Raw genomic sequence first — 82,064 nt, 5'->3', positions numbered from 1 at the left:
CGACACGCTCCCGAATATCCAGTGATAGCGATTTGCCCATGTTCCACCTCCAAATATAGTGAATCACAAAATCCGCATCGTGGGAATCCCACCGATTCAGATTTCAAGGACGGCGCTCTGGCACGGATGCCTAAGCCCGAGGGGCAATCGGTGCTTTGGGGCGTCAATCGGCATCCATATCTGGTCCAGCAAAAGCACGCGCTTTATGTGCTGTCATTCCCGGTTTACGACCCGGTTCCCTGGAACAACATCTCGGCGCTGGCCGAAAAATGCCCCGCGACATTGCAGCGCGTGACGTACCTCATCGAAAGTTCGGGGCTGATTTCAGTGAAAACTATGTCTGTGTTTCCAAGCCCTCAAACGTCTATGAGGGCTTATTTCTGAATGTACTGATGGAGAAAGGCAAAGCTGGCGCGCGCGGCGCCAACTGCATACCGGCCCTTCTGCAATACTGCAGATAGCCTGCTTAGCCCTTAGCCTCCAATCATAAGATTCAGATTGCGCACGGCGGACCCCGACGCCCCCTTGCCAAGGTTGTCCAAGACAGCAGCCAGAACCACGGTGCCCTGCCCTGCGCTGCCCAGCACATAGAGTTTCATATCGTTCGTGCCGTTCAGCGCCTGCGGATCAAGGCGTACCGGTTCATCTTCAAGCCCTGCGACATGAACATCCCCGCCGCCCGCATAATGTGCAGCAAGCACAGCGTGCAGGTCAGCGCGGCTGGGGCCACCCGGCAACTGATCAAGATGCAGGAACACCTGCAGCACCATGCCTTGGGCGAAACCTCCAACAGTTGGGGAAAACACCGGCACGCGATCCAGCAGCCCGTGTTTGCAGATTTCCGGCAGGTGTTTATGCGATTGGCTTGTGGCATAGATGAAGCCATCAGGTCCGTCAGCACCCTCAAACTCAGCGATCATTGCCTTGCCACCACCGGAATATCCGCTGAGGCTTTGGATGCTTATAGGCTGATCAGCGGCCATCAAGCCAGCTTCCCGCAACGGGCGGATCAGGGAAATCGCGCCAATGGCATGGCATCCGGGATTGCTGACATAGCGGGCGTCGGCAATCGCGCCGCGCTGGGTCGCCGTCAATTCGGGAAAGCCGAACACCCAGTTAGGATGCGTCCGATGCGCCGTTGACGCGTCGATCAAACGGGTATCTTGTCCGGCGACCAGCTCTGCCGCTTCCCGCGCGGCCTGATCCGGCAAACACAGGATGGCAATATCCGCTTGGCGCAAGGCCTCGGCCCTTGCCGCCGCATCTTTGCGGTTTTCTTCCGCCAGCACGATCCGTTCGATATCCGTGCAGCCATGCAACCGGGCCTCAATCTGCAGTCCGGTTGTCCCGACTGCGCCATCGACAAAAACTTTCGTCGCCATCGTTCTATTCCATTTTATGAAGTCATGTGCGGTCGCTGCGCCAAACACAGCGGGATCAGTCATCCCCTAGGGGAGCGCTGGTGATCATCGTCGGAGAAAGCTGCCCATACACATAAAGGTCATCTACGAACTATCGCGATCGGGGTCAAGCGTCTGATCACGTCATCTTGTGAAGGTCTTTTTGCATATCCGCTCGACTGGTTTCGGCGTAGCCGGGAAGCGAGCACTCATCTTCAACGCGCCTACCGCTCTGAATTCAGATAGTACAAATTACAGTTTGCTCGCTCAAGCTTGACGATCCTTCGTGCCTCAACCGCGCTTGAAAAGTCGTTCTCAAGAGCGCTTTGTGAGGCGTAATAGGGAAAATTCTGAGGGCAGCTGTCAACAAACAGGCCGAGCCGCCAAACATCAAATCCATCGGTTCGCCCGTCAGGGCCGAAATCGAAGTCGACACGGCAATCGGGAAAGGTAAACGCGCAACCAACGCCGTGAAACTCGTATCCTAAATTTTCCCCAAGACGGCCCTTCTGAAGTAAATGACCAGATCGCCATGAGTGCAAAGGGTGTGTTTCGCCGATTTGGCTTCTAAAAAGATCAAGACCGGTCGCAACCCGGCGCAGATATGCTTCAATCACCAGCCTTAGCTTGTCGTTCAGCGACATCTGTTGGACCCGCATTTCAATTTAAGTCTGAAAGTAGCAAATTGCGGATGGCCTGTAAGCCGGATTCTGTAAGGCTTGCGCCCTGATGACCATTCATCTGGGACTGCCGTTGCCGACAGCCTCAAGCAGCCAACCCGGATCTGCTGGGGGTGAAGCGCCCCCGGGCCTTGCGGCCCACGCGATCCCTATTTGGCCTTGCTCCCGGCGGGGCTTGCCATGCCGGGGCTGTTACCAGCCCCGCGGTGCGCTCTTACCGCACCGTTTCACCCTTACCCGCGCGTTTCGCACGCGAAACACAAGGGCGGTCTGTTCTCTGTGGCGCTATCCCTCGGGTTTCCCCGGCCGGGCGTTACCCGGCGCCGTTTCTTCAAGGAGTCCGGACTTTCCTCGGACCGAAGCCCGCAGCCATCCAGCCATCCGCAGCCGCCCAGATATGGACTTCGTGGCACGGGGTCAAGGCGGTCACATACCCTTGCACCTGCCGCACACCGGATATCGCCGGGCAAGGCTGGCCATGGCGGCGGCATCTTCGGGCCGCAAGGGCAGTCCCAATCGCTGGGGCGCAAAGCGCAACTGATAGGCGCGCAGCAGATGGTCTGAGGCCGCGCGATAGCCAAACTCATGCGCGTGGTCGGCAAAACTGCCCGGATCAGCAGACGCCGCCGCCTCGGGCCAGACGCTCAGGCCAGCCTCTGCCAGGCGACGCCAGGGAAAGCGCGGGCCGGGATCCGACTTGCGATCCGGGGCCATATCGGAATGGCCGATCACTCGCTCGGGCGGAATGGACCAGCGCTCAAGAATATCCGCCAGCAACCCCTCAAGCCTTTGCATTTGCGGGGCTTCAAACGCATCCTCCCCGGGATTGGCCAGTTCGATACCGATGGCGTGCGAGTTGACATCCGTCACATCCCCCCATTGCCCCGCCCCGGCATGCCAGGCCCGATCAGCCTCATCCACCAGTTGCCACAGCTGCCCATCCTCGCCGATCAAATAATGGGCGGACACCTCAAATTCGGGCGCGCATAGCCGCTCAAGCGCCGCCTCAGGCGTGGCCATGGCCGTGTAGTGCAGGACCACCATGTCCGGCGGTCCGCCATGACGGCGCGCATTGCAGTTGGGCGACGGGTGGTCGATGATCTTCATGGTGATGATCCAAAACGTCGGAGGCCCGCTTGTCCAGACCTTTGCAGAACCGCGTTCGCCCGGACGGCGCGATTGTTGCCGACACCTGGCGGGGCACGCGCATGGGCAATCGCGGCGGGCGGATACATCAGAACAAACAGATCGTGCGCCGGTGGGCCTCGAAACAATGGATCATCTGCGTGCTGGCGTTCAAGGATCGACACCGCGAGGTAATGGGCGACGGCTATACCGAGTTGTTCTTTCTTGACGAGGCGTCTGCTTTGGCCGCCGGGCACCGCCCGTGTTTCGAATGTCAGCGCGCCCGGGCATTGGAGTTCGCCCACGCCTTTCCCCTGCCCGGCCGCGCCCGAGCCGCCGATATGGATGCGCTGCTGCACAAGGAAAGACTGGCCGAGCGGCGGTATGAACCGGTTCTTAACCTGCCCGAGGCTAGCTTTGTCGAAATCGATGGCGTCCCCTGCCTGTGGCAGCGTGGTCTTCTGCATCCCTGGTCAGCCGATGGCTATCTGCCGGGGATCAAAACACCGCGTGCCCCGGTGCCGGTGCTGACGCCGCAAACTACATGCGCCGCGCTGGCTGCCGGGTATCGCCCGCAGCTGCATGGCAATGCTGAAGGGTAAGTGATGAGCCTTGAAAGTGAACTGACGCAATGGGATGGCCGCGCCACAGATGTGATCCAAACCATTTACGAGCGGCACTCCCGCGGGGTATCCTTCGTGCAACGGCTGATCACCGCCCTGCAATCGCCCAGGCAGGAGGCTGCAGCCGCCCGCCTGCTAAGGATGTATTGTGAGCGCGGTAAATCCATGCCCCTGCCCCAGATACGCGAACTGCTGACAGGGTGGCGGCACCTGACCGACTGGACCGCCCGGCTGGAACTGCTGCAAACCCTGCCCCATCTGCGCATCCCCGGCGATTGCATCACCGAAACCCGCGCCTTTCTGGATGACTGCCTTTCCGACCAGACCGTGATTGTTCAAGGCTGGGCTTACAGCGCCTATCGCGCCCTGGCAGTGCAGCATCCGGACCTGCGGCCCGAGGTGAAAGCGCTCTATGATGATGCTCTTACGGCCAACCTGCCCGGTCTGGTTGCTGAACGGGTGCAAAACGCGGTCCGGGCCGGGTTTGAGCGGTAGGGCTGGCAGTTTTTTGCGGGCGTTAGATTTAGCATAGACAGGCCATCTGCCGCGTCACCTATCAAGATAGCAGATTGTGAAATCAAACGTGGCTAACGTCCGGCCCGCGCTGATTGCATATCACCGGGACATTGCGCGGTGATATGCGGCGCCCTCAGACCGAAAGCCGAAGTAGGATTTGCCAGATGCACCGTCTCCGCTAGAGCTTGCTGATTGAGTTTCCGCCATCTGCAAGCATCGCGCTACCGGTCACGAAAGAAGCATGGTCTGACAACAGAAACAGGGCCGCCCGGGCAATCTCAGCCGGGTCCGCCATCCGTTTCAGGGCATGGAACCCGCGCACCACCTCATGAAAACCTGCATCCGTGCCCGCCATTGGTGTCATCGTGCCACCCGGCAAAAGAGCGTTCACACGGATATTCTCTGCCCCGTGTTCCACTGCTAACACCTGCGTCAGGCCAATCAGTCCCGCCTTGGCTGCCGCATAGGCCCCCATTCCCGGCAACCCAATCGTATGCCCCACAAAGGAGGAGGTGAATACAATAGAGCCGCCCTTCCGACGCCGCAGCGCCGGAACCTGATGTTTGGCGGCATAAAACCCACTGTCCAGATTGACAGATATCACCTTGTGCCAGTTCGTGCTTTCCATGTCAGGGATCGCGCCCATATTGCCCGTGATACCCGCATTGTTGAACGCACCATCCAGACCGCCGAAACGCTGCTCGGCCAAATCGACCAAGGCCTTGTTGTACCCCTCATCGGTAACGTCACCTGCCAGGCACACCGCCTGCCCGCCGTTTTGCGTGATCTTAGCAACCAGCGCGTTGAGTTCAGCCTCCCTGCGCGCGCCCAAAACAACCTTAGCTCCGTGATCCGCAAACAGCATTGCCGCTGCTGCACCGATCCCGCTGCTGGCACCGGTGACGATGATGGTTTTGTCTACTAGATTCATAGCCTGTCCTTTCGATGGATATCAGTCCGTCGAATAGGTGGCACGGTCGGCACCAGGCGACCCGTTTCATGCCACTTCCGAGACCAAACAACGGACCGCAGCAGGGTCAGGACGGCTTGCGTTTCATCCTGCGGGATCGGGGGCTCGCGGGCGCAGGCTCGGGCTTTTGGGCCGGTGTACGGATGATGCCAAGCTGGTCGCGCAACACTTTCGGCCGAATTTCCTCAACCGCGCCGCGGGGCAATTCCCCCAGTTGGAACGGCCCGTAGGAAATGCGGATCAGACGGCTGACCTGCATCCCCAAAGCCTCAAGCGCGCGGCGGATTTCGCGGTTCTTACCCTCGCGCAGACCAATGGTCAGCCAGACATTGGCCCCCTGCTGCGTGTCGATCTGCACCTCCATCGGGCGAAAGCGTTCGCCGTCCAGCACCAGCCCTTTGCGCAAGGGGGCAAGGTCTGTATCCGATGGCCGCCCCTTGGCCCTGACGCGATACCGCCGCGCCCAACCGGTCGATGGCAGTTCAAGCCGCCGCTTTGTCTCGCCATCATTGGTCAGCAGCAGCAACCCTTCGGAGTTCAGATCCAGCCGCCCGACACTCATCACCCGCGGCATTTCGGCGGGCAACCGATCGAACACCGTGGCCCGGCCTTTCTCATCCGCGGCACTGGTCACCAGACCTGATGGTTTGTGATAGCGCCACATCCGCACCGGTTCAGGCGCGGCCAGCGGCTTGCCATCGACGGTGATGCGATCCGTTTCGGTCACGTTCAGCGCCGGGCTGTCGATTCTGGTGCCGTTTACTGTCACGCGGCTATCCGCAATCATCTGCTCTGCCCCGCGGCGCGAGGCGACACCGGCGCGGGCCAGCCGCTTGGCAATACGTTCAGACTGTTTTTCCATGGCTCTGACTACAGGTGTTGCGCGCGCAGGCGCAATGGCTTTATCCAAACGACATGAGCTTTGTCAGCCACATGCAGACCGCCCTGACCGAGGCAAGGGCCGCCGCCCAGCGGGGCGAGGTGCCGGTGGGTGCCGTGGTGGTCGATCCGGGCACCGGGCGCAGCTTTGCCGCTGGCAACCGCACGCGCGAGCTGTCCGATCCGACCGCCCATGCAGAGGTGCTGGCAATCCGCTCGGCCTGCGCTGCGATAGGCAGCGAGCGCCTGCCCGGCTTTGACCTTTATGTCACGCTGGAGCCCTGCCCGATGTGTGCCGCCGCCATCAGCTTTGCCCGCATCGCGCGGCTTTATTACGGTGCAGAGGACCCGAAATCCGGCGGCGTTGACCACGGCCCCCGCCTGTTCAGTTATCCGCAATGCCATCATGCGCCCGAGGTTTATGGCGGGATCGAAGAACAGGCCTGCGCCGATCTGCTGCGCGATTTCTTTCAGGCGCGCCGCTGATCGGCCTAACAATAAATTCTTGATTAATATCTTGGTAACTATATGCAGATATCTCTAGATGTGCGATAGTGCTTTGACAGCATGCGCATGGTTTTACCAGGTACCACAGTCCCCAACATCATTGGTTTTTCAGTTTGCTTGCAGATGCGAGGACGCAGGGGTGCGCCTCGTCGCCCGGGCCGGCATGCCCCCACCGCCGGTCCGGGCATATTATCGTCACGCTGACGGGGTGTGATTTGCCGGATCTAGATTGAGCATCCCGGGGCATGTGAAAGCCATTCATACCCGCCAAACGCGAAACCTGATGCTTGCCAAGCCTCACGTTAGGCATACACTGCGCAAAACGCAGGAGCACGCAATGGATCTTTTTGAGCATGTCGACATCTATTGCGAACGGCTCGATACGGCATTCTGGGCTGAACCGTTCAATGCCGTCACCAACGCCTCTTTCATCATTGCGGCTGCGGTCATCTGGGGCATTCTGGGCGGCAAGGAAGACCGGGGCGCACGTGTCCTGACCATCAACCTGTTTCTGATCGGTGTTGGGTCGTTCCTGTTTCACACCTTTGCGCAGACCTGGGCCGAGCATGCCGATGTGCTGCCGATCATGACCTTCATCCTGATCTATCTGTTTCTGACCACAACGCGGGTCTTTGCCCTGCCTGACTGGGCAGGCGGCGTCGCAGTTGCGGCCTTCTTTCCCTATGCCTATGGGGCCGCGATGCTGATCGGGCAGGTCACAGGGCCGCTGAACGGGTCTATCGCTTATGTTCCTGTATTGCTGTTGCTGGGCCTGATGGCGCTGGCCGCCTGGCCCAAGGACACCGGCACGGCGCGCGGTCTGGTCATCGGGGCTGGCCTTTTGGTCCTGTCCCTGTTTTTCCGCAGCATTGACGAAGCGGTCTGCAACAGCTTTCCGCTTGGCACACATTTCCTGTGGCATACGCTGAACGGCATTCTGCTGGGCTGGCTGATCCTGGTTCTGCACCGGCATCAGGCGCACCCGCGCTGACCCCTTGCAGCGATGGGTCCCGGGCGATAAACCCGGGATCAATTGAACGGAGACCGCCCCATGTCCATCGACATCGACACCGCCCGCAAGGTGGCGCATCTGGCGCGCATCGAGGCCAGCGAAGATCATCTGCCGGAACTGGCCCAGGAACTCAGCGCCATTCTGGATTTTATGGAACAACTGAACGAGGTCGATATCGACGGAGTGGAGCCGATGACATCGGTCACGCCCATGGCGCTGAAGCAGCGCGAGGATGTGGTCGCTGATGGCGATATCCAGGATCGGGTGCTTGCCAATGCCCCCGACGCCCGCGAAGGGTTCTTTGCTGTACCGAAGGTGATTGAGTGATGGCGGATCTAAACAAACTGACCATTGCCGAGGCGCGCGACGGGCTGCGCAAGGGCGATTTCACCTCTGCCGAGATGACCGAGGATTGTCTGGCAGCCGTTGATGCCGCTGGCGTTCTGAACGCGTTTTGCGCCCATACACCGGATCAGGCCCGTGAACAGGCCAAAGCCGCAGATGCGCGGCTGGCTGCGGGCGATGCCCCTGCGATGTGCGGCATTCCGCTGGGGATCAAGGACCTGTTCTGCACCGAGGATGTTCCGGCGCAGGCGGCCTCGGCCATTCTGGAGGGGTTCAAACCGCCTTACGAAAGCACCGTGACCCGCCGGCTTTGGGGCAATGGCGCGGTGATGCTGGGCAAACTTAACATGGATGAATTCGCCATGGGCTCATCCAACGAAACCTCGACCTATGGGCCGGTGGTGAACCCCTGGCGGCGCAGCGGCAGTGATGCGGACCTGACCCCGGGCGGATCATCAGGCGGGTCGGCCTCGGCCGTGTCGGCGGATCTGTGTCTGGCCGCCACCGGCACCGATACTGGCGGGTCAATCCGCCAGCCTGCGGCCTTTACCGGCATTGTCGGTGTCAAACCAACCTATGGCCGCTGCTCGCGCTGGGGGATCATCGCCTTTGCTTCATCGCTGGATCAGGCCGGACCGATGGCCAAATCTGTGCGCGATGCTGCCATCATGCTGCAGGCGATGTGCGGGCACGACCCCAAGGACAGCACGTCAGCCGATCTGGCCGTGCCTGATTTCGAAGCAGCGCTGTCAGGTGACATTCGGGGCAAGACCATCGGCATTCCCAAGGAATACCGCATGGATGGCATGTCGGACGAGATTGAGAAACTCTGGGCTGACGGCACCGCGATGCTGCGCGATTCCGGCGCGGAGATTAAGGATATCTCGCTGCCGCACACCAAATATGCCCTGCCGGCCTATTACGTCATTGCCCCGGCCGAGGCATCATCGAACCTCGCCCGGTATGACGGGGTGCGCTATGGCCATCGGGCCAAGATCGGCGCGGATGAAGGTATTGATCAGATGTATGCCCGCACCCGCGCCGAAGGCTTCGGCCCCGAGGTGCAGCGCCGTGTGATGATCGGTGCCTATGTGTTGTCTGCCGGTTTCTACGATGCTTACTATGTGCGTGCGCAGAAGGTCCGCACCCTGATCAAGCGGGATTTTGAAACCGTGTTTGCCGATGGCGTCGACGCGATCCTGACCCCCTCAACCCCAACAGCGGCCTTTGGCATCGGTGAAATGGCAGATGCTGATCCGATCCAGATGTATCTGAACGATATCTTTACCGTCACCGTCAACTTGGCCGGATTGCCAGGTATTTCGGTGCCCGCAGGTCTGGATAGCCAGGGCCTGCCGCTGGGTCTGCAATTGATCGGAAAGCCATGGGAGGAAGCAGAATTGCTAAATTTTGCATATTCACTGGAAAAATCTCTGAATTTCTCGCATCATGCTTCAAAATGGTGGTGAACACCGCGAGCAGAGAAGAGGCAAAAAATGCTCAGACCCTTTATTTTTCTAGCGCTATCTGGCGCTTTGGTAGCGTGCGATAACTCTGAACCTGCGGGCGGACATGGCCCGTTTGACCCGCCACCGCCGGTGCGCGTGAATTCTCCCATTTTTGCCGGGAACCAGTTCGGCGTGCAATTGCCACCGTCGCAGCGCACGCCACAACAGGACTCAGAGGCTTTGGCGCAAGATGTGACCACCACCCTGAATTCGACACAGCCGCAGGGCCAGCCCCGCAGCGTCGTTCAGCCGTCCGCGCAGACCGTAAATGGTGGACGTGATATAGGGATTGACCCCAATGACACGTCGATCGATCTGAACGCGTCCAGCCAGGAGACGCAGAAGCGTCAGCGCGAGGCCGCCGCGCAAATTCGTGAAGAAAACCGCCAGAAACTGGTGGTGATCAACCCCGAGCCGGTTCCGAACGTGAACGTCAACGCCAATGTGATCAAGTTTGCTCGGGAAACCACGCATCCCAAGGGCACCAAGGTGTACAACCGCCCGTCATTCCGCGACCGGCTGCAATCTGCATCCGTCTGCCGTCGATTTAAGACCAATGATGAGGCGCAGCGCCAGTTCCTGGCCAATGGCGGACCGACCACGGACCGGTATAACCTTGACCCGGATGGCGATGGATTTGCCTGTAACTTCGATCCCGAAGGGTATCGCAAGCTGCAGTTCTGACATAATCCGACGGGGCGGCCTGGGTCGCCCCGTTATTTCTTAGTGATGTCGGCGAAAGTCAGACTTTGAGTTCACCGGCGCTTTTGCGCCCGTCGCGACCATCGATCAATTCATATTCAATCGGCTGATCATCCGCGAGCGAGGTCAACCCCGCCGCCTGAACCGCCGTGATATGAACGAAGATATCGCTTCCCCCATCTGCGGGTTGAATAAACCCGTATCCTTTGTCGGTATTAAACCACTTTACTGTGCCTTTGGGCATTCCCTGTCGTCCTTATGCAAGTCACCGCCGCGATTTTGCGTCGGCTTCGTCCAACGTCAGGCCTGGAAATTCCGGTCTGTTGCGATCTTCTGAAATAACGACAGGCCCCCGTGGTGGCCAAACCATAGCGCAATTGACCCAAGCTGGATACAGATTTCTCTGGTTTGGGCATCAGGTCTTGATCCGCCGCAGTGCTTGTGTCTTTGTCCGCCCCAAACGACGACCAAGGAGACGTGTCATGGCCGATCTTTTCACCTTCGCCAATCTGGGCAATCTGGGCGTATTGATCTTTTTGCAAGCGGTACTTGGCTTTGACAATCTGCTCTATATCTCGATCGAAAGTCAGCGCGCACCCAAGGAAATGCAAAAGTCCGTGCGCAAATGGGGTATCATCATTGCGGTGGTTCTGCGCGTTGTGCTTCTGTTTGTCATGATGCAGCTGATTTCAGCCCTCAGCGCACCGTTCTTTTCGGTCCACTGGACAGGCGTTCTGGAGGGAGAATTCAATTTCTCGGTCATTGTCTTCCTGTTTGGCGGCGCCTTCATCATGTACACGGCCGTGAAAGAGATCAGCCATCTTCTTGCAAAAGAGCATATCGGCCATGATTCCGGGGACAAAGCGGGCAAGTCGGCCACTGCTGTGGTTTCTATGATCGTGCTGATGAACCTGATTTTCAGCTTCGACTCAGTGCTCTCAGCGCTTGCCATCACTGATGTCTTTCCGGTCTTGGCCCTGGCCATCCTGATCTCTGGCGCAGCCATGCTGTTGCTGGCCGATAGCGTGGCAGAGTTTATCAAGAAAAACCGCATGTATGAGGTTCTGGGCCTGTTCGTCCTGCTGATCGTCGGCATCGTCCTTCTGGGCGAAGGCGGCCATGTCGGCCACCTGAAGCTGTTCGGCTATCAGGTTGAACCGATGGCGAAATCCACCTTCTACTTCTCGGTCGCAGTGCTGTTCATCGTTGAGTTTATCCAGTCCGGCTATCAGAAAAAGCTGGCCGCCGAGCGGCTGGCGGAACAGGCCAAGCCAGGGCCTGGCGTTTGACCTGAGCGGCAGGATGTGGGCATTGTAAGGCAAAGCGTCGAGGGGTCTATGAAACAGGGCACACTTCAGGGCTTTGCCGCCTTTATCACACTGGCGATCGTGCTGTTCACGGCGTTCCGCGCCTTTGGCGGGGTCTGAACGGATGGCAAAGCGCTATGGCGGACCGCATTCACCGCAACCGATGAAGGGCGGGCCTGCCCTGTCTAGGTTTCGTGGTCAGCCGACGGCCAAGGTCTCTGTCGCTGCCCGGCTGATGTTCCTCGCCCCCCTGCCCCTGCTGCTTGCTGGTCTGGGCGAGGTGATGGCCGGTGATGCCATTGGTGCGGTCGCTGAACTGGGCGCGTTTGGCATCCTGATGCTGGGCGCGTGGCTGCTGAACGAAGGGATCCGCGCGCAAGCTGCCTATGATACCCGCAAGGTCGCCCGCCCGCCTGCCGTGCCGCGCAAGGCACTGGCGGCCATCGCCACCGGTGCAGGTGTATTTTTGGCCAGTTGGGCCGGGGGCACCGGATTCTTCGGCGGCATTGTCTTTGGCGTGCTGGCCAGCGTGACCCATGTGATCGGCTTTGGCCTGGACCCGATGAAACGCAAAGGGCTTGAGGGGCAAAACGCCTTTGACACCGAGCGGGTCGCCATCGCCATCGAAAAGGCCGAAGCGCTGGTCAGCGAAATGCTTCAGGCCGCCAAACGTTTCGATGACCGCCCGCTTGAGGGGCGCGTTGAACAGGTCGCTGCGACCATCCGCGATATGTTCCGCACCATCGAAGACGACCCCCGCGATCTGAGCCGTGCGCGCAAGTTCCTGTCCGTCTATCTGATGGGCGCACGCGACGCGACGGTCAAATTTGCCGATCAATACAGCCGCAGCCGTGATGCAGAAGCGCGCCAGAAATACGAAGAATTGCTGACCGATCTGGAATCCAGTTTCACCCAGCATCGTGAAAAGCTATTGATAGATGAGCGCACCGATCTGGATGTAGAGATCGAGGTGCTGCGTGAAAGACTGCATTCCGAGGGCCTGACGGCCTGACATCACAGAGGGGACAACAGATGTCTGAGGATATCCGCCAGAAGGCCGAAGTCGCACTGAAGGAAGTTGAAGAGGTTTCGGCCAAGCTGCTGCCCGAACCAAAGGGCGAATTGATCGTCATTGATCAGGCCGACGCCGCCTCAAAGGCCGAGATTGAGACAAAGATTTCCGAACTGGACATGCACAACACCCAGTCGATCATTCAGTTCGGTTCTGCCGCGCAATCTGAATTGCAGGAAATCAGCCAGGAAATGCTGGCAGGCGTGCGCAACAAGGATGCCGGCCCCGCCGGTGGTGCCCTGCGCGACATGGTCGCCTCCATCCGCGGGTTCTCCGTTGATGAACTGAACCCCAACCGCCAGCTTAGCTGGTGGGAAAGACTGCTGGGCCGGGCCAAACCGATCCATGCTTTCATGGCGCAGTACGAAACGGTTCAGGGCCAGATCGACAAGATCAGCGGTGAGCTGCTGGAGCATGAACATATTCTGCTCAAAGACATTAAGTCTTTGGACAAGCTCTATGAAAAGACGCTGGATTTCTACGACCAGCTGGCCATCTATATCGCCGCTGGCGAAGAGAAACTGCGTGTGCTGGATGAGACCGAAATCCCCGCCAAGGAGCAGGAGGTTCAGGACGCCCCGGAAGATCAGGGCGTGATCAAGGCCCAGGAACTTCGCGATCTGCGCGCCGCCCGCGATGATCTGGAACGCCGTGTGCATGACCTGAAACTGACCCGCCAGGTGACCATGCAATCCCTGCCCTCCATCCGGCTGGTGCAAGAAAACGACAAATCGCTGGTGACCAAGATCAACTCCACCCTGGTGAACACCGTCCCGCTTTGGGAAACCCAGCTGGCCCAGGCGGTCACCATCCATCGCAGCCGCGAAGCCGCAGCGGTGGTCAAGGATGCCAATGACCTGACCAATGAGTTGCTGGAGGCCAATGCCGCCAACCTCAAAGAGGCCAATAAAGAGGTGCGCGAGCAGATGGAACGCGGTGTCTTCGACATTGATGCGATCAAGAAAGCCAACGCCGATCTGATCGAAACTATCGAGGACAGCCTGCGCATCGCCGATGAGGGCAAAACCAAGCGTGCCGAAGCAGAGAAAGAGCTTCAGACAATGGAGCAGGAACTTAAGAACACCCTCGCCGCAGCCCGCGCCAAGGCCACAGCTTCTGGCCATAATGTGGGCGAAAGCGTCTCTGAAAGCTAAAACAGGGAGGTTCGCGCATGCGCGTTCCTGCATGTCTGGCTGCCCTGATCCTCGGTGCCTGCACCGTCGATCAGGCACCGCCAGAGCCAACTGTGGCCGATGCCAACCTGATTGCCTTTTATTCCGAGGCAGAGGCGCGCTTACGCGCCCAAGGCGGCATGCGCACCGAAACCAACCCTTCCGATGCGCCGTTTGGGGTCGACGAGTTGGTCGAAAACTTCACTCGCATTGCGTTGTTTGACGAGTTCAAGGTGTCAGGCCGACGGTTTGTCGCCTCAAACAGCCCGGCAGAGTTGCGCCGCTGGGTCAAACCGGTACGTGTCGATCTGCTGTTCGGCGACAGCGTCACCCGCAAGCAACGGGAAAGCGACACCGCCAATGTGCGCCGCTTTACCCGCCGCTTGGCAAAGCTGACGGGCCTGGACATGCGCAATATCAACAAAGGCCCGGGCAATTTCACGGTGATGTTCCTGAACCGCTCGGAACAGCGCGATTTCAGTGCCGAATTGTCCCGCCGCAATATTGACGCCCCGGCTGTCATCGACGCGTTCCGCAATTCCCCGCCCGAGGCTTTCTGCGTGGCCTACACCTTTGGCTCTGGCGGCAACTCAAATACGTTCGAGGCCGCCCTGATCCTCGTCAAGGCCGAGCAACGCGGCCTGATGCGCCTGTCCTGCATTCATGAGGAAATGGCCCAGGCTATGGGACTGTCCAATGACAGCTTCGACGCCCGCCCCTCTATCTTCAATGATGACGAGGAATTTGCGCTGATGACCCTGCATGACGAAGTGCTGCTGCGCATGCTCTACGACAAACGCCTGCGCCCCGGCATGACCGCAGCCGAGGCCCGGCCCTTGCTGCCCAAAATAGCCGCCGATGCCATGCAGGCCGCCGGGATCGGCGGGGCGGTAGCCCTGCGCTAAATCGAAAATGACGGGTTGGCGCGAGCCTGCCCCCCTATGAAAATGTGGCGATCCGCAAAGGTAGTGGCTTGGTCTAGATGATGTCCTGAAAGGAGTTCCAATCGGTCTGGCCAAGGCGCGAATGGAGAGCAACCTTGGCGTTTATTGCTATCTTCCCCAATGTACATCTGCAAACAAACTGGGCCTAAAGGACTGTCAAGGACTGCCCGTAGCGTGCAACCTGCAGAGAATTGGAGCAGCGCTTTCCCCCTAGGAACCTGTGTCCCGGCACGATAGTATCCCTCACAACGCAATGGGTCCAGATGTGGGGCGAGACATGGGCATTTTTGATTTTCTGACTGGTGAGTTCATTGATGTCATCCATTGGACGGATGACACACGCGACACGCTGGTCTGGCGGTTTGAGCGTGAAGGGCATGAGATCAAGTATGGTGCCAAGATGACCGTGCGCGAAGGTCAGGCGGCGGTATTTGTGCATGAAGGGCAATTGGCGGATGTGTTCACGCCAGGGCTTTACATGCTCGAAACCAACAACATGCCGATTATGACCACCCTGCAGCACTGGGATCATGGCTTTGAAAGCCCGTTCAAGTCAGAGGTCTATTTCGTCAACACGACCCGGGTGCCGAATCTGAAATGGGGGACCAAGAACCCGATCATCTGCCGGGACCCTGAATTCGGCGCGGTGCGGCTGCGGGCTTATGGCACCTATACGGTCAAGGTCAGCGATCCCGGACGCTTTCTGGTCGAGATCGTCGGCACAGATGGTGAGTTCACCACGGATGAGATCAGCTACCAGATCCGCAATATCATCGTCAGCCGGTTCTCGCAGGTGATCGCCTCGTCGGGTATTCCGGTGCTGGATATGGCGGCCAACACGCTGGATCTTGGCAAACTGATCGCCGCCAAGGTCAGCCCGACACTGGCCGAATACGGGCTGGAGATGCCGGAGTTCTATATCGAGAATATCTCGCTGCCCGAAGCGGTGGAGCAGGTGCTCGACAAACGCACCTCGATGGGCGTGGTTGGCGATCTGGGGCGCTATACCCAGTTTCAGGCCGCCGAGGCCATGGAAAGTGCGGCCCAGCAGCCCGGTGGCGGCATGGGGGCCGGGCTTGGCATGGGGATGGGCATGGCGATGGCCGGTCAGATGACGCAGCAGGGGCCATGGGGGGCAATCCCCCAAGCTGAACAGCCTGTTGCAGCACCCGCAGCCGCCCCGCCACCGCTGCCCGTGGAAAAAGTCTGGCATGTCGCCGATGGCGGCGAGGCCAAGGGGCCTTATTCCCGCGCCACATTGGGTCAGATGGCAGGCAAGGGCGATCTGACACGCGCCACGCTTGTCTGGACGCAAGGCAGTGATGGCTGGACCCCGGCGGGCGATGTGATGGAACTGGCGCGTCTGTTCACGGTTATGCCGCCGCCCCCACCGCCGACCGCATAAGCAAATGCACATAACCCACGGGCCTGCCATTTACGCGCAGGCCCGGCAGCAGTTATCAGGGTCTGGTCCCTGCCCCGCCCAGGTGTTGGAAAAAGTCAGCCGATCATGACCGACAGGATCGAAGAACACCGGTTTCCCTGCACGCAATGCGGCTCGGACCTGACCTATCTGCCCAACTCCTTCAGCCTGAAATGCGACCATTGCGGATCGGAAGAGCCGGTCAAGGGGGCCGTTCTGGTCAAGCCAGTGCCACCGCTTGAGGAAAAGGACTTTCGCCGCGCCATCCGCACACCGGACGATCTGGCCGAGATGGAGGCGACACGCGTCCTGCAATGCCCCAATTGCGGTGCCCAGGTTGATCTGGTCGATGACAAACATGCCACAAGCTGCCCGTTTTGCGCCACCCCAGTGGTCACCGATACCGGCCTGCATCGCCATATCAAGCCCCATGGCGTTCTGCCGTTCCGCCTGACCGAGGAAGAGGCCCGCGATGCCCTTAGCCGCTGGATGGGCAATCTGTGGTTCGCGCCCAATGCCCTGACCGAATTTGCCCGCAAGGGGCGGCGCATGCAGGGGATCTATGTGCCCTATTGGACCTATGACGCGGATACCCGGACCAGCTATACCGGTCAGCGCGGCGATGCCCGGTATGAGACCCGGACCCAATCCGTCATCGTCAATGGCAAGCGCCAGACCCGCCGCGTGCAGGTGCGCCATGTGGACTGGCACAATGTCCGCGGGCGCGTCTCGCGCTTTTTCAATGATGTGCTGGTGCTTGGCTCTCGCTCTCTGCCGAAACGTTATACCGATGCATTGGAGCCGTGGGATCTGGACCGCATGCAGCCCTATAATCCGCAATTCCTGGCCGGGTTCGCAGCAGAGGCGTATCAGGTCAGTCTGGAAGAGGGCTATGACGAAGCGCGGGCAATCATGAACATGATCATCGAACGCGATGTGCGTCGCGATATCGGCGGGGATGAGCAGCGCGTCGGGCGTATTGACACAAGTGTCGACGGCCTGACCTTCAAGCATGTGCTGCTGCCGGTCTGGCTGGCAGCCTACAAATTCCGGGGCAAAACCTATCGCTTTGTCGTCAATGGCTCCACCGGGGCCGTGCGCGGCGAACGCCCCTGGTCACCCATCAAGGTCGCAATTGCTGTGCTTCTGTTTTTGGCCGTGGCGGGCACTGCAGGCTACATCCTGTCACAGCAATAAGTGCCAGCGACCACCCGGCAGACCAGCCGGGTGGTTCACGGTCAGACCATTTTGACGCCATACTTGTTACCAGCGAACCGAAACACACAGATACTCAACACACTCATTACCGGGCAACCAAACGACCCTGGTGCATGCGAGAAAAAACTGGTTACGCTACGTGTTCGCTGAGTACGAATTACAAAACTTCCTCGCATGCAATTGTATTCTAAGGATCAATTGCGGTCGGTTCTGGGCCTGCAAAGGGTATTATTCTGCCGAGAATATGCGGCCAGATGGTCAAATTGCGGCAGTCAGTTCCGCCCCGCTGGCCCTTGCAGAGTTCACCGCGGCTGAGACTTTGTGCGTTCTCAGGAGATGCTCTGCTGCGGGTCGCATCAGTCTTGCAGCTCCCTTTCCCGCCTCGCCAAGCCACAGGCCAAAGTTCTCAGCCTCAATCACAACCGGCATTCGGTGATGGATCGGCTTTAGCGTCGCATTGGCCGCTGTCGTTACGATCGCGCAAGTGCTTAAGCGCTGCCCGGCCCCATCGGTCCAGTCCTGACAGATGCCCGCGAAGGCCAAAGGCGCGTTGCCGGTGGGCTGGATATACCAGGGCTGTTTGACGCCTGCCTCCGTGCACCATTCATAAAACCCGTTCGCCGGGATCAGGCACCGGCTGGACCGGCAGGCCGCCCGAAACGCGGGTTTGTCAGCCAGGGTTTCCGACCGGGCGTTGATCAGCAAGGGGCCGTCGGACGGCGTTTTGTACCAATGCGGCACAAATCCCCAACGCAAGCGCGACAGCGCCCGGTGCCCATCGTTCAGCCGGACAACCGTAATATCCTGCGTCGGGCAGATGTTATAGCTTGGCGGCGCATCCGGTGTCTCTGCCGCACTAAGATCGTACAGTTCTTCCAGCGCTTTCTGTTCCAGATCCTGAGCAAATCGACCACACATGAGACTGGCCTAAACCGCGATGCCGTGATCAGCAAGGGCGGCTTGCAGCTCTTGATACTCCGGCCTGCTACGCTGTGCCGCCAGCGTCGTGGCACGGGCCGTGATATCCCCCATATTGGGCTGCAAATCCACCAGAGGCAGCCCCGTCACCTCGGCAAAGGCCTTATCATCCGGCGTAAACCGGCGCGTCAGCGCCTGCACCTCTGTAACCTGCAGAACCGGCGCAGCCTCTGTCAGCCCCATGCGCTTTGCCGTGCGCTTGATCCGCCGCAACCGCTCCGCATCCCCTGCCGCATCTGCGCTTGCAGGCAGGGCCGCACAGGCTGCAGCGGCAACGATTCCAAGGCCAGGGTTCTTACGCGGCGGATAGCGCAATCCCTCCGGCACCTTGCCCAGCAGCGCAGTTACAAAACGATCCTCGATCCGCGCCTGATCGGCCCCCAGCAGCAGCACCGAAACATTCCCCGCCCCCGCAATCCGGTCCCAGCCCCGCCAGACCGGCATAAAAGCCAGCATACGCTCAATCCGGGTGCGCATGACATATCCATCAAGTTCCTCAGCAAATTCTGCTTTATAGCGTCCGGTCGCAATGCCCTGAAAGTAATGCGATTGCAGCCAGGGCAGCTTGGGCCGGATAACCCAGATCACCCGCACCCGGTCGAAATGACGGAACAGGAAATCATAGTCATTCTCCAGCACCGAGCGGAACAACCCCTCTGCCGACAAAACGATATCGTGCAGGTCCGTTTGCAGAAAGGTACGTTCCACATATCCGGCGCGATCTTGCAGCGGTATAAGCCCCGGGTTGAAATGCTCAAACACCTGCGGGCCAAACCGTTCGCGCAGAAAGCTCTTGACCAGCGGCACGGCATTGCCCAGCGGCTTGTCACTGACACTGGGGTAGTGGAACCCCTGCGCGGCCAGCAGATTGCGGTTCTCATGCAAAAGATGCTGCAAAGTGGTCGAGGCGCATTTCGGCCAGCCGATATGCAGATTCAGGGTTTTGGGCAGGATGTCTCTCGCGTTTATTGTTGAGGTTCAGAACCTTGCCAGCATAGCATCTGTTCTCTTGCTGGGTAGATCAGCGCAGCGTGTTTTTGCTGAGCAGGTGAAACGGGCTGCTGGACACGCATGATAGGCTGAATTGAACCAATATGGCAGTGTTTACGACATATTATCAGAGGCTTGGCTTCGGCCTACCAACCGAGGAGGATGAACAATGAAAGCCCTGCTCTTTTGTATTGCCGTATTCGGCGCGGCACCCGTTTACAGCTTTAGCTGCATGTCCCATGCGCTATCTGAAACAGAAGTTGCGCTACACAACCTTGAAGACGTCCAAAGATCGACAAAACCCTACAGCGTCGTCTTGGGCAAATTCAAACCATCCCGTGCCCAGCCCAAGATAGGGACCCACTCCGACGGCTGGCAGTACATGGAGTGGAAGGGCAGATTTGTTGGCCAAGCGCTTGGCAAAGAGGGTTTCACACGCCGCTTTGATCGGAAGATACGCTACATATACGCATGTGATGTCTATGCAGGTTGTACTAATACAAGCGCCTCTGCCGGGCTTCTGACAGACCAGCCTGTCGTGGCATTTATCGAGCATGACTCACGCACCCTGGTCCTTAGAACGAATGAGTGCCGGTCAAATGTTTCTTCCGCCACAAGCGCCGTGGTGAACAGCATAAAAAATTGCCATATAAACGGCGATTGTTCGCCCTGACGTCTCGCCACGACAACCCTCAAGGTGACCAGCGGGTCGCGGGATAAAAAAAGCGCCCGGCAAGGGCGCTTTTTCTGATCGTTATGTCTGAACTTACTTCTTAGTGATGCGATCCGCCACATAAGGTGTGTAAGGTGCATTTTCCGCCAAATACTCTGCCAGGACATCCGCGACATCAGGGCCGAAATCATAGGCGTTCATGCTGCCTGTCTCGAACATCTTGAAGCCGTCGCCGCCGCCACGGACATAGTTGTTCGACACCATGCCGTACACCTGCTCAGGGTCGAGCGGCTCAAAGCTGCCGTCAACCTCGACCATCACCTCAACGATACGGCTGCCCGGCTCTGCCGTGGAATCCCAGGTGAATTTCATGCCGGCCACCTGCGGGAAGCGGCCGGCACCTTCCTCTACCTGGCTGACGCCGTTCTCAAGCGCGGCCAGAATGCCATCCCCCTTCATCTGGAAGGTCGACAACGTGTTCTGGAACGGCAGCACGGTCAACACCTCGCCCATGGTCACCTCACCCGCATCGATAGAGGCACGGATACCGCCGGAGTTGGCGAAGGCAATCTGAACACCCTGATCTTTCACACGGTCCAGCATGGCGTCGGCGAGCAAATTGCCCATCTCGCATTCCTGCTGACGGCAAACATCGCGGTTGCCTTCGATCGGGGCCGAGGTTTCAGCAACCACTTTGTTGCGGATCTCATCCAGCGGCTTGGCCAGCTCGGCGATGCGATCCACTGTGTCCTGATCCTCGGTCACGGCCCCGTCCATCACAATCGGTTCTCCGACCGCTTCCGCGATCACACCATCATCATCGAAGGTCACGTTCAACTCGCCCAGGAACTTGCCATAGGCATAGGCCGACACGATGGCGGTGGTGCCGACCATGGTGGGATATGGCCCTTCGGCGCGGTCCGAGGTGTTCGACAGATAGGTGTTGGAATGCCCACCGACGATGATATCGACCTCAGGCACCGCTTCGGCGACCGCCTTATCAACACCATAACCAGAATGGCTGAGCACGATGATCTTGTTAATCCCCTGCTCTTTCAGCTTGGCCACCTCTGCCGCCACCGCCTCGGCGGGGTCGGTGAAGGTGATGTTCTTGCCCGGGCTGGCCAGCTCATCCGTGTTCTGCGGGGTCAGACCGATAAAGCCCAGCTTTTCGCCGCCACGCTCGATGATGGTGGATTTCTGCAGCACACCATCCAGCAGCGGTTCAGCAGAGACATCCGCGTTGGACATCAGAATCGGAAAGTCGATCGTGTCCATAAAGCCGCGCAGAACCTCGGGCCCATCGTCGAATTCGTGGTTGCCCACGGTCATCGCATCATAGCCCATCTTGTTCATCATCTCGGCCGCGACCTTACCCTTGTAATAGGTGTAAAAGAGCGAGCCCTGAAACTGATCCCCGCCATCGACGAGGATATAGTTGTTGGTGCGTTTCTTCGCCTCTTCCACCGCGGTGACAAGACGGGCCGAGCCGCCAAAACACTCCCCGGCGGCGTTATCTTCTGCCGAGCAGCCGGAATCGTATTTGCTGATCGGTTCAAACCGGGAATGGAAGTCGTTGGTATGCAATACAGTCAGCGAGTAATCTGCAAATGCCCCACCAGCGCTGAAGGCCAGAAGCGATGCTGCGGTTAGAAAGCGTGCCGTTTTCATGGTATCCGTCCTCAAAGATCAAGCGAATGGCCAAGTGCCAAATTGAGTGAAACATCTACGCTTGGCTTCCGCAACCAGCGTTGCACACCTGCGGTTCAATCCATATATCAAGACCGTACTTTTTTTGAGGAGAAGCTTATGAAGATCATTTTGCGTGCGGGTCTTGTTCTTGCCACGGTCGCACTGGGCGCGTGTACGGCAGGCAGCAGCGCCTCGCCAACCGGAACAACGAAAATTGACCAGCGATTTCAAGTCGATGGTATTAATATAGGGCGCGGCAAAGCCGACATTATTCTTTTGTTCGCGGCCCGCGAAAACAACGGAATGGTTGAGGTATGTGGTGCCATCAAGACATTTGGCCCCGCCTTGTATCAATCCGGAGAACCGCAGGTACTGCGTGGGAATTATCTAAAGATCGGTAATACGACTATTGCCAACTCTTTAAGCTACTTCGCGCGTCTTCCAAGGGGAACGGGTGAACCGACGCTCAAGGATGTCGCCGGAAAGTCGGCCAATTGCGCAACAACAGGCGCTGTCTGGCAGCCTGGCTATGACAAAGCCGAGATCAAAATGGTGCTGCGCGCCAACAGCGTTCAGCTTTAATCTGACCACGCAAAGGACGGTTCGGGCCGGTCCCGAGACGTCCTTTGCATTTTAGCTATATAGCAGCAAGCGCCGCACCGCTTACAAGCACCCGGCTACGATAAACCGAGGGTTTTACGATGACGTTTCGTTTGTTCGCCGGACTGGCCGGTATTGCCCTTCTGGCCTCCTGCGCTGCGACGCAGCTAAGCCCTTCGGGGTCCCGGGCCATTACCAAAGACTTTGACGGCACCGGTATCGACTGGCGCGGCGCCTCGGACGAAACCGTGCTGGTCTACAAGCTGTTCCAGCGTGGCACCATGACCGAGGTGTGCGGCGCCATCATGACCACGGGCACCCAGACCGTGCGCGACCTGGAACTTCAGTTGCTGGCCGCCTCGCGGTTAGAGGTCTACGGTACCACGATTGCCGACAACCTGCGCTTTTTCAGCCGGGTACATCCCCGGGACAAGACCGCTCAGGCCAATTGCGCAGTCACAGATGTTGCGTGGGACTCGTCCTTTGAGACCGCCACGCCAGAGTTGAAAAGCCGCACTCGGAATTTTTATTACTGACAGCAAACGCTTGCATTCGCTGGCCTGTCTGCCAGTCTGTCCGGCGAGCTAGCTTTGCCGGACATTTCCAATGGACCCCTTGAAGGGCATCGCCCTTAAAACACTGTCTGTCGCTGTCTTCATGGGCATGGCGACCTGCATCAAAAAAGCGGCAGAGGCCGGGGTTCCGCCAGGCGAGTCTGTTTTCTTTCGCTCCTTCTTTGCCATCCCCGTCATCATCATCTGGCTGATCTGGCAACACGATCTGGCGCATGGGCTGGAAACCAAAAACCCGATGGGGCATCTGTGGCGTGGGCTGGTCGGCGGGGCGGGAATGGCATGCGGGTTTACCGCCCTTGGCCTTTTGCCCCTGCCCGAGGTCACCGCCATCGGTTACGCCGCCCCAATCCTTGCCGTGATCCTGGCAGCCATGTTTCTGGGCGAAGAGGTCCGCCTGTTTCGCCTGACAGCTGTTGCACTTGGACTGGTCGGTGTCGTGATCGTGTTGTCACAACGCTTCTCCGCCACCTCAGTGGGCGAGACCACCGGCTGGCGTGCCATTGGGGCGATGGCAGCCCTGCTAGGCGCAGTCTTTGCCGCGATGGCTACGGTATTTGTCCGCAAAATGGTCCAGTCCGAAAAAACCGCCGCCATCGTGTTCTATTTTTCGATCACCACCACGCTGTTATCCCTGCTGACCATTCCCTTTGGCTGGATCTGGCCGGGCTGGCAAATAGCGGGGCTTTTGGTACTGGCAGGCGTTTTTGGCGGGTTGGGCCAGATATTCCTGACCGCGAGCTATCGCCATGCACCGACGGCAGTGATCGCCCCGTTTGACTACGTCTCGATGATCTTTGCGCTGGCAATTGGCTATGCGGTGTTTGACGAGGTGCCAACAAGCCGCACTATTGCCGGGGCGGTTCTTGTCGTGATGGCCGGACTGATCATCATCTTCCGCGAACGCCGCCTGGGGCTGGAGCGCGGCAAATCCCGGCAGGCGATAACACCACAGGGTTGACGCGCGCGCCATGCTGCCGCAATCAGGGCCTTATGCTGATATACAAGATTTTCCGAACAGATGAATGGCAGGCCCTTGAGGATGCCGGCGTCACCGATGGCGCGCCAGTCGATCTGGCCGACGGGTTCATCCATTTTTCTGCCGCTGAACAGCTTCAGAAAACGGCCTCCAAACATTTCGCGGGCGAAACCGGGCTGGTTCTGGCCGGGGTCGAGGCGGACGGGCTTGACGCCCTGAAATGGGAGCCCTCTCGCGGCGGGGCATTGTTCCCTCATCTCTATCGCGCCTTGCGCCGGGAAGAGGTCATCAGCCTGCGCCACCTGCCTGACGGGGTGGCTGGTCTGTACCTGCCGTGAAGCGGCTGATCGAACGCGTGGGGCTGGCCGCTTTGCGCCAGCTCGACCCTGAACAGGCGCATAAACTGGCCCTCAGGGCGCTCCATTCCGGCCTTGCCCCCCTGCCCCAGCCTGTATCCGGCCTGTCCTGCCAGGTCGCGGGCCTGCGCCTTGCCAATCCGGTCGGGTTGGCCGCCGGATTTGACAAAAATGCTGATGCCATCGGCCCCCTGCTGCACTCCGGCCTTGGCTTTATAGAGGTCGGGGCCGTCACCCCGAAACCACAGCCTGGCAATCCCAAACCCCGCCTGTTTCGCCTGCCCGAGGACAAGGCGGTGATCAATCGGTTCGGTTTCAACAACGATGGGATGGAACGGGTTGCGGAACGCCTTTCCGGCCGTCCGAAAACCGGAACGCTGGGCCTAAACCTTGGGACCAACAAAGACAGCGAGGACCGGGCGGCAGATTATGGCAAAGTGCTGGCCTGCTGCGCCGCGCATCTGGATTTTGCCACTATCAATGTATCTTCCCCCAATACCGAAAAGCTGCGCGATCTTCAGGGCCCGGATGCCTTGCGCGCGGTGCTAAACCAGACACAGTCGGTCAATGCCGGTCTGCCCCGCCCATTGCCCCTGTTTGTAAAGATCGCCCCTGATCTGGATGACGCCGCGCTGGACGATATCGTCAACGCGGTGACAGAGGCAGATCTGGCCGGGATCGTCGCCACCAACACAACCCTTGATCGCACCGGCCTGAACAGCCGACACAAAGATCAGGCGGGGGGGCTATCTGGCGTACCACTCTTTGCAAAATCCACGGCCGTGCTTCGGGCGCTCAGGGCGCGCACCGATCTGCCGCTGATCGGTGTCGGCGGCATTTCATCCGCAAAGGATGCACTGGAAAAGCTGGACGCAGGCGCCGATGCGCTGCAGCTCTATTCGGCGCTGACCTATCATGGGTTCGGGCTGATCGACGATATTCTGCGGGCGATCAAAGCGCGATCCGCGCCAGCCTGATCACTGACCCATCGCTTCACTTTGCCACAGGACTGGCAAATCCTGAACCGCCCCCCTAAATGTAGCCCAACTGACCAGCCATCCACTTGAAAGGGGTATCCGCATGAGCATCCGTCTGGGCGACACCGCACCGAATTTTCAGACTGAAACCACGATGGGCGACATCGACTTCCATGACTGGGCGGGCGATTCCTGGGTGTTTTTCTTTTCTCACCCCGCAGATTTCACGCCGATCTGCACCACGGAAATGGGCATGACGGCCAAGATGGGTGAAAAGTTCAAGGCGATGAATGTAAAGCCGATCGGCCTGTCCACCGATACGGTTGAAGAGCATGCAAAATGGATGTCGGATGTTGGTGAGACGCAAGGAATCGAGGTCAACTTCCCCGTGGTGGCCGACCCGAACCTTGCCGTCTCGCGGCTTTACGACATGATCCACCCAGAGGTGAACACGACCGAAACCGTGCGCTCTGTCTTCATCATCGACCCGTCGAAAAAGGTGCGCCTGACCATGACCTACCCGATGAATGTCGGGCGCAATTTCGACGAGATCCTGCGCGTTATCGAAGCGCTGCAGATCGCCGACGAACACAAGGTCGCCCTGCCCGCCAACTGGCGCCGCGGCGATGCGGTCATCGTGCCGCTGTCCGTCTCGACCGAAGATGCGCAGGCAAAATACTCGGACCTGAATGTGCAGAAACCGTATCTGCGGACCACACATCAGGTGAAGTGATCGGGATACAGGCCTTTGAGGCTTGATCCATTGCAAAAGGTGGCGGCCATCATCTGGCTGCCGCCGACCCCCAAAAACCAAGCCGCGCATCGCCGAGCCGTGGTGCGGCGATCAGCCCCTTATTCAAATCACTTTATCCCACCACCTGCGCGCACCACCCATCCTACGCACCCAGCCCAGCCCAATCGCCGTGCCGACGGGACGGCTCGGCGAGACGCGGTTTCAGACCGCCCTGCGCCGCTGGGCGCTGCGCTATTGCCCCTGGGTCGGGCTGGAGGGCGTGGATGGGTTGGTGCTGGATGTGACCGGCTCGGCCCATCTTTTGGGCGGAGAGACGGCCATGCTGGATGATATGCGCGCACGGGCGGACCGGGCCGGGTTGTCCCTGCGGCTGGGGCTGGCCGATACGCGGGGGGCGGCCTGGGCGCTGGCCCGGCATGGGGATGGCAACGGGATCGTCGCACCCGGCCAGACTCTGTCGGGGGTCGGCCCATTGCCGGTGGCCGCCCTGCGGCTGGACCCGGATATCGTGACCAAGCTGCAGCGGCTGGGCCTGCGCCACATCGCGGATCTGGCCGCCACAGCGCGCGCACCACTGGGGCGGCGCTTTGGTCCGACCGTGTTGACCCGGCTGGATCAGGCTCTGGGCGACATCCCCGAGCAAATCTCGCCCAAAGCCGACCCGCCGCATTACGGCGTGCGTCTGACCCTGCCCGAGCCGATCGGGCTGTTCGCTGATGTCATGGCCGGCACCGCCCGCCTGCTTGACCGGCTCTGCCACAAGCTTGCCCTGCACGAGGTCGGCACACGGCGGCTGATCCTGACCCTGCGCCGTGTCGATCAGGCCAGCCAGCAGGTGGAGTTGCGTCTGGCCGGTGCCATGCGCAACCCCGCCCGCATCCTGCCCCTGTTTGAACGCGGCATCGCCGGGGTTGAAGCTGGCTTTGGCATTGACCGGATGCGTCTCGAAGCGGTGGAGGTCGCACCCCTGCCCGCCCAGCAGATCAGCAGTGTCGCGGATCGCGGCCCGGATCAGCTGAACGATCTGATCACCCGTCTGGGCACCCGCATCGGGCTGGAGAATATCCACCGGTTCCCGCCCGCGCCCGCTTCACCTGTTCCCGCCCGAGCCGATCTCCGCCATCGGCCCACGCCCGCCGGACCGGTTCCGCTGGCGCGGCATGACCCTGACCACCGGGCGCGCCACCGGCCCCGAACGCATTGCCCCCGAATGGTGGTTTGACGATCCCGACTGGCGCAGCGGCCTACGGGATTACTGGCGGGTCGAAACCCGGCAGGGCCGTCGGCTGTGGCTGTTTCACACCCCGCAAAACCCCGCCTGGTTCGTCCACGGAGAGTTCGCATGACCGGGCCTTGCGGATATACGCCTCAAGGCTATACGGAACTGGTGGTGACCTCCAATTTCACCTTTCTGACCGGGGCCTCGCATCCCGAGGAACTGGTCACCCGCGCCGCCGAACTGGGGCTCAGCGCCATCGCCATCACCGACCACAATTCGCTGGCCGGTGTGGTCCGCGCCTGGTCCGCCTTGAAGGTCCTGCGCGAAGAGGCGGAGAAGACCGTGCGCATCCGCTCACAGCGCCGGGTGGATAGTTGCTCGCGCCAGGAAATCGGCACGCCCGAGGATATCGCCCGGCCTCAAGAGGCCCATCTGCCAAAGCTGATCACCGGGTGCCGTCTGGTGCTGCGCGACAGCGCGGTGAACTGGATCGCGCTGCCCACCGATCTGGCCGCTTATCAGCGCCTGACGCGGCTGCTGACCTTGGGCAAACGACGGGCCGGGAAAGGCGATTGTCACCTTGATCTGAAGGATATGCAGGCCGGATGCGATGGCATGATCCTGATCGCCCTGCCCCCTCAGGAAGGGACAGCCGGTGAAGCCCCCCTGAAAGCCCCAGACCACCTGATGAGCCGCACCATTGCCACCCAGATCAAGACGATGCAGCGCCGTTTTCCCGGCCATGTCTTTCTGGGCGCCGCCCCTCGTTATGACGGCACGGATGAGGTCTGGCTGGCGGCTTGCGCCCGGCTGGCCCTGCATTGCGCCGCGCCGATGGTGGCTGTCGGCGATGTGCTGATGCACAAAGCCGCCCGGCGACAACTGGCCGATGTGCTGACCTGTATGCGGACCGGCTGCCGGATTGATGAGATCGGCACCCGCGCCCTGCCCAATGCCGAGCGCCGCCTGAAAGGGGCAGCGGATATCGCCCGTATCTTTCGCAACCACCCCGCCGCCCTGCGCCGCACGCTGGAGATCGCCGGGCGCTGCAGTTTCGACTTGTCCGAACTCAGCTACACCTATCCTGATGAAATCACCGAAGGCGGCGAAAGCCCCATGGACCGCCTGACCCGGCTGGCACATGAAGGTCTGGCGCAGCGTTATCCGCAAGGGCCAACGCAAAAAGCCCTCGACCTGATGGCCAAGGAACTGGCCGTGGTTCAGGACCTCAACTACCCCGCCTATTTCCTGACCGTTTATGACATCGTGGCCTATGCCCGGTCTCAGGGGATCCTCTGCCAAGAGCGCGACTCGGCGGCCAATTCGATCCTGTGTTATCTTCTGGGGATCACGGATGTGAAGCCCGATATGATCGGCATGGTCTTCGAGCGCTTCGTCTCCCGCCACAGGGGTGAGCCGCCCGATATCGACGTGGATTTCGAACATGAGCGCCGCGAAGAGGTGATCCAGTGGATCTACACCAAATACGGCCGTCACCGCGCCGGTCTATGCGCCACCGTGATCCATTTCCGATCCCGCGCCGCAATCCGCGAGGTTGGCAAGGTGATGGGGCTGTCACAGGATGTCACCGCCGGGCTATCCGGCGGTGTTTGCCTGTGCGCTGCTGAACTCTCAGCCCATGGGCTTTTATGCCCCGGCGCAGATCGTCCGCGACGTCCGAGATCATCAGGTGGAGGTGCGCCCGATCTGCGTCAATCACAGCACCTGGGATAACACGCTGGAACGCCGCCCCGATGGCGCCTTGGCTCTGCCCTGGGCTTTCGTCAGATCAAGGGCTTCAAGCAGGACGATGCCGACTGGATCGTGGCAGCCCGCGGCAATGGCTATGGCGATCCCGAAAGCGTCTGGCTGCGCGCAGGTGTGGCCCGGCGGTTCTGGAACGGCTGGCCGAGGCGGATGCCTTCACCGGCATGGGTCTGACCCGGCGCGATGCGCTCTGGCAGGTGCGCGCCATCCGCGCCCCAGCCCCCCTGCCCCTGTTCAATGATCCGATTGATGGGGAGGCGATTGACGAACCGCAGGTCACCCTGCCGACCATGCATCTGGGCGAAGAAGTGGTCGAGGATTACGTCGCCACCCGCCTGACCCTGCGCGCCCATCCCATGGAATTGCTGCGCCCCTCCATGCCTAGTCTGACACGGCATGACGCGCTGGTCACCGCCCCGCTGGGGCGCACCACCGTCTGCGGTCTGGTGATCACTCGCCAGCGCCCCGGCACCGCCTCAGACATTGTTTTCCTGACGCTTGAGGATGAAACCGGGGTCAGCAATGTGGTGGTCTGGAACAAGGTTTTTCAACGCTTCCGGCGCACGGTGATGGGCGGGCGGCTTTTGCGGGTCACCGGCCCTTTGCAGCGCGAGGGGATCGTTGTGCATCTGATTGCCCAGCAGATCGAGGATATCTTGCACCGCCTCTCCGATCTTGGTCACCCGATGGACGCCGCCATTGGCCAGACCACCCCACAAACCGACAACGCCCCCCGCCCGCTGCCAAGCCCGCGGGCGATGCATCCCCGGGATCAGGCCAAAAAGCTGTTCCCCAGCTGGGATTTCCACTGAAGGCGGGGGTGGCAGCACGGCGCGTTTCTAAACGGTTTGCCTCCGTCACCTGCTGCCCGCAAACGCCCCGCTACTCCATCGCAGCAAGGCGTTCGACAGCGGCGCGCATCTTGGCGGCCTCTTCCCCGGCCGCCTCAAGGCGGTTGCGGTTTTCGGCCACGACCTCTTCGGGTGCATTGGCGATGAACTTTTCGTTCGCCAGCTTGTCTTTCAGCCCGCCGATTTCCTTGTCGAGCTTTTGCAAACCCTTCTCAAGCCTGGCTTTTTCCTCTGCCACATCAATATGATCGGCCAGCGGCAGACAGAAAATCCCGCCCTCAACCGGCAGGGTCACAGCCCCCTTGGGCGCACTATCGGCGGTCTGAAACTCCGGCACCCTCGCCAAACGTTCGACCAGCGCCTTGTTGCGGTCGAGAGCCCCCTGTCCGCGGTCGTCCAGTGACAGCTGGATCAGCGGGATTTTGGCACCGGCAGGCACGCGCATTTCGGCCCGGACAGAGCGGATTTGCTCAATCAGATCAATCACCCAGGACATTTCCGCATCGGCCTCAGCATCGACCAGATCAGCGGCGGTGTAGCCGGGCCAATCAGCATGCACCAGCATCTTGGACTGCGCACCGGTATCGCCCCAAAGCTGCTCGGTGATGAACGGCATGATCGGGTGCAGCAGGATCAGGCACTGGTCGATTGCCCAGGCCATGGTGGCGCGGGTTTCGGACACCACGGCGGGATCATCGGACTGCAAAAGCGGCTTGGCGAACTCCACATACCAGTCGCAAACCTTATGCCAGACATGGGCATAAAGTCCGTTGGCCGCGTCATTGAAGCGATAGGCGGTGAGGGCCTGATCCAGGGTTTCGCGGGCCCGGGCGGTTTCGCCGATGATCCATTTATTCGCGGTCTGGCATGCGTCTGGCACGCGTATGGCATGCGTATGGCTTTCGTCTGGCAGATCGCGCCCTTCGAAACAGCCGTTCATCTCCGCAAAGCGCACGGCATTCCAAAGCTTGGTGCCGAAATTGCGATTGCCCTTGATCCGGTCCCGAGACAGCTTCAGATCGCGCCCCATCGCCGCCATGGAGGTCAGAGTAAAGCGCAGCGCGTCGGCCCCGTAATCGTCGATGATCTCCAGCGGATCGATGACATTGCCGAGGGTCTTGGACATCTTCACGCCCTTTTCGTCGCGCACCAGCGCGTGGACGTAAACGGTATGGAAAGGAATTTGCTTTACCGTTTCGAGCTGCATCATCATCATCCGGGCGACCCAGAAAAAGATGATGTCAAAGCCGGTGATCAGCACATCGGTGGGAAAGTATTTTTTGAGCTCCTCGGTCTGCTCCGGCCAGCCCAGCGTGCCTGTCGGCCAGATGCCCGAGGAGAACCAGGTGTCGAGGACGTCTGGGTCGCGGTAAAGACCAAACTCGTTGCCCGCACCGTAGTTGCCCCAATCCTCACATTGAGCACAATCCTGGAGCACCCTACCGTATTTTCGCCAGCCAAGTTTATCATAGTAGGCTTCTGCAGCAGCAATCGCCTCTTTCTCGTTTAAGGCGCAGAATGAGACAGTGCTTTCAGGGCTGTAGTCTAAATCACCTTGTTCCCCGACACTCGGCCCATACCACACCGGCACCTGATGGCCCCACCAGAGCTGGCGGCTGATGCACCAGGGCTCGATGTTTTCCATCCAGTTGAAATAGACCTTTTCATGCTGCTCGGGCAGGATTTTGGTCTGGCCGCTGCGCACTGCCTCAATCGCCGGACCAGCGAGTTTTTCGGCGTCGATGAACCACTGGTCGGTTAGCATCGGTTCGATGACAACTTTGGACCGGTCGCCGAAGGGCTGCATGATTTTCTTGGCCTCGACCAGCGGCACCGGCTCGTCATCCGGCGATGGTGGGTTGTCACCCACCCTACCGGGCGCTTGTAGGGTGGGTGACAACCCACCATTGGCCGTGGTCATAACGGCGAGGCCTTCGGCGGTGATCTGGTCGATCACGCGTTTGCGGGCCTCGAACCGGTCGAGGCCGCGCAGGTCGTCGGGGACAAGGTTGATGGTGTCGGTTTCCGCCTCGGTCAGCGAGCGCTCACCTTTGGCCACAGCCATGGCAATCGTTGCCGCTTCTTCATACCCGGCCCCGTCGTCGCGCATTGCACCTTTGGTGTCCATCAGCCGATACATCGGGATGCCGCCCCGCTTGGCGACCTGATAGTCATTGAAGTCATGCGCGCCGGTGATCTTGACCGCGCCCGAGCCAAACTCTGGATCGGGATATTCATCGGAGATGATCGGGATCAGGCGGCGGTGTTCCTTGGGCCCGACCGGGATTTCGCAGAGCTTGCCAACGATGGCGGCGTAGCGTTCATCCTTGGGATGTACCGCAACCGCACCGTCGCCCAGCATGGTTTCGGGCCGAGTGGTGGCGATGGAGATATAGTCGCGGGTCTCGCGCAGGGTGACGGTGCCGTCTTCGTCTTTCTCGACATATTCATAGGTGGCCCCGCCCGCCAGCGGGTATTTGAAGTGCCACATATGGCCGTCGACCTCGGTATTCTCGACCTCGAGATCGGAAATTGCGGTTTCGAAATGCGGGTCCCAGTTCACCAGCCGTTTGCCGCGATAGATGATGCCTTTGTTGTAGAGGTCGACAAAGACCTTGATCACCGCATCATGGAAATCCGGCGAGTTTTCGTGCCCTGTGCGGGTATCCCCCGGGGCCCCGGCCATGGTGAACGCATTGCGGTCCCAATCGCAGGACGCGCCGAGGCGTTTGAGCTGTTCGATGATGGTGCCGCCCTGCTCTTCCTTCCATTTCCAGACCAGATCCAGAAATTCCTGCCGGGGCAGATCCGTGCGGCGGCGATTGGTCTTGGCCAGCTGTTTCTCGACCTGCAGCTGGGTGGCGATCCCGGCATGGTCCTGGCCGGGCTGCCACAGCGTGTCAAAGCCGCGCATCCGGTGCCAGCGGACCAGAATGTCCTGCAGCGTGTTATTGAAGGCATGCCCGACATGCAGCGAACCGGTAACATTCGGCGGCGGGATCATCACGCAAAAGGTTTCGGTGCGCGAGGCATTGGCCCCGGCGGCGAATGCCTTTTGCTCCTGCCAGCGGGCCGAAATCTCGGCCTCGGCCTTTTTTGCGTCAAATGTCTTGTCCATCGCCATCGAATGTCACCATATTTGCAGGGTCGGAGTGCTGTTTAACGCGGCGTTTGGATAAGGGAAAGCCACGAATAGAGGGGCGTTATGGCGGATTACACCGGACAGGTGCGGAGCAAAAGCGCGCTGACCTTTCGTTTCATGTTCATTTTCGGACTGATCTTTGCCATCTCTGGCGGCAGTTTTGCGATCATTGGTGTAGGGGTCGGCATCTGGGGGGACGGCGCAGACGCATTTGGGCTTATGCTGGGCTTTGCAGGTCTGGGCAGTATCTTCTTTATTGTCGGGATGATTTTTGTGCTGCGCCACCTAAGCTTTGTCCGGCGTCTGATCCGTATACGGGATGGAGGCGAGCGACTGGAAGCGGAGGTTGTGACGCATGAGGAATCCTCTGTCGAGATTAATAATATTCGGCAATATCGCCTGATCTGGAAAACACCAGATGGTGCACGCGGGCAGTCGGGTCTGCATCCGCTGTCGGAATTGATGATCTATTCCCCCGGCAACATCGTAACTGTGTACCGCGAGCGGACCCCGCAAGGCGAAATGGTGTGGGAGGGAGATTGCGGTCTGTCGGATCGGACGGGGCCGGCCGCTGCGCCGCCGCGACAGGTGCAATCGCCGGAAGAGCAACCCGCCTATAAGCCGACGGTTCGGCGGGGCTGAGGCGGTCTCGCCTTGCCTATGCCGCCCCGACTGCTTTGATCATCGTTGTGGCCTCAGCAAAGCCGAATAGCGGTTTCAAGAAGCCGGTGGACTGCACATCCTTTGCGAGGGGCCCCTGACGTTCGTATAGAGCGCGGGCGCGGGGGTTGGTGTCGATGACGTCGAGCCGGACCTCGGCCAGACCGCGGGCTTGGGCCTCCTGCTCGACCGCGTGCAGGAGCGCTGTGCCGACGCCCAGGCCGCGGGCCTTTTCCTGTACGAAGATGCCGTCCATCAGAAGGGAGTGCGTGTCGCATTTTCGCTCCAGCGCGCTAATCAGCAGTCCGCGCCAGATGGCGCGTAAAGTACCGTAAACCGCCGTCATATCGCTGAAATCACTACCGATAAAGGCACCTTCCGGTGTCTTGAAACCTGCGACGCCAAGGAACGTGCCATCGGCAGATACGGCACTGATCGCATGTGTCGGATCCAGCACTCGCTCTATAAACGTAACCGCTCTGGAGGCCGGTCCCAGCGGATAGCGCAGCTTGCGTGCAAAGGCGGCCCAGTACCCTTTTGCCGCCGCCCTGCGGTGCTCAGGGGCAAGCCCCGGTTGGATGGTGAAGTTTGCGGTTGATGCGGTTGTATCGGACATTGCGGCCTCCTACCTGTTGGTCAGATGGGGACAGGGCCAAGGGGATACAATGCGTCGGTAGATATGGGCATGGCAGGGATGGCGGTTCTGCTGGGGGGGTGTTGTGCTGTGGCGGTTGGCGGATCACGATCTGGGGCACTGGCAAAGCGAGGTATTTGATTTCACGGCAGGTGAGACCCGCCTGACCGGAACGCTGTGGCAACCGGGCAGCCCGCCTGTGGCGGCGGTGGTCCTGGTGCATGGCGACGGCCCGCAGGATCGCAGCCTGCAGGGCGGCTATGCCCCAATGATCAATATGCTGCTGGAAAGCGGGATTGCCGTCGCATCCTGGGACAAGCCGGGTGTCGGCAGCTCATCCGGCAACTGACTGGATCAGACCATGACCGACCGCGCGGAGGAGGTAGAGACCGCAGTGTTGACGCTGCGCCAGAGGGTTCCCGGCCTGCCTGTCGGGGCCCTGGGGTTTTCCCAGGCAGGCTGGGTACTGCCGAGACTTGGCAGCGCAGATGCGGATTTTCTGGTACTGGTGGGTCCCGCGGTTTCGTGGTGCCAGCAAGGCGACTATTATGATCGTGTCAATCTGGCCCATCAGGGGCTGAAAGATCCTGAGATAGATGACGAACTGGCGCGCAGGGCTGCAGAAGATGACCGCCGGTTCGCCCCCACTGCACTGTACCATGCGGCGGACATGCCCAATGGGATGAGCCAGGACCGCTGGGCGTTCATCCAGCGCAATCGGGACGTTGATGCCCGTGGCGAACTGCATAAGTTGCAGGTGCCGTTGCTGGCGATATGGGGGGCGGATGATCTGAACGTGGATACAGCACATGACGCGGCGATCTACAGGCAGATTTTCATGGCGGCGCAGAACGGCACGCAAATTGTCGTGGTGCCAAAGGCAACGCATGGCCTGCTGAAATCCGGCGCTTACAACTGGCAACTGACAGATGACTGGTCTTTGGTTGCAAAGCTGCGGTTTCTTCTTGAGGAACGTTATGCTTATGCGCCCAAGGCACTGCCGACCATCATCGACTGGATAGATCGGCAGGCCCGTCCCCGCCCGGACGAGCCGCTCTAGCGCCCTGCCCGTCCGCCCTGGCTATACCGGCAGCAAGATTGTCTTTCGCCCCTGAACCCTCTATCTGTTCTGGGAACACCAGCAGACAGGAGCGTTTCACTTGCGCGACCTCAAAGACCGTAGCGACCGCCATCCGGAAAAGGCGCATAAGCCCGACACGCCGATCCTGCGCAAGCCGGATTGGATCCGCGTCAAAGCCCCGGTCAGCCAGGGCTATCGTGATACCGCCAAAATCATGCGCGAGCATAACCTTGTGACGGTCTGCGAAGAGGCCGGATGCCCCAATGTCGGCGAATGCTGGAGCCAGGGCCACGCCACGATGATGATCATGGGCGAGATCTGCACCCGGGGCTGCACCTTTTGCAACATCGCCACCGGCAAGCCGGAGACCCCGGGTCAGCTGGACGCGTTTGAGCCGGGCCGTGTGGCCCATGCGGTCGAAAAGCTGGGGTTGAACCATGTGGTTGTCACCTCGGTCGATCGCGATGACGTCAAGGATGGCGGGGCAGAGCATTTTGCCCAGACCATCCGCGCCATCCGCCACCGCGCACCGGGCACAACGATTGAAATTCTGACGCCGGATTTCCTGCATGCAGCACCCGGATCGCTGGAGATTGTTGTCGAGGCGAAGCCGGATGTCTTTAACCACAATCTGGAAACGGTGCCGGGTCTGTATCCCGGTGTGCGGCCTGGTGCGCGGTATTTCCATTCGCTGCGGCTATTGCAGCGGGTCAAGGAGCTGGACCCGTCGACCTTTACCAAATCCGGCATCATGGTCGGGCTGGGCGAGGACAAGCAATCGGTGCATCAGGTGATGGACGATATGCGCGCTGCCGATATCGATTTTCTGACCATCGGGCAATATCTGCAACCGACACCGAAGCACCATGCGGTGGATCGGTTCGTCACGCCCGAGGAGTTCAAAAGCTATGAGACGGCGGCCTATGGCAAGGGGTTCCTGATGGTCTCGGCCACGCCCCTGACCCGGTCCAGCTATCATGCCGGGGATGACTTTGCGCAGCTCAGGGCGGCACGCGCGGCGCAGCTGTCTGGCTGATATGAAGAAGACAATCGCCGCCGAGCAGTTTTCAGATGTACATGACCAGTGGCATATGTCACCCGCACTTGATACCGGGACATTTGTGTTTTTCTCTGGTGTGACGGGCTGCCACGCTGATGGCACGATTTCGGATCACCCCGAAACCCAGTTTCGAGAGGCGTTCGGATTTCTTGCCGATACGTTAAGCGCCGCAGGGCTCAGCTTTGACAAGATTGTCGAGATGACCAGTTATCACATCGGCCTGCGCCGACACCTGTCCGATTTCACACGCGTGAAAGATGAATTTATCAGACCGCCCTACCCTGCCTGGTCCTGTATCGGAACGACCGAACTGATCACCGAGGGCGCATTGGTCGAAATTCGCGTAATTTGTCAGAAAGACCTGTCTGACTGATCAACTTCCAGGGCGGCACGCGAAGTGCAGCTGTCTGGCTGAGGTTTTGCCAGTGTGCTGGGCCGCGCAGCGCCGAGCCGTGGTGCGGCGATCCTTCGTTTATTCAGATCGTTTTATGCCTGCCACTGGCGCGTTGAGGTATTCGGCGCACCAAGACCAACCCAATCGCCGGGCCGCCGGGACGGCTCGGCGATGCGCGGCGGCCTTCGGCCTTGGTTCCGCGCTTGTCGGTTTTGACGTATGTTAAAGGCCCAGTTCGCGGACCCGGCGCAGGATGGCTCTGTACCGCTCGGATGATGGGGGATGGGTAGATAGAAAACCGCTTGAACCGGTCTCGATCCGATTGAAGGGGGCCGCGCCACGCACCGGATTGTATCCCGAGCGCGCCGTGATATCGACGGCCAGACGGTCGGCCTCTAGCTCGGCGTTTTTGGAATAGCTGCGCCGCCCCAGTTCCGCCCCCAGACCGGCCGCATCCCGGACCGCCTGATCCGAGGCGTTGCCGCTGGCCGCGACCAGACCGCCCAGCAGCAAAGCGCCCAGCTGACTGCGTGTGGCGGAGCGGGCCAGATGCCCCTCGATGTGATGGGCAGCCTCGTGGCCCAGGATGAAGGCGACCTCATCGTCATTGCCCAGTGCACGCAACAGCGACAGCGTGAAGGTCACCCTTGGCCGTCCGTCGGGGCCGATGGATTGAAACGCGTTTTCGCCCAGCCGCGGGTCCTGACTGATGCGAAAGGCAAAGTCGCATTGGCTGCGGCGGGCATTGGTATAGCGCTGGCGGCACATGGTTTCGGCCACCGGCTCGATCCGCGCCACCGCCCGGTTGAACGAAGCCGTGGCGCTGCCAGACCCGCGCGTCGGCACAGCCTTCTGCGTGGACCGGGGGCCGGATGTTCCCCCTGCTGTTGGCCCCTCTTCGATGAGCACGGGCGCACAGGCTGCAAGACACGCAGCCAGTGCACATGATATCAAACGAATACGGATCCTCATTCCGACAGTTTTCAGCGCCTTGTCCTAAAAGGCAAGCCCGGTTAGCTGGTGTCGGCTGTATCGAGCATCTGACGCGCAAAGCGGAAAAGAACCGTCAGCATCATCAGGCCGAATGTCAGAAAGAAGAAACCGGCTGTCAGCATCAGGATCGCTTTGACGGCCCATTCGAACGCAACCTTGCTGCGATGAATGAGCGAGATATGGGTGAATTGCTTCGGCCCGACCTCTGTCAGCGTCATTTTGATGGTGACGAACTCAAACTCGCTGTCAAACTCACCAACCGAAACGCCAAGCGCCTGGATCTGGTTTTCAAGCTCTAGGATCCGGTTCTCGATCGCGGATAGGTCCCGGATATTGGCCTTGCGGGTTTTCAGTTCGGCCAGGTTATCGCGGGATTTTTCAAGGCTTTCCTGTTTGGCCAGCAAGGCGCGGTATTCGTTGGTTTTGTCGGTCTTGTTAACCTGAAAGCTGACGAGATTTCCGATTTCCCGGATCTTTACAATCGTGTCGTCAAACGCTTCGGGCGGCACACCAAGCGCCAGCTGCAAGCGCCGCTGCCCGGTCAGGCCATAGGCTTGTTCGTGCTGGATAAGCGCCTCGACGTCCTTGGCGATCTGACGCACGCTGGCCTCATCCTCTGTAAATGTGCCGGAGGTCATGCCAAGGGTTGCGATTTTCTCATACCGCTGATCGACAGAGAGCGGTCCGGCGCTGTTGATGCCACCTTTTGCTCCGCCTTTCTGGCCGGCATAGTTCCTGCGGTTGAGTGCGAAATCATAGCCGACATTGCTTTGGTAGAGGCCCTGGGAGCCATGAATGAGCTGGCCATTTGGTTGGGTGATATAGCCGTAGCCCAATCGCAATGCGAATAGCACTAGAAAGCCCAGGCCAAAGATTACAGCGCTTCTTATTATGTGTTTTTCATCGCGGTTTACCCCTGTTTATGCGGGGGCTATGAACGCTTTCTTCTGAAACAAATTTAACAAAATATATAAATAAAAGTACTATATGATGTATGAAAATGTATAGTATATATACGTTTGTACGTCATTTAGTCAAATCATACATCACCCCATAGTTGAAAAACTCAATAAAAGGCAGCATGAGAAAGTTCCTTTATGCGGTTTTTGCCAGCGCCTCGCCCTTCAGCGCCCGGCCGAAGGCTTCGTAGAGGGGGCGCGACACCGGATCGGCTGCGGCGTTCCATTCAGGATGCCATTGCACCGCCATCGCAAAGCTGGGGGCGTCGTCGATATGGATCGCCTCGTGCGTGCCATCGGGGGCGTGTCCCTCGACGATCACCCGGGCACCGGGGGTGTCGATCCCCTGCCCGTGCAGCGAGTTGACCAGCACCTCATCCGCGCCGAAGATCCGGGCAAAGCGGCCGCCGGGGGTCAGGGCGACGGTGTGGCGGTGCTCAAACTTTTCTTCCAGCGTGCCATCGGGGGGCATGCGGTGGTTCATCCGGCCTGGCAGATCGCGGATTTCCGGGTGCAGGGTGCCGCCAAAGGCGACGTTGAATTCCTGAAAGCCGCGGCAGATGCCAAGGATCGGGACGGCGCGCTGCACGCATTCGCGGATCAGCGGCAGCACCAGTTCATCGCGGTTGCGGTCGAAAGCGCCATGTGCCTCGGTCGGGGCGTGGCCGTAGAACTCCGGATGGACATTCGGCCGTCCGCCGGGCAGCACAAAGCCATCAAAGATATCCAGCAGTTCTGTCACGCTTGACGCGCCGGGCAGTGCCGGGATCAACAACGGGATCGCCCCTGTCACCTCGGCCACGGCATCGATGTTGTGGATGCCCACGGCCTGAGCCGGATACTGATCATTGATGAGATAAGAGTTACCGATGATACCGACAACGGGCCGCGCCATTTGAATGCCTTTCCTCAGCAGTTTTCGCCACCTTAGACATTCGCCGCAAAAAGAAAACTGTCTCTTGCGGGTGGTTCTTCGCTACCCGGCTTTCAGTCGATCACCGCCAGGGGTCCGAGCGCTGTGACCAGCGGCGCGATCTGACCGCCATATCTGCGCCAGGATTTGGTCGAGGATGTATAGATCGGCTGCCGGACCTGCCAGCGGGACGGGGTCGAGACCAGACGGTCGGTTTCAAAGAACCGCAGGCAGGTGTCGTCCCAGTCGAGACCCAAAAAATCGACGATGCGGCGGATCTGCGGCTCGGGGTTCGAGACCAGCTCTTCATAGGAGGAGGTGATCATCTGAAGGAGCAGTGTGTCCTGCCAATAGGTCATCAGATTGTGATATTCCGCGTAATACCGCCCCAGCACGGTCAGGTCGGCGTTATAGGCATGGGCGTCGGAAAAGTTATGTGTGTAGCAGGAGATGCAGGTGTCCAGCGCATCGCGCTGGCAATGGATCACCCGGGCATTGGGAAACAGTATCGCGATAAGGCCTAAAGCGTTTCGAGTTTACCTTGAGACATCACATAAAATCGAAACGCGTACACCATATAGGCTTATCACTGCGTTTCAGGATAATCTTTTGTCTCAGGTTTATCGCGAAACGCTTTAGCAATTCATAGTTATGGGGCATCTTGTCGACGACCCGCGACGCTGTGCGCGAATGGGTTTTGAGGACGGTCAGATACGCCTCGGCCAGTTTTTTGATTTGCGCGGGGGATGCACCGGCAACCATCTGGCCAAACTTGGTTTGGTCAGCGTCGCCAAAGCCGACCTCATTGGCCAGTTTGCGCATGGTGCGCAGCTCCCCCGCGCCGGTCACCTGCGGATGGCTGGCGCAGATCTGTTCAGTCAATGTGGTCCCGGACCGGGGCATGCCGACGATAAAGACGGGCCGGTCGCTGGTGTTCCCCTTGGCCTGATGCGTTTGCACGAAGTCGCGGGTAAATGTCTTGCGCAGGGCTTCGAAGGCGGCGGCGTGCGACTCTATATCGAAGGCAACGCGGGCCTCCTGCTTGGCGGTGCTGAACCACTCGAACGCCTTGGCATAGTCTTTCTGATCCGCAAACGCCTTTCCGGTTGCATAGAGCAGGGCCTGACGCATCGGCATGCTGCGGGTGCCGCTGCGGGTCAGATCGTCCATCTGCGCGGGTTCCGGATCCTCAGCCTTGAACTTATGAGCCGCGGCCAGGCCGACCAGCGCCTGTGTTCTGATCTTCGGATCGCCTGTGTCGATCACCCGGAACAGCGCGGTCGCCCGCTCCATCTCGCCCCGTTCGACCAGCACCTCGCCGAGCGAGGCGGCAATCGCCGGGTCATCCGGGGCCAGTTCTGTGGCGCGTTCTATGGCGGTCAGGGCCTCGGCCGAGTTGCCCAGATTGCGATGCACGTCGCAGAGGGTGACAAGGGGCACCGACAAAATCCGGCTTGGCTTTCAGCGCCTTGTTCAGGTGGTCAAGGGCTTGCTTAGACTTGCCTTGCTTGTTCAGCGCACCGGCCAGATTGTGCAGGAAAACAGGCTCTCTGGGACGTTGTTTCAGGGCTTTTCGCAGCATCTGAACCGCCAGCTCGAGCTTGCCCGCCTCCATCGCCAATGTGGACTGAAGTGAGAGGGCATCGGGATCCTTGGGGTGATCCCTGAGCACGGTCTGATAGTGGAATTCCGCACGCCGGAAGTCACCGGCCTTTTGCGCCGCGATGCCCTGATTAAGCACAAGGGCAACGTCAGACGCAGGCAGGCGTTTGCGGGTATCGAGCTGGTTTTTCATCTGAACATTTAGCCCTGCCCCATCACCTGGGGCAAGACCATTGGCACGGTTCAGAAGTTGATCATGTAACCGACTTGTAGTGTATGGCTGAGGTAGTTCGCGCGCTCATACACACCGCCGCCATCATTATCGTCAATATCCATGCCTGAAGCGCCTTTCAGGCGATAACCGATATTGAGAGAGCCGCGGCCCAACGGATAGAGAACCCCAAGACCGGCCTGATAGGCAAAGCCGAAATCGGTGTCACCGTAGCCGAAGGTATTGCCGCCGAAAGTCGTGTCCGTTTGCAGCATCACACCGCCAACACCGCCGCCGACATAGGGTCTGATGCCGGTGCCACCGACAGCCTTGAAGTCATACCACACATTGGCCAGCAGGTAGGTGGTTGAGGCGGTGCCATCGGTGTTGTCGCTAAAGCTACCATTATATAAAACGTCGTCGCCCTGATAGCTGGCATAGGACAGTTCCACCTCACCGCGCAGGTTCGGGTTAAAGCGACGGCCAAGGGTCAGGCCGACCGTGTAGCGAGATCGAATTCATGCTCGACATTCTGGCCGTAAAAATCCGTATCGATCGACGGGACAAAAGACGTACCGGCGAAGACGCTGGCATACCAATCCTCGGCCTGCGCGACGCCCGGGATCGCGGTCGACGCGATGACGGCCGCACTCATCATCAGTTTTTTCATAGGTACTCACTCACTCTATTGATTTAGACGCCACTAGGCATCCCAAGGATCAACAGCAAAAGCTGTCCTAGCGTCAACAGCAGCGAGTGGGTTAATTCTTGCAAAAGTGCAAATAATTACAATGACATATGCAGCCAGGCAACGCGGGCAGATTTTCTTGGGAATTTGTTAGATTCCCAAGAATAAATTCACGGTCTGCAGCGTAATCAATGCCACCAAATTCAGGCAGGCCAGTCAGGCGCGCTCTGCCTTCAGATTTCCGCCTGATATCCGGCTGATTCGACCCCGGCTTTGGCCGCCGCCGCATCATTGTCCGAGGTGTCGCCGGTCACGCCAACAGCACCAATGACGGCACCGCGGCTGTTGCGGACCAGCACGCCGCCGGGGACCGGGACGCATTGGCCGCCGAACAGGCCGTTGACGGCGTTCATGAAAGAGGCCTGCTGTTCGGCACGCGCCATCTGCGCGCCGCCAGCCATACCCAGCATCACTGCGCCGTAGGCTTTGCCATGGGCGATGGCGAAGCGGCCCGGGGATGCGCCGTCCTCGCGTTCAAAAGCGACGACATGGCCGCCATCATCCAGCACCACGACCGAGAGGGGTTTCAGCTCCATCTCGCGGCCCTTGGCGCGGGTGGCGCGGATGATCTGGCGGGCTTTGTTCAGGGAAATACCGGCCATGTCAGGATCCTTTCAATTCGCGGCGGCCCTTATGCAAGAGCGGTTCGGTGTAGCCAGAGGGCTGCGCGGCCCCTTTCAGCGCCAGATCAAGCGCAGAGCGGAAGGCGATGCCGTCAAAGCCGGGGGCCATCGGGTGATAGGCCGGGTCATTGGCGTTCTGCTGATCGACCACAGCGGCCATGCGTTTGAATACCTCGGTCACCTGATCCTCGCTGACCACGCCGTGATGCTGCCAGTTGGCGATATGTTGCGAGGAGATCCGGCAGGTCGCGCGATCCTCCATCAGCCCGACATTGTTGATATCGGGCACTTTGGAGCAGCCGACGCCGTGATCGACCCAGCGGACGACATAGCCGAGGATGCCTTGGGCGTTGTTTTCCAGTTCCTCGCGCACCTCGTCCTCGGACCAGTTATGGCCATCCGCCACTGGGATGGTCAGCAGGTCGGACAGTTGCGCGCGGCGGCCACCGGCGGCGATCTGTTCCTGGCGGGCCAGAACGTCGACCTTGTGGTAATGTGTGGCATGCAGGGTGGCGGCGGTGGGGCTGGGCACCCAAGCGCAGTTGGCGCCGGATTTTGGATGGCCGATCTTTTGCTCCAGCATCGCCTGCATCAGATCCGGCATCGCCCACATACCCTTGCCGATCTGCGCTTTGCCGCGCAGGCCGCAGGCCAGACCGATATCAACATTCCAATCCTCATAGGCGGAAATCCAGGCGGCGGCTTTCATGTCGCCCTTGCGGATCATCGCCCCTGCTTCCATTGAGGTGTGAATTTCATCGCCCGTGCGATCGAGGAACCCGGTATTGATGAAGGCCACCCGGTTCTTTGCGGCGCGGATGCATTCCTTGATGTTGACGGTGGTGCGTCGTTCCTCGTCCATGATGCCGATCTTGACGGTGTTTTGCGGCAGGCCAAGGGCGGCCTCTACCCTTGTGAAAATCTCATCGGCGAATGCAACTTCCTCGGGGCCGTGCATCTTGGGTTTGACCACATAGACCGAGCCCTTGACGGAGTTGCGGGCGCCGCCGGTTTTCTGCAGGTCGTGCATGGCGCAGAGCACCGTAACCATGGCATCAAGCAGCCCCTCAGGCACCTCATTGCCAGCGGCGTCCAGAATGGCGGGCGTGGTCATCAGGTGGCCGACATTGCGCACCAGCATCAGGGCGCGGCATTTGACGTCAAATGCGCTGCCATCGGGCGCGGTATAGGTGAAATCGTCGTAAAGCTTGCGGGTGAAGCTTTTGCCGCCCTTGCTAACCTCTTCGGTCAGATCGCCCTTCATCAGGCCCAGCCAGTTGCCATAGGCCAGCACCTTGTCCTCGGCATCGACGGCGGCGACGCTGTCTTCGCAATCCATGATCGCCGAGACGGCGGCCTCAAGATTGACCGAGGCGATATGTGCCGGGTCATCCTTGCCGATTTCGTGGTCTGCATTGAGCAAAATTTCGATCTTGAGGCCGTTGTTTTCCAGCAGGATATGACGCCAGTCGCCGTTTTCGGCGTGGCCTTTGTACTGGTCTGGGCGAGCCAGTTCGGTTGCGCCATTGGCGGTGGTCAGCTCCAGCGTCGCACCAGCTTTGATGCCGGTCACATCGGCCCATTTGGCCCCGCTTAGCGGCGCGGCTTCGTCCAGAAACGCCTTGGCCCAGGCAATCACCCGTGCGCCGCGCGCCGCATCATAGCCACCACCGGCAGGCAGATCGCCCAACGCGTCTGTGCCGTAAAGCGCATCATAGAGGCTGCCCCAGCGGGCATTGGCGGCGTTCAGGGCGTAGCGCGCGTTCATCACCGGCACCACAAGCTGCGGACCGGGGGTCAGGGCAATCTCGGGGTCGGTGTTTTGGGTTTCGATCTGGAAATCCGAGCCTTCGGGCAGCAGATAGCCGATCTGACGCAGGAACGCCTCATAGGCGGCGGCATCATGCGGCTGGCCCTTGCGCGCCTTGTGCCAGTCGTCGATCTGCGTCTGGATCGCGGTGCGTTTGTCCAACAGCGCTTTGTTCTTCGGGGCGAGGTCGCTGATCAGCGCGGACAGTGCGGACCAAAAGCTGTCGGCGGCCACGCCGGTGCCTGGCAAGGCCCGATCTTCGATAAAGGATTTTAACTTATCTGCGACTTGCAGACCATTCAATTCAACGCGCTGTTGCATGGGTCTTGGCCTTCCGAAAGGTATTCGAAAACTGTCTAGGATTTTCGGGTCGGAAAGGCAATTTCCAAAACGAAACCCGCCGGATTTCGCCGACGGGTTTCGCGTTTTTCAAGGTGGTCCGGCGTTAGTCGCCGGTTGACGGGGCTTCGGTTCCGGGCACGGCTGGCTGTTCGCCGTTTTGCAGCGCACGGGTTGCGTCCTCGACCGCGTCGGTTGCTGCGTCCGTTGCATCATTCACAGCATCGGTCGCCGCCTCTGCGGCATCGCTGGCGGCATCCGTCGCGGCGTCGGTGGCCGCATCAGCCGCGTCGCTGGCGGCGTCCGTAGCAGCATCGGTCGCGCCAGTGGCCGCATCCGTCGCTGTATCAGCCGCATCACTTGCTGCATCAGCGGCGCCGCTGGCAGCGTCTGTGGCAGCTTCGGTCGCATCGCTAGCCGCATCTGTTGCAGCATCGGCAGCGTTGGTCGCAGCATCCGTAGCCGTATCAGCTGCATCACTTGCTGCGTCCGTTGCGGCATCGGCCGCATCACTGGCGGCGTCTGTTGCTGCACCGGTGGCATCATTCACGGCATCGCTGGCCGCGTCCGCTGCATCGCTGGCGGCATCCGACGCCGCGTTGGTTGCGTCGTTCACTGAATCAGTGGCGGCATCTGCCGCGTCACTGGCGGCATCGGTTACAGCGTCGGTCGCCTCGGTTGCAGCGTCTGTTGCAGCATCAGCCGCGTCATTCACGGCGTCGGTAGCCGCATCTGCAGCATCGCTGGCCGCGTCGGTTGCGGCATCTGCGGCGTCATTCACAGCATCCGTGGCTGCGTCAACCGCATCGCTGGCGGCGTCCGTGGCCGCATCGGCGGCATCTGTGGCCGCATCAGCTGCGTCACTGGCAGCGTCGGTCACCGCATCGGCGGCATCGCCAGCCGCTGCGGGAACATCTGCTACGGGCTCTTTTTTGAACACACCGGAAAACCAGAGGATCAGTCCCAGCAGGATGGCGCAGACGATCAGTCCGATCACCATCACGGAGGATTTCTGCTCCTGGGGTTGTGGTTCGGGGTTGTTGTCGGACGCGCTCATCGGAGGTCTCCTTCTGTCACGCTTGAATTACAATACATATAGGGACAATTTACACTCGTAACGCAGGACGTCAGAGATCGTTCCGACGCCCCAACAGGAAACGCCATCATGACCGATCAGCCCACCACTCGCCTTGCCGACTATCACTCCCCCGCCTTTGAGGTCAAGGCGGCGCATCTGACGTTTCGCCTGCATCCGACGGCAACGCGTGTGATCTCAAAACTGCAGGTCACACCGCTGCGTGAGGCCGAGGATCTGGTTCTGCACAGTAAAGAGATGACGATACTATCGCTGAAGATCGATGGGCAGCCGGTAGAGATCGACAAGGTTTTTCCGGAACGGGAGGTTATTGTCATCGACTGGGCGGGTGTGCCGGAGCATGCCTTTACCCTTGAAACCGAGGTGGAGATCAACCCATCGGAAAACACCGCCCTTGAGGGGCTTTATATGTCTAACGGCATGTATTGCACCCAGTGCGAGGCCGAAGGGTTCCGCAAGATCACCCCCTATTTCGACCGCCCCGATGTGATGGCCCCTTATACGGTGCGGATCGAGGGCGATCAGCCGGTGATGCTGTCAAACGGCAATCTGGTGGCCAAAGGCGATGGCTGGGCGGAGTGGCAGGACCCCTGGCCGAAGCCCAGCTATCTGTTTGCTTTGGTGGCGGGCGATCTGGTGTCGTATGACGACACATTCACCACCGCGTCGGGCCGGAAGGTCGATCTGAAAATCTATGTCCGCCCCGGGGATGAGGGCAAATGCGCCTATGCGATGGATGCGCTGAAACGCTCCATGCGTTGGGATGAAGAGGTGTATGGCCGCGAATATGATCTGGATCTGTTCATGATCGTCGCGGTGGATGATTTCAACATGGGCGCGATGGAGAACAAGGGACTGAATATCTTTAACTCCAAGTTTGTCCTTGCCAGCCCGGAAACCGCGACCGACGCGGATTTCGAACGGATCGAAGGCATCATTGCGCATGAGTATTTCCACAACTGGACCGGCAACCGCATCACCTGCCGCGATTGGTTTCAGCTGAGCCTGAAGGAGGGGCTGACCGTGTTCCGCGATCAGCACTTCACCGGCGATCAGCGGTCCCATGCCGTTAAGCGGATCGAAGACGTGCAGATGCTGCGCCGCCGCCAGTTTCAGGAAGACGCGGGGCCGCTGGCGCATCCTGTGCGGCCGACGGAATATGTCGAGATCAACAATTTCTACACCGCCACTATCTACGAAAAAGGCGCAGAGGTGATCCGCATGTTGCACGGCCTTGTAGGGGCAGATGCGTATCGCAAGGCGCTGGATCTGTATTTTGAGCGTCACGATGGGCAGGCCTGCACGATTGAGGATTGGTTGCAGGTGTTTCAGGACAGCACCGGGCGGGATCTGTCGCAGTTCAAGCGTTGGTACGAACAGGCGGGCACGCCCCGTGTGGCTGTGCAGGAGGATTGGCAGGACGGCACCTATACGCTGACCCTGTCGCAAACCGTGCCACCGACCCCGGGACAGGCGGAAAAGCAGCCGATGGTGATCCCTGTTGATACCGCGTTGATCGGCCCGGACGGAACGGTTCTGGCAGAGCAGGTGCTGGAACTGACCGAGGCACAGCAGAGCTTTGCGTTCACCGCCCTGCCCGCCCGGCCGGTTGCATCGCTGCTGCGGCATTTCTCGGCCCCGGTTCTGTTGGACAAACCCACCGATAATGCGGAGCGGGCCTTTCTGATGCGCCACGACACGGACCCATTCAACCGGTATGAGGCGGGCCGGGCCTTCGCGCTTGACCTGTTGGTCGGGATGACACGCGGCGGCGGGGTCGAGGATGGGTTTCTGGACGCGATGAGTGCTGTGTTCGCGGATAACGGGCTGGACCCGGCTTTTAAGGCGCTGTCACTGACATTGCCCGGTCTGGATCAGGTGTTTGGCGCGGTAAAATCGGCTGGCGCCGTGCCCGATCCGATGGTTTGTCATGACGCGGTGCAGCGGCTGGATGAGGCGCTGGCGGACCGTCTGTCGCAGGACTTGCGCCCCGCGTTTGAGGCCCTGGCTGTTCCCGGCCCCTACAGCCCGGATGCGGACGCTGCGGGAAAACGCGCGCTCAGGGGGCGGCTGTTGAGCCTGATCACCCGTCTGGAGGATGGTGCAGACACCGCCCGGGCCGCGTATGCACAGGCTGACAATATGACCGAAACCGTGCAGGCGCTGAGCCTTTTGATCCGCAAGGGTCAGGCCGCCGACGCGTTGGCGGATTTTCATCAGACCTGGCACAAGGATCGTCTGGTCACGGACAAATGGTTCAGCCTGCAGGCCGGGGCAACCGCGCCCGATCAGGCGGTGCAGGTGGTCGAAGCCCTGACGGCGCATGCTGAGTTTGACTGGCAAAACCCCAATCGGTTCCGTGCCTTGCTGGGTGTTTTTGCTGTCGGAAACCTGGGCGGATTTCACCGCGCCGATGGCGAGGGCTACCGCCTGCTCGCGGATTGGCTGATCCGGCTTGATCCGGTCAATCCACAGACCACCGCCCGCCTGGCTGGTGCGTTTGAAACCTGGCGCGATTTTGACGAGTACCGTCAGGCAAAGGCCCGGGCGCAGCTGAACCGCATCGCTGGAACGCCGGGTTTGTCGAAGGATACGACCGAGATCGTCAGCCGGTTGTTATAGCGGGAAAATCGCGATGCACGGCGTCAGCCCGGGGCTGATTTGCGGACAATTTTAAGCACCTTTTGAAGCCCCGGGCAACCTGCTGAAGCCCCGGGCAGCCTGCGCATACCGAACTTTAACACTCCGCGGCCTAGTCCTGTGCCGAAACGCTCAGCGCAGGATTTCAAAATGTTCCGCAATCTTCATCGCATCCAGGGTTATGCCTCGCTTCAGTCGCTGGTCATCATCGGACTTAGCACCGTCTGTCTTGTGGCCGCAGCTGCTGCGCTTCACTTTTATACGCAGGCCGCCGCGCTGGATCAGCGGCGATATGAGTCGTATCTGCTGGCGGATGAGTTGCGGCAAAGCTCGGATGATCTGACCCGGCTGGCACGCACATATGTGATCACTGCGGACCCCTCTTACGAGGCGCAGTATAATGAAATCCTTGCCATCCGAAATGGCGAAGCCCCCCGCCCAGCGAATTACAACCGCATCTATTGGGATTTTGTTGCAGCGGACCAGCCTGTCCCGGCGCGCACGACGGTTGTCCGATCGTTATCAGATCTGATGAAGGATCTGGGCTTTACCGAAAACGAATTCGCCCTTCTGGCCGAAGCACAGGCGAACTCCGACGGTCTGGTCAATCTGGAAGTGCAGGCGATGCATGCCGTCAAGGGCCTGTTTGCGGATGAAAAGGGGAATTACACCATCAAGGCTGAGCCGGATATGAAGCTGGCCCGCGATTTGATGCATTCAAAGCAATACCATATCTACAAGGCAGAGATCATGGCCCCGGTGAACAAGTTTTTCATCGCGATGGAGCAGCGCTTTATCGACGGGATCGCAAGTCTGGAACGCAGCACCTTGATCGCCAAGGCCATGCTGGTTGGTTCACTGGTTCTGATGCTGTGCTTTACCGGCTTTTCCTTCCTGCGCACCCGGTCACGCATTCTGCACCCATTGCGTGCAATTACGGACACCATGTCGGATCTGGCTGGCGGAAATCTGGAAGTGACCATTTCGGGGATCGGCAAGAAGGATGAATTCGGTGATCTGGCAACTCATGCAGAACGCTTCCGCGAGGCCACCTTGCGCATGCACCGTCTGGATGAAGAGCGCCGTGAAACCGAAGCGGCGCGCGAAGCCGCGCAGCGCAGCATTGCCAAAATGGGCGAGCAGATCGGGTTGGTCGCGGATCGTGCCGCAACCGGGGATTTCAGCGCCCGCGCCGATACGGCGGGAATGGACGACGCGAACGGTGCTGTATGTCAGCAAATCAACATCCTGATGCAGGATCTGGACCGGGCCTTCAGCGAAATTGAAGCCAGTTTCGAGGCGATCCGCGCTGGCAATCTGACCCATAAGATGGACAGCGCCATGCAAGGCCGCTTTGGGGAGCTTGCGGCCACGGCGCAATCGGCCATCGCCATGCTGTCCCAAATTCTGAATGGCGCAGATCATAGCGCTCAGTCCGCTGATGGGGCCGCAGGTGAACTGGAACGCACGGCCAAGGAATTCTCGGACCGCAGTCAATCTCAGGCAGCCGCCCTTGAAGAGACCAGTGCGGCTCTGGAACAGATGTCGTCTTCGGCAGCCTCAACCGCGTCTGCCATGCAAACAGCCGAAACCCTGGCCAAGGACGTCACCGGCAAGGCCGAGAGCGGATCAGAAACCGCAAAGCAGGCCATCGGGGCGGTAGTACAGATACAAGCCGGCTCTAACAAGATCACCGAAATCATCACGGTCATCGAATCCATCGCGTTCCAGACCAACCTTCTGGCCCTGAATGCCGCGGTCGAGGCTGCGCGCGCGGGCGAGGCTGGAAAAGGGTTTGCCGTGGTCGCATCCGAGGTCAGAACCCTGTCGCAACGCTCCTCGGAAGCGGCAACCAGTATCAGCGAGTTGATCCGCGAAAGTGCCGCCGGTGTGACAAGCGGCGTGGATATGGTGAAAAAGACCGGCGACGCGCTGGAAGAGATCCAGAATTCCATTTCCGAACTCAGCAGCATGGTCGCGTCAGTTCAATCGGCCAGCCGCGAGCAATCCGACACCACCAAGGAAATCTCTCGCGCTGTCAGCGAGATTGACATGGTCACCCAGGCCAATGCGGAAGGGGCCGAGCGCACCCATGATGTGGCGCTGAAACTCGTCGCCTCCATGCAATCTCTTCGTCAGGATATGGCCAAGCTGACCCTTGCCCCTGACCCTGCTGAGGATGCACTGCGCGCAGCTTCATGATGCCACAAAGAACGCCAAGGTGTCGTGCAGACATCTGCAGGTGACGAGGCGGCCCGCGCTTGATGATATTGGACAGACTTGACAGCCCCCCCGAGCGGGTCTGTCTTGTGCAGTCCCTTCGCTGCTGTGTATGTACTGCATCAAGGGGTATTGCAGAGCGCGAGGCGGATTAACCTATGCTGACCATCTATGGGCGCGCAGATAGTTCCAACGTTCAAGCTGTCATGTGGTGTGTCGGGGAACTGAACCTTGAGCATAAGCGGCTGGATATCGGTCACCGCTTTGGCGGCACCGAAACGGATGACTTTCGCCAAATGAACCCGAATGGCCTGGTCCCGGTTCTGGTCGATGGCGGTGATCCGCCAATCTTTGAAAGTGCCGCGATCATCCGCTACCTCGCCGCGCGATATGGCGATGATACCTTTTGGCCCAAGGACCCCGCCGCCCGCGCCCAGGTCGATAAATGGGCGGAATGGGTCAAGACGACCCTCTGCCCGCGTTTCACCGTGCCGATCTTCTGGCGCGTGGTGCGCACCGCCCCATCGCAGCAGGACCCGGCCGCGATCACCGCGGCGCTGGACGCGCTTCATAACACACTAAAAATCGCCGAGGCGCAGCTTGGCCAGCAACGCTGGCTTGCAGGTGCAAACCTGACCCCGGCCGATATCCAGCTGGGCCATCTGCTGTTCAGATACTACGATATGGATATCACCCGCGCCGACCTGCCGAACCTGCGCCGCTATTACGACCATCTGACAGACCGCCCGACCTATCAGCGCCATGTCATGGTCAGTTACGAGGCGCTGCGTGTCACCGATTGACACCTGTGCAAAGAAATTTCGATCTGTCCCCACAATCCACACTGTTCCACAGCGCAATTGCCATCGCACTGGGCTATAAGCGTCGCATAAAAAGGGGACAAAATGGCAGACGGGTCCAGCAATATCGACGAACAGGCAACCGGCCTTCCGCATAATATTGAGGCAGAACAGGCGCTTCTGGGCGCGCTGCTGACAAATAACGATGTCTATGACAGGGTCGCGGCTATCGTCACCGAGTCGCATTTCTACGACCCGGTCCATGCCCGCATCTTTGAGGTCGCGGCGCGACGCATCCAGAAAAACGCACTGGCCTCGCCAGTGACGCTTAAGGCCTTCTTCGAAGATGACCCGGGGCTGCAGGAACTGGGCGGTCCGGCGTATCTGGCGCGGCTGGCGGGGGCTGCGACCTCCTCCTACGCGGTGCGGGACTATGCGCAACTGGTCTACGATCTGGCCATCCGCCGCAACCTGATCGGCATAGGCCATGAAATTGCGTCCAAAGCCGGCACAGTCGATGTGGAAAGCGAGCCACGCGAGCAGATCGTCGAGGCTGAACAGAAGCTGTATTCTCTGGCGGAACAGGGCAACGTTGACAAAGGCTTTCAAAGCTTTCTGAAAGCGGTGACCGAGGCGGTGAATGTCGCCAATGCCGCCTATCAGCGCGATGGCGGGCTTGCTGGCGTCTCGACCGGGTTGATGGATCTGGACAAGAAACTGGGCGGCCTGCACCAGTCTGATTTGCTGATCCTTGCGGGACGGCCCTCGATGGGGAAAACCTCGCTCGCGACGAATATCGCGTTCAATGTGGCCAAGGCGCGGAAACAAGGCAAACGGCCGGATGGGTCAGAAGGGTCCATTGAGGGCGGTGTTGTCGGGTTCTTCTCGCTGGAGATGTCATCGGAACAATTGGCCGCGCGTATCCTGTCAGAGGCCGCCGAAGTACCATCCGAGCAGATCCGGCGCGGCGACATGAGCGAGGATGAGTTCCGCCGCTTTGTCGAGGCCGCCAAGGCATTGGAAGCCTGCCCGCTTTACATTGACGACACCGCCGCCCTGCCGATCAGCCAGTTGGCAGCGCGGGCGCGGCGGCTGAAGCGGACCCATGGGCTGGATGTGCTGATCATCGACTACCTGCAGTTGGTCCGACCAGCCACGGCCAAAGACAGCCGGGTGAACGAGGTGTCGGAGATTACACAAGGGCTGAAGGCGATTGCCAAGGAGCTGAACATTCCGGTGATCGCCCTGTCCCAGCTGTCGCGTCAGGTTGAACAGCGGGATGACAAACGACCGCAATTGTCAGATCTGCGAGAGTCGGGCTCGATCGAGCAGGATGCGGATGTGGTGATGTTCGTGTTCCGGGAGGAATACTACAAGGAGCGCGAAAAGCCCGGCGATCATGACACCGAAGCCATGATGAAATGGCAGGATGAGATGGCCAATGTCCATGGCAAGGCCGAGGTCATTATCGGCAAGCAGCGGCATGGTCCGATCGGCACGGTTGAGCTGTCCTTTGAAGGGCGCTTCACGCGCTTTGGCAACCTTGCCAAGAGCTATCAGCGCGGATCGGAAGAGTTCTGATGGATGGTGGGTTTCACCCACCCTACATGGGACCTGGTGCATTTGTAGGGTGGGTGAAACCCACCATGGCACAATCCCGGGTCAGACCACGCTTTGGCTGACCCGCCCACCGCAAACCGGCAACCGTGCGGCTGTGGTCGATGGAAACGAAGTGGGCAATTCGCGCAAGACCCGAACCGCCAGATAGGCAAAGGCCTGCGCCTCGAGCATATCGCCATCCAGCCCCAACACATCAACCGGGTCAACCGGGGCATTCGTGCGCGCTGCCAGCATGGCCATGATCGTGGCATTGTGCCGCCCGCCGCCGCAAATCAACCAGCGCGAAGGAGGTTCGGGCATATGCCGGGCGGCCAGCACGATGCTTTCAGCGGTCACGGCTGTCAGGGTCGCAGCGCCATCTTCCGTCGACAGCGGGCCAACACGTTCCAGCACTTCCTTAAAATCGTCCCGATCCAGAGATTTGGGCGGTACTCTGTCAAAATAGGGATGAGACAGAGCACCCTCAACAATGCCTAGATCCACCTGCCCCTCTGCGGCCAGTGCGCCATCCTTATCAAACTCCGCATCCAGTCGTTGTTTCAGAAAATCATTGATCATGGCATTGCCGGGCCCGGTGTCAAAGGCCAGCATCGCCCCCTCGGCTTCGGCCCGTGCCACGCGCGGGTCGACCCATGTGACATTCGCGACCCCGCCGATATTCAGGAAGGCCACCGGCTCTGACAGCCCTAGCATTTGTGCCAGGGCAAAGTGGAACACCGGCACCAGCGGTGCCCCTTCCCCGCCCGAGGCCAGATCGGCGCTGCGGAAATCCCACACCACGGTCTTGCCCAGTGCATCCGCCAAGGCTGCACCATCGCCAAGTTGATGACTGCGCTGTGCGCCCGGATCATGCGCCAATGTCTGGCCATGAAACCCGATCACATCTGCCGTGGGAAAATACTGCGCGGCCTCTTCATGCAAAGCCTGAACAAGCGCAGGTGCTTCCCCCAGATCGTCTTCGGGCCAGGACCCCAGCACAGCGCGCAGCACCGCCGTCTGCTCTGGCGCAAAGGGCAGGAAGTGTTTGGGGCCAAAAGCCCCGATCTCAACCCCGTCGGTCAGCAGTGTTGCCCCGTCAATCCCATCCATTGAGGTCCCGCTCATTAGTCCAAGCGCCCAGATTGCGTCCATACCCTTCCCTTCCGCCTTTAATGGCGATACATCCTCGCAGACTTAACCAAGCAACGGACCGGCGCAATGACCTACATCCCCAAAAGCGACTTTCTGCGCGAGATTTCGGCCCGCGGTTTCGTACAGGACTGCACGGACCTTGAGGGCCTGGATGAAAAACTGATGGCAGGACCGGTCACGGGTTATATCGGGTTCGATCTGACGGCCACCTCTTTGCATATCGGCAATCTGGTGCAGATCATGCTGCTGCGCTGGATGCAGAAAACCGGGCACCGGCCGATCACGCTGATGGGCGGCGGCACAACGAAGGTAGGCGATCCGTCCGGCAAGGATGAGATGCGCAAGATCCTGACGGTGGATCAGATCAACCAGAATGCTGACGGCATCCGCCAGGTTTTTGCCAATTATATCTCTTACGGGGATGGTCCGACCGACAGCCCGCTGGTCAATAATGCTGAATGGCTGGACAAGCTGGGCTATATCGATTTCCTGCGCGATATCGGCAAGCATTTCACCATCAACCGCCTGCTGGCCTTTGAAAGTGTGAAATCGCGGCTGGACCGGGAACAAGCGCTGAGCTTCATCGAATTCAACTACATGCTGCTGCAGGCCTATGACTATCTGGAACTGCATCGCCGCCATGGCTGTGTGCTGCAGATGGGCGGCTCGGATCAGTGGGGCAATATCGTTTCGGGCGCGGATCTGATCCGGCGCGTTGAGGCGAGCGAGGCCTATGGTCTGACCACACCGCTGGTCACCCGGGCCGATGGCAAAAAGATGGGCAAATCGGCAGATGGGGCTGTCTGGCTGAACGAAGACATGATGTCGTCTTATGATTTCTGGCAGTGGTGGCGGAATGTGGATGACGCCGATGTTGGCAAGTTCCTGAAGATGTTCACCGAATTGCCGATTGAGGAATGCGAGCATCTGGGCGCGCTGGAAGGTCAGGAAATCAATGAGGCCAAGATCCGGCTGGCCAATGAGGTGACGGCCCTGTGCCGCGGGGCCGATGCGGCGACCACGGCTGAGGCTACGGCACGGGATGTTTTTGAAAAAGGTGGCGTCGGCGATGATCTGCCCGTGCTGGCCCTAAGCGAGGCTGATTTTGGCGAGGCGGGGATTTCGGTTGTGCAGCTATTTGTGCGCTCCGGGTTGTCGCCATCCGGCAGGGAAGCCAAGCGGCTGATCGCGGGGAACGGCGCGCGGGTAAATGATGAGCCGGTGACGGATGCCGGGCTGATGCTGACCCGTGGTGCCTTTGCCGAGCCGGTAAAGCTCAGCGCTGGAAAGAAACGTCACGCGCTGGCGCAGTTGGCCTGAAACCTGCGGCGTGCCTGCGCTGAGCAAAGGCCGAAGGCCGCCGCGCATCGCCGAGCCGTCCCGTCGGCACGGCGATTGGTTTGGCCTTTGTGCGTTGAATGGGTGGTGCGCGCCGGTGGCGGGGATAAAGCGACCTTAAGACCTTCGGATCGCCGCGCCACGGCTCGCCGATGCTCGGATCAGCACTTGGCCTTAACCTCAGACGTCCTCTTCCTCTTGCTATTCCATATGCTCGGAAAACAATTTCGCCTGGGATAGCATGAACGCCATCATCAGCACCGGCAGGCCGAAGGTTTTGAAATTCACCCATGTGTCGGTGCTGGTCAAACGCCATACCGCCTCATTCGCGACGGCCAGCCCGACGAACATCAGGGCGAAGCGCTTAGTAAAGGTCATCCACCCTTCATGGCTAAGCGGCAGCGCACTTTCCAGCATATACGCCAGATAGGACTGGCCGCGCATCAATCCGAACCCCAGGACCGCTGCAAATATCAGATAGATGATCGTCGGCTTCATCTTGATGAATGTGTCATCGCGCAGCCATAGGGTCAGGCCGCCGAACACCACCACGACCACCGCTGTCAGGATCGCCATCTTGGGCAGGCTTTTCAAAAGCCACCAGGACAGCGCGAGCGAGGCCAGAATAATCGGGATGAACACCGCTGTCGCAAACAGGACCTGCGATAGCTGCCGCGCCTCATCGGTTGCGCCCGGCTCAATGGGGGCAAAGCGATAGGCCAGAAAGAAAATCAGGATCGGGCCGAATTCCAGCGCCGGTTTGATCCATGCAGGTTTCTTAGTCTCACTCATACGCCTCACCTATTTTCGGTTCCTTGCAGACCTGGGTTCAGGTCTTTGCGAAATGACGTAATGCTTTCAGCCCCCGAATTCCACCACCACTGCGCCCAAGGCGATCACAACCATCAGCGCCGCGCGGGTCACACCCACATGTTCCTTCAAAAACACGCCGCCGATGATTGCCGCAAACACGACCGAGGTTTCGCGCAGCACCGCAGCCTCCCCCACCTTATCAAGGCGTGTGGCCAGCATGACACCGCCAAATGACAGAAAGGCGATCATGCCCCCGATTACGCCGCGCAGCATCAGCGGCGGCAGCGCCGGTGGGTTGTCCATCCTGCGCAGGCGGTAAAGCCCGATCAGGGGGAAATCAAGGGCAGTTAGTAAGAAGAACCAGGCCAGAAAGGTGAAGGGGTCGGGCGTCGCGCGGATCGCATAGGCATCATAGATGGTATAAAGCGCCACAGTCAGACCACCAATCAGCGCCAGGGTCAGGCCGATTTTCAACCCGGCCCGGTCGACGCGCGCACCATGCAGATTGACCCAGGCCAGCGCCAGAATACCCCCTGACAACAGGGCCACCCCGAACCATTGCATCAAAGCGAAGTGCTCCTGAAATACGAGGGCCGCAAAGGCCACGGTGGCCAGCGGCCCGGTGCCGCGCACAACCGGGTAAACCACGGTATAGGCAGCGCGGCTGTAAGCCGCCGCCATCAGAACCTTGTAAATGAAGTGGATCACAACCGCCCCGGCCAGAAAGGCCCATTCAACACCGCGTGGCCATGGCACCAGAAACAGCGCCATTGGCAAAGCCATGACAGCAATCCAAAGGTCGATAGAGCCGCGCGTCAGCCACGGATCATGCCGCCCCTTCTGCAACGCGCCAAAGACTGCATGGGCAACGGCCGACATCAATGCCAGCCCCATCGCCAGATGGCGCCCGGCCTCCGTCCCCTCGACAGAGGCGATCCAGTCCCCCATCAATCCAGCGGCTTGCGGTCGTAGAACGCGTCAATCTTCAGATTAGTGGGCAGTCCCTCCAGCGGATTGGCAAGCGGAGGGTTCATTAGAAGACCCTCGACCTCATCCACCTTTAACCCGCCATCAAAGACAGCTTTGAGGACCAGTTTGCCATTGGGGTTGGGGATATCTGCGATGACATTTGACAAGGAAGCGCGTGCGCCGCTTTCAAACACCCGCTCGGGAACCAGTGCGAGACCAGCCGTTGCTGCTTTTTGCACGAACTCCCCGACTTTTTCGGGGGTTTCGAAATCCTGATACAGCGCGGTCATGATCTGCGGCAGGATCAGGCCTTCGAACACGGCACCACTGGTGTTCTGGACGGTCAGCGCCACTTCGTTGATACGCATCTGTGCAGCCAAAGGCAGCGGGGTGTTGACCTTCGACGGATCGACGCCATCAACATCCAGGGCCAGCCAGATATAATCTCCACTGGCGAATTTTGCCTCGGCACCGTCGATCTTGAAGTTCTTGGTTTCAGCATCCCAGAGCGTTCTCAGGCGCAGGTCGATCCAATTGCGCTTGGACTGGGCGCGCAGCATGTAATCGAAACCGGCCTGCGAGGTGCTGGGGATCATCCGTAGACGTTCGATCTCCATTTCAAATTCAGACGGAAGGCTGAAATCGGTTGTTCCAGGCTCTGCCATCAGGCTTTGCAGACCGGCCCCGCGCAGGCGGACCTCGTCGATCGTGTAGACCATGCTCGCGTGACGCGATTGATTGGTTTCGATACCTGAATAGACACACCAGCCCTGACGCACAGAGCTGCGGATATTGGCGATCTGAACGCCGACCTCATTCAGCATCGGGCGGGTCAGTTCCAGAAACTCGCCACAGGTCGATTGGCGCAATCCCTGCGCCTGAGCGCCGCCAGCAAGCAGAAGCGCTGCTAAAAGAAGATATCGCATTTCAGTCCTCCAACTGGCCCGTCAATGCGCGGGCGAAATCCTGTGGGTCAAAGGGTGACAGATCGTCAATGCCTTCGCCAACCCCGATTGCATGAATTGGCAGGCCGAATTTGTCGGCCAGCGCCACAAGCACGCCGCCCTTGGCGGTGCCGTCCAGTTTGGTCATTACCAGACCGGTCACGTCTGCCACCTCGCGGAAGATGCGCACTTGTTCCAGGGCGTTCTGGCCGGTTGTCGCATCCAGCACCAGCAGGGTGTTATGCGGTGCATCGGGGTCTTTTTTGCGGATCACCCGGACGATCTTGGCCAGTTCCTCCATCAGATCGCTGCGGTTCTGCAAGCGGCCAGCGGTGTCGATCATCAGAAGGTCCGCGCCGTCTGCCTCGGCCCGGGTCATGGCGTCAAAGACCAGCGAGGCGGGGTCTGACCCCTGCCCGGCGGTCATCACCGGCACACCAGCGCGCTCCCCCCAAACCTGAAGTTGTTCGACGGCGGCGGCGCGGAACGTATCACCTGCTGCGATCACCACAGATTTGCCCGCCGCCTTGAACTGGCTGGCAAGCTTGCCGATTGTCGTGGTTTTGCCGGACCCGTTGACGCCCACCACCAATACCACTTGCGGGCGTTTGGGGTAAAGCGGCATCGGTTTGGCAACCGGGTCGATCAGGGCAGTAACTTCTGCTGCCAGAAGGTCTTTGATCTCTGCCACGCCCAGTTTGCGGCCAAAGCGCCCCTCGGCCATGTTGGCAGCGACTTTCAGTGCGGTTTCCACACCCATATCGGCCTGAATCAGGACCTCTTCCAGCTGTTCCAGCATGGCATCATCCAGCACCCGGCGCGGTCCGGCATCGCGGCCCATCAGCCGGCCAACAAGGCCCGGTGTCGGATCGGGCGTAGCATCGCCCCCGTCTTCGACCAAGGCTTCCAGCCCTTCCTCCAGCTTTGAGGAAGACTTGAACAACCGCTCTTTCAGCTTGTTAAAAAACGCCATGCAACCAGCCCTTGGACACTCTTTCATCTGACCTAGTATGCCGCGCAACAATATGCAAAGCGAAAGCCGTGGCTGGACGACGGGCGGATGGCTGGATAGAAGGTCTGGAAATCTGACGAGGGGCCGATGGCCGAACAGCCGCAAATTTACCTGTCCACACCGCCATCTATTGAGTTGGCACGTCTGGCCGATTTGTTGCCGCGCCTGCTGGATGCAGCGCCCGTTGCCTGCCTGCGGCTGACATTGGCCACGCGGGATCAGGATCAAGTGGCCCGCGCCGCCGATACGATGCGCGATATCGCCCATGCCCGTGATATTCCTATTGTTATCGACAGCCATTATCGCCTTGTCGGCCCGCTGGGGCTGGATGGCGTGCATCTGCAGGATGGGGCCAAGCACATCCGCGAGGCGCGCAAGGAACTGGATAAAGAGGCGATCGTTGGCGCGTTTTGCGGGGCGTCGCGTCACGATGGGATGACCGCCGGAGAGATCGGGGCGGATTATGTCTCGTTCGGGCCGGTCGGGGCGTCTGATCTTTTGGGTGACGGACAAACGGCTGACCCGGATCTGTTCCGCTGGTGGAGCCAGATGATCGAACTGCCGGTTGTGGCCGAAGGTGATCTGACGCCGGATCAGTTGCGCCAGCTTGCGCCGGTGGCTGATTTTATCGGCCTGTCCTCCGAGATTTGGGGGGCGGAGGACCCGGTTGCCGCGCTGCGCGACTATCACGCGTTGCTTTGAGCAATTTGGAGTTCGTAAGAACCACCTGACACCAGAAAGCGCGTGCGACCGCTTGGAGCGGACGCGTTTATCTGTTTACCACGAAATGCGACCTGGTTTAATCGCCGCTCTGCGCCGTAAAGCCTTGCCGCACTGCGGTTTCCGACGCCCGCGCCAGGGCCTTGCGATCATCGAACTCCGCAGCCTGCAGGGGCGAATGAAACACAACCTCGACCTCGCTGCCATAGGACATGGCAAGAACCGCCAGCGCATGGGGGCCCAATGGCATCTCACCCCACCAACCGAAGAAGGAACGGGGCAGACCGGCGCGGGGGTGATAGATGATGCTGACCGGCTGCACGCGCAGTTCTGACTTCAGTTCTGGCGTTAAAAAAACGCTGAAAAGCGTTGATTTGAAATCAATAACCCTTAAGCCATCCGTGCTGGTGCCTTCAGGGAAAAAGCACAATCGCTGCCCCGCATGTAGCCGGTCGAGCAATTGCTGCCCGTGCTTCACTGCCCCGGACCGCCGCCGGTCGATAAAGACCGGGTCGATCTGACGGGCAAGGATGCCCACAACCGGCCATTTCGCCACCTCCGCCTTAGAGACGAAGTGCACCCTGTCCGCGGCCAGCAACGTAAAGATATCGACCCAGCTGCAGTGATTTGCCACCAGCGCGCCGCCCCCCTGCATCGGCGTGCCGACACGCCGGAGGCGCAAACCACAGAGCCAAAGGCAGATTTTGCCCCAGAACCGAATGATGCTCTGCGCCACGCCAAGGGGCCACAGCTTTTCGATCAGGTTGAACAGAATGACAAAGATGATCAGGCCATAGGTCAGGACAACGAATGTCAGCCCGCGCAGCGCTGCCAGCCCCCATTGCCACCATCTGATCGGCGGCAAAACCGGCGGATCACCTCCGTCCCAGGTCGGCGTCATCTTAATCCGCCTGCTTGGAGTAGTAGTCCAGATAGCGCGAGACCATGCGCGTTGTGTCCATCAGAAGACATACGTCTATCGTGTTGAAATCATGATCAATATAAGCGTCCTGACCGACAAATCCGCCGAGCCGGAGATAGGCTTTGATCAGGCTGGGGATCTGTTTCATCGCCGTTGGATTGTCGATCTGATCGACCGGCAAACGATCCATAGATACCGCCAGATCGCCCAAGGCCCGCACCCGAAGGTCGGCCGGTGCCAGATGGTTGTGGTGCAGATAGCTGAGCGCCTGGCTGATTGCGTCTGGATCGGTGCCGTGGAAGGAAGCAACGCCGAACATCACCTCGATCTTACGCTTCAGCACATATTCGGCAAGCCCGTTCCACAAAAGATGCATTGCCGCCCCCCGGCGATGTTCCTCAGCGATACAGGAGCGCCCCAATTCCACAGAGTTCCGGCCAAGATTTTCGATCAGGCTCAGATCGTATTCCGATGTGCCGTAAAAGCCGAAATGCGCCTTCGCCTTGGCATCGGGCAGCAGCCGATACGCGCCAACAACCCGGTCCAACGGGTCATCAATATCCTTGTTGATCAGAATAAGGTGATCAAAGACCGCATCAAAGCGGTCCTTTTCCAGCCGCGCGTCGTGATCTGCTTCGGCCGCCTTTGCCCCCATTTCCTCGACAAAGATCTTGTAGCGAAGCCGTTGCGCGCCGCGTACCTCTTCCTCGGAGGTGGCAAGCCGTACAGACAGACGGCTTTTGTCATACTTCATACGGGTGACATCCCCAGATGCTTGTCAGGCGGTGATAGGCAAATCGGGGGCGCGGCGCAACTGGGCAATAGCTGAGACCAGATAAAAGATCGCAGAGGGTTGCATGCCTGTCGGTGCAGGGCTTAGCTTTGGGTGAATTAAAGCGTTTCGAGTTTACCTTGAGACATCACATAAAATCGAAACGCGTACACCATATAGGCTTATCACTGCGTTTCAGGATAATCTTTTGTCTCAGGTTTATCCCGAAACGCTTTAGGACTTCATTAACCAGCGCTTGGGATAGTGGTTTAGCCGGGGGGTGGTTCGGGCAGCAGGCTGATCTGTTTGCCGTCGATAACCACTTTTCCGGCATGTTCGAAATTCACGGTGATCCGGTCGCCGATCACCGATTGTACCTGACCCAGCCCCCAATCGGGCTGATCCGGATGGGCGACAAAGGACCCAGGTTCGAGGAAAGCATGCATATCACAACCCTACCGCCATCACGCGAGGCAACGCAATGAGCCGCGATCTGACAGCGCTGGTCAGTTCGCGCATTTGCCATGATCTGATTTCTCCGATCGGAGCGATCTCGAACGGGGTCGAGTTGATGACGGAACTGGGCGGCGGGGCGACGCCGGAACTGGGTCTGATTGCCGATAGTGTGGACAGCGCGGCGGGCAAAGTGCGGTTTTTCCGCATCGCCTTTGGGGCAGCCCAGACCAGGGCGGAGGTCGCGGTGGAGGAGTTGCGTCAGGTGATCGGCGCGATGTTCAACGGGCGCAATCAGGCAATGTTGCAAGCCGATCAGACAAATCTGCCGCGTCAGACCGCCAAGCTGCTGCTGCTGGCGCTGCTTTGTGTGGAAAAGACGCTGCCGCTGGGTGGACGGATCACGGCGCATGCCGGAGCGGACGGTTTCCGAATTGATATCACGGCTGAGCGGTTCAATCCGATCCCCGAAAAATGGGCCTTGCTGCGCGGTGGCCCGGACGAAGGGGTCACGGCCGCAGATGTTCAATTCCTGCTGCTACGCGACGAATTGGCCGGTGGCGGCACGATACTGGAGCATCAGTTTGGCGATGGCAGCGCCAGCCTGTCGGTGAGTGGCCTCAGGCCCGCAACATGACCGGTTTCAGCCCCATGCGATAGCTGCGCATGCGCTCCTGATAATGCGCGGCAGAGGCGCGCAGCATGGCTTTGCCAGCCTCGTCCACCTCGCGCACGACTTTGCCCGGCGCGCCCATCACCAGCGATCCGGGCGGGATTTCCTTACCCTCAGTAATCAGCGCCCCGGCGCCGATCAGGCAACCGGCACCGATTTTCGCCCCATTGAGCACTGTTGCCCCCATCCCAATCAGCGCGCCATCCCCAATCGTGCAGCCATGCAGCAAGGCCTTGTGACCGATGGTGCAATCCGTGCCGATGCTTAAGGGAAAACCCGGGTCGGTATGGCATACGCAGCCATCCTGCACATTCGATCCCTGACCAACGCTGATCAGTTCATTATCGCCGCGCAGCACGGCGTTGAACCAAACGGAACTGCCGGTTTCCAGCCGGATATTGCCAATCAGGACGGCGCCGGGGGCGATGAAAACATCGCCATCTTCGGGTAAATGCGGGGCTATGCCGTTCAATTCATAAAGGCTCATCCGATCACCTTGGTAAATTCGTCGTTCAGGGTCTGCACATGCGCCAGAAGGCCCGGGCGGCGGTCGCGTTTCAGGCGTTCGGCGGTGATGATGGCGCGCAGTTCGGCCTCACAGGTTTCGATATCCTCGTTGACCAGAACATAGTCGTATTCCGCCCAATGGCTGATCTCGTCCCGCGACCGCTGCATCCGGCCCGCAATCACTTCATCACTGTCCTGCGCCCTGCCCCGCAGCCGCTGCGCCAGCGCGGCGATGGACGGCGGCAGGATAAACACCGACACCACGGCGTCGCGCAGGTCTGAGTTGCGGATCTGCTGGCCGCCCTGCCAGTCCACGTCAAAGACGATATCGCGCCCGGCCTTCACCGCGGCCTCAACCGGGCCGCGCGGGGTGCCGTAGAGATTGCCGAACACTTCGGCATGTTCCAGCATTTCACCCGATGCCACCATGGCGCGGAACTGGTCCTGCGTGCGGAAATAGTAATGCTCGCCCTCCACCTCGCCAGGACGGGGCGGGCGGGTGGTGGCGGATATGGAAAAGCTGACGGCCGGGTCGCTGGCCAGCAGACGTTGCGACAGGGTGGATTTGCCTGCGCCCGAGGGCGAGGACAGCATGATCAACAGGCCGTTGCGTCGGATTTCGGTCATATCACTCGATATTCTGGCATTGCTCACGCATCTGGTCGATGGTGACTTTCATCTCAAGCCCGGTCGCCGTCAATTCCGGATCACCGGATTTCGAGCAGAGCGTGTTGGCCTCGCGGTTGAATTCTTGCATCAGGAAATCCAGTTTGCGCCCGATGGGCCCGGCATCGGCCAACAAGCTGCGGGCCGCGTCAACATGGGTTTTCAGACGGTCGAGTTCCTCGGTCACATCTGCCTTGACGGCAATCAGGGCAAGCTCCTGCGCCAACCGGTCCTGATCGACCCGGTCGGTGGTGTCCAGCAGGGCCGCGACCCGGGCTTTCAGCGTCGCGCCGCTTTGGGCTGCACGCGCGTCGGCAGATTTGGTGGCTTGTCCGATCAATTCGGCGACATGATCGACCTGCCCTGACAGAACCTGACCAATGGCCTTTCCCTCGGCCTGACGAGCCGTAACCAGGGCATCGAGCAGCGGGGCAATCTCGGCCTTTACCGCGTCTTTGCAGGCCGCCAGGCGCTGCGTGTTGCGGCTTTGGTCCATGACGCCGCGCATGGTCAGAATGCTCGCGGCCTGCGTCGGGGCCAGGGACAGGCCCGCCGCCTGCGCCGCAGCCTCGACCTGTTGCAGCCCGGCGAGGGCGGCGTTCAGCGCCTCGGTGTTCACCGCCGCCTCTGAGGCGGTTTCGCGCAGATTGATCCGCAGGGACACGGTGACCGCGCCGCGTTTCAGCCTGGCCGCGATCTGTTTGCGCAGGTCCGGCTCCAGCCCCTCCAGCCCTTCGGGCAGGCGCAGGCGGATATCCAGACCCCGGGAATTGACGCTGCGCGCCTCCCAGACCCATTCAGCCTCGTCTGCGGTGCCCGGTCGCGTCGCAAAGCCGGTCATCGAACTTAGTGTCATATCTGCCCCCTGCCGCAGCCTTTTATTGTTAGGATTCTATTTACGTTAATCATTTCCTACCAAATGCAGGGACTTCTGTGTAGAAATCGATTAGGTTCTCCATGTCGCATGGATGCGCGGTGGAGAGGGAATATGGTGCTGAGACCGAAGATGACGTCAGACATTCTGCAGAACCTGCGGAGTTACTGGGACAGCCTGCGTGACGGGCGGCTGGCGCCTTTTCGGGCAGAACTGGACCCGCGTCAATTCGAAGATGCGCTTGAGAATATGTTCATCCTTGAGCAGTTGAACCCAACGCAATTGCGGGTCCGTCTGGCTGGCATGGCGCTGTGCGAGATGATGGGGATGGAGGTGCGCGGCATGCCGCCCGAGGCGATGATGGCCGCCGATAACCGCGAGGCGTTCAGCCAGCATCTGAACACGGTTCTCAACACGCCTGCGGTGATGGAACTGCAATTGACCGCCACTGGCGGCGATGGCCAGCAGACCAATGCGACCATGCTGCTATTGCCGCTGCGCAGTGATTTTGGCGAAGTGACTCGGGTGCTGGGCTGTGTCGTGACCGAAGAGCGGATCGCCGCTGCGCCTGTGCATTTTGCGATCCAGTCCGTTGATCAGACCGTAGTGCGCGATGTCACGGCCGAGCCGCCTGCGGCCGTTCCCGGCTTTGCCGAAGACAGCGCGCCTTTCCGTCACCCGGACAGCGCGCCGACATTGCGGTCCGTTCAGGGCAACAGCGACGAGAGCCGTCGCAGTGAACCGCGCCGGGGCCATCTGCGGATCATTGTTGATAACGACTGATATCCGGGCTGGCCTGGGCCATCCGAGCAAACGCTAAAGGCTGAGGCCCTGCAAGGCCAGCAACGCGGTCAAGTCAGAGTGATCCAACACCGCATCCGCTGCGGCGCGCAACGCGGGTTTCGCGTGAAAGGCAACGCCAAGACCCGCCATCTCGATCATGTCGAGGTCATTGGCCCCATCCCCTACCGCAATCACCTGGTCCGGTGTGATCCCGCGTTCCGCGCATAGGGCCTGCAACGCCTCGGCCTTGGCGGCGCATCCCAGGATCGGGCGCAGGACCTTGCCGGTCAGGGTGCCATCCGCCACCTCAAGCCGGTTGGCATTGTTAAAGCGGAACCCTGCAGCGGCGGCGACGCGTTCGGTAAAGAAAGTAAACCCGCCCGAGACCAGCGCGGTCATCGCGCCTGCCTTGTTCATATGCCCAACCAGATCGGCGGCACCGGGGTTCAAGCTGACCCGGCTGTCATAGCAGTCCTGCAAGGCAGACACCGGCAGACCGGCAAGCAAATTGACACGCGCGTCGATAGCTGCCTCGAAATCCAGTTCGCCTTGCATTGCGCGTTCGGTGATCTCGGCAACCTGCGGTTTTACCCCGGCGAAATCGGCGAGTTCGTCGATACATTCCACCGGGATAATGGTGCTGTCCATATCGGCAATCAGCATGGCCTTTTGCCGTCCGCTGGCCGGGACAATGTTCAGATCCACCGGCGCGCCGCCCAGATCAATCTGGGGGGCAGGTCCGTCGAAAGGAATGTCGACAGCATTGGGCGACAAGCGTCGGGGCTGCGCGCGCAAACGCGCGGCCACCTGCCCCGCCAGTGCATCGCTGACCCCGGCACGGGCAGTCAGAACGGCGAAATTCTGCATGGGTCAGCCCGTGATGGCCTGCTGCTGCGCCTGCCGCCGGTTGTCCAGTTCCTCGGCCACCAGAAACGCCAGTTCCAGCGATTGGGAGGCATTCAGGCGCGGATCGCAGGCGGTGTGATAGCGGTCCGAGAGGTCCTCATCCGTCACAGCGCGCACGCCGCCGGTGCATTCGGTGACGTCCTTGCCAGTCATCTCGAAATGGACACCACCGGGATGGGTGCCTTCGGCGGCATGGATGGCGAAGAATTCCCGCACCTCGCCCAGCACGCGCTCAAAAGGCCGGGTCTTGTAGCCGGTGTCGGATTTGATGGTGTTGCCATGCATCGGATCGCAGGACCAGACCACCTTGCGCCCTTCGCGTTCGACCGCCTGGATCAGCTTGGGCAGGTGATCGCCGACCTTGCCTGCGCCAAAGCGGTTGATCAAGGTCAGACGGCCCGGCACGTTGTCGGGGTTCAGCGCATCGATCATCTGCAGCAGATCATCGGTGCTGATGGAGGGGCCGCATTTCAGGCCAATCGGGTTTTGCACGCCGCGGCAGAACTCCACATGCGCGCCATCTGGCTGCCGGGTGCGGTCGCCGATCCAGATCATATGGCCAGAGCCAGCCACCGGCAGGCCAGAGGTGGAATCGATCCGGCACAGCGCCTCTTCGTATTCCAGCAGCAATGCTTCGTGGCTGGTATAGAAATCCACCCGGTGCAGCGTATCGGCGGTGGCGCTGTTCACACCAGCGGCATCCATGAATTCCAGGCTTTCCGAGATGCGGTTGGCCAGCTGCTGATACCGCTCATAACCGGGCGCGCTGCGGGTCGATTCCTGTGTCCAGGAATGCACCCGCGTGATATCGGCAAACCCGCCCTGGCTAAAGGCACGCAGCAGGTTCAGGGATGCGGCGGCCTGGGTGTAGGCCTGCAGCATATTGGCCGGGTTCGGGGTACGCGCCTCGGGCGTGAAGGCCAGTTCGTTGATGATATCACCGCGATAAGACGGCAGTTCGACGCCATCCTTCACCTCAGTCGGAGCAGAGCGCGGTTTGGCGAACTGTCCGGCCATCCGGCCGATCTTGACCACCGGCAGCTTGGCCCCAAAGGTCAGCACAACGGCCATCTGCAACATAACCTTGTAGGTGTCACGGATCAGATCGGCGCTGAATTCATCAAAGCTTTCGGCACAATCCCCGCCCTGAAGCAGGAACGCCCTGCCCTCGGCAACCTCGCCCAGTTGCAGTGTCAGACGGCGCGCCTCACCAGCGAAAACCAGTGGCGGATAGCTGGACAGCTTTTGTTCAGCCGCAGCCAGGGCGGCAGGATCGGTATAATCCGGCATCTGGATGCGCGGTTTGTTGCGCCAGTCTGACTTGTTCCATGCTGCACCGGTCATCGGACTCTCCTTGCCGCGTATTCTTGTTTGCAAGGCCGCTGTATACGCGGCTTTGCCAGGCTTGGCCAGAAAGGACGCGCCGGGTGGCAAGCTTTTGGGCTTGACCTGACGTCGCAGGCGAAATCTGATCAAGATATTGCTCAGGATCACAGGATGCCGGACCGCGACCCGCCGAAAGATACTCAGAAATTCGCGTTCCTTTTGCTGGATCGCTTTACGCTGCTGGCCTTTGCCAGCGCGGTAGAGCCCCTGCGTCTGGCCAATCTGATCGCCGAAGCCCCGCTATTTTCCTGGCGCGTGCTTGCTACGGATGACAACACCGTCTCGTGTTCCGGTGGCTTTCCCATGCAAGTCGATGGCGGGTTGGAGGAGCTGGACCGCGACGCAACGCTGATCGTGGTTGGCGGGGCCAATGTCATGGCGGCAACAACACAACCGGTGCTGAACTGGCTGCGGCGCGAGGCCCGGCGCGTCCGCACGGTCGGTGCCGTTTGTACGGGGACTTATGTTTTGGCCCGCTCAGGACTTTTGAACGGGCGGCGGGCAACGATCCATTGGGACAATCGAGACAGCTTTATTGAAGAGTTTCCCGATATCGACCTTAGCGAAAGCATTTATGTCATTGATGGAAATCGCATAACGGCCTCGGGTGGCACGGCGCCGTCGGACCTGATGCTGCGTCTGGTTGCGGAAAGTCACGGCTCTGCGTTGGCCAATGAGGTGGCGGATCAGATGATCCACACCTCTATCCGGACCGAGCGCGATGGCCAGCGCCTGTCGATCCCCACCCGGATCGGTGTGCGCCATCCCAAGCTGGCTGCCGTGATCCAGCGGATGGAGGCCAATATCGAGGAACCGATCTCCCCTTCGGTTCTGGCCAGCGACGTGAGCATGTCAACGCGCCAGTTGGAGCGTTTGTTCCGGCGGTACCTGTCCCGTTCGCCCAAACGGTATTACATGGAACTGCGCCTGAACCGGGCGCGCAATCTGCTGATGCAGACGGATATGAGCGTGATCAACGTGGCGCTGGCCTGCGGCTTTGCCTCGCCCTCGCATTTCTCCAAATGCTACCGTGGGCAATTCGGCACGACCCCATATCGGGAACGCGGCACCCGCGAGGCGGGATAGCGCATGGACGGGACTGCCCGGGCGGTATAGATCAATCGCAACATCATGCAGAGGGGAAAACCATGACAGATCCAGTCGTCATCGTCGGTGCCGCACGTACAGCCATGGGTGGCTTTCAGGGAGAGCTTTCGGGCGCAACTGCGGCAGAGCTGGGCGGCGTTGCCATCAAGGCCGCGCTGGATCGGGGCGGGATCAGTGCGGAGGCCGTGGATGAGGTTCTGATGGGCTGCGTTCTGCCTGCAGGGCAAGGTCAGGCACCCGCGCGGCAGGCGGGGTTTGCCGCCGGTCTGTCCGAGGGGGTTCCGGCCACAACTCTGAACAAAATGTGCGGCTCTGGCATGAAGGCGGTGATGATGGCGCATGATCAGCTGGCCACGGGGAATGGCGAGGTTGTGGTGGCCGGCGGCATGGAAAGCATGACCAATGCGCCGTATCTGCTGCCCAAAATGCGCGGCGGCGCGCGGCTGGGCCATGGGCAGGTTGTGGACCATATGTTCCTGGACGGGCTGGAGGATGCCTATGACAAGGGCCGTCTGATGGGTACATTCGCCGAGGATTGCGCCGAGAAATTCCAGTTCACGCGTGAGGCGCAGGATGGCTATGCGATCACCTCACTGGAGCGGGCGCAATCGGCCCAAAGTTCGGGCGCGCTGGCGGGCGAGATTGCCCCGGTAACCATCACCACCCGCAAGGGTGACGTCACGGTGGCCGAGGATGAACAGCCCCACACTGCGCGCCCCGACAAGATCCCGACGCTGAAACCTGCCTTCCGCAAGGACGGCACGGTGACGGCGGCGAATGCGTCCTCCATTTCGGATGGTGCAGCAGCGCTTGTGCTGACCCGCGAAAGCATCGCAACGGCCAATGGCTGGACCATCCGCGCCCGCATTGCAGGCCATGCCAGCCACGCGCAGGCCCCGGGCTGGTTCACCACCGCCCCCGTGCCTGCAGCAAAGTCCCTACTGCAGCGTTTGGATTGGGAGATCGACAGCGTCGGTCTGTGGGAGGTGAACGAGGCCTTTGCCGTCGTGCCCATGGCCTTTATGGCAGAAACCGGCATCGCGCATGACAAGGTCAATGTGCATGGCGGGGCCTGCGCGCTTGGCCATCCGATCGGGGCGTCAGGCGCGCGGATCATGGTGACCTTGCTGAACGCGATGGAGCAGCGCGATCAGAAACGCGGGGTGGCCGCGATCTGTATCGGCGGCGGCGAAGGCACCGCGATTGCGATAGAGCGGGTGTAAGATTTTAAAGGCAGCGCGCATCGTCCGGGCGCAATCAAGGCGAAATGCCGCCTAAAGCGTTTCGAGTTTACCTTGAGACATCACAAAAAATCGAAACGCGTACACCCTATAGGTTGATCACTGCGTTTCGGGGTAATCCTTTGTCTCAGGTTTATCCCGAAACGCTTTAGCGCCCGGCAGAAGAATGGGGCACCGGAACATCGGTGCCCCCAAATCAACTCTCCTGGCAGGTGCGGATGCCAAGGATCGAATAAAGCGGGCACATCCCCACCAGGCCGGTCAACAACGGCACCAGACCAACCAAGCCCCACATGGTTTTCGGTCCTGTAAAGACCAGCGAAAGCAGGACGATCCGCAACCCACAGTCCAGCATCTCTTCGTTTTTCTGCATGCTAGGCGGCGTAACGTGATTGGACATTAAAGTTGTCCCGGCAAGTATTGCGGAGATCCCATTTGGCAAAGCAAACAATCCGACAAAATATCCAAAGCTGGACGCATGTCCGATTTCCTTGAAGGAAATCGTGCCGGAAGCTTTCAAAGCTTCCGTATCGATCTTGGCAGAGGTATTGTTGTCGTTAACCGGCAGCCCGCCTTGCGAGCGCGGGACAAATATCAAGACAAGTCCACCAAGTTCCCCGACGCGATATCACAGACGTTGACCTGCCGACCTTGCACAGGCACAAGACACTTGCGCTGTCAGGCATACGTTTTCCGTCCTTTCATCCATCCGGTTTTCACACTGATCAGGAGTCTTCCATGACCGAAATCACCCGCAAACATATCGGCCCCCGCATGAGCCAGATCGTTATGCATGGCGACACCATCTATCTCGCCGGTCAGGTCGGTACGGTGGATGCCAGCGTCACCCAACAGACCGAGGAATGTCTGGCCAAGATTGACACCCTGTTGGCCGAGGCAGGCTCGGACAAGACGCGCATTTTGAAGTGTACTATCTGGCTGGCCCATATGGCTGATTTTGAGGCGATGAACGCCGTTTGGGATGCCTGGGTGCCCGAGGGTCACACCCCGGCCCGCGCCTGCGGCGAGGCAAAGCTTGCCACACCCGGCTTTAAGGTTGAATTCATGGTCACTGCCGCCAAAGCCTGACGATCCGGCTGCGTGCGGCCGGAGGGCGGGCGCAGCCAAACGCCTATTGGCTTTCGCCAGCCAGCAGACCGGCATTGCCCCCGGCTGCGGTTGTATCGACGCAGAGATGACGCTCGTGCAGGACATGCGCGGCATCTGGCTGGTCGGTGATCAGTGAGATAATCGGCCCGTCCCGATCCGCCAGTGCCTGGGCATATGCCCGCCCCTGCGCCGGCTCGCCCCACCAGATCACACCGCCAAATTCCGGCAACCCGGCCAGCGCTTCAGGCGGCAGCGCATCCGGCACAGCGAGCCCCTGCCCGCCAAGGTTCGCAACGGCGTCGCATTGTTCGGCGGCCCGCTCGCCCCCCGGGCCAAGGCACAGGATCGGTGGACGCGGGCGGGTTGTCAGGCTGTTCAACTCACCCGTTGGGCCTGGCAGCAGAAGGGTGCTTGTGGCCGTACCGTCTGCCGCATCGCGCAGTTCCTGAGAAATCGCATCTATATCCGCAAGCCCCTCTGCCGTGCCGGTGCGCGGAGCGGCCTTTAAGGCAAAGCGTGCCATATAATGCGGCCCGCCCGCTTTCGGCCCGGTACCTGAAAGGCCCTCGCCGCCAAAGGGTTGGCTGCCGACAATCGCGCCGATCTGGTTGCGGTTGGCGTAGATATTGCCCGCCTGAACCTTATCCGCGACCTCCTGCACGCGATCCTCGATCCGGGTGTGGAGGCCGAAGGTCAGGCCATAACCTGTGGCATTCACCTGCGCGATAACCTGATCCAGCGCTTCGGCGGGGAATGTCGCGACATGCAGGACCGGGCCGAAGACCTCTTGCTTCAGATCCTCGATCCCCGAAACCTTGATCAGAGACGGGGCGACAAAGGTGCCCTGCCCCGGGACATTCAGACTATGCAACAAACGGCCGTCTGCCTTGGCGGCCTCAATATGGGCGGCGATGTCATCGCGCGCCTCGGCGGTGATCACCGGGCCGATATCGGTGGAAATCTCCCACGGGTCGCCGAGGTGAAGTTCGTTCATCGCGCCGATCAGCATTTCCTGAAAGGCAGGGGCGATATCGTCTTGTAGATAGAGGCAGCGCAGAGCGGAGCAGCGCTGACCCGCGGACTGAAACGCCGAAGCAACGATGTCGCGCACCGCCTGTTCCGGCAGTGCGGTGGAATCCACCACCATCGCATTCAACCCGCCGGTTTCCGCGATCAGCGGTGTGCCCGGCGCGCAATTCTGCGCCATTGCCCGCTGGATATGGCGGGCCGTCGCGGTAGAGCCGGTAAACGCAACACCGTTGATCCGGGGATCCGAGGTCAGCGCCGCGCCAACCACATGCCCATGGCCGGGCAGGAACTGCAGCGCGCTGCGCGGAACCCCGGCTTCGTGCAGCTTTGCAACGCCCCAGGCCGCAATCGCTGGTGTGGTTTCGGCCGGTTTGGCCAACACGGCATTCCCCGCTGCCAGCGCCGCAGAAACCTGGCCGGTGAAGATCGCCAGCGGGAAATTCCAAGGCGAGATGCAGGTGAACACCCCGCGTGCCGGGGCGCCCAGCCTTTCGACACCGACTGCATAATAGCGCAGGAAATCCACCGCCTCGCGCAGTTCGGCCACGGCGTCGGCCAGCGTCTTGCCAGCCTCCGCCGCCAACAATGCGAAGAGCGTTCCGAAATCCGCCTCATAGAGGTCAGCCGCCCGGTTCAGGATCGCCGCCCGCTCTGCCGCAGGTACATCCCATGGGGCGGCAGCCCCGAGTGCGGCCTGCAGATCATCAGCGCTGGATTGGGTGACCTGACCAATCTGCTGGCCGGTGGCGGGGTTCAGAATAGCTTCGACCTCTGTGCCACGCAACGGACCGGCCAGGATCGGACTGACCTTCAATTCACCGGGCCGCACACGCGCGGCGTTGATCTGATCGAGAACGGTGCTGTCGCTTAAGTCAAAGCCAATCGAATTGGGCCGTTCAGGCAGGAAGAGCGCGGGGCCGGTTTTGACCGCAGGTTCACCCGGTTGCTGGCCCGCAGCCAAGTCTGCAAAGGGACAGCCCGCGACCTCCTCCGGCGGGACGCTTTCATCGACAATCTGGTTCACGAAGGAGGAGTTCGCCCCGTTCTCCAGCAGCCGCCGCACCAGATAGGCCAGCAGATCACGATGCGCCCCGACCGGAGCATAGATGCGGCAGCGGGTCTTGTGATCCTCATGCACAATCTCGTGCAGGGCCTCGCCCATGCCATGCAGGCGCTGAAACTCGTAATCATTCTTGTTGATGCCCTCGGCCATCTCAAGAATGGCTGCAACCGTATGGGCATTGTGGGTGGCGAACTGCGGATAGATGCGGTCGGTCAGCCCCAGAAGCTTGCGGGCATTGGCGATGTAGCTGACATCGGTGGCCGCCTTGCGGGTGAAGACGGGAAAATCCGTCAGGCCTTCGACCTGGGCAAGCTTGATCTCCGTGTCCCAATAGGCCCCTTTCACCAGACGGACCATGATGCGCCGGTCATAGCGTTCGGCCATCTCGTAAACACCGTCAATGACATCGCCTGCGCGGCGGCCATAGCCCTGCACGACAATGCCAAACCCGTCCCATCCGGCAAAGCCCGGATCAGACAGAACCTGTTCGATCACCTTCAGCGAAAGGCCCAGCCGGTCGGCTTCCTCGGCGTCGACATTCAAGCCCATACCCACCTTTGCCGCCTTGCGGGCCAGCCGCAAAAGAACCGGGGCGAGTTCGGCGATCACACGGTCGGTCTTGGCGACCTCGTATCGGGGGTGCAAGGCGGACAGTTTGACGGAAATGCCCGGATTGGCCGCGATATCACCATGGTTGCAGGCCGCGGCAATGGCCTCGATGGCCTCTTCGTAGGCTTTTGCATAACGCGCGGCGTCTTCTGCGGTCATCGCCGCCTCGCCCAGCATGTCGTAGGAATAGGTGTATCCCTGCCCCTCAAGCTTTTTCGCCCGTGACATGGCGGCGCGGATATCCTGACCCAGCACGAAATGCCGCCCCATCTCGCGCATGGCGCGGCCAACGGCGGTGCGGATCACCGGCTCCCCAAGACGCCGCACCATGCCGCGCAGCCGACCGGCCACACCCGGTTCGGGGTCATGCAGCACCTTGCCGGTCAGCATCAGCCCCCAGGTCGAGGCGTTGACCAGCGGCGAGGAGGACTGGCCGATATGGCTGGACCAGTCGGACGGTGCGATCTTGTCTTCGATCAGCGCATCAATGGTCTGCGCATCAGGCACGCGCAGCAGCGCCTCGGCCAGGCACATAAGGGCGACGCCCTCATCCGTCGACAGACCGTATTCGGCCAGAAAGACCTCCATCATTCCAGGGCGGGATTTGGCACGAATGCGGGTCACCAGATCGGCGGCTTTGGCCACGATGCCATCGCGCACAGACTGATCCAGCCCGGCCTGTTCGATCAGCGCGGACAGCAATGCAGCCTCATCACAACGCTTGTTGCGGTCCCATCTGCGGTCAAGGTCGATCATGGCGTGCCTCCTGAAAGATGGCCTATAATACCAGATCGATGGCAGTCAGATTGACTAGACACAGTCATCTGATAGGTAAATCGACTAATATTTTGCCTTTGAAAGCTCGAAATTATGTCTGATGCGCCGAATCTGGATAAAATCGACCGTGCTATTTTGAATGTCGTCGCGCATGATGGGCGCATCTCGATGACAGATCTGGCCATCAAGGTTGGCCTGTCAAAAACCCCCGTCACGGCGCGCGTGAAACGGCTGGAGGCAGAGGGGGTGATCACCGGCTACCGGGCGGAATTCTCGGCCCTGAAACTTGGGCTGGATCATGTTGCCTTTGTCGAGCTGCGCCTGTCAGACACCCGCGAACATGCCTTGCAGGCGTTCAACAGCGCTGTGCGCCAGATCCCGGAGGTGGAGGAATGCCATATGATCGCCGGGGGCTTTGATTATCTGGTCAAGGTCCGCACCCGCGACATTGCGGGCTATCGCCATGTGCTGAGTGAGCAATTGTCACGCCTGCCGCATGTCGCCTCGACCTCTACCTATGTTTCGATGGAAAGCGTGCGGGACCGCGGGGTGCAGCCGCTTTGATCTTTGGCAGGCGGGCCGTTGCGGATATCTGCCGGATTGTGCGATACAGGCCTATCAGGGGGTGTTGATGAAAGCCTATTTTGATGACCGCCAGTGGAATCATGACCCCAAGCACTTCATGGCCAACGGCACCCTGTCCCCGAACCCCGAGCAACCGCGCCGGATTGATGTTCTGCATGGCGGTGCGGTGGCGGCGGGCTGCAGCTTTGATACGCCCGCTGATGCGGGTCTGGGGCCGATTGCCGCTGTGCATTCCCCGGAATATCTGACCTTTCTGCAGACCATCCACACCCGCTGGCAGCGGACCGAGGGCGCCGGGCCCGAGGTGATCCCCAACATCCATCCGGCCAATCGCAGTGACAGCTATCCCAAATCCGCTGTCGGGCAGGCAGGCTATCATCAGGCCGACACCGCCTGCCCCATCGCTGCGGGCACATGGGAGGCCGCCTATTGGTCCGCGCAGACCGCCATCGCCGGGGTGGATTGTGTTATCGGGGGTGCCCGCGCTGCCTATGCGCTGTGCCGTCCGCCGGGGCACCATGCGTTCGGCGACATGGCGGGTGGCTTTTGCTTTCTGAACAATTCCGCCATCGCGGCGGAGCGCATCCGGGCGGCGGGCCAGCGGGTTGCCATTCTTGATGTCGATGTGCATCATGGCAATGGCACGCAAGGCATATTCTATGACCGCGACGATGTGCTGACGGTTTCCATCCACGCAGACCCGGCGCGGTTCTACCCGTTCTTCTGGGGCCATGCAGAGGAACGCGGCGCGGGGCGCGGACGCGGTTATAACCTGAACCTGCCACTGCCCCGCAGCACAGAGGATGCCACCTATCTGGAGGCTTTGACCACCGCGCTGACCCGCATCCGCAATCATGGGACAGATATCCTTGTCGTCGCCCTGGGCCTTGATGCGGCCATAGACGACCCGTTCAAGGGTTTTGCCGTGACCAAGGATGGCTTTGCCCGGATCGGGTCAGCCATCGCCAAGGCAGGCCTGCCGACATTATATGTGCAGGAGGGCGGTTATCTGTCTGACAGCCTTGGGGAAAACCTGACGCGCGTCTTGCAGGGGGCGCAGGCTACCTGAGCTATTTTGACGGGGGCGCTTCGGCAATCAGGGTCTCGATCTGGGCGACCACCGCCGTTGTAAGCAAGGCCAGTTGCGCCTCAAGCATGGTTGTATTCTCGGCCACTTGTTTCAGGCCCTTTGCCGCCAGCACGAAAAACTCCGCATAGGCATGCAGCCCTGCGGCATTGGTCCCGGTCAGTTCCTGCAGTCTGGCTGAGGTTGCCTGAACGTATTGGTCCTGCACCCGGGTCAGTGCTTCTTTACTGCGGTCAGACATAGCGCTGAACAGATCCTCTGCATCGGGCATTTTCCGGATCATCTCGAACTGGGTCACGATGATCTGCTGGCAAAACATCTCCAGCACATCGCGGGCGGTTTTCGCGGCCTGCCAAAGCGGGGCAATCGCGTCCAGCGACTCTTGCCCCAGGGTTTCGATGGCAGCGGCAAGGATCTCTTCCTTGCTGGAATAGCGGGCGTAAAGCGTTTGGCGTGACAGACCGGCAGTTGTCGCGATATCCCCCATTGTGGTGCGGCGGAACCCGTATCTTGTAAAGGTCTCGACAGCCGCCTGGACCAGCATTCTTTCTTTTTCGGACATACGCGTCAGTTCTTCCAACTCAGTTCCAGTGAAAATCATCTTGACAAAATTCGTCATTTCGTCAAGTAATTTTCAAAAGCGAACTTAACCCACCAAGCGCATCGGAAACGCCGCCAGGGGAGGCCAGTATGAAGCTTACTGTCAACGGTAACGAATACGAGGTCGATGCCGCACCTGTTATGCCCCTGCTTTGGGTCTTGCGGGATGAACTGGGGATCACCGGGCCGAAATACGGATGCGGCGTGGCGCAATGCGGGGCCTGTACCGTTCATGTGGGCGGGATGGCGGTGCGCGCCTGTCAATTGCCGCTGGGCGATCTTGAGGGCGAAGTGACCACCATCGAGGGGCTGGGCAGCCCGGATGCCGCGCATGCCGTTCAGCAGGCCTGGCTGGAAAATCAGGTCGCGCAGTGTGGCTATTGTCAGGCGGGCCAGATCATGCAAGCCGCCGCCCTGCTGTACACAAATCCCGAACCATCGGACCAGGAGATCGACGACGCCATGTCCGGCAATCTGTGCCGCTGCGGCACCTATCCGCGCATCCGCGCCGCTATCCATGCCGCCGCCGCCAAGCTGAAGGAGGCCTGATCCATGGGACGTGTTGGAACCATCGCCCGCCGCACATTTCTGGTTGGATCCGCCGCCATCGCAGGCGGCGTCGCCTTTGGCGTCTATCGCGCGCATGCCACGCTTCCCAATCCGTTGAAAGATCAACTCGCCAAAGGCGAAGCCACCTTTAACCCCTGGGTTCTGGTCGACAGCGACAAGGTCACCGTCATCGCAACCCACGCCGACAAGGGACAAGGTGTTTGGACCGCACAGGCCGCTCTGATCTGCGAGGAACTGGATATTGATCTGGATCAGGTCGAGGTGTCTTTCGGCATTCCCGCCGCTGCCTATTACAACACGGCCATGGCCGCCGAAATGGTGCCCTTTGCGACCTATGATGACGGGCGTCTGGCGCGGTCCATGCGCAGCTTTGCCTCGGGCGCGATCAAAGCGATCTTTCCGATCATGGGCACAGGCGGATCCTCAGCCATGCCGGACAGTTTTGACAAGCTGCGTCAGGCCGGGGCGGTTGCCCGAGAAACTCTGAAAGCGGCTGCTGCCCGGGTCAAGGGCGTTGAGGTCAGCCAGCTGAAAACCGCAAAAGGGGCGGTGCTGCTGCCGGACGGGTCTAAGATTAAGTATACCGAACTGGCCGCCGCCGCGTCCGGGATGGAGCCAGTCACCGAGGTCACCCTGCGTGATCCGAAAGACTGGCGCTTGCTGGGCAAACCATTCAACCGCCTTGATATGGCCGGAAAGGTCACCGGCACGCTGGAGTACGGCATCGATGTCCAGAAAGACGACATGGTCTTTGCCGCCGTCAAAGTGAACCCGCGTCAGGGCGGGGTGATGAATGGCTATGACCCCTCTGCAGCGCAGGACATGCAAGGGGTGCAAAAGATCGTTGAGGTGACAAATGGCGTTGCCGTCATAGCCACCAACACCTGGTATGCGTTTCAGGCGCTGGAGGCGATCGATTTCGATTGGGGCCCTGCCCCCTACCCGGCCGAGCAAGCCGGTCACTGGCAGGCATTGTCCGATGCCTTCACGGAGGACAAACTGAATGCCGCCCCGCGCAATGAGGGCGATGTGGAGGCAGCTGAAGGGCAGTTGATCGAGGCGGAATACCGCAGCCCCTACGTGGCCCACGCCCCGCTGGAACCGCTGAACGCGACCATTCTTGTCACCGATGACCGGGTCGATATCTGGACCGGCCATCAGGTCCAGATGATGGTCGAAAGCATCGTCGCAGGGATCACTGGGCATGACACAGACGCCGTGCATCTGCACAATATGTTCATCGGTGGCAGCTTTGGCCATCGGCTGGAGTTTGAGCATATCAAACAAGCCGCCGAGATCGCGATGCAGATGAAGGGCACGCCGGTAAAACTGACCTATTCCCGCGAAGAGGATTTCGCCCATGATTTCCCGCGCCAAATCACGATGGGGCGCGGAAAGGCGAAAGTGGCGGATGGCAAGGTCGTCTCTGTCGATCTGCAACTGGCGGCACCGTCTGTCATGGCCTCGCAGATGTCGCGCATGGGGATCAACGTGGCGATGGCGGATTCCCAGTTGCATGCCGGGGCCTGGGACCAGCCGTATTTTGATCTGCCAAACCTGCGGGTGCGATCCTACAATGCTGGCGATCTTGCGCCTGTGTCGTCCTGGCGGTCGGTCGGCGCAGCCCCCAACGGCTTTATCTTTGACAGCCTGCTGGACGAGGCGATCCATGCCGCCGGGGCCGACCCGCTGGAGGAACGCCTGCGTCTGATGGGCCATGATGTCAGCCGCAAGGTTCTGGAAACCGTGGGCGAGATGTCCTCCTGGGGCAGTACGCTTGCCCCCGGCAAAGCGCACGGCGTGGGCTATGTGATGAGTTTTGGCGTCCCCACAGCCGAAGTGGTCGAGATAACCAACACGGATGCCGGTATTCGGATCGACAAGGTCTGGGTCGCCTGCGATGTGGGCCGGGTAGTCGATCCCAGGAACTTCGAAAACCTTGTGCAGGGCGGCGTGGTGTTTGGCCTGGGGCATGCGATCAATTCCGAGATCACGTATTCCGACGGCATGGCCGATCAGGCGAACTACTATGACGCCGAAGGGATGCGCCTGTATCAATGCCCCGAGATTTTCGTCAAAGGGCTGGAAAACGCCGACAAGATCCGTGGGATTGGCGAACCTCCGGTCCCGCCTGCGGCCCCTGCCCTGGCCAACGCAATATTCGCGGCCACCGGTCAGCGGCTGCGTGAGATGCCGTTCGGCAAGTTCATCGACTTTGTATGAGGGACGTGATGAGGCGTTTATTTTTTGCCGCCGTCCTGATCGGGGCACCGGGTCTTGCTGAAACCACGGTCGAGATCGATCCGCCTGCCGAGGGTAGTGCCAGCGCTGGACATGGGCTCGACGCCTGGGCGCGCATCGATAGATGCGCCTCGCAGCTGCAAAGCCATGTCAACGATGTTCTGACCTGGGGCGTCGCAGGCATGCCCTGCCCTCAGGATTAAGGAAAGGCCACAGGATGTTCGATTTCACAAAACCTTTCGGAAACGCATCACTGGTCTTGCTGGTTTCCGCAGCGCTTCATCTAGCGGTGATCGCTGTCAGCCTGGGCGGATATCTTTTGCCGATGATCATCGGCGCACTCCTCTGGCTGACCTGCGCTTCCCTGCTGCAACTGGGCAACCGATGGCTTGCCGGTCTGGTGTTCTTGATTGCGATATTTGCGGCAGCAACGGTGCCACTGGCCTATGCCATGTCGGAGACCGGGCTGATATCAATGCTGTTCTTCGTCATCGTGTTATCTAACGCAGCTGCAGCACTGGCCTTGTTTGCGGCCCTCTGGACGTCTGGCACTGTCGCACAAGAACGCTGACCATCGCTCCGTGTGACTTACCTGAGGTAAAACCATGTGCCGACTAGGTTTCTCAGGGCGCGAAACACTCTAGGATGATCTCTGAGGAAGCGGCGGGCGGCACTCAATATTTTGGTGTTGGTGCTTCGCACATCGCGCGCTTGTGTCAAGAATTGACGGGTGATCTGTCGTCGTAGCGCCCGGATTGCGCCCTCTACCCTATGTCCAGACCGTCGTTTCACCTCTGCTGTATTGGCAGGGAAACCGCCTGCGCCAAGATGCCTCATTTTTGCTTGATACATGTTTAATTTGCATGATTACCTCAATGCATTCATAAATGATATGGATGACCGTTCTGTGGAAGTCACTGCGCTAGAGACCTTTGTTGCCGTTGCCGAGGTGGGTTCCATCACCGGCGCGGCGGGTCGTTTGCCCAGTTCTTCGGCCAGGTTCAGCAGGCCGGTTTTGTGTTTGATGATCTTGTCGGTAGAATTCAACATTGTGGTTCCCTCGTTTGATGGTTTGGTTCGCACCACCATCAAAACGGACAACCATCATCTCACTCAAGAGATGCGCCGTCCCCATTCCAGCTCGCTGGGAAGGGGGCGGTGTCAGATCACATCGAGACTAATTCAACTCAATGCTGGGGCAACACTCGCCCAGATCGCAAACTGCATGGGTTGGTCTGTCCGGTACGCAGCAAACGTGATCGAGTACTACCCGACCGTTTCGCCCGATGAATCAGAGCTGGTTTTGGCTAAGCTCAATGCCGCTAAGACGCTGGAAAATATTCATGAAATGTAAACGCAACTGTAAACGCCTCGTCGGGGCACAACATGGGGGTGAGCTAAGTGCTTGATTTTAAATGGAGGCGAGTAGGAGAATCGAACTCCTCTACACGGATTTGCAATCCGCTGCGTAACCACTCCGCCAACTCGCCCTTGTGGTTAAAAGCCCAACATCAATAGTACTAATGTCGCGCGTCATCAACCACCACCAGAGACACAAAGTCCGATGTTGTCGACAACATTTATCGACACGGCTTATCGCCGGTTCCTATATACTTGTCCAGTCGTTTCCTTTCAGCTCATTACTGCTGGCATCCGATTGGAAGTGAACCGAATTGGAACTGTCGGAACAGATGACGTATTTCAACTAGGGTCTGCTGACGTTCACCGTGTTTGAATGATTGCCGCTGCAATCGAGATGAAGGCTTTGAAGCTCTGGTCTGTCTTGCATGAACGCATCGCTATCCCTCTGTTTTCCTTCA

Annotated in this window: 85 protein-coding genes, 1 tRNA gene, 1 other RNA gene and 1 pseudogene; 47 read left to right on the top strand and 41 right to left on the bottom strand. The window is 60.0% G+C overall.

All coding sequences use genetic code 11. From position 1 onward, the window contains the following. Positions 1-384, top strand: a 384-nt coding sequence (locus ACW9UQ_RS02955) for a hypothetical protein (RefSeq protein WP_458929501.1), incomplete at its 5' end; no start/stop codon positions are given. Positions 385-473: 89 nt separating this feature from the next. Here ACW9UQ_RS02955 and argC read toward each other — a convergent pair. The 4 genes from argC to ACW9UQ_RS02935 all read right to left on the bottom strand — a co-directional run bounded on the left by argC (position 474) and on the right by ACW9UQ_RS02935 (position 3,187). Continuing rightward, a complete protein-coding gene (gene argC / locus ACW9UQ_RS02950; RefSeq protein WP_458929500.1) occupies positions 474-1,382 on the bottom strand; it encodes an N-acetyl-gamma-glutamyl-phosphate reductase in 909 nt (302 codons plus the stop codon). A gap of 242 nt (positions 1,383-1,624) precedes the next feature. Continuing rightward, positions 1,625-2,044 carry a DUF6896 domain-containing protein gene (locus ACW9UQ_RS02945; protein ID WP_458929499.1) on the bottom strand — a complete coding sequence of 140 codons (420 nt, stop codon included), beginning with the start codon at positions 2,042-2,044 and terminating at the stop codon, positions 1,625-1,627. A 39-nt stretch (positions 2,045-2,083) separates the two neighbouring features. After that, an RNA gene (gene rnpB, locus ACW9UQ_RS02940) (RNase P RNA component class A) lies at positions 2,084-2,465 on the bottom strand. A gap of 41 nt (positions 2,466-2,506) precedes the next feature. Then, positions 2,507-3,187: an N-acetylmuramoyl-L-alanine amidase gene (locus ACW9UQ_RS02935; protein ID WP_458929498.1), complete on the bottom strand. Its 681-nt coding sequence runs from the start codon at positions 3,185-3,187 to the stop codon at positions 2,507-2,509. Positions 3,188-3,216: 29 nt separating this feature from the next. Here ACW9UQ_RS02935 and ACW9UQ_RS02930 point away from each other — a divergent pair, with 29 nt between their 5' ends. Further along, positions 3,217-3,807: a hypothetical protein gene (locus ACW9UQ_RS02930; RefSeq protein ID WP_458929497.1), complete on the top strand. Its 591-nt coding sequence runs from the start codon at positions 3,217-3,219 to the stop codon at positions 3,805-3,807. A gap of 3 nt (positions 3,808-3,810) precedes the next feature. Continuing rightward, positions 3,811-4,323, top strand: a complete 513-nt coding sequence (locus tag ACW9UQ_RS02925) for a hypothetical protein (protein ID WP_458929496.1) — start codon at positions 3,811-3,813, stop codon at positions 4,321-4,323. 199 nt (positions 4,324-4,522) lie between these two features. On the opposite strand, the gene ACW9UQ_RS02920 is transcribed toward ACW9UQ_RS02925, so the two are convergent. Together ACW9UQ_RS02920 and ACW9UQ_RS02915 are read right to left on the bottom strand one after the other, a co-directional pair. Continuing rightward, positions 4,523-5,275, bottom strand: a complete 753-nt coding sequence (locus tag ACW9UQ_RS02920; RefSeq protein WP_458929495.1) for an SDR family oxidoreductase — start codon at positions 5,273-5,275, stop codon at positions 4,523-4,525. Between the two features lie 106 nt (positions 5,276-5,381). After that, complete coding sequence (locus ACW9UQ_RS02915; protein WP_458929494.1) at positions 5,382-6,176, bottom strand: pseudouridine synthase; 795 nt, start codon at positions 6,174-6,176, stop codon at positions 5,382-5,384. 53 nt (positions 6,177-6,229) lie between these two features. On the opposite strand from ACW9UQ_RS02915, the gene ACW9UQ_RS02910 reads away from it, so the two are divergent. From ACW9UQ_RS02910 to ACW9UQ_RS02890, 5 genes are all read left to right on the top strand, one after another. After that, complete coding sequence (locus tag ACW9UQ_RS02910) at positions 6,230-6,679, top strand: nucleoside deaminase (protein WP_458929504.1); 450 nt, start codon at positions 6,230-6,232, stop codon at positions 6,677-6,679. A gap of 358 nt (positions 6,680-7,037) precedes the next feature. Next, entirely contained in the window at positions 7,038-7,691 is a 654-nt protein-coding gene (locus ACW9UQ_RS02905; protein WP_458929493.1) for a ceramidase domain-containing protein, read from the top strand. A 60-nt stretch (positions 7,692-7,751) separates the two neighbouring features. After that, entirely contained in the window at positions 7,752-8,039 is a 288-nt protein-coding gene (gene gatC, locus ACW9UQ_RS02900; protein ID WP_458929492.1) for an Asp-tRNA(Asn)/Glu-tRNA(Gln) amidotransferase subunit GatC, read from the top strand. Further along, entirely contained in the window at positions 8,039-9,526 is a 1,488-nt protein-coding gene (gene gatA, locus ACW9UQ_RS02895) for an Asp-tRNA(Asn)/Glu-tRNA(Gln) amidotransferase subunit GatA (protein WP_458929491.1), read from the top strand. The genes gatC and gatA overlap by 1 nt, the downstream gene beginning before the upstream one ends. Before the next feature lie 27 nt (positions 9,527-9,553). Further along, on the top strand, positions 9,554-10,249 hold the full coding sequence (locus ACW9UQ_RS02890) for a hypothetical protein (RefSeq protein WP_458929490.1): 696 nt from the start codon (positions 9,554-9,556) through the stop codon (positions 10,247-10,249). A 58-nt stretch (positions 10,250-10,307) separates the two neighbouring features. Here ACW9UQ_RS02890 and ACW9UQ_RS02885 read toward each other — a convergent pair whose 3' ends face one another. Further along, positions 10,308-10,511, bottom strand: coding sequence for a cold-shock protein (locus tag ACW9UQ_RS02885; RefSeq protein ID WP_458929489.1), 204 nt, complete (start codon positions 10,509-10,511; stop codon positions 10,308-10,310). A gap of 238 nt (positions 10,512-10,749) precedes the next feature. Here ACW9UQ_RS02885 and ACW9UQ_RS02880 point away from each other — a divergent pair, with 238 nt between their 5' ends. The 6 genes from ACW9UQ_RS02880 to ACW9UQ_RS02855 all read left to right on the top strand — a co-directional run bounded on the left by ACW9UQ_RS02880 (position 10,750) and on the right by ACW9UQ_RS02855 (position 17,382). Continuing rightward, complete coding sequence (locus tag ACW9UQ_RS02880; protein ID WP_458929488.1) at positions 10,750-11,556, top strand: TerC family protein; 807 nt, start codon at positions 10,750-10,752, stop codon at positions 11,554-11,556. Positions 11,557-11,698: 142 nt separating this feature from the next. Further along, positions 11,699-12,586 carry a 5-bromo-4-chloroindolyl phosphate hydrolysis family protein gene (locus ACW9UQ_RS02875; protein ID WP_458929487.1) on the top strand — a complete coding sequence of 296 codons (888 nt, stop codon included), beginning with the start codon at positions 11,699-11,701 and terminating at the stop codon, positions 12,584-12,586. A 20-nt stretch (positions 12,587-12,606) separates the two neighbouring features. Next, complete coding sequence (locus ACW9UQ_RS02870) at positions 12,607-13,800, top strand: toxic anion resistance protein (RefSeq protein ID WP_458929486.1); 1,194 nt, start codon at positions 12,607-12,609, stop codon at positions 13,798-13,800. 17 nt (positions 13,801-13,817) lie between these two features. Then, positions 13,818-14,723, top strand: coding sequence for a DUF2927 domain-containing protein (locus ACW9UQ_RS02865; protein ID WP_458929485.1), 906 nt, complete (start codon positions 13,818-13,820; stop codon positions 14,721-14,723). Positions 14,724-15,039: 316 nt separating this feature from the next. Continuing rightward, positions 15,040-16,167 carry an SPFH domain-containing protein gene (locus ACW9UQ_RS02860; protein WP_458929484.1) on the top strand — a complete coding sequence of 376 codons (1,128 nt, stop codon included), beginning with the start codon at positions 15,040-15,042 and terminating at the stop codon, positions 16,165-16,167. A 105-nt stretch (positions 16,168-16,272) separates the two neighbouring features. Beyond that, entirely contained in the window at positions 16,273-17,382 is a 1,110-nt protein-coding gene (locus tag ACW9UQ_RS02855) for a TFIIB-type zinc ribbon-containing protein (RefSeq protein ID WP_458929483.1), read from the top strand. A 279-nt stretch (positions 17,383-17,661) separates the two neighbouring features. Here ACW9UQ_RS02855 and ACW9UQ_RS02850 read toward each other — a convergent pair whose 3' ends face one another. Beyond that, positions 17,662-18,321, bottom strand: a complete 660-nt coding sequence (locus tag ACW9UQ_RS02850) for an SOS response-associated peptidase (RefSeq protein ID WP_458929482.1) — start codon at positions 18,319-18,321, stop codon at positions 17,662-17,664. A 9-nt stretch (positions 18,322-18,330) separates the two neighbouring features. Continuing rightward, complete coding sequence (locus tag ACW9UQ_RS02845; protein ID WP_458929481.1) at positions 18,331-19,266, bottom strand: hypothetical protein; 936 nt, start codon at positions 19,264-19,266, stop codon at positions 18,331-18,333. A 274-nt stretch (positions 19,267-19,540) separates the two neighbouring features. Between ACW9UQ_RS02845 and ACW9UQ_RS02840 the strand changes: the two genes are divergently transcribed. Then, positions 19,541-20,044, top strand: coding sequence for a hypothetical protein (locus ACW9UQ_RS02840; RefSeq protein ID WP_458929480.1), 504 nt, complete (start codon positions 19,541-19,543; stop codon positions 20,042-20,044). A 93-nt stretch (positions 20,045-20,137) separates the two neighbouring features. Here ACW9UQ_RS02840 and ACW9UQ_RS02835 read toward each other — a convergent pair whose 3' ends face one another. After that, the gene (locus tag ACW9UQ_RS02835; protein ID WP_458929479.1) at positions 20,138-21,715 is read right to left on the bottom strand and encodes a bifunctional metallophosphatase/5'-nucleotidase; all 1,578 of its coding nucleotides are present in this window, start codon (positions 21,713-21,715) and stop codon (positions 20,138-20,140) included. A gap of 138 nt (positions 21,716-21,853) precedes the next feature. Between ACW9UQ_RS02835 and ACW9UQ_RS02830 the strand changes: the two genes are divergently transcribed. The 10 genes from ACW9UQ_RS02830 to ACW9UQ_RS02785 all read left to right on the top strand — a co-directional run bounded on the left by ACW9UQ_RS02830 (position 21,854) and on the right by ACW9UQ_RS02785 (position 29,772). Next, the gene (locus tag ACW9UQ_RS02830) at positions 21,854-22,318 is read left to right on the top strand and encodes a hypothetical protein (RefSeq protein ID WP_458929478.1); all 465 of its coding nucleotides are present in this window, start codon (positions 21,854-21,856) and stop codon (positions 22,316-22,318) included. A gap of 119 nt (positions 22,319-22,437) precedes the next feature. Continuing rightward, on the top strand, positions 22,438-22,872 hold the full coding sequence (locus tag ACW9UQ_RS02825; RefSeq protein WP_458929477.1) for a hypothetical protein: 435 nt from the start codon (positions 22,438-22,440) through the stop codon (positions 22,870-22,872). A 70-nt stretch (positions 22,873-22,942) separates the two neighbouring features. Beyond that, a complete protein-coding gene (locus ACW9UQ_RS02820) occupies positions 22,943-23,869 on the top strand; it encodes a DMT family transporter (RefSeq protein WP_458929476.1) in 927 nt (308 codons plus the stop codon). Between the two features lie 32 nt (positions 23,870-23,901). Further along, positions 23,902-24,225 carry a DUF952 domain-containing protein gene (locus ACW9UQ_RS02815; RefSeq protein WP_458929475.1) on the top strand — a complete coding sequence of 108 codons (324 nt, stop codon included), beginning with the start codon at positions 23,902-23,904 and terminating at the stop codon, positions 24,223-24,225. Beyond that, positions 24,222-25,220: a quinone-dependent dihydroorotate dehydrogenase gene (locus ACW9UQ_RS02810; RefSeq protein ID WP_458929474.1), complete on the top strand. Its 999-nt coding sequence runs from the start codon at positions 24,222-24,224 to the stop codon at positions 25,218-25,220. The genes ACW9UQ_RS02815 and ACW9UQ_RS02810 overlap by 4 nt, the downstream gene beginning before the upstream one ends. Before the next feature lie 103 nt (positions 25,221-25,323). After that, positions 25,324-25,953 carry a peroxiredoxin gene (locus ACW9UQ_RS02805; RefSeq protein WP_458929473.1) on the top strand — a complete coding sequence of 210 codons (630 nt, stop codon included), beginning with the start codon at positions 25,324-25,326 and terminating at the stop codon, positions 25,951-25,953. Positions 25,954-26,143: 190 nt separating this feature from the next. Further along, complete coding sequence (locus tag ACW9UQ_RS02800; protein WP_458929472.1) at positions 26,144-27,196, top strand: Y-family DNA polymerase; 1,053 nt, start codon at positions 26,144-26,146, stop codon at positions 27,194-27,196. Beyond that, the gene (locus ACW9UQ_RS02795; protein WP_458929471.1) at positions 27,135-27,320 is read left to right on the top strand and encodes a hypothetical protein; all 186 of its coding nucleotides are present in this window, start codon (positions 27,135-27,137) and stop codon (positions 27,318-27,320) included. The genes ACW9UQ_RS02800 and ACW9UQ_RS02795 overlap by 62 nt, the downstream gene beginning before the upstream one ends. Then, on the top strand, positions 27,317-28,927 hold the full coding sequence (locus tag ACW9UQ_RS02790; RefSeq protein WP_458929470.1) for a PHP domain-containing protein: 1,611 nt from the start codon (positions 27,317-27,319) through the stop codon (positions 28,925-28,927). Before ACW9UQ_RS02795 ends, ACW9UQ_RS02790 begins: the two co-directional genes overlap by 4 nt. Before the next feature lie 20 nt (positions 28,928-28,947). After that, entirely contained in the window at positions 28,948-29,772 is an 825-nt protein-coding gene (locus ACW9UQ_RS02785; RefSeq protein ID WP_458929469.1) for an OB-fold nucleic acid binding domain-containing protein, read from the top strand. 70 nt (positions 29,773-29,842) lie between these two features. Here ACW9UQ_RS02785 and ACW9UQ_RS02780 read toward each other — a convergent pair whose 3' ends face one another. Next, positions 29,843-32,935 carry a valine--tRNA ligase gene (locus ACW9UQ_RS02780; RefSeq protein ID WP_458929468.1) on the bottom strand — a complete coding sequence of 1,031 codons (3,093 nt, stop codon included), beginning with the start codon at positions 32,933-32,935 and terminating at the stop codon, positions 29,843-29,845. A gap of 81 nt (positions 32,936-33,016) precedes the next feature. Here ACW9UQ_RS02780 and ACW9UQ_RS02775 point away from each other — a divergent pair, with 81 nt between their 5' ends. Beyond that, entirely contained in the window at positions 33,017-33,595 is a 579-nt protein-coding gene (locus ACW9UQ_RS02775) for a hypothetical protein (RefSeq protein ID WP_458929467.1), read from the top strand. A gap of 16 nt (positions 33,596-33,611) precedes the next feature. Here the strand turns inward: ACW9UQ_RS02775 and ACW9UQ_RS02770 are convergent, their stop codons facing one another. Beyond that, complete coding sequence (locus tag ACW9UQ_RS02770) at positions 33,612-34,229, bottom strand: GNAT family N-acetyltransferase (RefSeq protein WP_458929466.1); 618 nt, start codon at positions 34,227-34,229, stop codon at positions 33,612-33,614. Positions 34,230-34,332: 103 nt separating this feature from the next. Here ACW9UQ_RS02770 and ACW9UQ_RS02765 point away from each other — a divergent pair, with 103 nt between their 5' ends. The 4 genes from ACW9UQ_RS02765 to ACW9UQ_RS02750 all read left to right on the top strand — a co-directional run bounded on the left by ACW9UQ_RS02765 (position 34,333) and on the right by ACW9UQ_RS02750 (position 36,761). After that, positions 34,333-34,596, top strand: coding sequence for an alpha/beta hydrolase (locus tag ACW9UQ_RS02765; protein ID WP_458929465.1), 264 nt, complete (start codon positions 34,333-34,335; stop codon positions 34,594-34,596). A 12-nt stretch (positions 34,597-34,608) separates the two neighbouring features. Beyond that, on the top strand, positions 34,609-35,307 hold the full coding sequence (locus ACW9UQ_RS02760; RefSeq protein ID WP_458929464.1) for an alpha/beta hydrolase: 699 nt from the start codon (positions 34,609-34,611) through the stop codon (positions 35,305-35,307). Positions 35,308-35,407: 100 nt separating this feature from the next. Then, positions 35,408-36,364, top strand: a complete 957-nt coding sequence (gene lipA, locus ACW9UQ_RS02755) for a lipoyl synthase (RefSeq protein WP_458929463.1) — start codon at positions 35,408-35,410, stop codon at positions 36,362-36,364. Position 36,365: 1 nt separating this feature from the next. Then, entirely contained in the window at positions 36,366-36,761 is a 396-nt protein-coding gene (locus ACW9UQ_RS02750; protein WP_458929462.1) for a RidA family protein, read from the top strand. 243 nt (positions 36,762-37,004) lie between these two features. On the opposite strand, the gene ACW9UQ_RS02745 is transcribed toward ACW9UQ_RS02750, so the two are convergent. The 11 genes from ACW9UQ_RS02745 to ACW9UQ_RS02695 form a co-directional block, all read right to left on the bottom strand. Next, entirely contained in the window at positions 37,005-37,628 is a 624-nt protein-coding gene (locus ACW9UQ_RS02745) for a M48 family metallopeptidase (RefSeq protein WP_458929461.1), read from the bottom strand. A 167-nt stretch (positions 37,629-37,795) separates the two neighbouring features. Further along, entirely contained in the window at positions 37,796-38,629 is an 834-nt protein-coding gene (locus tag ACW9UQ_RS02740) for a DUF4349 domain-containing protein (RefSeq protein ID WP_458929460.1), read from the bottom strand. Between the two features lie 241 nt (positions 38,630-38,870). Further along, positions 38,871-39,629 carry a gamma-glutamyl-gamma-aminobutyrate hydrolase family protein gene (locus ACW9UQ_RS02735; protein ID WP_458929459.1) on the bottom strand — a complete coding sequence of 253 codons (759 nt, stop codon included), beginning with the start codon at positions 39,627-39,629 and terminating at the stop codon, positions 38,871-38,873. A 92-nt stretch (positions 39,630-39,721) separates the two neighbouring features. Continuing rightward, entirely contained in the window at positions 39,722-40,162 is a 441-nt protein-coding gene (locus tag ACW9UQ_RS02730) for a sulfotransferase family protein (RefSeq protein WP_458929503.1), read from the bottom strand. Between the two features lie 34 nt (positions 40,163-40,196). After that, a complete protein-coding gene (locus ACW9UQ_RS02725; protein WP_458929458.1) occupies positions 40,197-41,087 on the bottom strand; it encodes a tetratricopeptide repeat-containing sulfotransferase family protein in 891 nt (296 codons plus the stop codon). Beyond that, positions 40,990-41,442: a tetratricopeptide repeat protein gene (locus ACW9UQ_RS02720; protein WP_458929457.1), complete on the bottom strand. Its 453-nt coding sequence runs from the start codon at positions 41,440-41,442 to the stop codon at positions 40,990-40,992. Before ACW9UQ_RS02720 ends, ACW9UQ_RS02725 begins: the two co-directional genes overlap by 98 nt. A gap of 50 nt (positions 41,443-41,492) precedes the next feature. Continuing rightward, on the bottom strand, positions 41,493-41,912 hold the full coding sequence (locus tag ACW9UQ_RS02715) for an acyloxyacyl hydrolase (protein ID WP_458929456.1): 420 nt from the start codon (positions 41,910-41,912) through the stop codon (positions 41,493-41,495). A gap of 38 nt (positions 41,913-41,950) precedes the next feature. Next, positions 41,951-42,130 (bottom strand): hypothetical protein, encoded by a 180-nt coding sequence (locus ACW9UQ_RS02710; RefSeq protein WP_458929455.1) that lies wholly within the window; start codon positions 42,128-42,130, stop codon positions 41,951-41,953. A 251-nt stretch (positions 42,131-42,381) separates the two neighbouring features. Further along, a complete protein-coding gene (locus ACW9UQ_RS02705; protein WP_458929454.1) occupies positions 42,382-42,810 on the bottom strand; it encodes a GlcG/HbpS family heme-binding protein in 429 nt (142 codons plus the stop codon). Position 42,811: 1 nt separating this feature from the next. After that, a complete protein-coding gene (locus ACW9UQ_RS02700; RefSeq protein ID WP_458929453.1) occupies positions 42,812-44,962 on the bottom strand; it encodes a malate synthase G in 2,151 nt (716 codons plus the stop codon). 124 nt (positions 44,963-45,086) lie between these two features. Further along, positions 45,087-46,037: a hypothetical protein gene (locus ACW9UQ_RS02695; protein WP_458929452.1), complete on the bottom strand. Its 951-nt coding sequence runs from the start codon at positions 46,035-46,037 to the stop codon at positions 45,087-45,089. Between the two features lie 108 nt (positions 46,038-46,145). Between ACW9UQ_RS02695 and pepN the strand changes: the two genes are divergently transcribed. From pepN to ACW9UQ_RS02675, 4 genes are all read left to right on the top strand, one after another. Further along, a complete protein-coding gene (gene pepN / locus ACW9UQ_RS02690) occupies positions 46,146-48,698 on the top strand; it encodes an aminopeptidase N (RefSeq protein WP_458929451.1) in 2,553 nt (850 codons plus the stop codon). A gap of 168 nt (positions 48,699-48,866) precedes the next feature. After that, complete coding sequence (locus ACW9UQ_RS02685; RefSeq protein WP_458929450.1) at positions 48,867-50,918, top strand: methyl-accepting chemotaxis protein; 2,052 nt, start codon at positions 48,867-48,869, stop codon at positions 50,916-50,918. A 176-nt stretch (positions 50,919-51,094) separates the two neighbouring features. Continuing rightward, on the top strand, positions 51,095-51,739 hold the full coding sequence (locus ACW9UQ_RS02680) for a glutathione S-transferase family protein (protein WP_458929449.1): 645 nt from the start codon (positions 51,095-51,097) through the stop codon (positions 51,737-51,739). Positions 51,740-51,841: 102 nt separating this feature from the next. Next, the gene (locus ACW9UQ_RS02675; RefSeq protein ID WP_458929448.1) at positions 51,842-53,317 is read left to right on the top strand and encodes a replicative DNA helicase; all 1,476 of its coding nucleotides are present in this window, start codon (positions 51,842-51,844) and stop codon (positions 53,315-53,317) included. Between the two features lie 81 nt (positions 53,318-53,398). Here ACW9UQ_RS02675 and ACW9UQ_RS02670 read toward each other — a convergent pair whose 3' ends face one another. Continuing rightward, positions 53,399-54,487: an anhydro-N-acetylmuramic acid kinase gene (locus ACW9UQ_RS02670; RefSeq protein WP_458929447.1), complete on the bottom strand. Its 1,089-nt coding sequence runs from the start codon at positions 54,485-54,487 to the stop codon at positions 53,399-53,401. A 66-nt stretch (positions 54,488-54,553) separates the two neighbouring features. Here ACW9UQ_RS02670 and tyrS point away from each other — a divergent pair, with 66 nt between their 5' ends. Next, positions 54,554-55,807, top strand: coding sequence for a tyrosine--tRNA ligase (gene tyrS, locus ACW9UQ_RS02665; RefSeq protein WP_458929446.1), 1,254 nt, complete (start codon positions 54,554-54,556; stop codon positions 55,805-55,807). 219 nt (positions 55,808-56,026) lie between these two features. Here tyrS and ACW9UQ_RS02660 read toward each other — a convergent pair whose 3' ends face one another. The 4 genes from ACW9UQ_RS02660 to ftsY form a co-directional block, all read right to left on the bottom strand. Next, the gene (locus tag ACW9UQ_RS02660) at positions 56,027-56,617 is read right to left on the bottom strand and encodes an inner membrane-spanning protein YciB (RefSeq protein WP_458929445.1); all 591 of its coding nucleotides are present in this window, start codon (positions 56,615-56,617) and stop codon (positions 56,027-56,029) included. 66 nt (positions 56,618-56,683) lie between these two features. Then, positions 56,684-57,586 carry an EamA family transporter gene (locus ACW9UQ_RS02655; protein WP_458929444.1) on the bottom strand — a complete coding sequence of 301 codons (903 nt, stop codon included), beginning with the start codon at positions 57,584-57,586 and terminating at the stop codon, positions 56,684-56,686. Beyond that, positions 57,586-58,533, bottom strand: coding sequence for a hypothetical protein (locus tag ACW9UQ_RS02650; protein WP_458929443.1), 948 nt, complete (start codon positions 58,531-58,533; stop codon positions 57,586-57,588). Before ACW9UQ_RS02650 ends, ACW9UQ_RS02655 begins: the two co-directional genes overlap by 1 nt. A gap of 1 nt (position 58,534) precedes the next feature. After that, positions 58,535-59,524 carry a signal recognition particle-docking protein FtsY gene (ftsY, locus tag ACW9UQ_RS02645; protein WP_458929442.1) on the bottom strand — a complete coding sequence of 330 codons (990 nt, stop codon included), beginning with the start codon at positions 59,522-59,524 and terminating at the stop codon, positions 58,535-58,537. A 126-nt stretch (positions 59,525-59,650) separates the two neighbouring features. Here ftsY and ACW9UQ_RS02640 point away from each other — a divergent pair, with 126 nt between their 5' ends. Continuing rightward, entirely contained in the window at positions 59,651-60,265 is a 615-nt protein-coding gene (locus ACW9UQ_RS02640) for a thiamine phosphate synthase (RefSeq protein ID WP_458929441.1), read from the top strand. A gap of 97 nt (positions 60,266-60,362) precedes the next feature. Here the strand turns inward: ACW9UQ_RS02640 and ACW9UQ_RS02635 are convergent, their stop codons facing one another. The 3 genes from ACW9UQ_RS02635 to ACW9UQ_RS02625 all read right to left on the bottom strand — a co-directional run bounded on the left by ACW9UQ_RS02635 (position 60,363) and on the right by ACW9UQ_RS02625 (position 62,423). Then, entirely contained in the window at positions 60,363-61,184 is an 822-nt protein-coding gene (locus ACW9UQ_RS02635) for a lysophospholipid acyltransferase family protein (protein ID WP_458929440.1), read from the bottom strand. A 1-nt stretch (position 61,185) separates the two neighbouring features. Then, complete coding sequence (gene olsB / locus ACW9UQ_RS02630) at positions 61,186-61,959, bottom strand: L-ornithine N(alpha)-acyltransferase (RefSeq protein ID WP_458929439.1); 774 nt, start codon at positions 61,957-61,959, stop codon at positions 61,186-61,188. Between the two features lie 287 nt (positions 61,960-62,246). Next, on the bottom strand, positions 62,247-62,423 hold the full coding sequence (locus tag ACW9UQ_RS02625; protein WP_458929438.1) for a DUF3553 domain-containing protein: 177 nt from the start codon (positions 62,421-62,423) through the stop codon (positions 62,247-62,249). A 35-nt stretch (positions 62,424-62,458) separates the two neighbouring features. Between ACW9UQ_RS02625 and ACW9UQ_RS02620 the strand changes: the two genes are divergently transcribed. Beyond that, positions 62,459-63,067: a histidine phosphotransferase family protein gene (locus ACW9UQ_RS02620; protein WP_458929437.1), complete on the top strand. Its 609-nt coding sequence runs from the start codon at positions 62,459-62,461 to the stop codon at positions 63,065-63,067. Here the strand turns inward: ACW9UQ_RS02620 and ACW9UQ_RS02615 are convergent. Genes ACW9UQ_RS02615 through ACW9UQ_RS02605 form a run of 3 tightly spaced genes read right to left on the bottom strand, consistent with a single transcriptional unit; the run spans position 63,051 to position 65,132 of the window. Then, positions 63,051-63,590, bottom strand: coding sequence for a gamma carbonic anhydrase family protein (locus tag ACW9UQ_RS02615; RefSeq protein WP_458929436.1), 540 nt, complete (start codon positions 63,588-63,590; stop codon positions 63,051-63,053). The genes ACW9UQ_RS02620 and ACW9UQ_RS02615 overlap by 17 nt on opposite strands. Beyond that, positions 63,587-64,228: a guanylate kinase gene (gene gmk / locus ACW9UQ_RS02610; protein ID WP_458929502.1), complete on the bottom strand. Its 642-nt coding sequence runs from the start codon at positions 64,226-64,228 to the stop codon at positions 63,587-63,589. The genes ACW9UQ_RS02615 and gmk overlap by 4 nt, the downstream gene beginning before the upstream one ends. 10 nt (positions 64,229-64,238) lie before the next feature. Then, positions 64,239-65,132 carry a YicC/YloC family endoribonuclease gene (locus ACW9UQ_RS02605; RefSeq protein WP_458929435.1) on the bottom strand — a complete coding sequence of 298 codons (894 nt, stop codon included), beginning with the start codon at positions 65,130-65,132 and terminating at the stop codon, positions 64,239-64,241. A 132-nt stretch (positions 65,133-65,264) separates the two neighbouring features. Here ACW9UQ_RS02605 and ACW9UQ_RS02600 point away from each other — a divergent pair, with 132 nt between their 5' ends. Continuing rightward, positions 65,265-65,933, top strand: a complete 669-nt coding sequence (locus ACW9UQ_RS02600) for a PAS domain-containing protein (protein ID WP_458929434.1) — start codon at positions 65,265-65,267, stop codon at positions 65,931-65,933. 33 nt (positions 65,934-65,966) lie between these two features. Here ACW9UQ_RS02600 and serB read toward each other — a convergent pair whose 3' ends face one another. Both serB and ACW9UQ_RS02590 read right to left on the bottom strand, forming a co-directional pair. Next, positions 65,967-66,800: a phosphoserine phosphatase SerB gene (serB, locus tag ACW9UQ_RS02595; RefSeq protein WP_458929433.1), complete on the bottom strand. Its 834-nt coding sequence runs from the start codon at positions 66,798-66,800 to the stop codon at positions 65,967-65,969. A 3-nt stretch (positions 66,801-66,803) separates the two neighbouring features. Further along, a complete protein-coding gene (locus tag ACW9UQ_RS02590) occupies positions 66,804-68,183 on the bottom strand; it encodes a class II 3-deoxy-7-phosphoheptulonate synthase (RefSeq protein WP_458929432.1) in 1,380 nt (459 codons plus the stop codon). Positions 68,184-68,336: 153 nt separating this feature from the next. Between ACW9UQ_RS02590 and ACW9UQ_RS02585 the strand changes: the two genes are divergently transcribed. Both ACW9UQ_RS02585 and ACW9UQ_RS02580 read left to right on the top strand, forming a co-directional pair. Then, positions 68,337-69,311, top strand: a complete 975-nt coding sequence (locus ACW9UQ_RS02585) for a GlxA family transcriptional regulator (protein WP_458929431.1) — start codon at positions 68,337-68,339, stop codon at positions 69,309-69,311. Positions 69,312-69,373: 62 nt separating this feature from the next. Then, a complete protein-coding gene (locus tag ACW9UQ_RS02580) occupies positions 69,374-70,555 on the top strand; it encodes an acetyl-CoA C-acyltransferase (protein ID WP_458929430.1) in 1,182 nt (393 codons plus the stop codon). Between the two features lie 214 nt (positions 70,556-70,769). Here ACW9UQ_RS02580 and ACW9UQ_RS02575 read toward each other — a convergent pair whose 3' ends face one another. Then, positions 70,770-71,171 carry a YgaP family membrane protein gene (locus ACW9UQ_RS02575; RefSeq protein ID WP_458929429.1) on the bottom strand — a complete coding sequence of 134 codons (402 nt, stop codon included), beginning with the start codon at positions 71,169-71,171 and terminating at the stop codon, positions 70,770-70,772. Between the two features lie 140 nt (positions 71,172-71,311). On the opposite strand from ACW9UQ_RS02575, the gene ACW9UQ_RS02570 reads away from it, so the two are divergent. Next, positions 71,312-71,662 (top strand): RidA family protein, encoded by a 351-nt coding sequence (locus tag ACW9UQ_RS02570; protein WP_458929428.1) that lies wholly within the window; start codon positions 71,312-71,314, stop codon positions 71,660-71,662. Positions 71,663-71,705: 43 nt separating this feature from the next. Here the strand turns inward: ACW9UQ_RS02570 and putA are convergent, their stop codons facing one another. Beyond that, on the bottom strand, positions 71,706-75,140 hold the full coding sequence (gene putA / locus ACW9UQ_RS02565; protein ID WP_458929427.1) for a bifunctional proline dehydrogenase/L-glutamate gamma-semialdehyde dehydrogenase PutA: 3,435 nt from the start codon (positions 75,138-75,140) through the stop codon (positions 71,706-71,708). Between the two features lie 114 nt (positions 75,141-75,254). Between putA and ACW9UQ_RS02560 the strand changes: the two genes are divergently transcribed. Next, positions 75,255-75,725, top strand: a complete 471-nt coding sequence (locus ACW9UQ_RS02560; RefSeq protein WP_458929426.1) for an Lrp/AsnC family transcriptional regulator — start codon at positions 75,255-75,257, stop codon at positions 75,723-75,725. 67 nt (positions 75,726-75,792) lie between these two features. Then, positions 75,793-76,815, top strand: a complete 1,023-nt coding sequence (locus ACW9UQ_RS02555; RefSeq protein ID WP_458929425.1) for a histone deacetylase family protein — start codon at positions 75,793-75,795, stop codon at positions 76,813-76,815. A 1-nt stretch (position 76,816) separates the two neighbouring features. Here ACW9UQ_RS02555 and ACW9UQ_RS02550 read toward each other — a convergent pair whose 3' ends face one another. Then, positions 76,817-77,452, bottom strand: a complete 636-nt coding sequence (locus tag ACW9UQ_RS02550; protein ID WP_458929424.1) for a TetR/AcrR family transcriptional regulator — start codon at positions 77,450-77,452, stop codon at positions 76,817-76,819. 71 nt (positions 77,453-77,523) lie between these two features. Here ACW9UQ_RS02550 and ACW9UQ_RS02545 point away from each other — a divergent pair, with 71 nt between their 5' ends. The 4 genes from ACW9UQ_RS02545 to ACW9UQ_RS02530 are packed head-to-tail and all read left to right on the top strand — an operon-like array spanning position 77,524 to position 80,815. Then, positions 77,524-77,982 (top strand): (2Fe-2S)-binding protein, encoded by a 459-nt coding sequence (locus tag ACW9UQ_RS02545; protein WP_458929423.1) that lies wholly within the window; start codon positions 77,524-77,526, stop codon positions 77,980-77,982. A 3-nt stretch (positions 77,983-77,985) separates the two neighbouring features. Further along, positions 77,986-80,226, top strand: a complete 2,241-nt coding sequence (locus ACW9UQ_RS02540) for a xanthine dehydrogenase family protein molybdopterin-binding subunit (RefSeq protein ID WP_458929422.1) — start codon at positions 77,986-77,988, stop codon at positions 80,224-80,226. Positions 80,227-80,234: 8 nt separating this feature from the next. Further along, positions 80,235-80,447: a hypothetical protein gene (locus tag ACW9UQ_RS02535; RefSeq protein ID WP_458929421.1), complete on the top strand. Its 213-nt coding sequence runs from the start codon at positions 80,235-80,237 to the stop codon at positions 80,445-80,447. A gap of 14 nt (positions 80,448-80,461) precedes the next feature. After that, complete coding sequence (locus ACW9UQ_RS02530) at positions 80,462-80,815, top strand: hypothetical protein (RefSeq protein WP_458929420.1); 354 nt, start codon at positions 80,462-80,464, stop codon at positions 80,813-80,815. A 344-nt stretch (positions 80,816-81,159) separates the two neighbouring features. Here ACW9UQ_RS02530 and ACW9UQ_RS02525 read toward each other — a convergent pair. Together ACW9UQ_RS02525 and ACW9UQ_RS02520 are read right to left on the bottom strand one after the other, a co-directional pair. Continuing rightward, positions 81,160-81,294, bottom strand: a pseudogene (locus ACW9UQ_RS02525) (IS481 family transposase); the annotation flags it as partial. 366 nt (positions 81,295-81,660) lie between these two features. Then, a tRNA-Cys gene (locus ACW9UQ_RS02520) sits at positions 81,661-81,734 on the bottom strand. Between the last annotated feature and the right edge of the window lie 330 nt (positions 81,735-82,064).

The organism is Halovulum sp. GXIMD14793 (assembly GCF_054457435.1).
The sequence above is the reverse complement of the archived record's forward strand: the minus strand, read 5'-3'. Positions and strand labels throughout refer to the sequence as shown.

Excerpts from the sequence above, each read along its gene's own strand:
- ACW9UQ_RS02685 (WP_458929450.1), top strand. The coding sequence starts at position 48,867 with ATGTTCCGCAATCTTCATCGCATCCAGGGTTATGCCTCGCTTCAGTCG.
- ACW9UQ_RS02910 (WP_458929504.1), top strand. The coding sequence starts at position 6,230 with ATGAGCTTTGTCAGCCACATGCAGACCGCCCTGACCGAGGCAAGGGCC.
- olsB (WP_458929439.1), bottom strand. The coding sequence starts at position 61,959 with ATGAAGTATGACAAAAGCCGTCTGTCTGTACGGCTTGCCACCTCCGAG.
- ACW9UQ_RS02825 (WP_458929477.1), top strand. The coding sequence starts at position 22,438 with ATGACGTTTCGTTTGTTCGCCGGACTGGCCGGTATTGCCCTTCTGGCC.
- ACW9UQ_RS02570 (WP_458929428.1), top strand. The coding sequence starts at position 71,312 with ATGACCGAAATCACCCGCAAACATATCGGCCCCCGCATGAGCCAGATC.
- ACW9UQ_RS02785 (WP_458929469.1), top strand. The coding sequence starts at position 28,948 with ATGGCGCCTTGGCTCTGCCCTGGGCTTTCGTCAGATCAAGGGCTTCAA.
- ACW9UQ_RS02600 (WP_458929434.1), top strand. The coding sequence starts at position 65,265 with ATGGTGCTGAGACCGAAGATGACGTCAGACATTCTGCAGAACCTGCGG.
- ACW9UQ_RS02540 (WP_458929422.1), top strand. The coding sequence starts at position 77,986 with ATGGGACGTGTTGGAACCATCGCCCGCCGCACATTTCTGGTTGGATCC.
- ACW9UQ_RS02775 (WP_458929467.1), top strand. The coding sequence starts at position 33,017 with ATGGCGGATTACACCGGACAGGTGCGGAGCAAAAGCGCGCTGACCTTT.
- ACW9UQ_RS02700 (WP_458929453.1), bottom strand. The coding sequence starts at position 44,962 with ATGCAACAGCGCGTTGAATTGAATGGTCTGCAAGTCGCAGATAAGTTA.
- ACW9UQ_RS02590 (WP_458929432.1), bottom strand. The coding sequence starts at position 68,183 with ATGACCGGTGCAGCATGGAACAAGTCAGACTGGCGCAACAAACCGCGC.
- ACW9UQ_RS02870 (WP_458929486.1), top strand. The coding sequence starts at position 12,607 with ATGTCTGAGGATATCCGCCAGAAGGCCGAAGTCGCACTGAAGGAAGTT.
- gatA (WP_458929491.1), top strand. The coding sequence starts at position 8,039 with ATGGCGGATCTAAACAAACTGACCATTGCCGAGGCGCGCGACGGGCTG.
- ACW9UQ_RS02535 (WP_458929421.1), top strand. The coding sequence starts at position 80,235 with ATGAGGCGTTTATTTTTTGCCGCCGTCCTGATCGGGGCACCGGGTCTT.
- ACW9UQ_RS02770 (WP_458929466.1), bottom strand. The coding sequence starts at position 34,229 with ATGTCCGATACAACCGCATCAACCGCAAACTTCACCATCCAACCGGGG.
- ACW9UQ_RS02855 (WP_458929483.1), top strand. The coding sequence starts at position 16,273 with ATGACCGACAGGATCGAAGAACACCGGTTTCCCTGCACGCAATGCGGC.
- ACW9UQ_RS02865 (WP_458929485.1), top strand. The coding sequence starts at position 13,818 with ATGCGCGTTCCTGCATGTCTGGCTGCCCTGATCCTCGGTGCCTGCACC.
- ACW9UQ_RS02550 (WP_458929424.1), bottom strand. The coding sequence starts at position 77,452 with ATGACGAATTTTGTCAAGATGATTTTCACTGGAACTGAGTTGGAAGAA.
- ACW9UQ_RS02720 (WP_458929457.1), bottom strand. The coding sequence starts at position 41,442 with ATGAAAAACCAGCTCGATACCCGCAAACGCCTGCCTGCGTCTGACGTT.
- ACW9UQ_RS02835 (WP_458929479.1), bottom strand. The coding sequence starts at position 21,715 with ATGAAAACGGCACGCTTTCTAACCGCAGCATCGCTTCTGGCCTTCAGC.
- tyrS (WP_458929446.1), top strand. The coding sequence starts at position 54,554 with ATGACCTACATCCCCAAAAGCGACTTTCTGCGCGAGATTTCGGCCCGC.
- ACW9UQ_RS02860 (WP_458929484.1), top strand. The coding sequence starts at position 15,040 with ATGGGCATTTTTGATTTTCTGACTGGTGAGTTCATTGATGTCATCCAT.
- ACW9UQ_RS02735 (WP_458929459.1), bottom strand. The coding sequence starts at position 39,629 with ATGGCGCGGCCCGTTGTCGGTATCATCGGTAACTCTTATCTCATCAAT.
- gatC (WP_458929492.1), top strand. The coding sequence starts at position 7,752 with ATGTCCATCGACATCGACACCGCCCGCAAGGTGGCGCATCTGGCGCGC.
- ACW9UQ_RS02675 (WP_458929448.1), top strand. The coding sequence starts at position 51,842 with ATGGCAGACGGGTCCAGCAATATCGACGAACAGGCAACCGGCCTTCCG.
- ACW9UQ_RS02580 (WP_458929430.1), top strand. The coding sequence starts at position 69,374 with ATGACAGATCCAGTCGTCATCGTCGGTGCCGCACGTACAGCCATGGGT.
- putA (WP_458929427.1), bottom strand. The coding sequence starts at position 75,140 with ATGATCGACCTTGACCGCAGATGGGACCGCAACAAGCGTTGTGATGAG.
- ACW9UQ_RS02795 (WP_458929471.1), top strand. The coding sequence starts at position 27,135 with ATGACCCTGACCACCGGGCGCGCCACCGGCCCCGAACGCATTGCCCCC.
- ACW9UQ_RS02635 (WP_458929440.1), bottom strand. The coding sequence starts at position 61,184 with ATGACGCCGACCTGGGACGGAGGTGATCCGCCGGTTTTGCCGCCGATC.
- ftsY (WP_458929442.1), bottom strand. The coding sequence starts at position 59,524 with ATGGCGTTTTTTAACAAGCTGAAAGAGCGGTTGTTCAAGTCTTCCTCA.
- ACW9UQ_RS02880 (WP_458929488.1), top strand. The coding sequence starts at position 10,750 with ATGGCCGATCTTTTCACCTTCGCCAATCTGGGCAATCTGGGCGTATTG.
- argC (WP_458929500.1), bottom strand. The coding sequence starts at position 1,382 with ATGGCGACGAAAGTTTTTGTCGATGGCGCAGTCGGGACAACCGGACTG.
- ACW9UQ_RS02705 (WP_458929454.1), bottom strand. The coding sequence starts at position 42,810 with ATGGCCGGTATTTCCCTGAACAAAGCCCGCCAGATCATCCGCGCCACC.
- ACW9UQ_RS02620 (WP_458929437.1), top strand. The coding sequence starts at position 62,459 with ATGAGCCGCGATCTGACAGCGCTGGTCAGTTCGCGCATTTGCCATGAT.
- ACW9UQ_RS02850 (WP_458929482.1), bottom strand. The coding sequence starts at position 18,321 with ATGTGTGGTCGATTTGCTCAGGATCTGGAACAGAAAGCGCTGGAAGAA.
- ACW9UQ_RS02555 (WP_458929425.1), top strand. The coding sequence starts at position 75,793 with ATGAAAGCCTATTTTGATGACCGCCAGTGGAATCATGACCCCAAGCAC.
- ACW9UQ_RS02710 (WP_458929455.1), bottom strand. The coding sequence starts at position 42,130 with ATGAAAAAACTGATGATGAGTGCGGCCGTCATCGCGTCGACCGCGATC.
- ACW9UQ_RS02560 (WP_458929426.1), top strand. The coding sequence starts at position 75,255 with ATGTCTGATGCGCCGAATCTGGATAAAATCGACCGTGCTATTTTGAAT.
- ACW9UQ_RS02660 (WP_458929445.1), bottom strand. The coding sequence starts at position 56,617 with ATGAGTGAGACTAAGAAACCTGCATGGATCAAACCGGCGCTGGAATTC.
- ACW9UQ_RS02840 (WP_458929480.1), top strand. The coding sequence starts at position 19,541 with ATGAAAGCCCTGCTCTTTTGTATTGCCGTATTCGGCGCGGCACCCGTT.
- ACW9UQ_RS02545 (WP_458929423.1), top strand. The coding sequence starts at position 77,524 with ATGAAGCTTACTGTCAACGGTAACGAATACGAGGTCGATGCCGCACCT.
- ACW9UQ_RS02915 (WP_458929494.1), bottom strand. The coding sequence starts at position 6,176 with ATGGAAAAACAGTCTGAACGTATTGCCAAGCGGCTGGCCCGCGCCGGT.
- ACW9UQ_RS02830 (WP_458929478.1), top strand. The coding sequence starts at position 21,854 with ATGAAGATCATTTTGCGTGCGGGTCTTGTTCTTGCCACGGTCGCACTG.
- ACW9UQ_RS02695 (WP_458929452.1), bottom strand. The coding sequence starts at position 46,037 with ATGAGCGCGTCCGACAACAACCCCGAACCACAACCCCAGGAGCAGAAA.
- ACW9UQ_RS02890 (WP_458929490.1), top strand. The coding sequence starts at position 9,554 with ATGCTCAGACCCTTTATTTTTCTAGCGCTATCTGGCGCTTTGGTAGCG.
- serB (WP_458929433.1), bottom strand. The coding sequence starts at position 66,800 with ATGCAGAATTTCGCCGTTCTGACTGCCCGTGCCGGGGTCAGCGATGCA.
- ACW9UQ_RS02640 (WP_458929441.1), top strand. The coding sequence starts at position 59,651 with ATGGCCGAACAGCCGCAAATTTACCTGTCCACACCGCCATCTATTGAG.
- ACW9UQ_RS02760 (WP_458929464.1), top strand. The coding sequence starts at position 34,609 with ATGACCGACCGCGCGGAGGAGGTAGAGACCGCAGTGTTGACGCTGCGC.
- ACW9UQ_RS02905 (WP_458929493.1), top strand. The coding sequence starts at position 7,038 with ATGGATCTTTTTGAGCATGTCGACATCTATTGCGAACGGCTCGATACG.
- ACW9UQ_RS02750 (WP_458929462.1), top strand. The coding sequence starts at position 36,366 with ATGAAGAAGACAATCGCCGCCGAGCAGTTTTCAGATGTACATGACCAG.
- ACW9UQ_RS02935 (WP_458929498.1), bottom strand. The coding sequence starts at position 3,187 with ATGAAGATCATCGACCACCCGTCGCCCAACTGCAATGCGCGCCGTCAT.
- pepN (WP_458929451.1), top strand. The coding sequence starts at position 46,146 with ATGACCGATCAGCCCACCACTCGCCTTGCCGACTATCACTCCCCCGCC.
- ACW9UQ_RS02585 (WP_458929431.1), top strand. The coding sequence starts at position 68,337 with ATGCCGGACCGCGACCCGCCGAAAGATACTCAGAAATTCGCGTTCCTT.
- ACW9UQ_RS02605 (WP_458929435.1), bottom strand. The coding sequence starts at position 65,132 with ATGACACTAAGTTCGATGACCGGCTTTGCGACGCGACCGGGCACCGCA.
- ACW9UQ_RS02885 (WP_458929489.1), bottom strand. The coding sequence starts at position 10,511 with ATGCCCAAAGGCACAGTAAAGTGGTTTAATACCGACAAAGGATACGGG.
- ACW9UQ_RS02925 (WP_458929496.1), top strand. The coding sequence starts at position 3,811 with ATGAGCCTTGAAAGTGAACTGACGCAATGGGATGGCCGCGCCACAGAT.
- ACW9UQ_RS02655 (WP_458929444.1), bottom strand. The coding sequence starts at position 57,586 with ATGGGGGACTGGATCGCCTCTGTCGAGGGGACGGAGGCCGGGCGCCAT.
- ACW9UQ_RS02615 (WP_458929436.1), bottom strand. The coding sequence starts at position 63,590 with ATGAGCCTTTATGAATTGAACGGCATAGCCCCGCATTTACCCGAAGAT.
- ACW9UQ_RS02820 (WP_458929476.1), top strand. The coding sequence starts at position 22,943 with ATGGACCCCTTGAAGGGCATCGCCCTTAAAACACTGTCTGTCGCTGTC.
- ACW9UQ_RS02625 (WP_458929438.1), bottom strand. The coding sequence starts at position 62,423 with ATGCATGCTTTCCTCGAACCTGGGTCCTTTGTCGCCCATCCGGATCAG.
- ACW9UQ_RS02805 (WP_458929473.1), top strand. The coding sequence starts at position 25,324 with ATGAGCATCCGTCTGGGCGACACCGCACCGAATTTTCAGACTGAAACC.
- ACW9UQ_RS02780 (WP_458929468.1), bottom strand. The coding sequence starts at position 32,935 with ATGGCGATGGACAAGACATTTGACGCAAAAAAGGCCGAGGCCGAGATT.
- ACW9UQ_RS02650 (WP_458929443.1), bottom strand. The coding sequence starts at position 58,533 with ATGCGATATCTTCTTTTAGCAGCGCTTCTGCTTGCTGGCGGCGCTCAG.
- ACW9UQ_RS02815 (WP_458929475.1), top strand. The coding sequence starts at position 23,902 with ATGCTGATATACAAGATTTTCCGAACAGATGAATGGCAGGCCCTTGAG.
- ACW9UQ_RS02945 (WP_458929499.1), bottom strand. The coding sequence starts at position 2,044 with ATGTCGCTGAACGACAAGCTAAGGCTGGTGATTGAAGCATATCTGCGC.
- ACW9UQ_RS02670 (WP_458929447.1), bottom strand. The coding sequence starts at position 54,487 with ATGGACGCAATCTGGGCGCTTGGACTAATGAGCGGGACCTCAATGGAT.
- ACW9UQ_RS02530 (WP_458929420.1), top strand. The coding sequence starts at position 80,462 with ATGTTCGATTTCACAAAACCTTTCGGAAACGCATCACTGGTCTTGCTG.
- ACW9UQ_RS02920 (WP_458929495.1), bottom strand. The coding sequence starts at position 5,275 with ATGAATCTAGTAGACAAAACCATCATCGTCACCGGTGCCAGCAGCGGG.
- ACW9UQ_RS02790 (WP_458929470.1), top strand. The coding sequence starts at position 27,317 with ATGACCGGGCCTTGCGGATATACGCCTCAAGGCTATACGGAACTGGTG.
- ACW9UQ_RS02875 (WP_458929487.1), top strand. The coding sequence starts at position 11,699 with ATGGCAAAGCGCTATGGCGGACCGCATTCACCGCAACCGATGAAGGGC.
- ACW9UQ_RS02680 (WP_458929449.1), top strand. The coding sequence starts at position 51,095 with ATGCTGACCATCTATGGGCGCGCAGATAGTTCCAACGTTCAAGCTGTC.